The sequence below is a fragment of the Streptomyces chengmaiensis genome, from assembly GCF_029846775.1.
Lineage (GTDB): Bacteria > Actinomycetota > Actinomycetes > Streptomycetales > Streptomycetaceae > Streptomyces > Streptomyces chengmaiensis.
In genome coordinates, this window is record NZ_JARWBG010000013.1 from 57,672 (window position 1) to 152,610 (window position 94,939).

Sequence of the window (94,939 nt, forward strand, 5' to 3'; positions counted from 1 at the left end):
AGCCGGGCGAGGTTCTCGGCGGTCTGGCCCATCGCGATGTACGCGTCCGGGATCAGGCCGTCCTCGCGGGGGTCGTGCCACTCGTCCGAGCCGTTCTCGGCGCGCTCCGCGCTGCGGGCCTCGGCCTCGGCGAAGAGCGGGTTGTGGGTGTCGGGCATCCCGTCGGAGGAGCCCTTGGTGAAGCGGGAGACCGTCTCGACGCCCGCGGAGATGAAGACGTCGCCCTCGCCCGCCTTGATGGCGTGCATCGCCATCCGGGAGGTCTGCAGCGAGGAGGAGCAGTAGCGGGTGACGGTGCAGCCGGGGAGGTGGTCCATCCCCATCTGCACGGCGACGATCCGGCCGAGGTTGTGGCCCTGCTCGCCGCCGGGGAGGCCGCAGCCGAGCATCAGGTCGTCGATGTCCTTGACGTCCAGCTCGGGGATCTTGTCGAGTGCGGCCCGGATGATGGTCGCGGTCAGGTCGTCCGGGCGCATCTCCTTCAGCGAGCCCTTGAAGGCGCGCCCGATGGGGGAGCGGGCTGCAGAGACGATCACGGCTTCGGGCATCACGGCTCCAGGAGGAAGGGTGCGTGCAGGACTGTCTGGGAAGTTACCCGCACGTATCGCGGCGGTCACCGGGGTTCCGGTGTGATGCGGACCTCAATTCTAAGCGCACGCTTAACTGTGCTTTTGTGGCTCGGTTCGCCTCCGGGGTGCTTGAGCGTGTGTCGACGGTCGATCGTGCTCGCTTGCTCGTTCCTCGCAAGCTCCGCGCGTTCTTCCTTTCGACACCCGCGCACCCCTTCGGCTCACTCGCCCGTCAGGCGCGGCGTGCCTCCTCCGTGGGCTCGCCCGGCGCTTGCGCGGAGGCTTCCGGCGTGCCCTCGGACTCCGGCGTCCCCTCGGACTCCGGTGTGCCCTCGGACTCCGGCGTGCCCTCGGACTCCGGCGTGCCCTCGGACTCCGGCGTGCCCTCGGACTCCGGCGTGCCCTCGGACTCCGGCGACGGCGGAGGGAGCCTGCGCCGGCGGCGGTGCTTGAGCAGCGCCCAGGGGGCCCGTGCGGCCGTGACCTCCGTACCGGCCTCCGACGCGGCCTCGGCCGCCGCCCGGGCCACCGGCAGCATGTCCTCGTCCCGCTCCGGCTCCAGCCGGTCCGCCTCCGGCCACAGACCGAGCACCGCGCACAGCGTGGGCAGCACCGCCATCGCCGCCGTCGCATAGCCCTCCGCCGACGGATGGTAGTTGTCCACCCCGAACATCTCGCGCGGGTTCGCCGCGAACTCGGGCCCCAGCAGATCGCCCAGCGAGACCGTACGCCCGCCCTGCTCCACCACCCCGATCGTCTGCGCCGCCGCCAGCTGCCGGCTCGCCCGCCGGGCCAGCCAGCGCAGCGGCTGGTAGACCGGCTCGATCGTGCCCAGATCCGGGCAGGTGCCCACCACTGCCTCCGCACCGGCGGTGCGCAGCCGGCGCACCGCCTCGGAGAGATAGCGCACCGACTGAGTGGCCGGCATCCGGTGGGTGACGTCATTCGCCCCGATCATGATCACGCAGACGTCGGGCAGTCGCGCCTCGTCCGCGAGCAACTGCGTCACCTGGCGCTCCAGGTCGTCGGACTGGGCTCCGGCCAGCGCCACATTGCGAAGCGCCACCGGGCGCTCCGCCACCGCGGCGAGGCCCGAGGCGAGCAGCGCCCCCGGAGTCTGGCCCGCGCGCCTCACGCCCTGCCCCGCGGCCGTCGAGTCGCCGAGCACCGCCAGCCGCAGCGGCTCCGAGCTGCCGAACGCCAGACCGTACAGCCCTTCGCCGCGCGGCGGCAGCGGGGCCGCGCCACCGCCCACCGAACGTTTCGCAAGCTGGACCTCGGCCAGCAGGACGCCCATCGCGGCCGCTCCGATCAGGCCGAGTCCGCCTCCGCCGTAAGCCGCGCCCGCCGCGATGCGCCGTGCCACCCTCGCCCTCGACACCGTCCCAGCCACCTCCTCGCGTACATGAGCTAACTGCCCCGAAGCAACCGTCGCCCAATCACGCGCTGCTCCACATACGCTGGCCGTACCAACACGGAGACCCCGGAGAACACTGTGCGCATCCACAACTCGATGATCAGTCTTGTCGGCGACACCCCGCTGGTGAAACTGAACAGCGTCACCCAAGGCATTCAGGCGACGGTCCTGGCCAAGGTCGAGTACTTCAACCCCGGCGGCTCGGTCAAGGACCGGATCGCCCTGCGCATGATCGAGGCTGCCGAGGAGTCCGGAGAGCTCCGGCCGGGCGGCACGATCGTGGAGCCGACCAGCGGAAACACCGGCGTCGGACTTGCCATCGTGGCCCAGCAGAAGGGCTACAAGTGCATCTTCGTCTGCCCGGACAAGGTGTCCATGGACAAGATCAATGTGCTGCGCGCATACGGCGCCGAGGTCGTCGTCTGCCCGACGGCCGTCGATCCCGAGCACCCGGACTCGTACTACAACGTCTCCGACCGGCTGGTGCGCGAGACGCCGAACGCCTGGAAGCCGGACCAGTACTCCAACCCCAACAACCCGCGCTCGCACTACGAGACCACCGGTCCCGAGCTGTGGCAGCAGACCGAGGGGAAGATCACCCATTTCGTCGCGGGCATCGGCACCGGCGGAACGATCTCGGGCACCGGCCGCTACCTCAAGGAGATCAGCGGCGGCGAGGTGAAGATCGTGGGCGCCGACCCGGAGGGCTCCGTGTACTCCGGCGGTTCCGGGCGGCCGTATCTGGTCGAGGGCGTCGGCGAGGACTTCTGGCCGTCCGCGTACGACCGCGAGGTCACCGACGAGATCGTCCCCGTGTCCGACAAGGACTCCTTCCAGATGACCCGGCGGCTGGCCAAGGAGGAAGGGCTGCTCGTCGGCGGCTCCTGCGGCATGGCCGTGGTCGCGGCGCTGCGGGTCGCGGAGGGGCTCGGCCCGGACGACGTCGTCGTGGTGCTGCTGCCGGACAGCGGCCGCGGCTATCTGAGCAAGATCTTCAACGATGAGTGGATGGCCGACTACGGGTTCCTGGAGGGCGAGGGTCCGGCCGCCTCCGTCGCCGACGTGCTGCGCCACAAGGAGGGCGGCGGCATCCCCAGCCTGGTGCACATGCACCCGGAGGAGACCGTCGGCGAGGCGATCGAGGTGCTGCGCGAGTACGGGGTCTCGCAGATGCCGATCGTCAAGCCGGGCGCCGGACACCCGGACGTGATGGCCGCCGAGGTCATCGGCTCGGTCGTGGAACGGGAGCTGCTGGACGCGCTGTTCACGCAGACCGCGTCACTGGGCGACCCGCTGGAGAAGCACATGTCCTCGCCGCTGCCGCAGGTCGGCTCGGGTGAGCCGGTCGCGGACCTGATGAAGGTCCTGGAGGCGGCCGACGCGGCGATCGTCCTGGTCGCGGGCAAGCCGACGGGCGTGGTCAGCCGCCAGGACCTGCTCGCCTTCCTGGCGGCGGGCGGCAAGTAACCCGTCGCCGTTCCGGTGCGGGGCTTCGCCCCCGCCCCCGACCCCGCACCCCTCGCGGCGCCGCAGCCACCGGGCACGCGGCACTCCGAGGGGAGCGGGGCTTGGGCTTCGAGGACGTGTCTCCCTTCGGGGGCAACGCGCCTCCTCGGGTCCGCGGCAGCCGACAGGGCGTCAGGGCGTCAGGGCGTCAGGGCGTCAGGGCGTCAGGGCGTCAGGGCGTCAGGGCGTCAGGGCGTCAGGGCGTCAGGACACCGTCCAGCAGGCCTCGAAAAGGCTACGAACGCGTCACGTCCGCGCAGCAATTGCTTAACACGCGTCCGGCACAGTTACTGATGTCGGCAGGGAGCCTGGCAGGGAGCCCGGCCGGCGACCGAGCGGCGTCTCGAGGACCTCCGGAGCGGCTCCCGGACCTTCCCAGACGCCCCGGACGCGGAGACCGGCCCTGACCCGGACCGTGTCCCACGCGGGGGCCGCCGTCGTCCCGCCCCCCGGTTCGCCGGGGGTGCGGCGGCCCCCGCGTCACTCACTCCTCCCAGTCGGAACCCCGGTTCCCGCCCCTCTCCCGGTCCCGCCGCCGCAGCCATGGCCAACCGCGCGCCCCGTGCACCGCGTTGACGGCCACGATGCCGAGCCAGGAGACCAGCAGGCCCTTGAAGCCCTCGTTCACCACGCCGATGGCGGTCAGCGGAACGGCGAGGATCAACGAGACGACCGTGAAGCCGAAGCGCTCGCCGAAGCCGGAGTCGGAGCCGGTGTCGCCGGACGGCGGCCGGGGCCGGGCGCCGCGGGCCACGACCATCTGCTGTTCGGCGAGCTGCCGGCGGACACGGCGGTCCAGTGTGCTGTCGATGCGCTGGTCGACCTTCTCCAGGAAGGACTCGACGAGGGCCGAGTCGTACTCTTCGCCCAGCTCGCGGCGGGCGTGCAGGGTGGCGTCGAGCTCCTTCACGAGCTCCGGGTCGCGGGAGGTCATGGCTTCACGGTACGGATGCGCCCCGCCCGGGTCAGTGGGGGTAGCCCCCCTCTTCTTCTCACCTTCGAAGAGCACCTCAAGGGCATTCCGGAGCACCCGAAGCCCGCTGACCCGGCCGTGCTCTCGGGCGGCTGCCTCAGCGTGCCCGACGACGGGCCGGCCGGGCTCACCTCGCTGCCGACGGTCGCGGGAGGGCACGTCGTGCGCCGGGACCCGGAGTTCGACGTCCCCGTGCCCGAGCGGCTGCGCCGCCGAACGGGCGGCCCCCGGGGGCTGCTGCATATGCTTATGCAGTCATCTGGTGTCTGAATCGACAAGGGGGAACGGCTTGCGGGACAGCCCGGCCGCACGGCTTCAGGAGCTCTTCGAGGGCCGTCGGCTCACCCCCACCCAGCGGCGGATCGCGCACAGCATGGTGCGGCGGGCCGCCGATGTGCCGTTTCTGTCCAGCGTGGAGCTGGCCGAGCTGGCCGGGGTCAGCCAGCCGTCCGTCACCCGCTTCGCGGTCGCCCTCGGCTTCGACGGCTATCCGGCGCTCCGCCGCCACCTCCGGGAGATCGTGCCCGCGGAGACGGGCGCGGGCGAGTCGGACGCGTACAACGAGTACCAGCAGGCGGTGCACGGCGAGATCGAGAATCTGCGGCAGCTCGCGGAACTGCTCGCCGACCCCGCCCCCGTGGAGCGCGCGGGACGGCTGCTGGCGGCCTCCCGGCCGCTGCCGGTGCTGGGACTGCGCGCTGCGTCCTCGCAGGCAAGGGGCTTCTCCTACTTCGCCGCCAAGGTCCACCCGGACGTACGGCCGCTGGACGAGGGCGGCACGCTGCTCGCCGACCGCATCGACGCGGCCAGGCGGGCGGGCGCGAGCGCGCTGCTCTGCTTCGCCCTGCCCCGGCATCCGAAGGAGGTCGTCGAGGCCCTGGAGTACGCGCGCGGCAGAGCCGGGCTGACCGTGGTGACCGTCGCGGACTCCGCCTTCGCCCCGGTGGCGGCCCACAGCGATCTGCTGATCCCGGCCGCCGTGGGGACGGGGCTGGCCTTTGACACGGCATGCGCCCCGATGCTGCTGGGGCGGGTGCTGCTGGAGGCGATGTGCGACGCGCTGCCGGACGCTCAGGCGCGGCTGGAGGAGTTCGACGCGTCGGCCGTCGCGAGGGGTCTGTTCATGGAGTGAGCGCGCCCGCCGCCCGCCGCCCGCCGTCCGGCAGCCGGCATCGCGGCCGGGGACGCCGCGCCGGGCGGGGCGCGGCGTCGCTGACGGTGCGGCTCAGACCTCCAGATCAGCTTCGATCCGCTTCAGCTGGTGGCGCGCCATGGCGAGGTTGGCGCGCTGCTTGTCCAGCGCGAGGTAGAGAAAGAGGCCGCTGTGGTTGCGGCCCTTGAGCAGCCGGATCAGGTGGTACTGGGTGCCGAGCGTGATCAGGATGTCCTCGATCTCGTCCTGCATGCCGAGGAGTTCCATGGTGCGCACCTTGGCGCGCACCACGTCCGTGTTGCCGGCCGCCGCCACATTGAGGTCGAGGTCCTTGCCGCCGCCGATGGTGCCCAGCGCCATGCCGCTGGTGTAGTCGACGAGCGCGGCGCCGACGGCGCCCTCGATGGCGGTGGTGGCTTCCTTGAGAGCGGTCTCGGTGTTGGCCATGAACGCACTTCCTTCGGTCGTTGTTCTTCGTACTTCGTTCTTCGTGTGGGTTGTGGTCGTTCGCTCCGGCCGCGGGGCGGCCGGCAGGTCAGGGGCCGGCGAGGCTCGGGGGCCGGTTCGGCTTGCGCGGGACCAGCGCGGGCCGCTCGAGCGCGCCCCTGATGAGCTCTCCGATGCGGGCGCCGGAGCGCCGGGCCTCCAGATGCAGGCGGCCGACGTTGATACGCGGCTCGGCCAGCAGGGTGAGAACGGCGGTCGGGCCGGCCGCGTAGGTGGCGACATAGCCGCTCTCACCCCGGATGAGCAGTTCCCGGAAACCTCCCTGGCCGGTCGCCTCGGTCAGCCGCAGGGCGACGCCGAGCGCGGCCGCGGTGAGCGCGGCGACGTGTTCCGCCTCCTTGGCCTCGTCCGTTTCGGAGGCGAGGACGAGGCCGTCTGCGCTGGCCGCGAGGGTGCCGGTCACCTGAGGCAGCCGGGCACGCAGCCGTCGGAGCTCCCCGCGCACCTCGCCTTCGGCCGTCATCAGCTGTCTCCTCTCGGCGTCGTTGGTCGGTTTCGTCTCGGGCCGGCCCTTCTCGAGCCCCTTGGGCCGCAGCCGAAGTGCCCGCTTCATGACGTGCCGCACTGTGCCCGATGGGCTGAGCGGGTGTCACGGTGCCTCACAGGGTTGCCTCCAGAGCGTCGCGGAGCCGGCGTAACAGGGCGATGTCCGGGTCGTCGGAGACCTCCGGGACCCAGGCGGGGAGCGCGGGCCGCTCGGGCGGGGGCCCGGACGGCCGGACGGCGGTGTCGACGAGTCCGGCCGCGGCCAGCCGACGCACGTCGAGCAGGGTGTTGAAAGCCGGCCTGCCCAGCATCCGGGCGATGTCGGCCGGGGTGCGCACCCCGTCGGCGAGTGCGAGCACAGTGGCCTGCCGCCGGGTCGGCCCGCGGCCGGGTCCCGGAGCCCGGGGGACCACCGGGGCGGCGTCGATCTCGGGGTGGGGCCAGATGGAGTCGAGCAGCGCCCGGCGGCGCAGCGCCTCGCGCTCGACGACCGGGGTGGGAACCGGGCGCACCCGGCCGATCCAGTGCCCCACCCCGTAGCGGAAGCGGGTCGGCCCGCTGCACGGGGTCAGCGCGAAGTACGCGGCGTCGAACAGCGCCCCCAGATGGCAGATCTCCAGCTCGCCGCAGCCCAGCCGCCCGCTGGCGACGAGGTGGCGGCCGACCTCGCGTCGTACGCCCGCCTCGGCGACGGCCTCCTCCCAGCCCTCGCGCGGCAGCCGGCCGCTCGCGGTCAGCAGGACGTCCAGACCGGGGGCCGCCGGGCTCTCCGCGTGCACGACCTCGCCGTCGACGAGATAGAGCGCGCCGTGGTCGCGGACCAGCACGCCGGTCGCCTTCTCCTCGGTCAGACGCACCAGCATGGGAGAGACGGCCGAGGCCATCACAGCACCAGCCGTTCGGCGAGGTCCGCGATGCGGAGCCGGGCCAGGGCGAGGTTGCCCGTGTCACGGTCCAGCCACAGATGCAGGAACACGCTGCTGTCGAAGTCCGTCTCGACGAATCGGATGATGTGATAGCCGTTGTGCGCGGTGACGATGAGGTCCTCGACGGGCAGCCCCTTGCCGAGCTCACCGTCCCCGCCGTCCGCCGTGCGGGTGGTGAAGGATGTGTACTCGGCTGCCATACGGGCGAGTTCCGCGGTCTCCGCGGCATTCGCCTCGGGGTCGCCTCCCGGCGAGTCGCCGATCGACCCGATCGCCAGCCCGCTGGTCCAGTCGACGATGGACGCGCCACGCGCGCCCGGCACCACCATGGCCTGCAGCAGGCACTCGTCGATTCCGGGCACGCCGGCACTCCTCCCCACCCCCGGGCCATGCCGCGTACGCATGTGCGGCAGTGACCGGCACATTACGCAAGGTGGCGAGTGCTCGCGTTTTTTCCGGCAATTCCCAACGGAACATGCCCGAGACCGATAGGGTCCGCCCCTTCACAGCGGGTTGGTTTCCGGTCGCGACCTGCTCTTCTCAGTCTTCGCCGCGGGCGCGCAGCACCGCCTTGTTGACGATCCACAGGCCGATCCCGATCGCGATCAGCGCCCCTGCCGTCAGATACACCTTCACGTCCCGGTCGGCGAGCGGGCTGGCCAGGATCAGCGCTGTGACCGCCCCGAGGACCGGAAGCGCCGTCGGTGTGCGGAAGTGCTCATGCGCCACTCGGTCCTTGCGCAGCACCAGCACCGCGATGTTGACGACTGCGAAGACGCACAGCAGCAGGAGTGCGGTGGTGTCGCCGAAGGTCTTGATCTCACCGGTGGACACCAGCACGATCGCGATCAGCGAGACGAAGAAGATCCCGGCGACCGGGGTGCGGCGCCTGGAGAGAACGCGCCCCATCGCGCGCGGCAGAATGCGTTCGTTGGCCATGCCGTAGCAGAGCCGTGAGGCCATCATGATGTTGATCAGCGCGGAGTTGGTGACGGCGAACAGCGCGATCAGTGCGAACAGCTTCGGCGGGAAGCCCAGCCCGCCCGCCTCGACCACCTCCAGCAGGGGGCCGTCGAAACTCAGCCCCGCCGGCGTTTGAGGCGCGGGGGTCCGGGGGCGGAGCCCCCCGTAGACGGGGTCGGCGCGGGCGCCGGGGCCTGTACGTCAACCCGCGGCGCACACACGTCAGGCGGACGGTTCGGACTCCACCGAACGGGCGACGTCCTCCAGGTCCTTGGCGATCGCCTTGCTCACGGCGCGGCGGCCCAGGCCGCCCAGCAGCTTGGCCACCACGCCGCCGATCCCGCTCGGCGGGGTGGCCGAGAAGGTCATCCGGACGGTCGTCGCCTGCGGCCCGTCCCCGCGGAGCGCGAACTCGGAGACATAGTGCGCGCCGTGGGAGTCGGCCTCCACCACATACCGGCGCTCAGGCTCCACCGCAGTCACGTACATCTCTTCCGTCGCCAGCTTGCCCATCATCCGGCGGGTTTCGCGCCAGCGGGTGCCGACATCGAACGACCCGTGCCGTCCCTCGGAGAGAATCTCCACCCGCTCCACACCGCTCAGCACCCGCGGCATGCTCTCCAGATCGGTCAGCGCCCGCCACACCCGGCCCGCGGGGGCGGCGATCCGGCGTTCGACGTGCACCGTGGTGTCTCCTGCTGCCATGCCCTCATGGAAGCAGCGCCGCGGCGTACGCGCCCCCCGACTCGGCGACGATCTCGTCGAGCCGCTGGGCCCGCCGTACGGTCGTGAACCGGACCGCACCGCCGCCGTCGGCGGCGGTGAAGCCGTGGACGGCGGGGCGGGGCAGGCTGTTGTAGCCGTAGGGGCTGGAGAAGTAGTACGCCCCGGTGTCGAGGACCGCGATCACATCGCCCGGCTCCAGCAGCGGCAGCGGCCGGGCCTCGGCCAGCAGGTCGCCCGCGAAGCAGGCGGGCCCCGCGATGTCCTGTGCGACCGCGGGTCCGGACTTGGGCAGCCCCTCGGCGTCGTACGCGCGGATCCGCAGCGGCCAGGACTCCGGGTCGTACACCGTGCGGGCCGCCACCTGCACGCCCGCATGGGTGACGGCGATGGGGCGGCCGCCCGCGGTCTTGGCGTACTCGACCCGGCTCAGGATCGTGCCGTGCTTGGCCAGCAGCGCCCGGCCGAACTCGGTGACCAGGCCGTAGCCGCCGTCGAACAGCCCTGGCGACTCCTCCCGGAGCAGCCGGGCGTATGCGGAGAAGGACGGGGTGTGCTCGTCGGAGGCGAAGTTGACCGGCAGTCCGCCGCCGATGTCGACCGTGTCGATCCGGCGGCGGCCGGCCTCGGCGTTGATCTCTTCGGCGAGCTCCCAGACGGCTCGGACGCCCTGCGCCATCAGGGGCAGCGGTATGCCCTGGGAGCCGGTGTGGATGTGCAGCCGGGTCAGCCAGGGGCGGTCGAGGACCGCGCGCACGATAAGGGCGCGCGCCCCCGCGTCGCGCAGACCGACCCCGAACTTGGAGGTGGCCGTGGCCGTGGACAGCGCGCCGATCGAGCCGCCGCCGAGCTGCGGATTGACCCGCAGCCCGACCGCCGGAGCGGCGCTTTCGGGGCTGCCGGCCCGCCCGGGCGCGAGCGCGTCGAGGCGGGCCAGCTCCTGGAGGTTGTCGGCGTTGACCGCGACGCCCAGGGCGAGGGCCTCGTGCAGTTCCGCGGCGCTCTTGGCCGGGGAGTCCAGGACCGTGCGCGCCGCGGGCACGCCGGCCGCCCTGGCCAGGGCCAGCTCTCCGGGGCTCGCCACCTCCGCGCCGAGGCCCTCGGAGTGCAGCAGCGCCAGCACGGGGACGAGCGGCGCGGCCTTGACCGCGAAGGCGTGCAGCACCGGGGCGTCGGTCACCGCGGCGAACGCCTCCTTCAGGGCGGTCGCGGACGCCCGGATGCCGCCCGTGTCCAGCAGGGCGGCGACCGGCTGCTCCTCGGTGAGCAGACCCTGTGCCAGGGCCGCGTGCACGGCCTGATCCCGGCGGTCCGAAGCCATGGAACCCAGCCAATCACCGGACGGCGCGCGACGCAGCTGTTGACTACAGATATTCATCCATCCAGGATGTGAATAGAAGTCTCAACATTCGCGAGGAGGCAGTGCCATGTCAGGACCCCGCCCCGTACGGGCGCCGCGCGGTACGGAACTGAGCGCCCTGGGATGGCAGCAGGAGGCCGCCCTCCGCATGCTCCAGAACAACCTCGACCCCGAGGTCGCCGAGCACCCGGACAAGCTCGTCGTCTACGGCGGCACGGGCAAGGCCGCCCGCGACTGGCGCTCCTTCGACGCGATGACCCGCACCCTGCGCACGCTCAAGCAGGACGAGACGATGCTCGTGCAGTCCGGGCGGCCGGTCGGCGTGATGCAGACCCACGAGTGGGCGCCGCGCGTGCTGATCGCCAACTCCAACCTGGTGGGCGACTGGGCCAACTGGGAGGAGTTCCGCCGCCTCGAGGCGCTCGGCCTGACCATGTACGGCCAGATGACGGCCGGCTCCTGGATCTACATCGGCACCCAGGGCATCCTGCAGGGCACCTATGAGACGTTCGCGGCGGTGGCAGCGAAGAAGTTCGGCGGGAGCCTGGCGGGCACGATCACGCTGACGGCGGGGCTCGGCGGGATGGGCGGCGCGCAGCCGCTCGCCGTGACCATGAACGACGGCGTCGCGATCTGCATCGACTGCGACCCGCGCGCCATCGAGCGCCGTATCGAACACCGATATCTGGACGTCCGCGCCGACTCGCTCGACGAGGCTCTGCGGCTGGCCGTCGAGGCGCGCGACGCCCGCCGCCCGCTGTCGATCGGCCTGCTGGGCAACGCGGCGGAGCTGCTGCCGCGCATGCTGGAGTCGGGCGCGCCCGTCGACATCGTCACCGACCAGACCTCCGCCCACGATCCGCTGTCGTATCTGCCGCTGGGCGTCGCCTTCGAGGACATGGCCTCGTACGCGGCCGAGAAGCCCGCCGACTTCACCCGGCGGGCACGCGAGTCCATGGCGCGGCACGTCGAGGCCATGGTCGGCTTCATGGACGCGGGCGCCGAGGTCTTCGACTACGGCAACTCCATCCGCGGCGAGGCACAGCTCGCCGGATACGACCGGGCGTTCGCCTTCCCCGGCTTCGTCCCCGCCTATATCCGGCCGCTGTTCTGCGAAGGCAAGGGCCCCTTCCGCTGGGCGGCCCTCTCCGGAGACCCCAAGGACATCGCCGCGACGGACCGCGCCGTCCTGGACCTCTTCCCGGAGAACGAGTCCCTCGCCCGCTGGATCAGGATGGCCGGGGAGCGCGTCCGCTTCCAGGGACTGCCCGCCCGCATCTGCTGGCTCGGCTACGGGGAACGCGACCGCGCGGGCGAACGCTTCAACGACATGGTCGCGAGCGGCGAGCTGTCCGCGCCCGTCGTCATCGGCCGCGACCACCTCGACTGCGGCTCGGTCGCCTCCCCGTACCGCGAGACCGAGGCGATGCTCGACGGCTCCGACGCGATCGCCGACTGGCCGCTGCTCAACGCCATGGTCAACGTCGCCTCCGGCGCGTCCTGGGTCTCCCTCCACCACGGCGGCGGCGTCGGCATGGGCCGCTCCCTCCACGCGGGCCAGGTCACGGTCGCCGACGGCACGCCGCTGGCCGGCGAGAAGATCCGCCGCGTCCTGACGAACGACCCCGGCATGGGCGTCATCCGCCATGTCGACGCCGGCTACGACCTCGCGGACTCCGTCGCCACGGCGAAGGGCGTCCGCGTCCCGATGCGGGAGGACGCATGAGCCCCACGCCTCCCCCCGCCCCGGACGCGCCCGGGGACCGCGGCGCGGCCGCCCAGGCATCCGCGGCGGGCGGGCGGGGGAGCTCGTTCCACGAGATGTGGGCCGACCTCGCGGGGATCGGACGCAGCGCCGAGAGCGGCGGGTACCGCCGGTACGCGTGGACGGCCGCCGATGCCGAGTGCCGGGCGTGGTTCCGGGAGCAGGCCGAGGCGCGGGGGCTCGTCTACGAGGTCGACCGGAACGGCAACCAGTGGGCCTGGCTCGGGGACCCCGCAGCCGGAGACGCCGTCGTGACCGGGTCGCATCTGGACTCCGTGCCCGACGGAGGGGCCTTCGACGGCCCGCTCGGCGTCGTCTCCTCCTTCGCCGCGCTCGACGAACTCCGCGGCAGAGGCGTGACGTTCAACAGGCCCGTCGCCGTGGCCAACTTCGGCGACGAGGAAGGCGCCCGCTTCGGGCTGGCCTGCACCGGCTCACGGCTCACGGCGGGGCAGCTCACGCGCGAGGCAGCCCACGCCCTGCGCGACGCGGACGGCGTCCGCCTCGCGCAGGCCATGGAGGCCGCCGGACACGACCCCGACGCCATCGGGCCCGACCCCGAACGCCTCGGCCGCATCGGAGCGTTCGTCGAGCTGCACATCGAACAGGGCCGCGCCCTCGATCTCACCCGCGACCGCGTCGGCATCGCCTCCGCGATCTGGCCGCACGGCCGCTGGCGGTTCGACTTCCGCGGCGAGGCCAACCACGCGGGCACCACCCGGCTCGCCGACCGCCGCGACCCGATGCTGACCTACGCCGAGACCGTGCTCGCCGCCCGCCGCGAGGCAGAACTCGCCGGCGCCGTCGCCACCTTCGGCAAGGTCGCCGTCGAACCGAACGGCGTCAACGCCATCCCGTCCCTCGTCCGCGGCTGGCTCGACTCCCGCGCCGCCGACCAGGACGCCCTCGACACCGTCGTCGCCGCCGTGGAGGCCGCGGCCCGCGAGCGCGCGCAGCGGGACGGCGTCGATCTCGACGTCGTCCGCGAGTCCTTCACTCCCGTGGTCGAGTTCGAGCACGCCCTGCGCGACGAGCTCGGCAAGATCCTGGGCGGGGCCGTGCCACTCCTCGGCACGGGCGCGGGCCATGACGCGGGCATCCTGTCCGGCTCGATCCCGACCGCGATGCTCTTCGTCCGCAATCCCACCGGCGTCTCCCACTCCCCGGCCGAATTCGCCGCCGAGGACGACTGCGCAGCCGGGGTGCTCGCCCTCGCCGACGTGCTGGAGGGCCTGGCGTGCCGCTGACGACGACGTACTGGCTGGAACACGCCTGGCTCGGCGACGCCGTAGAGCCGGGCGTGCTGCTCGAGGCGGCGGACGGCCGTATCGCGGCCCTGCACAAGGAGACGCCGGCCCCGCCGCCCGGAGCGGAGGTGCTGCGCGGGCTCACCCTCCCCGGTCTGGCCAACAGCCACAGCCACGCCTTCCACCGGGCGCTGCGCGGCGCCGTCCAGGCCGAGTCCGGCACCTTCTGGACCTGGCGCGAGACCATGTACCGCATCGCGTCGCGACTGACGCCCGACATGTACTTCGCCCTCGCGCGGGCGGCCTACGCGGAGATGGCGCTCGCCGGGATCACGGCCGTGGGCGAGTTCCACTATCTCCACCACGCGCCCGGCGGGGCCCCCTACGCCGACCCCAACGCCATGGGCGAGGCGCTCATCGAGGCCGCCGCCGACGCGGGGATCCGGATCACCCTCCTCGACACCTGCTACCTGTCCTCCGGCTTCGGGCAGCCGCCCGGCGAGCACCAGCTGCGTTTCTCCGACGGCACCGCGGAGGCGTGGGCCGAACGCTGTTCAGTTCTCAAGGACCGGGATCACGTGCGGATCGGGGCGGCCGTCCACTCCGTGCGCGCCGTGCCCGCCGAGCAGCTGGCGACGGTGGCGCGCTGGGCCGAGGAGCGGGGGGCCCCGCTGCATGTGCACCTGTCGGAGCAGCCCGCCGAGAACGAGGCGTGCCTCGCCGCACACGGCTGCACCCCCGCCCGGCTGCTGGCCGACCACGGCGTACTGGGCGCGCGCACCACAGGCGTCCACAACACCCACCTCACCGACGAGGACATCGCGCTGCTCGGCGGCGCCGGCGCCGGCACCTGCATGTGCCCCACCACCGAACGCGACCTCGCCGACGGCATCGGCCCGGCCGCCGCACTCCAGCGCGCGGGCTCCCCGCTCTCGCTCGGCAGCGACAGCCATGCCGTCGTCGACCTCTTCGAAGAGGCCCGCGCCATGGAGCTAAACGAGCGTCTGCGCACCCGCACCCGCGGCCACTGGACCGCGGCGGCGCTGCTGCGCGCCGCCGCCGAGGACGGCCATGCCGCGCTCGGCCGCCCCGACGCGGGCCGCATCGAGCAGGGCGCGCTCGCCGACTTCACGACCGTCGCCCTGGACTCGGTCAGAACGGCGGGACCGCCGCCGCGACTCGGAGCCGAGACGGCCGTATTCGCCGCCTCCGCGGCGGATGTCCGCCATACGGTCGTGGCCGGCCGCCATGTGGTCCGCGACGGAACCCATGCGCGCGTCCCCGACGTCCCGGCGGCCCTGACGGACTCGATCGCAGCGCTGCACGACACCCGCCCCCGAGGAGCAACGCCTTGACGGCCGACAGCACCCGCCCCACCAGCACCAGCAGCACCGCCATCGTCAACATCGCCAGCCTGGTCACCAACGACCCCTCCCTGGGTGACGGAACCTCCCTCGGCCTGATCCAGGACGCAGCCGTGGTCATCGACGGCGACCGCGTCTCCTGGGTCGGCGAGTCAAGCAAAGCACCCGCCACTGACAACCGGGTCGACGCAGCCGGCCGCGCTGCGATCCCCGGCTTCGTGGACTCCCACTCCCACCTGGTCTTCGCGGGCGACCGCACCAGGGAGTTCAACGCCCGGATGTCCGGCCGCTCCTACACCGCGGGCGGCATCCGCACCACCGTCGCAGCCACCCGCGCCGCCGCCGACGACGTGCTCGACGCCAACCTCGTCCGCTACCTCGACGAGGCGCTGCGCCAGGGCACCACCACCTTCGAGACCAAGTCCGGCTACGGCCTCACCGTCGAGGACGAGGCCCGCGCCCTGCGCATCGCCGCCCGCCACACCGAGGAGGTCACCTTCCTCGGCGCGCACATCGTCCCGCCCGACTTCGCGGACGACCCCGCAGGCTATGTCGGCCTCGTCACCGGCGAGATGCTCGACGCCTGCGCCCCCCACGCCCGGTGGGTCGACGTGTTCTGCGAGAAGGGCGCGTTCGACGGCGACCAGGCCCGCCGGATCCTCACGGCGGGCAAGGCGAAGGGCCTCACCCCCCGCGTCCACGCCAACCAGCTCTCGTACGGGCCCGGCGTCCAGCTCGCCGTCGAACTCGACGCCGCCAGCGCCGACCACTGCACCCACCTCACCGCCGAGGACGTGGACGCGCTCGCGGGCAGTGCGACCGTCGCCACCCTGCTGCCCGGCGCGGAGTTCTCCACCCGCGCCGAATGGCCCGACGCACGCCGTCTCCTCGACGCGGGTGCGACGGTCGCCCTGTCCACGGACTGCAACCCCGGCTCGTCCTTCACCTCCTCCATGCCCTTCTGCATCGCGCTCGCCGTACGCGACATGGGCATGACCCCGGACGAGGCGATCTGGTCCGCCACGGCCGGCGGAGCGGCCGCGCTGCGCCGTACCGACGTCGGCCGCATCACCCCCGGCGCCCGCGCCGACCTGGCACTCCTCGACGCGCCCAGCCATGTGCACCTGGCTTACCGTCCGGGTGTCCCGCTGGTCGACGCGGTCTGGCAGCGGGGCGTGCGCAGGCGCTGAGCGCTGAACGCATAAGGGCCCGTGGGGCGTGGCGTGATCGGCCGTCGGCGTGTGCGGGTTCCGCCGCGGCTGGTCGCGCCCACGCGGCGGAGCCGCATGCCGGTACGGCCCCGCCGCCCCTTCCAGGGTGCTGCCGAGCCGCGCCGGACGCGTTATCCGCGCCCCTTCGGGGCGCGGCTGAGCCGCACCGGGAGCCGGTGCACGCTGTTGCCCACGAAGCTGGCGTGCCGGGGCAGTTCGGACTCCGGCACGGCCAGGTCCAGCTCCGGGAAGCGGGTGAACAGCCGCTCCAGCGCGATCGTCGCCTCCATACGGGCCAGCGGCGCGCCCAGGCAGTAGTGCGGGCCGTGCCCCAGCGACAGATGGCGCGCCCCGGCCCCTCGCGCCCCGCGCGTCACATCGAAGCGTGCGGCGTCCGGGCCGTGGCTCGCCGTGTCCCGGCCCGCGGCAGAGTAACCCGCCAGCACCGGCGTCCCCTTGGGGATCACCGTCCCGGCCAGCTCCAGATCCCGGGTGGGGTACCGGAACGGGAAGTAGCTCACCGGGCTGTCCCAGCGCAGCGTCTCCTCGACCGCGTCCCCCCAGCCAGCCTTCCCCGCCAGCACCAGCTCCAGCTGCTCCCGGTGGCCGCACAGCGCCCGCACGGCGTTGGTGATCAGGTTCAGGGTCGTCTCATGGCCCGCGATGATCATCAGCATCAGGGTGCCGAGCAGCTCCTGGGGGCTGAGCCGGTCGCCGTCCTCCTCACGGGCGGCGATCAGCGCGCTCGTCAGGTCGTCGCCCGGGTTCTCCATCCGGCCCGCCGCGACCGCGCTCAGCACGGCCACCATCTCCCGGTTGGCCGCCATCGCCTCCTCGGGGCCGATGTCGGTGGCCACGATCTGGTTGGAGAGATGGTGCAGCCGGTCCTGGTGCTCGGCGTCCACGCCGAGCAGTTCGCAGATCACCCCCATCGGCAGCGGCAGTGCGAAGTGCCTCCGCAGATCCGCCACGCCGTCGCCGTGCGCCGCCGCGTCGGCAAGGGCGTCCAGCAGCTGCTCGGTCACCGTCTCGATCCGCGGCCGCAGCTCCTCCACCCGGCGCGCCGTGAACGCCTTGCTCACCAGCGACCGCAGCCGCCGGTGGTCCGCGTCGTCGGCCGTCGTCATCCCCTGCACGGTGGCGAAGGTCTTCAGCGGCCAGCCGTCGGGTATCTCCCCCTCCCGCAGCGCGGTGAAGTGCTCGGCTCCCTTGGCCACATCGGGGTGCGCGAGGAACTCCCTGAGCGCGTCATGGCCGAGCACCGCCATCCCCGCCACCTCGCCCGGCAGGACGACGGGCGTGACGGCCGCGCCCGCGGCGAGCAGCCGGGCGTTGTCCGCGTGCGGGCAGCCGCCGCCCGGGTCCATCCGATGGGCGTGTGTGCCGTGCTGCGTGACATGCGAGCTGTTCAACGTGGCTCTCCTGACTGTTGCCGGGGTCAGACTGAGGGAGATGCGGCGGAGGAAACCGAGAGGGATGAGGCGGAGGCGTCGGAGGGGGACGGTGGCAGCTGGGGTTCCGTGAAACGCACCGGCAGGGCCGCGAGCCCCTTGCTCCAGGGCGACTTGATCCAGGCCAGCTCACTCTCGTCCACCGCCAGCTCCATGTCCGGCAGCCGGTGCCGGATGGTGTCCACGGCGGTACGGGTGATCAGCCGCGCCGGGTCCTGAGCCGGGCACGTGTGAGGTCCCGCGCCGAACGCCAGATGCGAACGGTTGCCGACGACCGGGCTGCCGTCCGCCGGCAGGATCCGAGGATCCTGGTTGGCCGCAGCCAGACCGAGGATGAGCATGTCGCCGGCCCGGACGGCCTGCCCGCCGAACTCCAGATCGCGGGTGGCGTAGCGGGCCGGGAAGTTCTGCGTCGGGGGGAAGCGCCACAGAACGAGGTCGAGGGCGTCGTCCACGCTCAGATGCCCGCCGGTGAGGGAGGACCGGAAGGCGGGGTCGCACAGCAGGATCCGCAGGGTGGTCGCGATCCAGTTCACGGTCGTCTGGTTCCCCGCGGTGAACATCACCACCAGGTTGTGCAGCACCTCCTCGTCCGTGAGCGCCGCCGGGTGCGCACACAGCGCCGACGTGATGTCGTTGCCGGGCCGACGGCGCTTCTCCTCGATCAGGGAGAGGAGGATCGCACCCATGCGCTTGCTCGCGTTCGCCGAGTCCGCGTTGGCGGCCGCCATCCCCGCAATCGCCTGGACGAGCTGCTGCCCCGTCCGCTCGTCCACCCCCAGCAGCCCGGTGATCACCTGCATCGGCAGCCTGCGCGCATAGTGCGGCACGAGGTCCGCCTCCCGCCGCCGGCCGAACGACGCGATCAGCCGCTCCGCGGTCGCCCGCACGCTGCGCCGCAGCTCGTGCCCGTTGATGCGGGCCAGCGCATCGGAGACCGCGGCACGCATCCTGCGGTGCTGCTGCCCGTCGGCGAACAGCAGCGCGGGCCGCCAGCCGACCATCGGCAGAATCGGCGAGTCGGCCGGCACCCGACCCTCACGCAGCAGGGACCAGCGGCGCGGATCGTGTGAGAAGTCCTGCTCCTCGCGGGTCAGCCGCAGCAGCTCATGGTGGCCGAGCACCAGCCAGGCGTCGATCCCGGGCGCGACCGTCACGGGGGCCACCGGCCCGTGCGCCCGGCGCAGCTCCTCGTACAGCGCGGGCATCCGGTCGCCGTCCAGGTGCGGCCCGTACAGCGGTGTGGCCGCCGGGCATCGGCCCGCGGGCGACGGTGCGGAGACGGGGGAGACAGAGGGGACTGAGGGTCCGGAGGGTCCGGAGGGTCCGGAGGGTCCGGAGGGTCCGGAGGGTCCGGGGTGGGTCATCGAGGCTGCTCCGAGGACTGGGTCGTCACCGTGGCGGTGTCGATGAGATGGCGTACGAGGGCGATCAACGCCTCGACCGAGGAACGGTGTTCGCGGGCGTCACACGCCACCAGCGGGGTGTCGGGGAGGAGGTCGAGGGCGAGCCGCAGCTCGTCCTCCGGGTACCGGGGGCTGCCGGGGAACACGTTCGCCGCGATCGCGAACGGCAGCCCGAGGTCCTCGAGATTGCCCAGCGCGTCGAAGGACGCCGCCAGGTCGCGGGTGTCGATCAGGGCGAGCGCGCCCAGCGCGCCCTTGGCGAGATCCCGCCACGCGGGCAGGAACCGCTGCTGGCCCGGCGTTCCGAAGAGATAGAGCACCAGCTCGTCGCCGAGCGTCATCCGGCCGAAGTCCAGGGCGACGGTGGTCGTCCGCTTTGTACGCTCCCCGCCGGTGTCGACGCGGGCGCCGGCCTGGGTCATCACCGCTTCCGTGGAGAGCGGCTCGATCTCCGAGACCGTGCCGATAAGAGTCGTCTTGCCGACGCCCAGCGGGCCGACGACCAGGATCTTGGCCGCGCCGGCGACCGTGGGTGCGACGTACTTGCCGCCTTTTCCGGCGCCTTCGGCGACGTGGGGCAGCCGACTGCCGGGGGGCTCGGACGACCGGGGGCCGCCCGGTGCTCCGGGCGCCCCGGCCATGCCCGGGGCTTCGGCGTCAGAGACGGCTTTCGAGGCCATGGAGGACCTTTCTGAGCATGCTCACATCGGCGCGTTCGGCCGGCGGAATCGGCGGACGGGTCACCAGCAGCCCCCACGCACGCAGGTCGGCCAGCAGCACCTGCACCACCGAGGGCGGCTGGCCCAGGTGTGCGGCCACCTCGGCGACGGAGAGCAGACCCTGACAGTGCGCCAGGATCATCCGGTGCTCCGGCTGGAGCGTCGCCGGGATCTCCGTCTCCGCGGCCATCACCAGCGACTCCCAGGACAGCGGCGCGGCGCCGGCGTCCGCCCGTCCGCCGGTGATCACGTACGGGCGTACCGCCGAGGTCGTCCGTCCCTCCGGGGACGGCGGGAAGCCCTGGCCGTCCGGGCGGTACGGGGAGCCGTCGCTCATGACGACGGACTCGGGGCCACCTGATCTCGCGGCTGGCTGCTCAGATGCGCGCCGATCTTCGCCACCAGGAGCTGCATCTGCTGGGCGACCAGGCCGACATCGGCCCCGGTGTCGGTCGCCACGCCCAGATGCGCTCCCAGGCCGGCCTGAGTGAAGAGCACGAACCCGTGCTCCGACTCCAGCATCAGCTGCCGCACCCCGGAGCCGCCGCCGAACACCAGCGACGCGGTGGAGCGCGCCGTCATCGTGATCGCGGCGCAGGCGGCGGAGAGCGACTCCGCCTCCGCCACGCTCAAGGCGGCGACCGTGCCCGAGAGGTTCTCCGCGGAGAGGTGCCCGAGGCGCAGCCCGTCCTCGGAGACGACCACGGCGTGCCGCACGCCCGGGATCTCGGTCAGCGGGCGCAGCATCCAGCCCAGGTCGGGGAGTCTGGTTATGGTTCCGGTCACGACCGGCCTCCATCGTGTTCGTTGCGTGTTTCCGTCTCGTCTCCCACGGCCGCGCGGCCGCGCCGTGACCCGGACACCACGCTCGCGATGGACGCGCGCGCGGCCTCGGGGGTCCAGGAGGAAGGCGGAGCGGGGGGTGTGGCCGCGGACGGCGCATCCGCCGCCTGCGGGGTCTGCTGCGGGGAGGGCGAGTACGCCCCGCGCCGGCTGCGCCGCCGGGGCAGCCCACCGGCCGTCGCCGCGCGGTGCGCGCCCGCGGACGGTTCCTGCGCCCCGCCGCGTTCCGGGGCTTCGGCGGACGCCGTGTACCCGCCGCCCGGGTGTGCCTGTGTCGGATTCCCGTAGGTCCCGGAGCTGCCCGGGTGTGCCTGTGTCGGATCCCCGTACGTCCCGGAGCTGCCCGGGTGTGCCTGTGTCGGAGCTCCGTACGTCCCGGAGCCGCCCGTCCCGCCGTCGGCGTACCCGTCCCGCCCGCGGCCGCGTGCGTCCGCCTGCTCCCACCCGGCCGTCTCCGGGCCGCCGTGCAGCCGGGCGGGCCCGGCTGCACGGCCGTGGGGGCCGTACGGCCCGGTCCCTTCAGGCGCGCCCGCAGAGGCGTGGTGTCCGTAGTGCGCGGGCCCGCCGGGCCCGGTCGCCGCGGACGGCGGGGGGCCGTACGCGCCGGTCTGGCCCGCGGCCGCCGGAGACGCGGCGTCGCTGAGCGGGACGCCCGGCGCGGGCGTCGGCGACGGACCGTACCCATGGGGCTGACGGTCGTTCGGCTGCGGTACGCGGTGCTGTCCCGTCGTCTGGGACAGCGGTTCCGTCAGCAGGCGGTACGGGACGAACGTGACCGCGCGGGTGCCGCCGTAGGCCGAGGCGCCGGTCAGTTCGACATTGAAGCCCAGCTCCCGGCTCCAGCGGCCCACGCACGCCAGGCCCAGCCGGGGCACCGCGCCCAGCTGGGCCAGGTCGAGGTCGTCGCGGAGCTGGGCGGCAGCCTGGGCCAGGACGTCCGGCGGCATGCCCAGGCCCGCGTCGTCGATCTCGACGACCGCCCCGGCCCCCACCTCCCGGACCGTGACCTGGACCTGGGTACGCGAAGGCGAGAACACCGTGGCGTTCTCCAGCAGTTCGGCGATCGTGTGCATCAGGCCCTCGACGGCAGGCGGCACTGCGTACAGGGTCTGGCCGCCGTGCACCTCGATACGGCCGAACTCCACGATCCGGGACTGCGCGCCGCGCACGCAGTCGTACAGGGAGACCGGCCGGGTCTCCCGGCGGGCCGGCCAGATGCCGCACATCACCAGCAGCGTCTGCGCCTTGCGGGTCATCTGCGCCGCGGCGTGGTCCGCCTTCATCACCTCGGCCATCAGGCGGGGGTCGTCGATGGACCGCTCGACGTGGTCCAGGACCTGCTGCTGCACCGTGGCCATGGCGTGCATGGTGCGGGCCACCGACTCGAACGCCGCCTGCACCGAGTCCCGCAGCGCCCGCTCCCGCCGCACCGCCTCGTCCGAGCCGAGCGCCGCGACCACCGCGGCCATCGACCGGGCGAACTCCTCGCCGGTGTCGGCGGGCGGGGCGAGAGGCCCGGGCACCCCTTCCAGCCGCTGCCCTGAGCGCACCCGCTCGGCGATCGCCGGGATCCGCACCGAGACCAGATGAGCCACTTCGGCCCCCCGGGCCGCGGCCAGCTGCCGGTCGCGGGCCCGGCTTGTGCGCTCCTCCCGCAGTCGGCGGGCGAGCGGGACCGTCCAGGCCGCGAGCAGCACCAGCCCCGCGGCGCAGACGCCGGCCAGCGCCCGCCGCCACCCGGCCGCCGCGCTCGCCGCGCCGGTGCCGTCTCCCCAGCCGGCGACCACCGCGGCTCCGGCCGCGGCCAGCACGGCGGAGGCCCACCACACCGCCTGTTTGGTCGTCCGTTTGCTCTTCGGCCCGCTCAGCACGGATACCTCACGTTGACCACGGAGTGACAGACCTTTCAGGACGGGACTCTTTTGAGTGACTGGAACGGTCCAATCCTAAGAGTAATCAGTCGTATTCGAATGTCAGTCGGCCAACTCCCTTCCCAACTAATCTCTTTCACCCACCAGCCCCAGGCGTCTCTCGAACATCACCTTCCTCCCGGCTTTCCCGGACTTCACGGAACGGTCACAACACGTGCGTTCCTCCCTACCCTGTCGGTATTCGGCCCGGTACCGTCCGTGCTGCCGTGAGGGGTGCTCAAGGGGGAGACCGGGGGGTCGTGTTGAGCAGAGTGCAGACATACAGGCATGCGCCGGTACGCGCACAGTCGGAGAAGGCGGTGCGCGTACAGGTCGTCAGGCCCGACGCGCTGGGCCGGGAGGAGATAGCCGTCTGGCGGGAACTGCGCGCCGGCTCCGGCGCGTCCGCGAGTCCCTTCATGGAGCCGGAGTTCACACTCGCCGTCGGCCGGGTGCGGCCGACGGCCCGTGTGGCGGTGGTGCGGCAGGACGGGGAGCCCGCCGGGTTCTTCCCGTACGAACGAGGACCGCTGGGCCGCGGCCGGGCCATCGGGTTCGGGGTGTCGGACTGCCAGGGCGCGATACTCCGCCCAGGACTCCCGCTCACCTCACGTGAGCTGCTCCGCGCCTGCGCGCTGTCGGCTTGGGAGTACGACAACCTCGAAGCGGGCCAGACGCTGTTCCAGCCCTCCGCGGCCGCGGAGTTCGGCTCGCCGGTCATCGACGTGCGCGCGGGCTACGCGGCATACGAGGCCGGGCTGCGCGGCCGATCGCCGAAGTTCCTCAAGACCACCCTGGCCAAGGAGCGCAGGCTGGGGAGGCGCGTGGGGGAGGTCCGGTTCGTCTTCGACGAGCCCGACCCGGCCGCGCTGCGCACGCTGATGGAGTGGAAGTCGGCCCAGTACCGGCGGACCGGCCGGCGCGACCGCTTCGCCAAGGAGTGGATCAGCACGCTGGTGCAGCGGCTCCACGAGACCCGCGGGGGAGGCTGCCGCGGGCTGTTGTCCGTGCTGTACGTGGCAGGACGGCCGGTGGCCGCGCACTTCGGGCTGCGCTCCGCGACCGTGCTGTCCTGCTGGTTCCCCGCATACGACCCGGAGTTCGCCCGGTACTCGCCCGGTCTGATCCTGCATCTGCGCATGGCGGAGTCGGCCGCCGCGGAGGGCATCGGGGTGCTCGATCTGGGCCGTGGCGCGGCGGAGTACAAGGACGCGCTGAAAACGCGGGAGCTGCGGGTGTACGAGGGGGCCTCGACCAGGCCCGGAGCGGGGGCGGTCGTGCACTGGCTGCACCGGGAGCCGGTGCGGCGGGCGCACCACTACGTGCGCGGACGGCCCCGGCTGTCCGGATTCGCGCAGCGGACGCTGAACCGGGTGGGCGCGCTGCGGGGAGCCCGCCGCTGCTGACACCGCCCGTGAGCGGGCCGGCCGTGACCGGCGGCAGCGACCGGCCTGCCATGACCAGCCGAATGAGCATGCCTGATGGACGTACCGATCGAATGGGGCGGGAACCGCATGCCGAGCAATAGGAATGACAACCCGGACAGCCCGGATGGCCCAGAGAACCCGGACAGGAACCCGGACGGGAACCCAGGCAGAACCGAACGCCCCGACGACACCGACGACGCCGGCCGCCCCGACGGTGAACGCAGCGTGTCCGAGATCCATGTCGCCCAACTGGACCTGGAAGGGCCAGACGGCGCGGTGCTCTCCTTCGGGCCCGCCCTCGGCGGCCCGCCCGTCCCAGCGGGCGACGTCTTCGCCCTGGTGAGGCTGCGCGGCCGCCCCGTCGCCACCGTCGTCTGCCGGGTCAGGCCGGGGGAGAACCCGGGCGACGCGGTGGCCGTCGCCGCCCGGGCGGGACTCGCCGCCCGGCCCCCGGCCCGGTCGGCCACCCCCGCCCAGCGGGTCGCGCCGCCGCGCACCAGCGTCATCGTCGCCACCCGGGAGCGCGCCGACCAGCTGGCCCGGGCGCTGGACTCGCTGCTGGCGCAGGACCATCCCGACTTCGGGATCGTCGTCGTCGACAACGCCCCGGTCACCTCCGCCACCCGGGATCTGATCGAGCACAAGTACGCCGACAGCGTGCGCTATGTGCGTGAACCCGTGCCCGGCCTCGCCGCCGCCCACAACCGCGGCATCGCCGCCGCCGACGGCCTGGTCCTCGCCTTCACCGACGACGACGTCGTCGCGGACCCGCACTGGCTCACCGCGCTCGCCATGCCCTTCGCCCACGACCCCGGCCTGGGCTGCACCACCGGACTGATCCTCCCCGCCCGGCTGCGCACCCGAGCCCAGATCCTGCTGGAGAGCCACGGAGGCTTCGCCAAGGGGTTCACCGCCCGCACCTGGGACCCGGCGCGCCCGCCCGCCGGCGAACCGCTGTTCCCGTTCACCGCCGGCAGCTTCGGCTCCGGGGCCAACATGGCCTTCCGCGCCCGCGCACTGCGCGACATCGGCGGCTTTGACCCCGCAACCGGCACCGGCACCCCCGCCAGGGGCGGCGACGACCTGTACGCGTTCGTCGGCATCCTGGCCGCCGGGCACCGGCTGCGCTACAGCCCCGAGGCCCTGGTATGGCACCACCACCGCGAGTCCTGGCAGGACCTGGAGAACCAGGCGTACGGCTACGGCGCGGGTCTGACGGCGTATCTTGCGGCCACCCTGGCCCGCCGCCCCGCCCTGCTGCCCGCGCTGCTGCGCAAGCTGCCGCGCGGCCTCGCCCACGCCCGCTCCATCTCCGCGCCGCGGACCGGCGACGGCGGGGGCGGCGGGGACGGCTGGAACGTGGGCGTCCCCGGCCGGCATGGCACGCAGGCCCACGCCTGGCCGCCGAGCCTCTCCCGGCTGCAGCGGCGCGGCATGCTCGCCGGCCCCCTCGGCTACGTCAAGGCCCGCCGCAAGGTCCGTGGACTGCCGCGTCCCTGGGAGGAGAAATGACGGACCGCCAGGAGTGCATCCCCGTGCTGCTCTACCACGCGGTCATGGACGATCCGCCCGACTGGATCGCCGAATTCACCGTGTCCCCCGGGGAGTTCCGGGCGCAGCTCGATGCGGTCGCGGCGAGCGGTCGCACCGCGGTGACGGTCGGCGACCTCGTGGGCTGTCTGACGGGCCGCGGCGGGCCGCTGCCGTCCCGGCCGGTGGTCCTCACCTTCGACGACGGCTTCGCCGATCTGCCCGGCCCCACGGCGGAGGCGCTCGCCGCGCGCTCGCTGCCCGCCACCGCCTATCTGACCACCGGGGCCATCACTCCCGGCCGGCGCAGTCTGCTGCCGCCCGCGCCGATGATGACGCTGTCGCAGGCGCCGCTGCTGGAGCAGCACGGCATGGAGGTCGGCGCGCACACCGACACCCATCCGCAGCTGGACACGCTGTCCGCCGGCCGGCTCCGCCGCGAACTGCGCGAGCCCAAGACCGTGCTGGAACAGATCCTCGGCCACGAGGTCGCCCACCTCGCGTACCCGCACGGCTACAACAGCCGTGCGGTCCGCAGGGCCGCCGCGGACGCGGGCTATGCCTCCGCCGTCGCGGTGCGGCACGCACTCAGCTCCGCGGGCGACGAGACCTACCGGATCGCCCGGCTGATCCTCCGGCGTACGCACACCGCGGCCGACGTCGGACGGTGGATGGCGGGTGAAGGGGCACCCGTCGCGCCCTTCCCCGACTCGGCGAAGACGGTGGGCTGGCGGATGTACCGGCGGGCCCGCGCGGCGCTGAAAGGACCCGTCTTCGCGGGCTGACGCCGTGTACGGCGTCCGGCCGAGTCCGTGAACTCCCCCAGCGGCAGCCGGGGGAGTTCCGAAAGCCCCCGCCAGTACGGGGCCCGGTGGGCGGAGCCCCGGCTACGGGGCCGGTCGGAGCTGGTGGAAGAACGGGTCCGCCACCGCCTCCCGCAGCGCCGCCCAGGACGAGTCCCGGGCGAGCGACAGATCACAGTTCGGCCCCGGGTCGCGGTAGTTCCACTGGAGCGCGGCCTTGACCCCCTCCAGTCGCTTCACCACCTGCGGCACCTGTGCGTACCACTCGGCCTGGGCCCGGGGGGCGGCCGGGTCGTCCGCCGTGCCGAACTCCGACAGCATCAGCGGCTTGGCGTCGGAGATGTTCTCGCGCATCCAGGCGTGGGTCGCGAGCTGTGTGTCCTCGAAGGTCTTCCAGTCCGTCTTGTGGCACCGGAAGTAGTTGTACTGGTTGTAGCCGATCCAGTCGACGTACGCGTCTCCCGGGTAGAGCCGCAGGAACAGCTCCGCATGGCCCGTGTAGCCGGTGACGATCCAGGTCCACACCACGTTCTCGACGCCCAGTTCGCGGAAGCGGTCGTGGATGTGGCGGTAGGCGGCCACATACTCCTCGGTGGTCCCGTTGTCCGGGACGCGGGTGTCCATCTCCAGGTCGAAGGAGAGGAAGACCTTCTTCCCGTAATCCTTGATCCGCTGCGCCTGGACGTCGACGACGGTCTCGTCCAGCGCGCCGGAGGCGATCTCCGACCAGCTGGGCTGCTGCTCCGCCGTGCCGCCCCACCACTTGCTCTCCCAGGACAGCAGCAGCATGCGGTCCTCGCCGACGCGCCGCTCCTGCTCGGTCAGCAGCTGCCCTTCGAGGCCGTCCGTGGACATGTCGTGGTAGGTGTAGACGATGTCGAGCCGGCGGCCGATCCGGTCCTCGTAGGCGAGGACCTTCTCCTCCAGTTCGGGCTTGTCGTGCCGTACGTACGCGCCGAACCACGCGCCGCACTCCGGGACCAGACGCTCGTCGGCAGCGCATGTGCCGTCGGCTCCGTTCGCGCCGTCGTCCCAGCCGGGCGACTTCTGCACGGCGAGCACTCCGGCGAGGAGCGCCGCGATGAGGAGCACGGGCACGCTGATCATCCGCAGCCGGTCATGGCGGGGTGTCATCACTTAAGGTGCGCCCTTCGGTTTCTTTTTCTTCTTCTGCACGGCAGTGGGCTCTGCGGGCTTGGGGACGTCCACGGTTTTCGAGGCGACGCGCAGCTTCGGGCTGCACGCGGCGGCCGCCGTCAGCGCGGTGAGCAGCAGCAGCACGCGCAGCCCGCTGAAGGCCCCGACGGCCAGTAGCGCGGTCGCACAGAGGACACTAGCGCTCACGCTCAGTGAAACGGCGAGTGCAAGCTGCTCGAGTCGCCGCGAGTCCCGCTCGAAGCCGCCGTCCCAGCTCTCGGCCGGGCGGACGGCCTGATGGCGGGCGAGAACGGGTCTGCACAGCCGCACCAGCGCGGCGCCGGGCCCGGCGAGCAGGAACACGGCGACCGGCGCGATGCGCAGCTCAGTGGCGGCGGGCAGCAGGGTGGCGGCGAGGGCGCAGCACCCCGCGGCGGGCGGCAGCAGCCGCAGGGACAGATCGACGCGGGCCGGGCCGCCCCGTCCGGGGCCGGCGGGCCGGGAGTCCTTGCGCATGGCGTCTCTGCCGGGTTCTCTGCGGGCGGTGGGCAGCGTCCTCATGAGGTCCTCCGGAGTTCGTAGACGGCGCCTGCGCTGTTCTGCGCCACCCGCTCGAAGAGCGGTGAGGCGGCGACGGATGTCTCGATGCGGTGCAGTTCGGCGGCGGTGAGCATGCCGTTGCCGTCCGAATAGGCGATCTGGCCCCGGGTGAGCAGCAGATAGCCGCGTGCGGGCGGCTCGACGGCAGACATGTCCCGGGCGAGGGTGGCGGCGGGGTCGTTCAGGACCGCCTCCACATGGCTCCTGCCGTCGTCGAGGAACCAGTAGTGGTCGATGCGCCAGTACGTGTCGTAGGCGAGCGGGTAGTTGCGGTTCGCGGCCACCACGAGCGAGCCGTCCGGCGCATCGTCGACCAGCTGCCGCACCAGCGCCACCTCCTGCTCAGGGAAGTAGCTCAGCTGGTCCTTGCCCGCGTAGCTCGGTACGAAGGCGGCCGTCAGCGCGAGCAGCGCCACGGCCGGGAGCACGCCGAACCGCCACCCCTTGACCGGCAGCGGCCTCCCCCCGCCGTCCGGCGCGGCCGCCGGCGGCCGGGCGTCCGGCAGCAGTGCGGCGGCGGCGAAGAAGCTCGCTCCGGGCAGCATGAACAGCAGCACCCGGAAGATCATTTCGCTGCCGTAGTCATTGGCGGCCAGCATCAGCAGCGGCACGGCGGCCAACAGCAGCAGCCCGGTGGCCCGGCGCCTCAGCAGGGGGCGCCGCCAGGCCCCGTACGCCGCGAGCAGCAGCACGGACGCCGAGAGCGCCCGCGACACCCAGGACACCAGCACCGGGCCCGTCCCGGTCGGGGTGGTGCCGTAGCCCGCTTCCAGATTGCCCGCCACATCGCCGAAGGAGCGCACCATCTCGGGCACCGCCTCGCGGAGGAACGGCAGGGAGACGGTGAGGTTCCAGGCCAGGAACACCAGCAGCAGCACCGCGGGCGCGGCCCAGTCGCGGTACCGCCGGGTCAGACACAGCGCGCCCAGTCCGGCGGCCAGCATCACCGGCGTCAGCTGGTGCGCGGTGACGAGGGCGGAGGTGAGCGGGACGAGCAGCGCCGTCCACAGCAGCGCCCGGCGTCGGCCGCCCGCCGGGGGGCGCACGCCTCGGCGCAGTACGACCGCCAGCACGCTCAGGCACAGGAACAGCGCCAGGGACTGGGGGGAGAAGTAGTCCTGCCCCACCCAGTTGGCGGCATAGAAGATCCACACCGCGGTCCAGATCAGCCGCCGGTCCTGGGTGAAGGTGCGGTAGATCAGCAGCAGCGGCGCGAGCAGCAGCAGACTGGACAGCAGCGGCCACCAGGCCATGTACGCCGTCGCCTGCTCCAGACCCGTGAGTTCGACGAACGCGGCCTGTGCGGCGAAGAAGCCCGGCCACTGGTCGTACACGGCCATGTCGCCGAGGGCCGCGCCGCGCTCCAGCGCGCCCGCGGTCAGCAGATGGTCGATGACCGCGTCGTGCTTCCACGCCCACGCGTACAGCGGGGTCGGATAGACCAGCGCCTGGGTGGCCCGCTCCATCAGCAGCAGGCCGAGCGTGTACGCAAGCGGCCAGCGGTGCGGGCGCAGGGGGTCGCGCACACAGAGCCAGAAGCCCGCGGCGAGCACCGCGAGCCCGAGCCAGAAGGCGAGGGGCAGCGCCCCGGCGAGTCCGAAGTCGCCCAGATCGGCCGGGTCGGTGCGCACGACGGCATACGTCCACAGGGCGAGCGCCGCGGCCAGGGGCCCGCCGAGGCCCAGCATCCGGTACCGGCCCGACCGGTCCGGGGACGCCGGAAGATCGGCCAGATCCATCGCAGGGTCGTCCTTTGAGGTCCGCCGGCCGGGGGCGGTGGCGGTTCTCCCGGCCGAATCGGTTGGCTGGTGCAACATGTCCCCCACAGATTTCAGTTACGGGCAGGAGTGAAGGGGAGCCGGCGGTCCGGCGGCCGGACAGTGCCGGACGCGGAAGCGGACCGCCGGCGCCGTCAGCGTGTGGCGTGTGCGGTACGTCTCGCGCGCACCGCGCGCACCGCGTACAGGGCCGCCGCGGCGCAGGCGAGCAGCAGTTGGAGCGGCAGCGCCAGGGGCGCGAGCTGCCGTTGCAGCGCCCAGCCGCACACCGCGAGCAGCCACAGCGTTCCCCACTGTGCCGCGACCGGCAGCCCCGCCGTGCGCAGAATCGACAACACGGCGAGGAGCGCCAGCAGTTGACAGACCGTCGGCAGCCAGCGGAGCAGGGCTTCCGGGCTGTCGAGGGCCGCCGCTGCGGCGAGGAATCCGGCGAGTGGTTCGTACCACGCGCTGTTGACGGGCTCCGGGATCCGGCCGAGGGCGGCGGGCGCGCCGTGCAGCGCGGCGAAGGTGACCCCCAGCGTGGCGGCGAGCAGACCCGGGCGCGGCCGCAGCAGCGACAGCGCGGCGCTGTGGACGACGATCAGCAGCACCCCGGCGGTGACGGTGAGGGGCGGCAGGGCGTCCAGCAGGCGCGCTCCGGTCGGCGGCAGGCCGCCGATGGCGGGCGTGCTCAGCAGGGGCGTCCAGAACAGCCCGGCGGCCAGCCCGAGCAGCAGCCACAGGGAGGTGGCGAGGCGCGCCTCGCTCGGGTCCTCGCCGCTTATGGCGCCCTCGCCGTCGCCGGGGCCGTCCAGATGGCCGCGGGCCGAGGGACCCGAGGGGCCGTCCGCGCGGCGGTGAGCGGGTGAGTGCCCGGACCCTTCTGCGGGGTGCTCCGCGGGACTCTGTCCCCAGCCGCGGTCATCGGGCCCCGGCCTACGGCCGCCGGGGCCCGCGGGGCCGCCGGACAGGGTGGGGGAGCCGTGCGCCGCCGCGCTCGCGGGACCCGGGACCCGGCCGTGCGGCGGTGCCTGAGCCGGCCCGTCCCCACCGGGCCGGGCCAGGGCCGACGGGCCCGCCGGATGGTCCGCGCCCCAGCCCGCTGCGGCCCCGCCCGGCCGCCCGCCGCTCCGGCCGGACTCCGTGGCGTCCGCGTCATGGCCGCCCCAGTCCGCCGTGGGGCTGTCGGGGTGCTCGGCGGCCCAGCCGCCTGCCTCGCCGTCCGGGTGCCCCTGGCCCCGGCCCTCCGCGGCCCCGTCCGACGCAGACGCGCCGCAGGCCGGACGGGGCCCTGCACCGCCGGCAAGGCGCTCTCCGGGCCCCGCGGAGCCGCGGCAGCACGGCCCGTCCGGTTCCGGTCCGCAGGCCGCGGTGTGCGCGGGGCCGGGCGGGCGGCCGTCGGGGTGCTCATGGCCCCAGCCGGCCGTCTTCCCGTCGCGCGCCGGTGCCCTCCCCTCGTGCCACCGGCCATCGCAATCGCCGCCCTGGCCCCACGGGTCGGCCGGGGCCAGATAGACCGGGATGCCGAACGCCGGGGTGGCCGTGTCGTCGTGCACCCCGCGCAGATAGGCCGTCCTGCGGGCCCAGTCGTCCCCGTACTCCTCCGCGTACTCCGCGGCGCGGCGCGCCCAGGTGGTGCCGTACTCCTCGGGGCCGGGCCGCGATCCCGCCCTGCCGGCGCGGCCGTCCGGGTCGGCCCGGCCCCGCCCGAAGCAGGCCGGGTAGCCGAGGCGTGCGGACGGCGGCAGACGGCGCCCGCGGCCCGCGAGCGCCGCCCGCAGCCCGGGCACCGACAGCAGGGCCATGGCCGTCATCGACAGCAGCATCGCCAACCCCGCCCCGGAGATCCCGGCGGGGCCCATCAGCAGCGCCGCGCTCCCCAGCACCAGGAAGCACATCGTGCCCTGGAGCGCGGCGAGCACGCCCGTACGCCCCTGCACCCGCAGCACGCCGATGTACAGCTCGACGAGCACACGCGGCAGCGCCGCCGCGGCGAGCAGCCGCAGCACGGTCGTGCCGTGCTGGGCGTAGTCCGCGCCGAAGGGGGCGAGGATCTGCGGGGCGAACACCATCAGGACCAGCACCACCGGCACCAGCAGCACGGCCATCCGGCGCAGGGCCCCCCGCACCCCCGAGGCCAGGCTCTCCGGGCTGTGCGAGGCGTGCGCGGTCAGCGAGGAGGCCATGTTGATGGCCATGAACTCCATCGTTCCGCCGACGGTGTACGCGATGTAGAAGAAGCCGTTGTGCGCGGCGTCGAAGCGGACCGCGACCATCACCGGCAGCAGATTGATCATCGCCAGTGAGAACAGCGCGCCGACCGAGTCCCCGGCCAGGAAACGTCCGATGTCGCGGACCGACGGCGGCTCGCGGTCGCGGTCGGCGGCGGCCTGCCGGGGGATCAGCCTGCGGAAGACCAGCCAGGCGAGCGGCAGCGTGGACAGGGCGATCGCCGCGGCCCAGGAGACGAAGATGCCGAGCACCGGCAGCAGCGAGGCGAAGACGATCAGCAGCAGCAGTTTGCCGATCGAGAAGACCGCGTTGCCGACGGGCACCCAGAAGGCCCGGCGCAGCCCGGTGAGGACCCCGTCCTGGAGCGTCAGCAGCGCCCAGCCGACACAGGCGGCGGTGAAGACGAGCCCGGCGGCGATCCCGTCCAGGGGCGCGTACGACGGCCCCCACAGGTCGAGGGTGAGCAGGAAGGCCACCGCGGCCAGACACACCACGAGCGAGCTGACCGCGTAGGCGCGCCACACCAGCGGCCCGGTGGCGCGTCCGGCCCGCGGCACATACCGCACCACCGCGCCGATCATGGTGGTGGCCGTGAGGGAGGCGAGCAGCCGCATGGCCGCGATGGCGGCGGAGCCCTGGCCGACCGCCTCTTCGGTGTAGTAGCGGGCGGCGACGAGCCAGAAGCCGAGGCCCAGTCCGGCGGACACCCCGGTGGACAGCATCAGCGCGTAGGCGTTGCGGAAGAGCGAGTCGCCCCCGCCGCGGCGGGGCGCGGGCTCGTCGGGGGAGCCGGAGCGGGACGTGCCGTGCGGCGGGTTGTGCGACGCCCCGGCGGCGTCGCCGTGGACGGGGGCGTGCTCCGTGGAGGCGGGTTCCGCTTCCGCGGGGGGCGGCTTGCGCAGCCGGGTGGTGTCAGACACGGGGTTTGCCCTGTACGGAGAGTGAGGCGGAGGTGCGGGGGCCGGGCCGGGCCGGTGCGGGCGGCTTGGCGGGCCGGGCGTCGATCGCGGTGAGCACGGAGATCACCTGCTCGGCGTGGAGCGGATCGACGGGCAGGGCGTGCCGGGCGAACCACTCCGCGGGCTCGGGCGCGGGCGAGGGGTCCGTGAACTGCCCGCCCGCATAGGCGTCCAGCGGGGGGTCGTACAGGTATCCGACGGTGATGCGGCGGCGGTCCAGCGCGGCGATGGCTTCATCGCGATCCTCAACGAGCAACGGCACGCGGAACAACGGCTGTTCGCTGCCGATTCCGGGGCCTTCTTCCACTGCGGCGCCTCTGACTCCTGTGCCGTCTGCCGCTCCGGCGTCTCCGGCTCCGGCGCCGTCTCCGGAGCCGGAGACGCGCGGCGCGGCCCACCGGGTGGCCAGCAGCGTGCGTGTGCCCGCGCGGTGCCGGTCGAGGGTGGTGTCGAGGCGGGACAGGAGCCGCTCGGTGCGGCGGCGGCGCACCCGGCCCGCCCGCAGGCGGTAGTCGTGCATGTCGACGCGTATCCAGGAGTCGAAGTCCCCGAGTGAGGGCGCGGCCTCCAGGGCGTCGCGCAGCTCCGCAGGACGCAGGTCCATCCGGATGCCCGCGCGCTCCTGGAGGCCGAGGAGCCGCATTGCGGCGCGGGCGGCCCGCACCAGCCGTAGGCCGCGCGCCCCCGCCTCCGCGTAGGGTCTGAGCCCGTACGACAGCTCCGATGCCAGTCTCTCCGGCGCGAGCAGCGCGTCCCTGGCACGGGCCAGCTCATCGCGCAGCTGGGGGTCGGCGAAGGCGAGGAAGCCTCCGGTCTTGGCCCCGGTGTGCTTGGAGAGGCTGAAGACCGACGCCTCTCCGAAGGTGCCGACCGGGCGTCCCGCCGCGGTGCTGCCGATGGCGTGGGCGGCGTCCTCCAGCAGGGGGATCCCCAGCCGGTCGCACCGCGTGCGCAGCTGCGGGACCGGGTCGGGATTGCCGTACAGATTCGTGGTGAGCACGGCGGACAGCGAGCGCCAGACGTGCTCCGGCACGGCGGACGGGTCGATGGACCCGTCCGAGGCCCGCAGCGGGGCCTGCACCGGGCGCAGCCCGGCCGCGAGCACCACGAAGAAGATGACGTCGTCGTTGACGGGCGACATCAGCACCCGTCCGCCGGGAGGGCACCAGTGGCGCAGCGCCACATAGAGCCCAAGCCGGCACGACGGCGTGTACAGGCATTCTCTGCCCAGGCGTCGGCGCATCAGCGCCTCAAGGCGTGCGCATCCAGCGGACGCCGCCGGGCAGCCCTCCCCAAGAGCCATGTGATTCCCCCCACTTGCCCCCGGCTCAATGTGGACCAATCAGGACTGCCCCGTCAATAACGGGGAAGGGCCCATTCCTTGAGGAATGGGCCCTTCCAACGGCCTTGCTTCGCACCGTGCTGGGTCAGGCTGCTGCGGCTGCCGCCGGGTCACTCTTCGAGGGTGAGTCCCTTGCGCAGTCTGACCAGGGTGCGGGACAGCAGCCGGGAGACGTGCATCTGGGAGATCCCGAGTTCGTCGCCTATCTCCGACTGGGTCATATTGGCCGTGAACCGCAGGGAGAGGATCTTCCGGTCCCGCGGCGGAAGGCCCGCGATGAGCGGCTTGAGCGACTCGACGTACTCGATGCCCTCGATCCCGTGGTCCTCGTATCCGAGCCGGTTCGCGAGCGCGCCCTCGCCGTCGTCCTCCTCGGGCTGGGCGTCCAGCGAGCTCGCGGTGTACGCGTTGCTCGCCGCCAGGCCCTCGACGACCTCGTCCCTGCTGATGCCGAGGCGCTCCGCCAGCTCCGAGACGGTCGGCGTGCGGTCGAACCTCTGCGAGAGCTCGTCACCGGCCTTGGCGAGATCGAGGCGGAGCTCCTGCAGCCGCCGCGGCACCCGCACCGACCAGCTGGTGTCCCGGAAGAAACGCTTGATCTCGCCGATGATGGTCGGCATCGCGAACGTGGGGAACTCGACCCCCCGGCTCAGCTCGAACCGGTCGATGGCCTTGATCAGCCCGATCGTGCCGACCTGGATGATGTCCTCCATCGGCTCGCTGCGCGAGCGGAAGCGGGAGGCGGCGAACTTGACCAGGGCGAGATTGAGCTCGACCAGGGTGTTCCGGACGTAGCTGTATTCGTGCGTGCCCTCCTCGAGGGACTCGAGACGCTCGAAGAGCGTCTTCGACAGGGCGCGCGCGTCGAGCGCGTCCACCTCGTCGAAGGGAGGGATGTCCGGGAGGCCCTCCAGGCCCAGGCCCTCGGCGCCGTCCCCGGTCTCGAAGGCCTCGGGCGCTTCGTGCGCCTCGTACGGCTCGGGGTCGGGGGCAGGGGCGGGGATGTGGACGGCAGCGGGGGTGATTGCCGACGGCGCGGTGGGGGTACGCGATTCGTCGAGCCGGGGTGACATGGTCTCCTCCATCGTTCTCGGCATATGGCTGCCGATGCCAATGCGTGTTGCTGCGGTGAGCGGCGCCTCCGAAGCCGGCGTGTGATTGGGTGTGTCCTTACTAGCCCTACCCGGTCCGCGCACGCGGTTGCAAGTGGCATATGTCCGATATGGCAGGCTTGATAGGGAGTTTGGCTACCCTCTCGTGCACGGAGGGCGTAGGGTTCTTCGGGTGCCGCAACCGCCCTCGGGGTAACCCGCGGTGCGAGATGCATGCACTGTGCAAACAGCGGACGATGCAGCGAACGACGCAGGAACGACACGGCGAAGAGGGACGGGCATGGACCGCGGGACGGTCGGCAGCGCGAACCGGGGCCGGCTTCAGGTCGAAGTTCGGACCGAGGGCCGCAGCGAGATTGTGAAACCGGTGGGTGAGTTGGATCACCACACCGCGGAACTGCTGCGTGTGCCCCTGGAGGAAGCGCTCGCCAAGGGGCGCACACGCCTGGTCATCGACTGCTCACGGCTTGAGTTCTGCGACTCCACCGGCCTCAATGTGCTGCTCGGCGCACGGCTGAAGGCCGACGCCGCCGGGGGTGGAGTCCACCTGGCCGGGATGCAGCCCGTGGTGGCCAGGGTCTTTGAGATCACCGGCGCCGGGGCGGTCTTCACGGTGCACGACTCGCTGGAGTCCGCGCTGGACGACTAGCCGACCGGCCGGCCGGCCGCCCGCCCGCGGTATGAGCGCCCGGGTGTCCGGGCCTGCTGCCGGGCGACCGGATGCCCGGCGAACGCCGGACGGGCCGCCATAGGGGCGCCTGGCGAATGCCGGGCAGACGCCCCGGCGGAAGGCCTCCGGGTGGACACTGTTGCATGTGTCACGCTCCCGGTGGCGATGTCGTGGGTGTTGTCCCGATTCGGCAGGGCAGGAGAACCCCCGCGGTTCCATGCCGCGCCTCCGGGGCCGAACGGCAGGTGGGTGGCGCCCCGTATAGGAGTGCCGAGCAGTTGAAATTGATGGTGAACTGGTGAATCGGTGAGGTGAAGCGCTGATGAGCACCACCCGGCAGCAACCGCCGGGCGACCTCGGTCCCGAGCCGCACGGCGTCGGCGCCGCCGCCCCTGCCACCGGTTCCGGCGCCGACGAGGGCGCGCCGGGCGGGGCGGTCCGCACTCTTGCCCTGGGCAGCGCCAGCGGGATCGTTCCTCTTGCCCGGGACTTCACGCGCCAGGCTCTGTACGACTGGGGCTGGCTGCCCGCGGCCACCGCCGACCGCCGCGCAGCGGCCGAGGATGTGCTCCTGGTCGTCTCGGAGCTGGTCACCAACGCCTGTCTGCACGCCGAGGGCCCGGACGAGCTGCGCGTCGCCTGCGACGGGAAGGTGCTGCGCCTGGAGGTGACGGACCGGGGGGCGGGGCAGCCCGCGCCGCGCAATCCGCACCGGGCGGGCCGGCCCGGCGGCCACGGCATGTTCATCGTCCAGCGGCTCTGCCTCGACTGGGGAGTCCTCCGCACGCCGGGCGCGCCCGGCAAGACGGTCTGGGCGGAACTGGCCGCCCCGTCGTGAGGCTTTTGTGAGCGCGCCGACAAGGCGCGCTCTTTGTCTTCCCTCTCCAAGGCCCCAGGCGTACCTTGAGCGCCCGATCTGATGAGCCGTCAGTAATTTCGGTGCATCAGGCCGGAAATCTTCGGCGCAAGGGGGCATCGAGATGGCCTGCGGGAACGGGGATCGGCACCAGAGCCACACCCAGCAGCACACCCAGAAGCAGAAGCAGAAGCACAAGCAGAACCGGCGTCGGAACCGGCGCCGCAAGCGGACGGCCCTCACGCTGTCGGCGGCAGCGGCGACGGCGGTGGCGTGCCCGACGGCGCTGATGGCCGCCGCTCCCGCCGCCCATGCCGCCGTCGTGGACGTCGACTACCAGTGCGAGACGCCGATCGGGCCCAAGGGCGCGGTCTCCCCGATCGACATCGCGGCAGTCAGCAGCGGCAGCTCCTACAAGCTGACCATGTCGTTCAGGAAGGGCGTCTCCTCCAGCCCGGTGGAGCTGGGGAAAGGGGCCATGAACCCCAGTGCGCTGATCGAACTGGGCGGCGCAGGCGAAGGCACGGTCAAGGTCTCCGGGCCGCCGAACTCCGCCGCCATCCCCGCCAACACCCCCATCAAGATCAGCGACCTGTCCGGAACGTACACGCCGAAGAAGAGCGGCAAGGTCACCTTCACCGCAGGAGTGCTGACGATCAAGGCACTGGGCACCGTCACCACCTGCACGCCCCGGAACGATCCCAAGCCCTCGCTCGAACTGGACGTCACGGTCGCGGGCGGCGCCGCCCAGCCGCCCGAGGAACTGCCGAAGACCGGACCGCTCGACTCCGCGCAGGCCCTCGCCACCCTCGGCGGAACGGTCCTGCTGACCGGGGCGGCGGGAGTGCTCTGGCTGACCCGGCGCGGCCGGGGCGACGGCCCCGCCCGCGGCCGGCGCACCGCAGGCTGACCCGTGCGCCCGCCCCGCCGGCTCCTGCCGTCGGCCGCCGCGCTGCTGGCGTGCATGGTCGCGGCGGCGGCCGGAGCAGCTGCGCCGGGCGCCCGGGCGGCCGGGGACGGCTGGAGCGCCGTACCGGCACGCGGGGACGGCGCGGAGGGCCGGCCGTACGCCTATCTGGAAGGCGCACCGGGCACGGTGCTCGAAGACCGGCTGTCCGTGGTCAACCGGGCCGGCCGGCCGCTTGCCGTCACCCTGAGCACGGCCGACGGGATCGGCGACTGGATCGCCCTGGCCGCGCCGCGGGTCACGGTCCCGCCCCGCACACGGGCCGACGTCCCCTTCTCCGTCACCGTCCCGGGCGGCGCGCCGCCCGGCGAACACACCGCCCGCATCGTGGTGCGCTCCGACACGGGCACGGCGAGCCGTGCGCAGAAGGCACGCACTCAAGAGGCCCGTGCACAAGAGGCCCGTGCACAAGAGGCCCGTGCACAACAGGCCCGTGCACAACAGGCCCGTACGCAGGAGGTGCGCATCAGGCTGCGGGTCGCCGGCCCGACACTGGCCGCGCTCACCGTCGAAGACGTCTCCATACGGGCCGGGGAGATCCACTACACCCTGGTCAACCGCGGCAACACCGTCCTCGCGCCACGTCTGGCCCTGCGTGCCGAAGGGCTCTTCGGCACGGTGCTCGACCGCACGGCCCGCGCGCTGCCGCTTCGGCTGCGGCCCGGGCAACGTGCGGAACTCACCGAGCCCTGGCCCGGGCCGCCGTCGCTCGACTCGGTGGACGTCCGGCTGACCGTCACCGCCGACGGCCGTGCGGCACGCGGCGTGCGTGCCGAGGCGGAGGCGTCGGCGGTGTTCGCGGAGTGGCCGTGGGCAGCCGCCGGCTGTGCTCTCGCGGCCGGAGCGGCGTACGGGGCTGCCCGGCTGCTGCGCCGTGCGATGGGCCGTGCGGGCCGTGTGACGGGCAGAGCCGGCCAGACCGCCCGGCGGGACCGGGAGCGTGACGATGCCCGGTGACGCCGTCCGGGTGCGGACGCTCCGCGGGCCCTGGTCCCCGCTGCTCCTGTCCGTCCTGCTCGTGCAGCCGCTCCTGCTCCTGCTCATGCTCCTTCTCCCTCCCTTCGGTCATCCGGCGGCCGCGGCGGAGAAGCCCGACGTCACACTCTCCGCCTCCGAAGCCGCCAAGGGCGGGGAGATCACCGTCAGCGGCACGGGCTGGCGGGCGAAGACCCTGCTGATGCTGCTGATCTGCGGACAGAACATGGTCGACGGCACCAACTCCTGCGCCAACGCGGACGGCAGGGCCGTCACCACCGGCTCCGACGGGGCCTTCCGCCGGAAGCTGCCGGTCGCCGCACCGCCCAAGCCATGCCCGTGCGTGGTGCATGTGGCGACCGTGACCGGTGAACCGGCCGCCGTGGACGCCCCGTTCACCGTGGCGGGCCATCCCACGGCCCCTCTGCCGCAGACGTCCGGCTCCGCGAAGCTCTCCGTGCTCGCCGGGCCCCGCCTCGAAGGCGACTCCGGGATCCTCGTCTTCTTCGGCGCCCCGCCCTCGCGGACGCTGGAGTTCACCGTCGGCAATCTCGGCACCGCCCCCGTGAAGGACCCGGTCTTCCGGGTCGGGACCGCGCATGGCGTCTTCGCCCCGCAGTGGGAGGAGCAGCAGTGGCGAGGCGAGGTCAGGCCGGGCGGGAAGGCGCGGGTCAGGCTGCCCGTCCGGCTCTCGGCCGGGGCCCACGGCGATTATGAGATCTCCGTGCGGTACGGCTCCGAGGTGCTGGCCCGCCAGCCGTGGGGCGTGGACCGGCCCTGGGGCGTGACTGCCTTCTGGATCCTGCTGGCCGTCGTGGTCCCCGCCGCGGTGTTCCGCATCGGCATGGCGATCGTCGACCGGGTACGGCCACGCCGGGAACCGACGCCGCCCGCCGCGCCGCCCACCTCGCCCTCCTCCACGGCCGAACTGCCGTGGTTCACATCGGACTCCGCACCGTCTGAGAACGCCCCCACGACGAAGGGAGACCCGTGAGCGACGCACGCGAGGTCGACGGACCGCCGGCGGCTGCGATGCATGCTGCTTCGCCGAGCGGGCGGAGAAGCGGACACAACAGCGCTGCGAGGACACAACGGAGGATCAGCGCGGCGGGCGTCGCGCTGATGCTCGGCGGTGCGGGGATTCTGCTGGCCGCGAGTCCAGCCGAGGCCGCCGAGATCTCGTACAAGGCCGAGGTCTTGTACAAGGCCGAGGTCTCGTACAAGACGGAGTGCGTGCCGCCGCCGATCTCCGGGCTGCCGCCCGTGCAGGGCGACACCACGGTGGAGATCACCGCACCCGCCGAGGCGGAGGTCGGCGACGAGGTCGAGATCGTGTGGAAGACCGTCGAGGCCGCGTCCAGGAACCCCGATGTGCTGGACCTGGGGAAGGACACCGTCAAGCCGACCGGCGTGATCACCCTGGGCGGAGCGGCCTCGGGGGAGCTGGCGGTCGAGGGCCCGCGGCAGAACCCGCCGATCCCCAAGAACAGCCCGATGGTGCTGTCGGACATGAAGGGCACGCTCAAGCTGGAGAAGGCGGGCGAGGTCACGCTGACCCCGGGCGCATACACCATCAACGTATCCAAGCCGATCTCGACGGACACCAAGTGCACACCGCAGGAGGAGGTCCGGGCCGCCGCCACGATCAAGGTGACGGAGGGCGGCGGCGCATCGGGCGGCACGGCGTCGGGCGGCACATCGGCGTCCGGCGGTTCCGTGTCCGGCGGGGGCACGTCCTCCGGCGGTACGACCGTGTCCGGTGGGGGCACGTCTTCCGGCGGCACGTCCGCGTCCGGTGGGGGCACGTCTTCCGGCGGCACGTCCGCGTCCGGTGGGGGCACGTCTTCCGGCGGCACGTCCGCGTCCGGTGGGGGCACGTCCTCCGGCGGCACGTCCGCGTCCGGCGGCGCGAGCGGCGGCGGCAGCGGCGGGCAGACGGACTTCCCCGGCACTCAGGTGAACGTCGTCTACGACTGCAAGCCACCCGGCCCGCAGGGCATCAGGACGCCCATCACCGTCAACGCCGAGAAGAACGGCGGCGGCTACGACCTCACCGTCAAGACGGGCGAGAAGGTGATGGACAGCCCCGCCGCGCTGCCCGCAGGGGCGCTCAAGGGCTCGATGGCCGTCGTCCTGGGCGGCGCGGACGAGGGAACGGTCACGGTGACCGGTCAGCCCAACAAGGACCCGATCGACAAGGACAAGCCCGTCTCCATCGGCGATCTGAAAGGCGTCTACAAGCCGGGCGCCACCGGCACGGCCACGCTCAGCCCCGGCACCCTCACGATCGACGTCAACCTGGGCGGCCAGACGCTCACCATCCCCTGCACCGTCAAGGGATCGGCGGGCGTCTCCCTGAAGCTCACCACCGAGGCCCAGCCGGGCGGCGCGTCGGGCGGCACGACCACCGGGGGCTCCTCCGGCGGGGCGACCACCGGCGGTGCGACCGCCACGGGCGGCACGTCCTCGTCCGGCGGCGGCCTCGCCGAGACCGGGGCGGAGAACGCCGGCGCCCTGCGCGCCCTCGCCCTGGCCGCGGGCACGGTGGTGCTGCTCGGCGGCGCGGTTCTCACCTTCACGCCGTGGCGTCGGCTGCGCGGTGAGCAGAGCTGATCGCCCGTCCACAACGCGGCGGACCGGCGCGGAGATCCCTCCGTGCCGGTCCGCTCACCGTTCCCGTGTGCCCGGCCCGAAGCGGGACTTACTTGACGTTGCCCATAAGAGCCCGGAGCTTCTTTCCGGCGACCATGAAGGAGACGCCCGCAGCCGCGGCGATGATGGCCCACATCGTGTAGTAGGCGGCGTCGCCCATCGGGGCATTGAGCCGGGTGACCCAGCCGTTCAGGGCATTGCCTGTCGCAGTGGCGAGGAACCAGAGACCCATGATCTGGCCCACGAAGATCTTGGGCGCGAGCTTGGTCGACAGTGACAGGCCGACGGGGGAGAGGCACATCTCACCGATGGTCTGGACAAGGTAGACGCTCAGCAGCCAGAAGACGGTGACCTTCCCGGTGTCGCTGTTGGCGGCGGCCGCACCGGCCAGGCCCATGATGCCGAACGAGCCGCCGATCAGCAGCATCGCCAGGGCGAATTTCACCGGGGTGCCGGGCTCGCGATTTCGTGTGGCCAGCTTGACCCACAGGGCGGCGAAGATCGGGGCCAGGATGATGACCATCGTCGGATTGACCGACTGGTACCAGGAGGCCGGGAACTCCCAGCCGCCGATCATGCGGTCCGTCTTCTCGTCGGCGAAGAGCGTGAGAAGCGAGCCGGACTGGTCGTAGATCAGCCAGAAGAGCACGGCGGTCGCGAAGAACCAGACGAAGGCCTTGATCTTCGGACGTTCCTCCGCGGAGAGCTGCGGGTCCCGGAAGATGGCGACGAAGTAGAGGATCGGCACGACAACGCCGAGTACTGCCAGCACGCTCACGATGTGCTCGATGTGGTAGGTGCCGAGCACGAGGTCGATGACCAGCGCGGCGACGGCCACGCCGGTCCACAGCGCGACCTTGCGCACGACCGCGGACTTCTCCTCCGGAGTCGCGGGCCTGGTCGGCTCCCGGCCGATGTCGCCGAGGTGGCGGCCGCCCAGCACGTACTGGACGACTGCAAGGGTCATGCCGACACCGGCGACGCCGAAGCCCAGATGCCAGTTGACGTTCTCGCCGAGGTAGCCGACCAGCAGCGGGGCGACCCCGCCGCCGATGTTGATCGCCATGTAGAACAGGGAGAAACCGGCGTCCCGGCGGGCGCTGGACTCGCCCTCGTAGAGCCCGCCGACCATTGCCGAGATGTTGGGCTTGAGCAGACCCGTGCCCGTTGCGATCAGGCCGAGGCCGACGAAGAAGGCCGCGTCACTCGGGACGGCGAGTGTGAAGTGGCCCAATGCGATGACGATGCCGCCGACGAGGACGGCCTTGCGCGCGCCCCAGAGGCGGTCCGCCACCCAGCCCCCGGGCATGGCAGCCATATAGACGACGGCGTTGTAGACGCCGTAGACGGCTGTGGCGAGCAGCTTGCGGTCCTCCAGCGGTCCGTCGAGGACTCCGGCCACCAGATAGAGGGTGAGGATGGCGCGCATTCCGTACCAGGAGAAGCGCTCCCACATCTCCGTCATGAAAAGCGTGGCCATACCGCGGGGGTGGCCGAAGAAGGTCTTCTCGGTGCCAGGGGTGCTGGCCGAATCCTTCGTCAGGCTGGACGCCATGGTCGATCCTTGTTCTGTCGGGACGCGCTGCCTTGTGAGCTCACGCGCCCGGTGGGGGCGGCCGGCACCGGAAGCGGGTCCGCCCCACCCCACGCCCGAGAGGTTCGCCTCCGCGCACGGCGGAGAACGCGAGGCCGGTCCGCACCGGAATCCACGCCCCGGACGCATCGTCACGCCCCGGGCCCGGCGCACAGGTCGTTCACTGTCCGGGGCCGGCTCGCCGACCCCGCGCAGAAAGAAGACCCTTGGCGCGCGCTCGGCATGCCAAAGGTCCCGTGTGGTGCTACAGGCGTCTCGCCACCTTACGACACGACGCAGCGGCATATGGAAGGACTTGAGATGTGGATCACTAGGTCCACGGGAACCTTCTGCCGTGAATCGAAGGTCATGAGCGAGATCTCGCCATGGAGTCAGAGGTCCTGCCGATCATGCTCCGAGCGATGAGCCATGCGGACTACCATCACCCACATGACCCGTGTACTGCTCGCCGAGGACGACGCTTCCATCTCGGAACCGCTGGCTCGCGCCCTGCGGCGCGAGGGGTACGAAGTCGAAGTGCGGGAGGACGGACCGGGCGCGCTGAACGCGGGACTGGCTGGCGGCGTCGACCTAGTGGTGCTCGATCTCGGGCTGCCCGGCATGGACGGCCTGGAGGTCGCCCGGCGGCTCCGGTCGGAAGGCCACACGGTCCCCATCCTGGTGCTGACCGCGCGGGCTGACGAGGTCGACACGGTCGTCGGCCTGGACGCGGGCGCGGACGACTATGTGACCAAGCCGTTCCGCCTGGCCGAACTGCTCGCCCGGGTGCGGGCCCTGCTGCGCCGCGGCTCCACGGAGCCGGCCGCCCCCCAGGCCACCCACGGGGTGCGCATCGACGTGGAGTCGCACCGCGCATGGATGGGCGACGAGGAGCTCCAGCTCACCGCCAAGGAGTTCGACCTGCTGCGGGTCCTCGTCCGCGACGCGGGGCGGGTCGTCACCCGCGACCAGCTGATGCGCGAGGTCTGGGACACCACCTGGTGGTCCTCCACCAAGACCCTCGACATGCATATCTCCTGGCTCCGCAAGAAGCTCGGCGACGACGCGGCGAACCCCCGCTATATCGCCACGGTGCGCGGCGTGGGCTTCCGCTTCGAGAAGAGCTGAGCGCCCCGCGGGAAGTGCCGCGACGGGCCGTCCGAACGTGTGCGCGTCCGCCGTGGCCTGCCGCGCCCACGCGACGGAGCCGCGCATCGATTCGGCTCCGTGCCCCTTCGGGGCGCCGTCGGCCGCACCGGGCTCCGCCGAACCCGTACACGGGGCAAAGCCCCCTGACGCCCTCCCCGGAGGTCCGGGGCGAAGCAGCCGGATACAGGAAGCGGGGATCCCCCCCTGCGCGATCAGGGCGTGGGGGAGCAGTCGGGGAGAGGCCGCCTACGCTCGATGAGTGCCGCCGCATCCCCTGATGGGGCGCGCACCGCACATCCCGCCACCCGCCCGGAGGGCACCTTGCGCCGCCGACTGATCAACTCCACGCTCGCCGTGGTGCTCGTCGTCATCGCCGTCTTCGGGGTCTCCCTCGTCCTCGTCGAGACCCGCACCATCAGCAGCAGCGCCCAGGAGAGCGTGGACTCCGAGGCCATCCGGCTCCTCAGCATCGTCGACAGCCGGCTCATCGGCGGCGAGCCCGTCACCCCCGGCATCCTCGCCGACCAGGGCGGGGCCAAGCGCTACGCACTCATCGAGATCCCGGGCCGGGACGCCATCGAGATCGGGGAGCGCCCGGACGGCGGCGTCATCCGGGGCGTCGCGGACGGCGACAACGGAGAGAAGGTCACCGTCGAGGAGCCCCGCTCCTCCGTCACCCGCGAGGTGGGCCGCTCCCTGCTGATCATCGGCGCGGTGGCGCTGCTCGCGGTCATCGCCGCCGTACTCCTCGCCGTACGCCAGGGCAACCGGCTCGCCGCGCCGCTCACCGATCTCGCCGAGACCGCCGAACGCCTCGGTTCGGGCGACCCCCGCCCCCGCCACCGGCGGTACGGGGTGCCCGAGCTGGACCGGGTCGCCGATGTCCTCGACGCCAGCGCCGAACGGATCGCCAGGATGCTGACCGCCGAGCGGCGGCTCGCCGCGGACGCCTCGCACCAGCTCCGCACGCCCCTGACCGCGCTGTCCATGCGGCTGGAGGAGATCACCGTCACCGACGACCTGGGCACCGTGAAGGAGGAGGCGAGCGTCGCGCTGTCCCAGGTCGAGCGGCTCACCGACGTGGTGGAGAGGCTGCTGACGAACTCACGCGACCCGCGCACCGGGTCCGCGGTCGTCTTCGACCTCGACGAGGTGGTCAAACAGCAGCTGGAGGAGTGGCGGCCGGTCTGCCGCAGCGCCGGCCGGGCGATCGTCTGCTCCGGCAAACAGGGGCTGCAGGCCGTCGGCACACCGGGTGCTGTCGCCCAGGTGCTGGCCGCGCTGATCGAGAACTCGCTGATGCACGGCGGCGGCACGGTCGCCGTACGCACCCGGGTCACCGGCAACCAGGCCGTCATCGAGGTCACCGACGAAGGGGCCGGGGTCCCCGCGGAGCTCGGCGCGCGGATCTTCGAGCGGGCGATCAGCGGCCGCAACTCCACCGGCATCGGCCTCGCCGTGGCCCGGGACCTCGCGGAGGCGGACGGCGGGCGGCTGGAGCTGCTCCAGCAGCAGCCGCCGGTCTTCGCGCTGTTCCTGAGCAGGGTGGCGCGCAGCCGCAGGGAGGACCGCCAGCCCACCGTGCGGTAGCGCCGCTCGCCTGGCTTGCGGGAAGCCTGCGTCGAAGCCTCAGCCGACCTTGTCGGGCTCGGGCCGCACGTGCTGCGCTGACGGCCTGCGCGGCCGCAGGAATGACTCGGCGGCGTCGACCGGCTGCTCCGGCTCCCGTACGGGCTCCGGCTCCCGTACGGGCTCCGGCTCCCGTACGGGCTCCGGATTCCGTACGGGCTCCGGCGCGCGCGCGGAGTCCGGCTCGGCCGCGGATTCCGGCTCCCGTACGGGGACGGGCAGTGCCCGGAAGACCCACGTCCGGTACGACCAGAAGCGGAACAGGGTCGCTACGCCGATCCCCAGGAACTTGAAGATGTTGGACTGCAGTCTGCCGTCCCAGCCGAAGCCGTACGTCGCCGTGTACAGCAAACCGTTCTCGATCACCAGGCCGACCACGCTGAACAGCAGAAACAGCGTGAGTTCCCGGGTGCGCCGGGTCTTGTCGCGATCCCGGTACGCGAAGTACCGGAAGCCCAGGTAGTTGAAGCCGATCGCCACGACCGTGGCGAGAATGGACGCCCGCACCACCGGGATCTCGGTGGTGTGCCGCACCAGGTTGAAGACCGCCAGATTGACGAGGAGGCCCGCGCCTCCCACCGCCCCGAACTTGGCGACCTCGCGCAGCAGCCGGTCCAGCTGCCCGCGCAGCGCTCCGCCTCGTTCACTCATCGTGAGAACTCAGCCCCATCTGATCGGCAGCGTCAACCCAGCCATGCTAACCAGCCCCTCCCGGGGACGCCTGTGGAACGCTCTGGCCGCGTCGCGCGCCGCTTCGGCAGACGGCCGGACCGGGCCGGTCGGGGCGGCGGATACCCTAAGAGGGTGACGTTCCCGGTAGTCGGCATGGTCGGCGGCGGCCAGCTCGCCCGTATGACCCACGAGGCGGGCATCCCCCTCGGCATCAGATTCAAGCTCCTCAGCGACACCCCGCAGGATTCGGCGGCCCAGGTGGTCAGCGATGTCGTCATCGGCGACTATCGCGACCTGGACACGCTGCGTGACTTCGCACGCGGCTGCGATGTGATCACTTTCGATCATGAGCATGTGCCGTTCGAGCACCTACGGGCCCTGGAAGCGGATGGCATCCCCATCCGGCCGGGGCCCGATGCTTTGGTGCACGCCCAGGACAAGGGCGTGATGCGCGCCCGGCTCGTGGAGATCGGCGTGCCCTGCCCACGCCACCGCATCGTGGCGGACGCCGCTGACGTGGCGGCGTTCGCGCAGGAGGTCGACGGCTTCCCCGTCATCCTCAAGACGGTGCGCGGCGGCTACGACGGCAAGGGCGTGTGGTTCGTCCGCAGCCGGGAGGAGGCCGAAGAGCCCTTCCGCGCGGGCGTGCCGGTCCTGGCGGAGGAGAAGGTCGACTTCTCCCGCGAGCTCGCGGCCAATGTCGTGCGCTCCCCGCACGGCCAGGCCGTCGCCTACCCCGTCGTCGAGTCGCGGCAGGTCGACGGCGTCTGCGACACCGTGATCGCCCCCGCGCCCGACCTGTCCGAGGAACTGTCGGGCCAGGCCCAGGAGCTGGCCCTGCGGATCGCCGCCGACCTGGACGTCATCGGACATCTCGCGGTCGAGCTGTTTGAGACGACGGACGGCCGCATCCTCGTCAACGAGCTGGCCATGCGCCCGCACAACTCGGGGCACTGGAGCCAGGACGGCGCGGTGACGTCGCAGTTCGCCAACCATGTACGGGCCGTCCTCGACCTCCCGCTGGGCGATCCCCGCCCCCGCGCGACATGGACGGTCATGTGCAACGTGCTGGGCGGCGACTACCCGGACATGTACCAGGCGTATCTGCACTGCATGGCCCGCGACCCACAGCTCAAGATCCATATGTACGGCAAGGACGTGAAGCCCGGCCGCAAGGTCGGCCATGTCAACACCTACGGCGACGATCTGGCCGAAGTGCTGGAGCGCGCCCGCCACGCAGCCGGCTACCTCAGAGGAACGATCACCGAATGAGCACCTCCCCCGCTGGAGCACCCGCAACGGCCGCCGCCCCCCTCGTGGGCATCGTCATGGGATCGGACTCCGACTGGCCCGTGATGGAGGCCGCCTCCCAGGCGCTGGACGAGTTCGAGATCCCGTACGAGGTCGACGTCGTCTCCGCCCACCGGATGCCGCGCGAGATGATCGCGTACGGGGAGGAGGCCGCCGGCCGCGGACTCAAAGCGATCATCGCGGGCGCCGGGGGAGCAGCCCATCTCCCGGGCATGCTCGCCTCCGTCACCCCGCTCCCGGTGATCGGCGTCCCCGTGCCGCTCAAGCACCTCGACGGCATGGACTCCCTGCTCTCCATCGTCCAGATGCCCGCCGGCGTGCCCGTCGCCACGGTCTCCGTCGGCGGCGCGCGCAACGCGGGCCTCCTCGCCGCCCGCATCCTGGCCACGCAGAACCCGGAGCTGCTCGAGCGGATGCTCCAGTTCCAGCAGGAGCTGAACGACCAGGCTGCCGAGAAGGGCCGGCGGCTGCGGACCAAGGTGGACAGCGGGGCGTCGTTCGGCTTCGGAAAGTGACCCGCCGGTAAATCTGCTGCCATGGACTTCCTCACTCAGGCACGCGAACACCTCGGACGACACCCCGTCGTCGACGGACACAACGACCTGCCCTGGGCGCTGCGCCGCCAGGTCCGCTACGACCTCGACGCGCTGGACGTCTCCGGCGACTGCAGCGACCGGCTGCACACCGACGTCCCACGGCTGCGCGCGGGCGGCGTCGGCGCCCAGTTCTGGTCGGTGTACGTACGCAGCGACCTCGCGGGCGACGACGCGGTCAGCGCCACGCTGGAGCAGATCGACGCGGTGGGCCAACTGCTGGCCCGCTGCCCGGCCGATCTGGTGCGGGCGCTGACCGCCGACGACATGGAGCAGGCACGCGCCCAGGGCCGTATCGCCTCCCTGATGGGCGCCGAGGGCGGCCACTCCATCAACAACTCGCTCGGCACGCTGCGGGCGCTGCACACGCTCGGCGTCCGCTATATGACGCTGACCCACAACGACAACAACGACTGGGCGGACTCCGCGACCGACGAGCCGCGCGCCGGCGGGCTGACGGCCTTCGGCCGGGAGGTCGTACGGGAGATGAACCGCTGCGGCATGCTCGTCGACCTCTCCCATGTGGCCGCCACGACGATGCACGACGCGCTCGACACCACCGCCGCACCGGTGATCTTCTCCCACTCCTCAGCCCGGGCGGTCTGCGACCATCCGCGCAATGTCCCGGACGATGTGCTTCAGCGGCTGGCGGACAACTCAGGCGTGGCGATGGCCACGTTCGTGCCGAAGTTCATCCTTCCGGCGGCGGTCGAGTGGACGGAGCGCGCGGACGAGAACATGCGGGCGCACGGTCTGCACCCACTCGACACCACGCCCGAGGCGATGAAGGTCCACCACGCCTTCGAGCAACGCGATCCGCGGCCGATCGCCACCGTCGCCACGGTCGCCGACCACCTCGACCATATGCGCGAGGCCGCGGGCATCGACCACATCGGCATCGGCGGCGACTTCGACGGCACGGCGTTCACCCCGGCCGGCCTGGAGGACGTCGCGGGCTACCCCAACCTGATCGCGGAGCTGCTGCGCCGTGGCTGGTCGAAGGCGGATCTGTCCAAGCTGACCTGGGAGAACGCGGTACGGGTGATGCGCATGGCCGAGGACGTCGCGCGTGACCTGTGTGAACGCCGCCCGCCGTCGAACGCGACGATCAGGGACCTGGACGGCTGACGTCCCCCGCCGGGGCCCCGCCGGGGGCCGCTGCACGACGCCCTGCGCGCGGGCGCCCGCGCGCAGGGCGTCGTGCTCTGGGGTCCCCTGCTGCCCGGGGCGTCGCGTTCATGGGGCTCTCACTCCGGGGTGTCGCGCTCTCGGGGCTCCTGCTCCGGGGTGTCGCGTTCACCGGGCTCCCACTCCGGGGTGTCGCGCTCTCGGGGCTCCTGCTGCCGGGTGTCCCGCTCTCGTCTCGCCGCTCTCGTGCGTTGCGCGCTCTCGTGCGTCCCGTCGGGAAGTCGCCCGAACACAGCACGCTGCCGCGACCCCGGGGCGGGGCCGTGCCACGGTTGCCGTACGGCCAGTGCCGGCCGGTGCTGTCGAGTGTTCGGAGCCCCAGCCATGGCAGATCTGCAGGACGACCCCCAGGTGGACCCCGCGGCAGGAGACGCGGTCGGCGAGCCGCCGGACGGGGCGATATCCGGCGCGCCGTCCGCCGTGTCCACGGACGCCGCCGCACCCGCGGGCGCCGACGAGCGTACGGACCCCACGGCGGACCCCACGGCGTCCTCCGATACCTCCTCACCCCCCGAGGCCGCTCCACCCCCCGCGGCAGCCTCCACCTCGGACGTCGCCCGCATCCTTGAGGACCCGGTGCTCGCCCGGGCACGCGAGCTGCTGTCCCGCCATCCCGTGGCGGACGGCTACAGCGGGCTGGCCAGAGGACTCAACGAGTCGCCCTGGTGCGACCTCGAACACGGCGACAGCCTGCTGGAGACCGACATCCCGCGGCTGCGCCACGGAGGTGTGGGCGCCCAGTTCGTCTCGCTGCTCGTCCCGTCCGATGCGAGCGGCGACGCAGTGCTGCGCGCCACGCTGGAACAGATCGAGCTGGTGCGGTCGCTGGTGGCGAGCTGCCCGGAGGGCCTGAGCCTGGCCTTCGGCGCCGATGACATGGCAGACGCCCGCAACCGCGGCCGGGTGGCGACCCTGCTGGGGCCGGCGGCGGGCGCCGCGCTCGCCGGCTCGCTCTCCGTGCTCCGCGCGTACCGGAGACTCGGCGTCCGCAGCGTCACACTCGCGGGAGCGGACCCGGGCGCGGCCAGGTCGGCGCTGACGCCCTTCGGGCACGAGGCAGTCCTGGAGATGAACCGCCTGGGCATCCTCGTCGATCTCTCCGGCTGCTCGCCCGACACGATGCGCCGTACGCTCACGATCGCCAAGGCCCCGGCCGTCCTGTCCCATCACCCGGGCGACCTTTCCGACGAGGTGCTGCGGCAGCTGCGGGCGAACCGGGGCGTGTACATGGTCCTGTGCACGGCGTCCTCGATCCGCGAGACGGCCGACCGCCTCGACGGCATCTCTGACACGGCGGGCGTGGAAACGGTCGCACTCAGCGGCGCGTTCGACACGGGCAGCCCGCACGCGCCCGGTCTCAAGGACGTCTCCTGCTTCCCACGGCTGATCGCCGAACTCCTGGACCGGAACTGGCCGGAGGCCGATATCGCGGCCATCACCTGGGGAAACACCCTGCGGGTGCTACGAGCGGCGGAGTTCGTCGCCCGCGCGGCCGCCTGACGGGCGCGCCGGGTGCGCCGTTGTGGCGGGGGCCATCCCCCGTGTGGCCCCCGCCGCGAGGAGGCTATGGCCCGGCGTCCGGGCGGAGAAGGTGCGCCTCGCACAGTGACCGGGCGAGGGGGTAATGGCCTGCACAGCGATGTGCCGGGCCCGGAGACGTACCCGGACCCGAGATGGCTCAGTCATGCCCAGCCATGACACCCATGGCCACCCGTGCCCACCCATGACACCCATGGCCACCCGTGCCCACCCATGACCACCGATGGCCCATGCATGGTCCGGCCATGGTCCGGTCATGGCTCTCTGGCGACCCACCAGCGACCTCCAGCGGCTCACCAGCGGTTCAGCGCGGTGAGGGCCAGCCACAGCTCGTACTTGGCGCTGGGGGCCTGAAGCAGTGAACGTCCCAGTGCTCTCTCCGCTCTGACCAGCCGCTTCCGGGCCGCGGCTGGGGAGACCCCAAGGGCTGCGGCCGTCGCGGGAAGACGGGTGTCGGCCTGGAGCCAGGCGCGTACCGAGGCGAACGCGACCGGCAGATCCGGGCGTTCCAGCTCGGCGAGCTGACGGTGCGCCCATGCCTTCGCGGGCGGTGTGGCCAGGACGTCCGCCAGGGTGCGGACGCCGTGCGCCGATCCCGGCGTGCCTGCCGCGCTGACGGCCGCAGCCGTGTGCACGCGCAGCGCCAGCCAGACGGCCGCCTGGCCGGCGGTGCTGCCGAGGTCCGGCGCGAGCAGCGACGCGATGAGCCGGAGGCGAGCGGCGAGCGTGTTGCGATGAACCTTCAGGTGGAGGTGGGCGGCGCTGCCGAAGGAGAGCCAGGAGGAGAGGGTGCCCAGCAGCTCCGCCGCTCCGGGGGCGGCCCGGCGGCGGGGGACGTATGTGAGGCAGGGCTCCAGCACTGTCCGGGCCCACGCCCTGCTGTCCGCGCTCAGGAGCGGGGTGATGCCTACGGGCCGCCCGAAGCGGGAGCAGCCCTCCGGCAGGTCGCGCGCCACCGCCAGGGCGTGGAACGCCTGCTCGTACCCGACGGACACGTCCCGCAGCGGCACCTCTTCGCTGACTCCCACCGGGCAGGGGTCCTGTTGGAGCGGGGTCAGTTCCCGGAACCAGTCGACGGGGTCGCCGCCGGACGCCCCGGCGGAGGCACGGCAGGATGCGCCGGGCGGCAGGGCGATGAGGTGTCTGGGCCGGACCGGACAGGGCACGATCCAGGTCTTTCCCCCGGTCAGCCGGGTGATGTGTTCCGCGATGCCGTCGCGGCGGCCCACGGGACACTCGACGATCAGGACATGGACCGACGCGGGCAGCGGGGGCTGCAGCGCGGCCGCTATCCGCTGAGCCGGGGGCACGTCCCCGATCATGAGGAGGTGGAGTACCGCCTCGCGGCTGTGGGCGTCTGCCGACTCACGGCGCCGGCAGTCCCGTTCGGCCTTCTCCAGCCGCCAGAGCAGTCCGAGGAAGCGGGCCACGTCGGTCAGCGAGCCACCGCTGACACGCCCCGCGCAGCCGGTGACGGCGAGGTAGGGCGCGCCGACCTTCGCGCCCTTCCCGCTGTGCCCGCCCGTGCCGAGCGACACGAGGTGAACAAGGGGACTGAGGCGGTCGCCGGGCAGTACGGAGGCGGCGACGCCGCGCCGGTCGAGCTCGGGCACGGCGTCGCAGGCGGCGCGGAGGGCGGCGCCGGCCGTGGGACCAGGGCCGGTGGCAGTGCCGACGCCGCTGCCGGGGCCGCTGCCGGGGCCGACGCCACTGCCGGGACCGGCACCGGCCCCGGAGGCGGGCAGACACAGCACAGTCCCGTCCGCGTCCAGCACGGCGGCGGTCTCCGCACCCTGCCGGAGGAGCCAGTCCAGCCCGGCCGCAAGCGCCTCCGGCCTGCCTGCCAGGCGGGTGAGCGAGAACAGGTCGGAGAGATCCCCCTCGATCATGTCTGAGGAGCGTACTGTGGCGCGCCGCGGACATGCCAAGGGTTCCCGGCTCGCGGCGCGTCGCTCAGCCGGCGCAGAGGCAGAACGGGTGGCCCGCGGGATCCGCGTACACCCGCCAGGACCGCGCCTTGTCGTCCGCGTCCAGCGGCTTCGCTCCGAGCGCGAGCACCTCCCGCTCCGCGGCGTCCAGGTCCTCGACGGTCAGATCCAGATGGAACTGCTGCGAGGCGTCCGGTGCGGGCCACTTCGGCGGTACGAAACCGGGCGCGGCCTGGAAGCCGAGCGGCGTGCCTTCGGTTCCCCTCAGGGCGACCCAGCCCTGGCCGACCTCTTCGCTCTCACCGCCGAGCAGTGCCGCGTAGAAGCGGCCGAGCGCGACGGGGTCGGGACAGTCGAGTATCACGGCCCCCATGGTTGCGATCCCCATGCTTCCTCCTCATCCCCTTGGGTGGTTACCGATAGGCAGGTTCAACCGGTAACGCGGTTACCGAATGATGCCGCACCGGGGGTAACGTCGCAACCATGAATGACAGAGCGCCCGCCCCCGGCGGCCTGGCGCTGATCGAAGCCCTGGTCAACACGGTGTACGTCGACACGGGCGTGGACCGGCTCGACACAGCGGAGGGCCGGGAGCCCTTCGGAATCACCGAACAGGACGTCCCGGCCGCGCGCGAACTCCGCGAGGCCCTGCGCGCCGCCTGCCTCGCCCACGCGGGCCATCTGCCCCCGGGCCGCTCACCCACGGCCCTCGACCGCCTGCTGGCCGAGGCCCCGCTCCTGGTGACGCTCTCCGAGGACGGCGCAGCCACCCTCCGCCCGGCGGCCCCCCACACCCTGGCCTCACGCGTGGCCGCCGCCATCGCCGCGGCCTCCGCGGACGGCACCTGGCCCCGCCTCAAGGCATGCCGGGCCGACGACTGCCAATGGGCCTACTACGACCGCAGCCCCGCCGCCCGCCGCCGCTGGTGCTCCATGTCGTACTGCGGCGCCCGCGCCAAGATGCGCACCTACCGCGCCAACAGGTCGGCCGCCGGCTGAGCGCTCCGCGGGAAGTGCCGCGACCGACCGACCGCCGGCTGAGCGTTCCGCGGGAAGTGCCGCGACCGACCGGCCGCCGAGCGTGTGCGATACCTCGTGGCCGGTCGCGCCCGCGCGGCGGAGCCGCATATCGATCCAGCCCCGCGCCCCTTGGGGGGCCCTGCCGAACCGCGCCGGAAGACCACGCCGTCACCGCGCCGGACTTCACCGGACCCGCTCAAGGCCCGGCTCCCGCGCGGCACGGGCCGGTTCACCGCCGCCGCCCGCCACGGGCGGCGGGCCGTGTCCCCCGTCGTGGTGTAGCCGATCACGGTCCGTCGCCTCCGCTTCGGAGCCGTCCGGTACGTGCCGCTGCGGGCCGTCGTGCGATCACCGCTGGTCCCTGCTCGGCGAGCCTCAACATGGCCTCCGGCGAGGGCGATTCGGGCCGCGACCCGGGGATTCCGCCAGCTTGATCGGCTACACCACTCGGCGGGACGCCACCCGGCGGCGGGCCCTCGCCGGGTGCGACCCGGCGGCCGCCCGCCGGGTGCCGGATGCCGGCCCCGCCGCGCGCTAGGCGTGCGGCCGCCCCATCGCGCGGTACGTCCACCCCGCCTCGCGCCAGCGCGCCGCGTCCAGCGCGTTGCGCCCGTCCAGCACGACCCGCCGCGTCGCCACCGCGCCCAGCTCCGCCGGGTCCAGCTCCCGGAACTCCGCCCACTCGGTCAGATGCAGCACCACGTCCGCGCCCCGCACGGCCTCCAGCGCGCTGTCCGCGTACCCCAGCGTGGGGAAGAGACGGCGGGCGTTGTCCATGCCCTTGGGGTCGTACACCGTCACCTGACCGCCTTGCAGATGGATCTGCCCGGCCACATTCAGCGCGGGCGAGTCCCGCACGTCGTCGGAGTCGGGCTTGAAGGCCGCGCCCAGCACGGCGACCCGCCTCCCCAGAAACGACCCGTCGCCCAGCGCCTCCCGCGCCATCTCCACCATCTGCCCGCGGCGGCGCATGTTGATCGAGTCGATCTCCCGCAGGAACGTCAGCGCCTGGTCCGCGCCCAACTCGCCGGCCCGCGCCATAAAGGCCCTGATGTCCTTCGGCAGACAGCCGCCGCCGAACCCGATCCCGGCGCGCAGGAACTTCTTCCCGATCCGCTCGTCGTGGCCGATCGCCTCCGCCAGCTTCGCCACATCGCCGCCGGCGGCCTCGCACACCTCCGCCATCGCGTTGATGAAGGAGATCTTCGTCGCGAGGAAGGAGTTCGCGGACGTCTTCACCAGCTCCGCGGTCGGGAAGTCGGTCACGACGAACGGCGATCCCTCGCCCAGCGGCGTCGCGTACACCTCGCGCAGCAGCTTCTCGGCCCGCTCGCTGGCGACGCCGATCACGATCCGGTCCGGGTGCAGGGTGTCCTGCACCGCGAAGCCCTCCCGCAGGAACTCCGGGTTCCAGGCCAGCTCCGCCCCCTCGGGCAGCCACTCCGCGAGCCGCTGCGCCGAGCCGACGGGCACGGTGGACTTGCCGACGACCAGCGAGCCGTCCCGCACCACCGGTGCCAGGGAGGCGAAGGCGGACTCCACGTACGACATGTCGCAGGCGTACTCGCCGTGCTTCTGCGGGGTGTTGACGCACACGAAGTGGACGTCGCCGAACGCGCCGACCTCCTCCCACGAGGTGGTGAACCGCAGCCGCCCCGTCGAGCCGTCCTGCCCCGCCACATGTCGGCGCAGCAGCTCTTCCAGGCCCGGCTCGTACATCGGCACGCGGCCGGCCGCCAGCATCTCGATCTTCTCGGGCGCCACATCGAGCCCGAGCACCTCGAAACCCAGTTCCGCCATGGCCGCGGCGTGGGTGGCGCCGAGATAGCCGGTGCCGATCACGGTGATCTTGAGGGCCATGGGTGCTCCAGTGCTGATGACGGCGTCGCTGCGGGCCTGAGCATAGTCGGGCCCGCTCGGGGGCACGTTTCCCGCTGTCACCAAACTCACGTAGGCCCGTGAGCGCCCCGCCCTCTAGGATTTGAGTTACTTAACGGTAGTTAGCAACTGCTGGGGCGAGTGAGCGACCTTGGCGTCTAAGGGAGATTCCGACAGTGTCTGACTTCGATCTGTACCGCCCGTCCGAAGAGCACGACATGCTCCGCGAGACGGTCCGCTCGCTCGCCGAAGCGAAGATCACGCCGTTTGCGGCGGCTGTTGACGAGGAAGCCCGTTTCCCGCAGGAGGCGCTGGACGCGCTCACCGCATCCGATCTGCACGCCGTGCACGTCCCCGAGGAGTACGGCGGCGCGGGCGCCGACGCCCTCGCCACCGTGATCGTGATCGAGGAGGTGGCCCGCGCCTGCGCCTCCTCCTCCCTGATCCCCGCGGTCAACAAGCTCGGCTCGCTCCCGGTGATCCTCTCCGGCTCCGAGGACCTGAAGAAGAAGTACCTGGGCCCGCTCGCCAAGGGCGACGCGATGTTCTCGTACTGCCTCTCCGAGCCGGACGCGGGCTCCGACGCCGCCGGCATGAAGACCAAGGCGGTCCGCGACGGCGACCACTACATCCTCAACGGCGTCAAGCGCTGGATCACCAACGCCGGCGTCTCCGAGTTCTACACGGTCATGGCCGTCACCGACCCGGAGAAGCGCTCCAAGGGCATCTCGGCCTTCGTCGTCGAGAAGGGCGACGAGGGCGTCTCCTTCGGGGCCCCGGAGAAGAAACTCGGCATCAAGGGCTCCCCGACCCGGGAGGTCTACCTCGACAACGTCCGCATCCCCGCCGACCGCATGATCGGCGCGGAGGGCACCGGCTTCGCCACCGCCATGAAGACCCTGGACCACACCCGCATCACCATCGCGGCCCAGGCCCTCGGCATCGCCCAGGGCGCCCTCGACTACGCCAAGGGCTACGTCCAGGAGCGCAAGCAGTTCGGCAAGCCGATCGCCGACTTCCAGGGCATCCAGTTCATGCTCGCCGACATGGCCATGAAGATCGAGGCCGCCCGTCAGCTCACCTACGCGGCGGCCGCCAAGTCGGAGCGGGGAGACGGCGACCTGACCTTCCAGGGCGCCGCGGCCAAGTGCTTCGCCTCCGACGTCGCCATGGAGGTCACCACGGACGCCGTCCAGCTCCTCGGCGGCTACGGCTACACCCGTGACTACCCGGTCGAGCGCATGATGCGCGACGCCAAGATCACCCAGATTTATGAAGGCACGAACCAAGTGCAGCGGATCGTCATGGCCCGCAACCTGCCGTAAGGACCGTCGGTCCCCGGCGCGAGACGCCGGGGACCGCGCGAGCGGGGGGATCTACTGGGTCGGAGCGGCCCTGCCCGGCGGCTGGCCGGATCGGAGCGGGCAGCCCAGCCCTGGCGCTGCACGATTGGGGGAGCAGCACACCAGGGCCAGGGACAAGAACGAGGGCCGCTCCAGGTAGAACCCGTGCGATACGTCGCCGCCCCAGCCGAGTCGCTCGGCAGCGGAATCAACCAGTATCCCCAGCCGTGCACTGTCACGGTCGGAGCCGGAAGCGAACCGGGACGCGTACAAGGCAAGCCGTTCTCCGAGCCACACCGCCGCCTCCTTCGGTTCTTCCCAGGTGCCGCGCACCAGCGTGCGCGGTTTGACCAGCCAGCACGCCGTTTCCAGCGGCGGCAGGTCCACGGCGGGGAACTCCGCCTTCACGTCCTTGTACCGCTGGACCAGATCGGGGCTGCTGTCGGCCGGGGGCGGACCGGAGTGCGGGGGCCGCCGCAGGGCCTCGACGTCGAACCGCTGCTTGGGGCCGGCCCACAGGTACCCGTGGTGGTGCAATGGTCGTACCTCTTCCGGGTGTTCAGGGACGCTGGAGCCCGACCGGCCCCCGCCGCATCAGAAGGGGCACGGACCGGCCGGAGACAGAGCCCCGTCAGGCGGACAGACCGAACCGGGCCGGGTCGATGCCGGCCGCGTCCAGCTCGGCCGTGGTGAACCGCAGGGGCTCCATGCCGGGCCGCTTGCTGTCACCCACCGCCCACGCATTCGCGCCGATCTTCGCGAGCGTCGAAGTAGCGGAGCGTCGTGGCTTCCGCTTCGAGGCCGGCCAACTCCGCCTGCCGCTTCTCCAACCCCCTGCGCCACGATGCCCGCTTGCCCTGCCACTCCGTGTTGGCGAGTCGCGCGAGGGCGGCTACCTCCGCCGCAACTTCCGATCGAGCGTCGAGAGCACCAAGAATCAGCTCAACATCTACAAGGCTGGGCGTGACTCGCCCGGTTTCAATGTTGCTGAGCTTCGTCTGCGACATCCCGCGTTGCCGGTAAGGCGGGTCAGTTCCTTACGCACCATCGTGCCCCTCCTTCTGTACAGGGCCGTTGCCCTGCCGTCACGAGGACAGTAGGAGGGTACGGACCACCCCGGTCCATGGCGCATCGCCGATATTCGCGTGGTCGGGTAGATGATCACGTGAGGCGCGCCGGTCGGGATCCCGCTCCAGGGGTGCGACAGGCCGGGGAGCCCTTCCGGACTCCCCGGCCTCGCGCCTCGTCACACCGCCTGGCTCACCCCAGTGCCACCGGGCGGGACCAGTTCGTGCCCTCGGCGGTGTCGCCGCTGATCACCAGGCGGCGGGTGCCGTGCCAGTTGGAGCCGCCCGGGTAGAGGTAGACCTTGCCGTCGGAGAACAGCGTCCAGAAGTCGGGGCGGGAGTCCCCGTCGACGTCCGGCGTGCCCGCGATCAGCGGAATCGACGTCGGCCCCCAGCCGGGTCGCGGAAGGCGGTCTAGTCCGGCCGCCAGGAGGCGCAGGCGCGGATGAGCTGCGTCCGCGTCAGGTTCCGTACCTGGTCGCGGAGTTCCTCGGGTGCGGAGATGCTGTGGCAGCGCAGCATCTGTGCAGATGCAGTCGAATCGCAGGTTCAGGCGGTCTGCGAGCTGGTTGAACCTCGCTCGGCTGGCGGTGTGGTTGTATCCGCGGGGAAACTCCAAGTGGTCGGGGTCGTCGAGTTCCCGGAGCAGAGCCCAACTTGGCTGGTCATCAAGGGGCACGTGCGTCGACTCCTTACTGCTGCGGTCGGGCTGGCCGTCGGCCGACTTCGGTGGGGCAGTCGGCTCAGTCTTCGGGGGCGAGCCGCTGTGAGCCGGCGGCGACGCTGATGGGGGTAACCAGTGTGCGGTGGCGAGGACGCCCCGGTTCAAGGGCCTCCCGTGGTATTTCTGGTCCGGCGTTGTCAGACGGGTGGGACAGGATGGTGGCATGACCGATGGAACAATCTGGCTTGCCGCCCCTCAATCCATCGCCTTCGGGGGATATCACGTCGTGCTGGCGCGCGGGCTTCCTCCGGAAGTGCTCGCCGACCGCCTCGCGGCAACTGTGAGCGGTGAACTGTGCATCGCCGTCGCGGTGGGGGAGCACACCGGAGACACCCTGGTGGATCTCATGGACGACACCTTTGGCGATTCCTTCGAAGGCATAGGCCTGCGGATCGGCCGCACCGGGGACTGGGCATACGCGGTCGCATACGGCGGCTGGTGGGGCGAGTTCGGCTCTGTGACGCCGATCTCGCGCGACGGTGTGCACGTCTGCCTCCTGGAGTACGAGGAGGAAAACGGCAAACCGGTCCCGCCGCAGTTCGAGTATGCCTACGACGGTCGCCTGCTGAGTGCGTGCAACCTGTACTTGGACGCCTCGTGGGGCTACGAAGGGGTCGAAGGCGATCCCGCGACAGCAGCCCGCCTGCAGGATTGTCTGACAGCCGCCGGCCTCCCGGACCACGAACGGGACGAGAGGGAGGTCCACCGCACCGCGCTGGGGGTTGTCGAGCGGTTCTTCGGTCTCTCCCTGCCGAAGGAGCCAATCGTGGAGGGCATGCTCCCGGCGGTGGTGCTGGAACCGGCGTAGTTCGCAGCCGGGCGTCTGGGAGTAGTACCGGTCCCGTCGCACGGCACCGCCCATGAAATCCGGAGAGCGTCCTGTTCCCCCGCGAGTTGGAGCGTTACGCGGAGTGGGCCGGCTTCGAGGCCGTGGATATGAATGACGGCATAGAGGCAGGGCTCACCGGCCCAACCGCGTTCACAGTGGGCCGATGCACCGGGCGGTGACCTGCGAGGGGTAGGTCGTTGGGGGCGGACCACGGGGAAATTCGCTGTCCGGCGGGGTAGTGCGAGCCAGAGTGGCCGCATGACGGCTGACGCAGTGCACCTGACCGCCGCGATCACTCACGAGGGAGAGTGGTACGTGGCGCGCTGCCTCCAGATCGAGGTGACCTCCCAGGGCGAGACCATCGAGGAAGCCCTGGAGAACCTGCGCGAGGCGCTGGAGCTCTACGTCGAGGACGCCCCCGCTCCCGAGGTCATCGACGTGATCACCGCCCCGGCGAGGTACGCGTCGCATGAGCCCCGCCGTCGCCACGGGCCTCTAACTAAGGCGCGGCCTTCAGGGAGGCCGCGCCGGAGAGGGCCCGCAGCCGGGAGGCGGTCGACGGGGGCGTGAAGCCGGCGCGCGTCAGTTCGAGGTGACCGTGACCTTCTCGTCGTTCTGGATCTGCTTGACGAGCTGCTGGACCTTCGCCTTGTCCCAGACCAGGTTGGAGCCGCGGCTGCCGGAGATCGGGATGTTCATGGAGGTGCCGTCGCCGCCGTTGACGCCCTTCATGGCGAAGAACATCTGGGACAGGTCCCACAGGGACATGTCCTCGTCGACGATGAGGGTGTCCAGGCCCGCGCCCATCGTGGGGTAGAGGCGGAACGGGTTGAGGACGGTGCCGGGGGTGGCCGTCTGGTTGGCGAGGGCCGCGAGGAACTTCTGCTGGTTCTTCGTGCGGTCCAGGTCGCTGCCCGCGAAGGCGTAGCGGGTGCGGACGAAGGCGAGGGCCTGTTCGCCGTCGAGGGTCTGCTTCCCCGCCTGGAAGTCCGCGCCGGACTTCTCGTCCTTGAAGGCCTTGGGGATGTCCATCTCGACGCCGCCGAGGGCGTCCACGATGTTGGCGAAGCCCGCGAATCCGATCTCCGCGTAGTGGTCGATGCGCAGGCCCGTGTTGTGCTCGACCGTGCGGACCAGCAGCTCGGGGCCGTCCTCCGCGTACGCCGCGTTCAGCTTGGTGCGGCGGCCCTGGTTCGGGAAGAGCTTGCCCGACTCGGAGCCCTTGAAGGACGGTATCTCCACATCCGAGTCGCGGGGGAGGGAGATCAGGGTGTCGCCGCTGCCGCAGGCCGCGAGGATCATCATGGAGTCCGTGCGCTTGCCCTCCGCCGAGCCGGTGTGGAGCTTCTTCTTGTCCTCGGCGGTCATGCCCTCGCGGCTGTCGGAGCCCACGACCAGGTACGTCGTGCAGCCGTCGTCCTTCGGGCGCTCGATGACCTTGGAGAGGTCGACTTCCCGGCGCATCTTGGAGTCCGCCCAGAAGTAGGTGCCTATGGACGTGGCCAGCACCGCCGTGACCAGCACGATGGAACCGATCTTGATGCGGCGACGCCAGTCCGGGGGAGGACTCGTCCGCGGGGCGCGCCCGGGAGGGCCGCCGGGACCGCCGGGGCCCCCGTGGCCGCCCGTGCCGCCGGGGCGGCCACCGCCAGGGGTGCCGTACACCTGGCCCGTGTTGTAGCCGTCGGCGTAGCCCTGCTGCGGCGGGACGCCCCCGTACTGCGGCTGCTGCGCGGGCGGCGGGGGCACACTCGGCCGCGGCGGCTGCTGGGGCCGCCGGGGCTGGCCCCCGCGCTGGACATGGGGCATCACCCGCGCGCCCTCCGGCCGTGTCGCGCCGCTGCCGCGCCCGTACCCGTTGCCGCCGTTGCCGGCGTCGCCGCGGTCGTCCGTCCATCCATCGGGCCACTGATTCATGCGGACCAGTGTGCAGTCAGGGTCACGAGCCCTGACAGAGAGGGTGGGAAACAGGAGCACTGCTGTTGCAAGGCTGATGCAATGCGGACAGACGTACGGGCCGACATATCGTGGAGGGCATGACAGATCAGGCTCTGCGCTCGGAGAGCGAGATTCCGGGCAAGCCCACCTCCGCGTCCCGCACCACCCTCAGCCACATCATGACCGGCTCCGACACCAACCTCCTCGGCACCGTGCACGGCGGCGTGATCATGAAACTGGTGGACGACGCGGCGGGCGCGGTCGCCGGGCGGCACTCCGGCGGGCCCGCGGTCACCGCCTCCATGGACGAGATGGTCTTCCTTGAGCCGGTCCGCGTCGGAGATCTCGTTCATGTGAAAGCCCAGGTGAACTGGACCGGACGCTCCTCCATGGAGGTCGGCGTACGGGTCCTGGCCGAGCGCTGGAACGAGTCGACCCCCGCCCAGCAGGTCGGCAGCGCCTACCTCGTCTTCGCGGCGGTCGACGGGGACGGCAAGCCCCGCCCCGTACCGCAGGTGATCCCCGAGACCGACCGCGACCGCCGCCGGTACCAGGAGGCCCAGATCCGCCGCACCCACCGGCTCGCCCGCCGCCGCGCCATCAAGGAGCTCCGCGAGAAGCGCGCCGCCGAGGGGATGGAGGACTGACCCGAGCGCGGGGCGCTTAGGGGCAGACCACCTGGTCTCCCGTGACCGCCCCCAGCTCGCTGCGCTGCGGGTCCTCCGCCCGCACCGGCGTCACCCGTTTGAAATCCGCCCCCAGCGTCACCCGCAGTGTCGCGCCCTGGCCCTTGACCGCGCGCAGCTCGGCGCCCGGCAGGGCGGCCGCCAGGGTCTTCGCCGAGCGGTCCCAGCGGGGGTCGTATGCGATGGAGGTGCGCTTCACCTCGCGGCTCGCGCCGTTCAGCGGGGCGCGCGTGGTGGCGAAGCCGACGGCGCGCAGCTCCGCGTCCGCCTTACGGCCCAGCCCGTCCGTGTGCGTGCCGTTGTAGACCTGCACCCTGATCTGCCGCGGCGGCACGTCGACCAGGGCGGGCCTGGGGCCCTCCGGCGCCTTCGGGGGGCCGCCGGACGGCGGGGACGCCAGCGGCTTGTCGTCGCGCAGCGCCCGGAAGATGCGCTTCGCCTTGGCCGGGTCCCACTTCACCGTCGAGCCGATGCCCTTCACCGGGAAGCTGTGATCTCCGACCGGCACGGTCGTGAACTCCGACGACGCGGGGGTGAAGCCCCGCATGGCCTTGCCCAGCGCCAGCATCTGCTCGGTGCCGAAGCCCTTGTCGGCCCGCACCGACCTGAGCACCGTCGAGGCGACGTCCCGGAACCTCACCGGGTTCAGCAGCACCCCGCTGTCGGCCGCCTGGGCCGCCAGCGCCGCCAGGAAACGCTGCTGGCGCTCCATGCGGCCCAGGTCGGCGGCCCCGTCGACATGGCGGGAGCGCACGTACTGAAGCGCCTGGCCGCCGTCCATCCGGTGGGTGCCGGCGGCCAGTTCCAGGCCCGTGTGGGAGTCCTTCAGCGGGCGGGCCGTGCAGATCTCGACTCCGCCCAGCACGTCCACCGTCTTCATGAAGCTGGTGAAGTCGACCTCCAGATAGTGGTCGATCTTCACCTTGGTCATGTGTTCGACCGTCCGCACGGTCAGCTGCGGCCCGCCCTCCGCATACACGGCGTTGAGCTTCACCGGGTGGGGCCGGTGGCGTTCGCCGCTGGTGAGGTCCGTGTGCTCGGGGATCTCCGCGTAGCTGTCGCGCGGCAGGCTCACCACGCTGGCGCGCCCGCGGTCTTCGGAGATGTGCACCAGCATGATCGTGTCGGTGCAGTTGCAGGGTGCTCCGCCGAGACGGTACTTGACCTTCTCGTCCCGGCCGATCTTGTCGCGGTCGTCGGTGCCGACGAGCAGGATGTTCAGGCCGTGGCCCGCTTCGGGGCGGTTCTTCATGTCCTTGAAGGGGTCGATCCGGTCGAGGCCCGCGTCCAGGCCCGTCACGATGGCGTGGCCGATGCCGCCCGCGCCCAGGACCAGCACGGACAGCGCGGTCGCCGCCCGCAGTCCCCACCGGGGCCGTCTGGCCGGCCGCCGGGGGCCGGGCCGGGGCTGGGGTCGGGGCCGCGGCCGTGCTCCCGGTTTGCCCGCCCCGGCCGGCGGGCGGCCGCGCCCGCCCCCTTGCCCTCGACTCCGCGGGGAGGGCGACGGGGAGGCTGCCGAGCGGGCCTGACGGCGGGGGCGGGGCGGTGTGGGCACGGGGCACCTCCGCGGGCGACAGGAAAACCAGGACGACGGATGGCCGGACGGCCAGCAGCCGGACGGCCGGCAGCCGGACGACCGGCAGCCGGACGACGGGTGCCGGACGATGGGTGGTCGGGTGGTCGGGTGGTCGGGTGGCCGACGGCCCGTACGGCCCGGAAGCCGGACGGCCGAAGGCCGCTGCGACCGCCGGACCGGTACGTCCCGACCTCCGGTACGTCCCGACCTCCGGGACGTACCGGAGAGCCGGGGCCACACGACATCCGGCACCTACGCAACCGGCGCATCCTGAGCACCGTAGGCCCATACGATCTCCGCCAGGCGGCAGCGACCCGGCTGTCGCACGGCCATGTCGCCCGTTCGCGGTAACGTGTGCGGACGATGAACGCCACACCGCCTGTCTCCGTGATCATGCCGGTCCTCAATGAGGAGCGACATCTGCGCAACTCGGTCCGCCATATCCTCGAGCAGGAGTACGACGGCGAGCTGGAGGTGGTGATCGCCCTCGGGCCGTCTGCGGACCGCACTGACGAGATCGCCGCCGAGCTGGTACGGGAGGACCCGCGCGTCCACACGGTGCCGAACCCCACCGGCCGCACCCCCGCCGGGCTGAACGCCGCCATCAAGGCGTCCCGGCACCCCGTCGTCGTACGGGTCGACGGGCACGGCATGCTCTCGCCGGACTACATCGCCACCGCGGTGCGGCTGCTGGAGGAGACCGGCGCGCAGAACGTCGGCGGCATCATGCACGCCGAGGGCGAGAACGACTGGGAGCACGCCGTCGCCGCCGCGATGACGTCGAAGGTCGGCGTCGGGAACGCCGCCTTCCACACCGGCGGCCAGGCCGGCCCCGCCGAGACCGTGTATCTGGGCGTCTTTCGCCGCGAGGCGCTGGAGCAGCAGGGCGGATACAACGAGGAGTTCATCCGCGCCCAGGACTGGGAGCTGAACTTCCGCATCCGCGAGGCGGGCGGGCTGATCTGGTTCTCGCCGGAGCTGAAGGTGCAGTACCGGCCCCGGCCCTCCGTACGGGCGCTGGCCAAGCAGTACAAGGAGTACGGCCGCTGGCGTCATGTGGTCGCCCGCTACCACCAGGGGTCGATCAGTCTGCGCTATCTGGCCCCGCCGACCGCCGTGTGCGCCATCGCCGCCGGTGTCGTCGTCGGCGCGGCCCTCACCCCGCTCGGCTTCGCCGTCCCGGCCGGGTACCTCGCCGCGATCGCCGCGGGCTCGGTCCCGGCGGGCAGGGGCCTGCCGCTCAAGGCCCGGCTGCAGATCCCCGTGGCGCTCGCCACCATGCACATGTCGTGGGGGTACGGCTTCCTCACCAGCCCCCGCTCGCTGGCGAAGAGGGTCATCGCGAGCCGCCGCCCGGCCGTGAAGACCGCCTGAGGCACGGGGACAAGAAAGCCTGAGGCACGGGGACGGGAAAGAGGAAGGGCCCGGGTGCGCGCCACCCGGGCTCTGACCGTCTGCTCAGCCCTCCGCTACCAGGTGAAGCCCTCCTGGACCTCCATGCACTCTGTGTCGTCCGCGCCGTTGAGCGGCCGTGCCGACTCCGGCGCCTTGTCGTCCTGCTTCGGCGTCGCCTTGGGGAAGGCGTCGCCCTCCCGCCAGTCCGCTCCGACCGTCAGCGTGATGCCCGTGACGTCCGTCGACTTCTTCACCGACGACAGCGGAATCCCCAGCGCCTTCGCGACCGCCTGGGCATCCCCTTCCAACTCGGCGTTGGAGAACCGCACCACGGTCGTCTTCACCGGATTGCGGGCGCTCTCCGCCCGCGCCAGAGTGAAGCCCTTGTCGGCGAGCAGACCGGCGACCGCCGTCGCCCGCCCGCGGGCGGCGAGCAGGCCGTCGCCGTCGGTGCCGTTCTGCACCATCACCGGAATCTCCGCGGGCGCCGCCGCAGGGTCCTTGGACTCCGCGGGCTTGGCCGGAGGCTTCTTGACGCCCTTTCCGTCCAGCGGGGTGTCCTCGCGGACCATACGGAACAGCTGCTCCGCGTCCTCCGGCTCCGGCTCCACCTTGCCCTGGTACCCCGGCCGCTGCGAGTAGAAGTTCGGCATCGTGGTCATGGTGATCCGGTCCGTGGGCACGCTCTTGAGCGCCTGACCGAGGTCGTACAGCTTCCCGACGCTGTCGATGCCCTTGTCGACCGTCAGCGCCTCGATGGCCGCCTCGGCGAGCTTGCGCAGCTTGTTGGGGTCGGTGAGCTTGGTGTTGGCGCGCAACTCCCGGACCATGGAGTTCATATACATATGCTGCGCGTGCGTACGGGCGAGGTCGGAGCCGTCCTCGAAGCCGTAGCGGGTGCGCAGCCACTGCAGCGCCTGCTCGCCCTTGACGGGATGTGTGCCCGCCTCCAGCTTCAGACCGGAGCCCTTGCCCTGGGCGTTGCGTGAATGGATGTTCCGGTCGACGCAGACCGGCACGCCTCCTATCGCGTCGGCCATCGACACCACACCCGCGAAGTCGATCATCATAAAGTGGTCGATGGTGATGCCGGTCAGCTCGTACCAGGTGGCCACCGTGCAGCCCGGGCCCCCGCGGCCCAGGGACTCGTTCACCGGCCGCACTCCGGCAGTGGCGGGATAGGCCTCCCCGGTGTCCGGGTCGGTGCACTCCGGGAACTTCACCAGGGTGTCGCGCGGCATGCTGATCACCGAGATGTTGCTGCGGTCCGCCGACAGATGCACCAGCATCTGCACATCCGCGAGCGGCGGCGAGTCGAAGGTCTCCTTGGCGCCGCCGAGCTTCTGGTTCTCCTCGGAGTTACGCGCGTCGGAGCCGATGAGCAGGATGTTCAGCGGGGTCTGCCCGAAGGCGTTCGCCTTGTGGTCGGGCATCGCCCTCGAACCGAGGTTGAGATCTTCCTTCTTGAGCTTGCCGTTGAGGTGCTCGTAGTAGACATAGCCCGCCCCTGCCGTGCCCAGGATCAGCAGCGAGAGCGTGCCCGCCGTCCACAGGAGTATCCGGCGCTTGCCGCGTTTCGGGCGTGTCTGGCGCGCCGGGCGCTTGCCTCCGCGCTGGGAGCCCCCGCGTCTGCCGCCGCCGTGGGAGTCCCCGCCGTCACCGGTGTCCGGCGGTGCTGCGGAAGCCGGCGCCGCCGCGGTCACTGTCGCCGTGCCCGCGCCCGTGCCCGCGCCCGTGCCCGCGCCGCCGCCCGGCGGCATTCTGTCCTGCCCCACCCCTGGGTCCCCCTGTATTTGCATGTCCTGTTCACACATCACTCAGGTCGTTCGGGTGCACGCCGTCGCGTGGCGGCACCGTTGTCCCGGTGCCCGTCCAGTGCGGGTCCCGGTGCCGTTGCCGGTCCAGTGCGGGTGCGGGTGCCGTTGCCGGTCCAGTGCGGGTGCGGGTGCCGTTGCCGGTGTCCCGGCGTCACTCGGCACAGATCTGCTTGTCCGCCTCGACCTTCTGCACACCCTCCGGCGTCTTCGCCGGTCCGGTGACGGGCACACCCGCGCCCTTGAAGTCCGCCCCGAGGATCAGCGTCATCGGCTCACGCTCCGCGGCGTCCTGCGCGCCCGGCTTCAGCGCCGACGCGGGCAGGCCCATCAAATCCGCGAGCTTGCGCGCCTGGTCCGCCTGGTTCGGGGCGTACTCCAGCGAGGTCTTCGCCTGCTTCTCCGGCGCGTTGCCCTCGTTGCTCGACTTCAGCACGCCCTGCTCGTTCTGCAGCCACGTCAGAGTCGAAAGCGCCGCCCCCTGGGTGTCGCTGCCGTTGTAGACGGCGACCCGCACCGCCGAGGGCTCCGCCTGCGGGCCCTCGAGCAGCTGCTCCTGCTTGTTCTTGGCGTCGGCCTTGGCCTGGGCTTCCTTCTCCTTCACCTCGGTGAGCGAGATGTCGTTCTGCAGCATGGAGAACAGGGGCTTGGCCTTGGCCTCGTTGAGCAGCACCGTCGCCTTGTCGGTGTTGTCGACCACCGGCACGGTCACAAAGCTGATGTTCTTGATGTCCACCTTGGACAGCTCCATGCCGAGGTCGCGGAGCTTCTCGATGCTGCCTATCCCGGTGTCGACCGTGAGCGCCTTGGTCGCCGCCTCGGCCAGGTCCCACATCTTGGTCGGGCTGGAGAGAGTGTCGCTGGACTTCATCTTGCGGATCAGAGAGCTGAGGAACTGCTGCTGGATCTCGATGCGGCTCAGATCGCCGCCGAAGCCCACCGAGTGGCGCGTACGGACGAAGGCCAGCGCGTCCTCGCCCTGCACCACATGCTTGCCGGCAGGCAGATTGAGCTTGGAGTCCTTGTCGTTGATGTCCTTGGCGAGGCAGACCTCGACGCCGCCGACCGCCGTCGACATCGTCTTGACGGCGTTGAAGTCGGCCATCATGAAGTGGTCGACGGTCACCCCGGTCAGCTCCTTGACCGTGCGCATGGTGCAGCCGGGGTCGCGGCCCGACTGGCCGAGGCTCTCGTTGAAGCGGGTGTCGGACGTGCCAGGGATGACCTCGGTGCCGTCCTCCGCCTTGGTCTCGCAGTCGGGGATGTCGACGATCAGATCGCGCGGGATGGACATCGCCGTCGCGTTCGTCCGGTCCTTGGAGACATGGAAGAGGATCGTGGTGTCGGCATGGCCGGGGCTGCCGGCGTCGCCGTACCCCTCGTTGCCCGCACCACTGCGCTTGTCGGTGCCGACGACCAGGATGTTGACGGCCTGGTCCTTCTTGAAGCCGCCCGTGCCCGCTCCCGCGACGTCCACCGTGTTCAGGTTGGAGTTGAAGTGCTGGTAGACGAGGTAGGCGGCGGCCGCCACGCCGACGAGGAGGAAGGACAGCACCCCGCCGACCCACATCAGCACCTTCTTCTTGCGCGACTTGGCCTGCTTGCGCTTGCGCCGGCCGCGGCCGGCCGCGGCGGCGGATGCGCTGCCGCCCGTGCCGCCGGGACGGTTCTGGCCGCCGCCCGTGCGGCGGGAACGCTGGCCCGGCACCTCATGACCGCTGCCCTGCCGGCTGCCCGGGACCCTGCGGCTGCCGGCTCCCGTGGCATTCCCCGTTTCCGTCCCTGGTTCCGCACCGCTCCCCGCACCGCCCGAGCGGCGGCTTCCGGCGTTGCGCGGTGCGGGCATACGGGGGGAGGGAGCCTCGGTCGCATGCGGGCTTCTCGACGCCGCCGTTCTCGAGGAGTGCGCGGAGTGCGCGGAGTGCGGAGAGCGGGAACTCGACGGTGCGGAAGAAGGGAACTGGGACTGCGGTGCGGAATGGTCCAGTCGCAATTCGTAATTGCCGGTCTGCGGGTTGAGCACCCACTGGTCGGCGGGGTCGATCTCCTCCGCCCGCCCACGGCTATGCGCATCCACGGTTGTTTGAGTCCTCCGTCGGTGCCACGCTCAGCGTCTCCCCCCGGTGACGCCCCTCCTCGATCCAACAGTGCGTATCCATGGTCGGAAGCACCGGATCGCGTCACACTATCCGCCCTGCTCAGCTCTGAGCGACGTGCGTGACAAATTCCACGACTCTTATAAGTGGGCAATCCGCCCATTCGTCATAGAGTGCATGCTCCCCCTTGGCCATTGCTTTACTCACACATGCCTTCCGCGGCATTGGTCCCGGGGAAAGTAGGCACCGGGGCGGGGCTTGCCGTCCCGGCGTCGCCGCCATCGTCGTCCTCCGTGACGACGATGGGGCCGTCCTCGCGCAGTCGCTTGAACAGTTTGCCTGCCTCGGGTTCGACCAGTTCATCCCGGTTCGGGTTGGCGGAGTACGGCTGCCGAGGCACCGTGAGGAACTGGACTCTCTCGGTGGGAATGCCGCGAACGGAACGGGTCAGATCGTACATATCCTTCAGGGAGTCCAGTCCCGCATCGGTGGTCAGGGACTTCGTCGCCGCATCCAGCACGGGATAGAGCCGTGCCGGGTTGAGCAGCACTCCATTGCTCTGGACCTTCTTCACCAGCGCGCCCAGGAACCGCTGCTGGCGCTCCATGCGCTCGGTGTCGCTGCCGTTGCCCAGGGACTTGCGGGCCCGCACAAATCCGAGCGCTTCCTCTCCGTCGAGGGTCTGCTTCCCGGCCGGGAGTCTGAGGTGGGCGTCGGGGTCGTCGATCGGCTCCCTGAGGCACACCTCGACGCCGTCGACCGCGTCCACCATGTCCTTGAAACCGCGGAAGTCGACCACCATGTGGTGATCGACGCGGATTTTGGTGAGCCGCTCGACGGTACGGATGGTGCAGGCCGTCCCGCCGTACCCGAAGGCCCAGTTGAACTGCGCGAACTGCTTCCGGGTGCGGGAGCCGTCGGCCTTGCGGCAGCTGGGGATCTCCACCATCAGATCGCGCGGGATGGACATCGCCGTCGCGCTCTGCCGGTCCGCTGCGATATGCAACAGGATGGTGGTGTCCGACCGCTCACCGCCGCCGTCGCCCGAGCCGTACTGGTCGTTGCCCTCTCCCTCGCGGGTGTCGGAGCCCATGATGAGGATGTTCTGGGCGCCGGTGGCGACGGCCGTCGGCCGCTCCTTCTCGTACGCCTCCAGCTCGGCAGCGGCCGAGGTGTCCGTGGTGATGTTGGCGTCGAGCTTGCGGTAGAGCCACCAGCCGAGGCCGGCGGCCACCAGGACGATGACGGAGGCGCCGAACGCCGCCCAGCGCAGGAAGTAGCGTCTGCGGCCGGAGCAGTCGGCCGTGCCGGGCTGTTCGGAGGACGGTGCGGCCCACGGCTCGGCCGGCGTCGGCGCGAAACGCCCCGCGGGCCGTCCGGCGGACCTGTAGGTCGGGTGCTCGACGGACACCTCGCTGGAAGCGTCCGCCTCCGGGGAAGCATCTGTCTCCGGGGATGCGTCCGATTCCGGGGCAGTGTTCGTCTCCGGGGCAGCGTCCGCGGACGGCTGGGCGGATGCGTCCGCCGAGGGGGTCGGCGGCTCCTGCTTCGGCTCCGCTGCTCCTCCCTCGGCGTCAGGACCCCCGCCCGTGCCAGCGCTGTCCGTCACGTCTGCGTCCATCCTTCAAGGCGTCGGCGGCGCGCTGGGCCGCCGATTCGCTTCGCTAGACGGCTGAGCCCGGCGCTTGGTTGTGCGTGAGATGTGGTGTGTGCGTGAAATGTCACGCCATGCCGATCATCCATCGGAGTTGACGCACAGGCCGGGAGGGCCCGGCCCGAGTGTGCGCCACACGAGTGCACTTCAGCGGGCGGCTGGACTTCGCAGACGCGGCATGCCTCGCGGCGCCCTGTCGCACCGGAGCTGCGGTGGCCGCGGGAACTGCGCCGGCCGACGCCCGGCCAACGCCCGGCCAGCGCCCGGCCGACGTCGCCGGGCATCGCCGGACGGCGTATGAGGGCCCGTGCGGCGGGATGGTTGTCGGGGGCGTGTGCCGGCCTGTGCCGCCGGTACTGTCTGACGCCGCCCGAAGGGCTGTCGGCGTACGCCGCCGGACGGCCGACTGAGCCCGGGGGTGGGGGGCCGTGCTGTCGGACGGCCACGGAGCCGGAGGCTGCCAGACCGTGCTGCGGGATGGCCGACGGAGCCCGGGGGTGGGGGGCCGTGCTGTCGGACGGCCACGGAGCCGGAGGCTGCCAGACCGTGCTGCGGGATGGCCGACGGAGCCGGGGAGTCGGGGGCCGTGCTGTCGGACGGCCACGGAGCCGGAGGCTGCCGGACCGCGCCGCCGGATGGCCGACGGAGCCCGGGGGTCGGGGGGCTGTGCTGCGGGATGGCCGTCGGCTGAGGCTGTCGGCGCACGCTGCCGGACGGCCGTCGGCTGGCGCTGCCCGGGAGCCGCCGGACCGCGCCCTAGCGCGGCCGTCGGCTGGCGCTGCCCCGGAGCTGCCGGACCGCGCCGGAGAACGGCCCGCCGGCCGACGGATTCACCACCCCGGAGCCGCCGGCCGGCAGGACGCTCAGGTCTCGATGACGCAGACCGTGACCTTCTCCGCCTCGATCCGCTTCTCCAGGTCCTCCTCGGAGAGCCGGTCGAGGTTCCGGCACAGCACGACCGACCCGCCGGCCGCGAGCGGTGCGTACAGCCCCGTCGACACCCCTTCCCAGGAGTCGTACGGCCGCCCCGAGAGCAGTCGCGAGCCCGGCAGGAGACCGAGCGTCTCCGCGTCCGCCCGTGCCCGTTCCACCAACTCCGCCCCGGTCAGCTCGGCACCGGGTACGGCGAGCGCGGGTGCGTCCGGGTCCACCGGTGCGAACGGGGTGAAGCGGTCGCCCTGGCCCGGCACTTCCGCCGCGTAGTCGACGAAGCCTGCGGGAGGCTCCGGGAACCGTCCGCCCAGCGGACGCAGCGCCAGCGCCACCCGTTCCCCGGAACAGGCGCGGGCCGCCTCAAGGGTGGAGGGGCCGCTGACGACGAGATCCGCGCCGGCCGGATCGCCGCCGATCTCGGCGCACACCCCGACGGAGGAGCAGGCGAGCAGCCAGACCGCGCTCTGCCAGTGCGCGGGCAGCAGCAGGGCCAGCCGGTCGCCTGGCTCGGCGGCGAGGTCGCCCTGGAGCAGATTGGCCGTCTTCGCCACCCAATTGGCGACGGTGGCCACGGACAATTCCACGCGCTCACCGGTGGCGTCGTCGTAAAAGGTGACCAAGGGGCGTGCGGGGTCCGCGGCGAGCGCGGATCGCAGCAGGTCGGCAGGGGTGCGGTCGCTGGCGTTCACACGGTCAAGCCTACGCGCCGGACCCCCTCGCAGGGCTGCAGGACGGCGGCGGGGTCCACCGGTCGGACGGACGGGCCCGGATTTTCCCGAAAGGCGGAGCGTTAGCGCCCGGTTCAGCATCGGAGACATGCGTGGAAACCTTGCTTCATCCTCGATCAGCATCGCGTGCTCGGCCGCGCTCGCCCTGCCGCTGACCCTGTCGTCAGCCCTCGTGTCGGAAGCAGCGGCGGCCTCCCGGCCACCCGCTTCCGACGAGTCCGGCTACACCCAGTCGCTGCCCCTGAAGGCGGCCCGCCCCGCGGACCGTTCCGCGGGACCGGCGGGAGCGGCCGAACAGGGCCTGGCGGAGCGGGACGTCAGAACGTTCTCGCTCGTCGGCGTCGTCTGGGAGGACGAGAGAGCCGAACTGCACGGCACCGTCCAGGTGCGCACCCGGGCCGTGGCGACCGGCGCCTGGTCCTCCTGGCAGGACGTGGAGACGCACAACCACGAGCACGCGGCGGACCGCGGCACCGCGGAGGGCGACTCCGAGCGGGTGCGCGGGGCCACCGCGCCGCTGTGGGTGGGGGAGTCGGACGGTGTGGAGGTGCGCGTACGGGCGGCGGACGCCGAGCTCGCGCCGCTGCCGGAGGGGCTGCGCCTGGAACTCGTCGAGCCGGGGAGCGAGCCGCCTCCACAGGGCCGGACGGGGGAGGAAGACGAACCGGGCGATGTCGCCGGGGCCGTGGACGGCCCGGAGTCCGACGGGGGCTTCGTTTCCGTGGACATCCCGGGGCTTGCGGAATCCGTGGCCGCGGCGGCGTCGCAGCTTCTGCTTCCGGCCCTGTCGCAGGAGGAGACCGAGGCGCAGGCCGAGGCGGGAGTACAGCAGGTGGCGATGGTGGATGCCGCGGCGGCCCCCTTCATCGGGCCCCGGCCGGCCATCGTCACCCGCGCCGGGTGGGGTGCGGACGAGAGCCTGCGGGAGACCGGCTTCCTCTACACATCGACGATCAAGGCCGCGTTCGTCCACCACACCGCCACGGGCAACAACTACACCTGCAGCGAAGCGCCCTCCGTTATCCGCAGTATCTACCGCTACCACACCCAGAGCATGGGATGGCGCGACATCGGCTACAACTTCACCATCGACAAGTGCGGAAAGATCTACGAAGGCCGTGCAGGAGGCGTGGCCAAGCCGGTCATGGGCGCGCACACGCTGGGTTTCAACTCGAAGACCACGGGCATCGCCGTGCTCGGCACGTACAGTTCGACCAATCCGCCGTCGGCTTCGGTGACGGCGGTGGCGAAGCTGACGGCATGGAAGCTCGGTCTGCACGGGGCTGATCCGAGCGGGAAGGTCGTGCTCACGTCAGGGGGGAGCGGTAAGTACGCAAAGGGTGTGAACGTCAATCTCCATGTCATCTCCGGGCATCGGGACGGCTACAACACCGACTGTCCCGGAGGCCGCCTCTACAGCATGCTCGGCACCGCCCGAAGCGTCTCTGCCGCGTACCAGGGCCGCTGACCTGGGAGGTCCGGACCCACTGCATAAACTGGCCGGTCTCGAAAAGAGTGATCACACCGGCCCCAGCAGGAAGCAGAGACGACAAGGTGACAGAAGCCATCCTCCTGGTGGGCGGGAAGGGAACGCGGCTGCGGCCGCTGACCGTCAACACACCGAAGCCCATGGTTCCGGCGGCCGGCGTGCCCTTCCTGACGCACCAGCTGGCGCGGGCACGGGCCGCGGGGGTCGAGCACATCGTGCTCGCCACGTCCTATCTCGCCGAGGTGTTCGAGCCGTACTTCGGCGACGGCTCCGCGTTCGGCCTCCATCTGGAGTACGTCACCGAGGAGGAGCCGCTCGGCACGGGCGGGGCGATACGGAACGTGGCGTCCCGGCTGTCGTCCGGGCCGGCGGATCCCGTACTGGTGTTCAACGGCGACATCCTGACGGGCCTGGACATCGGGGCGCTCGTCTCGACGCACCAGTCGTCGGGCGCCGCCGTCTCGCTCCATCTGACGCGGGTGCCGGATCCGAGGGCGTTCGGCCTGGTGCCGACCGACCCGACGGGGCGGGTGACGGCGTTCCTTGAGAAGCCGCAGACCCCGGAGGAGATCGTCACCGACCAGATCAACGCCGGAGCGTATGTGTTCCGACGGTCCGTCATCGACACGATCCCGGCGGGACGGCCCGTGTCGGTCGAGCGTGAGACGTTCCCGGAGCTGCTCCGCTCCGGAGCGCACCTTCAGGGCATGGTCGACTCCACGTACTGGCTCGACCTGGGGACGCCGCAGGCGTTCGTCCGCGGGTCGGCGGACCTGGTCACGGGGCGCGCGCCGTCCCCGGCCGTGCCGGGCCGCTGCGGAGACCGGCTGGTGCTGCCGACCGCGCGGGTCGCGCCCGATGCGAAGCTGACCGGGGGCACCGTGATCGGCGCGGGTGCGCACATCGGGGAGGGCGCGCGCATCGACGGCAGCGCGGTCCTCGACGGCGCGGTGGTCGAGCCGGGGGCGGTGATCTCCTCCTCGCTCGTCGGAGCGGGGGCGCGGGTCGGGGCGCGGACGGTGTTGTCGGAGACGGTGATCGGCGACGGCGCGGACGTGGGGGCGGACAACGAGTTGCAGGCGGGGGCGCGGATCTGGTGCAACGCGAGGGTGCCGGCGGCGGCGATCCGCTTCACATCGGACCAGTAGCGCGGTTTTCCCACCCGCTCGCCCTTACGGCGGTGTGGGGCTTCGCCCCCACACCCGGCGCGGCGCTGCGCACCGCCGGGGCGTCCCGTGCGCGCCGGGTCTGCGCGGTGGGGGCCTTTCCCACCCGCCCGCGCCGTGGGGCGTGGCCCGTATCGCGTGAATGTCCGCCTTCGCGGTGTCGAGGCGTTGGGTGCGGCGCTTCGGCCTCGTACTCGTGCGGTGCGCTGCGCCGTACGTGGCCGCATCTCGCCCCTCCCGAGCGACACGGGTGCGGTCGCCCACAATTGCGGGCACCCTCCGGCAGAGGCGGGTCCTTCCCGCCCGCGCCTGGCGAGGCGCCGGAAACGGGGCGGGTGGGAGGGAAGAGCCGCCTGCCCGGGTCACGGGCGACCCGTACGAGGGGGGACCGTCCGCCCGGGGGACGCTTACCCTCGATACCGCACCGCACCACACCCGCGACCGCACCACACCCGCGCCCCTCAAGGACCCCACCCGTGGCAGGACGTTTCACCCCGAACCCTTCCGGCGGTTCCTGGCGTCCCGGTGACGGGCAGGGGGCCACCCGTGCCGCTGTGCGGGGCGGGTACACCGCCGTGCCGCGGGGCGCGGTGCCCGGCGCGCGGCGGCACGAGGGTGCGAAGACGCGGCGGTACACGCCTCCCGGGCCCCTGGACCTCGGGCTGGTGCTCGGGCCGCTGCGGCGCGGGCCCGCCGACCCGACGTTCCGGACCACGGCGGACGGGTCCGTCTGGCGCGCGACCCGCACGCCCGCGGGCCCGGGCACCCTGCGCGTGCGGACAGTGCAGCCCGGCGTGCACGCCGAAGCCTGGGGTCCGGGGGCGGACTGGCTTCTTGACGGCCTCCCCGCGCTGCTCGGCGCGGAGGACGACCCCGACGCCTTCGCCCCCCGCCACCGCCTCGTCGCGCTGTCGCAGCGCCGCCGCCCCGGTCTGCGCCTCACCCGCACCGGTCTGGTGCTCGAGTCGCTGATCCCCTCGGTCCTGGAGCAGAAGGTCACCACGGACGAGGCGTACCGCGCCTGGCGGCTGCTGGTGCGCCGTCACGGCGAGCCGGCGCCCGGCCCCGCGCCGGAGCGGATGCATGTGATGCCCGAGGCCCGCACCTGGGCGCTGATCCCGTCGTGGGAGTGGCATCGCGCGGGCGTCGACGCCAAACGTTCCGCCACGATCCTGCGCGCCGTGCGTGTGGCGCGGCGCTTGGAGGAGGCCGCCGCCATGGACCCGGAGGCGGCCGCCGCCCGGCTGCGGCTCGTCCCAGGCATCGGCCCGTGGACGGCCGCCGAGACGGTGCAGCGCAGCCATGGCGCGCCGGACGCGATCACCGTGGGCGATCTGCATCTGCCGGGCGTCGTCGGCTATGCGCTGGCGGGCGACCGGGACGCCGACGACGCGGCGATGCTGGCGCTCCTCGCTCCGTACGCCGGCCAACGGCACCGCGCCGCCCGCCTCATCCTGCTCAGCGGCCGCACACCGCCGCGGAGGCACCCGAAGATGCCCCGTACGGACATCTCCCTGCTCTGACCGGAGGCGGCGGCCTACCGCACCTCGATGAACGCCCCGGCGTCCCGTGCGGGCCGCTCCTTCGGCGGCGCGGCCGGACGCCCGACCGCCACGGCGCCCATGGGGTCCCACTCCGGCGGCAGCCCCAGCACGTCCCGTACGACGTCACGGCAGAACATCGTCGAGGACACCCACGCCGACCCGAGCCGCTCGCCGGCCAGGGCCACCAGGAAGTTCTGCACCCCCGCGCCGGCGGCGACGACGAACATCTCGCGTTCCGCGGTGTCCCGGCGGGGGTCGCCGTAGTGGTGCGCCCCGTCCATGACCAGGCACGGCACCACCAGGTAGGGCGCGTTGCGCAGCAGGTCCCCGCGCCGCACGCGCCGGGCGACGGCGTCCTCGGACCGGCCGTCGCGACGCAGGTCGGCGATCCAGGCGTCCCGCATGACGTCGAGCAGCCGCAGCCGCGCCTCGGGGGACTCCAGCAGCACGAACCGCCACGGCGTGGTGTGGTGCGGCGCGGGCGCCGTCACCGCCGCGGCGACGGCACGCCGCACCGCGCCCGGGTCGACGGGGTCGTCGGTGAACTCGCGGACCGTGCGGCGCAGGGTGACCGCCTCGCGCACTGCCTCCGAGGTCCCCAGCCGGAACATGTCGTCGGCCGCGGTGCGCACCAGGGCCCGCGCGCCGCCGGCACTGTTCTCGGAGTCGCCGTCGGGAAAGGTACGAGGATCGGGAGAGGTACGAGAGCCGGGAGAGGTGCGAGGGTCGGGAGAGGAGTGAGGGGCGGGAGAGTCGCCGTCGCGAGAGTGGAGCGAGCCGCGAGTGTCGGCGGAGGCGGCAGAGGCGGGGGAGCCGGGCGAGACGACCAGATGGGGCAGTCCTCGTACGACCGCCACCGGCAGCCCCCGGGCCTTGCCCTTGACGAGGTCTCCGGCGGCGGCGAGCTCGTCGGCCGCCGCGGTCACGGTGACGCTCAGCTCGTTGCCGTGCGCGTCGGTGCTGCCGCGCAGATCGTCCAGCACCCGCACGCCCGCCGCGCCGATCGCCACATCGGTCAGTCCGTTGCGCCAGGGCCGTCCGAAGGTGTCCGTGACGATCACGCCGACGTCCACGCCGAGGGCGTCGCGCAGTCCGTCGCGTATGGCGGCGGCGGAGGCGTCGGGGTCCTCGGGCAGCAGCAGCACCGTCCCGACGGGGGTGTTGGAGGCGTCGACGCCGGCCGCGGCCATCACCAGCCCCTGCCGGTTCTCCACGATCCGCAGTGCGCCGCGGCGCGCCACGACCCGCACGGTCTCGGCGTCGATCGCCGCCTCCCGGTCGGCGGCCGGGACGATGCGCCCCTCCGCCTTGCTCACGATCTTGGAGGTGACCAGGAGGATGTCGCCGTCCGCGAGGCCGGGGCCGGCGGCGGCGATCAGCTTGGCCGGGTCGTCGCCTTCCCGTACCTCGCCGATGCCCTCCAGGGCCCACACCCGGTACGACGGCGCTTCGCCGTCGCGGCTCATGCGCGGGCCTCCTCGGCCAGCGCCAGCGCCTCGCGCGCCATCTGCGCGGTCGCGTCGAGGTCCGCCATCAGCAGCGGCACGGCGCGGCAGCGGATGCCGGCGGCCTCGACATCGGCGACGGCGTCCGCGTCGGAGGTGTGGACGAGCCAGCCGTCGAGCAGCCCGGAGCCGTAGTGCGCGGCGACGGCCGCGGCCGTGGTCTCCACGCCCACCGCGGCCAGCACCTTGTCGGCCATGCCCCGCACGGGTGCGCCGCCGACGATGGGGGACAGGCCGACGACCGGGACGCCCGCCTCGGCGATGGCCTCGCGGATGCCGGGCACGGCGAGGATGGCGCCGATGCTGACGACGGGGTTGGACGGCGGGAAGAGGATGACGTCGGCCGTGGAGATGGCCTCCAGCACTCCGGGCGCGGGTTTGGACTGGTCCGCGCCGACGGGTACGACGGCCTCCGCGGCCACGGCGGCCCGCAGCTTCACCCAGTACTCCTGGAAGTGCACGACCTTGCGCGTGCCTTCCTCGGCCTGGATGGCGACATGCGTCTCGACGCGGTCGTCGGTCATCGGCAGCAGTCTTACGCCCGGCTTCCAGCGGGCGCACAGCGCCTCGGTGACCGCACTGAGCGGATAGCCCGCGCCGAGCATCTGCGTACGGATGACATGGGTCGCGAAGTCGCGGTCGCCGAGCCCGAACCAGGTCGGCTCGACGCCGTATGCCGCCAGTTCCTCCTTGACGTGGAAGGTCTCGTCGGCGCGCCCCCAGCCCTGCTCCTCGTTGATGCCGCCGCCGAGCGTGTACATCACCGTGTCGAGGTCGGGGCAGACTTTCAGCCCGAACAGATGGATGTCGTCACCGGTGTTGCCGATGACCGTGATGTCGGCTTCGGGGGCGGCCGCTCTGAGGCCGCGCAGGAAACGGGCGCCGCCGATGCCGCCGGCCAGAACCACAATGCGCATGCAGGCAGTCTGTCAGGCCGTCAGGCGCGTACGACATCCCCTCCGGGGGCGGGGGCCGGGGCGCACTGTGCGCGGCGTGTGCCGTGTGTGTCGTGTGCGCTGTCGCCGTCGGCGTCGTGCATCGGCATCTCGGTCAGACCGGGGAAGTAGATGTGCAGGCTGACCGCGCCGTCGAGCGAGTCGTTGACGACCTCGTGCGCATAGCCGGGGGCGAACACGCGCTGTGATCCTGCGGTCAGGCTGCGGGATGTCGCGCGGGACCGTTCGGTCAGCTCGCCCTCGAGGACGGTCAGCACGCCGGAGGACGGGCCGTGGTCGTGCAGCCCGCTGCCCTGCCCGGGCACCCAGGACAGCAGCCACACCTCGTAGCCGGGGCCGGTGCGCAGCCGGTGGTACCAGCGGGTGGCGGCGTCGTACCGGATGAGGGGGGCCCACTGTGCGCGGTCGGCGGCGATGGCGCGGGCGAGGCCGGCGAACTCGGCGACGGTGGCCGGGTGCTCGCGGGCGGGCTGGAGCAGGTGCTGTACGGCGAGGATGTCGCCGGCGATGGTCAGGTCGCTCTCGACGGTCAGGCCGCCGTTGTGGTCGCTGGCGCTGTTGCTGTTCATGGGGTGCGGGGGTTCCTCGGCTGGAGCGCGGGGCGGACAGTGCGCGGATGAACGTGCGCACGGGACGTCAGGGGCGGCAGTGGCCGGGCTTGCGCGGTGTGCCGCGGTCGTACGCGGACGCGTACGGGAGGGGAGGGAAGCCGGAGCGCTGGGGCGTCAACAGCTGGAACAGCTGGAACAGCAACAGCGAGCCTGGACAGCGGTGCGGAACCCACGGACGTGGGTCGCGGAGTGCGCTGAGGTCGCTGGCATGGAGACAAAGGTGACCTGCTGGCTCTGCAGGTGTCAACCCAATGCCCGATTTGGCGGCAATGTTTCACCTCATCCGGTTACTGCAAACGGAGAGAGGTTTGTTCATTGATGACCCGGGAGACACGGGCGACATGCGCAGCGGTCGCGCCCGTAAACGCCGCCGAGTCACCGTGATCAGACTGTGATCTCGATCGCTTCGGCGGTTCGGGCCGAAACAAGATCGGCCCATGGGGCGTCCTTCTCCGCGTGAGAAGGGAGATGCGGGCAGGCCGTTGGCATGTGTCACCTTTTTGGTGATTTGAACACTTTCCGCATAGCCTTAGTTCCGCAGAGTGAATACCGAGCCCAATAGCAGATCCCGGCTTGACTGGCTCGGAGCACCACACTTGTAATTTCACTCGTGTCGTTCGGCCGAGATCGATGACGGCGAACATCGACGGCTGCATCACGGGGACGCGAAGACAGACGAGGGGCGCACATGACCGAGCTGTTCCATCAACTGCTCGTCGAAGACGCGGACGAGGAACTCGGCTGGCAGGAGCGCGCCTTGTGCGCGCAGACCGACCCCGAGTCCTTCTTCCCCGAGAAGGGCGGCTCCACCCGCGAGGCCAAGAAAGTCTGCCTCGCCTGCGAAGTCCGGTCCGAATGCCTTGAATACGCCCTGGCCAACGACGAGCGGTTCGGCATCTGGGGCGGCCTCTCGGAGCGGGAGCGCCGACGGCTGAAGAAAGCGGCCGTCTGAGATATTCCACGGCACCGGGCGCCTTGTGGGGCACAGCCCCGGGAAGCGGGTGCAGCGGAAAGGGCGGCGGCGGTCGCGCGCGCCGTCAGGGCCCGAGGCTCTGAGGCCGGAGCCGCACGAGTCCCGGTCCCCCGCCCGGACCCCGCCCGGTCCCCCGCCCGGACGGGTGCGCGGACAGCCCATCGGCTGCCGGGCCCGGCGAGCACACCGACAAACCCATATGTGAACGACGGTCCGCCGGCTGCACCCTCCAGCAGCCGGCGGACCGCTGTGCCGCCAGCCGTTAGTGTGGGCACCCGTCCACGACGCTCCACCGCCCCACGGGGCGACCCCGCCCGGCCGGAGGGCCCCTACCCGATGTCCGCCACCACAGCCGCGTTCACGCCCCCGCAGCAGCCCGAGTTCCCGCGGCACGTCGTCACCGCCGTGCTCGTCTCCCACGACGGCGCACGCTGGCTCCCCGACGCCCTCGCCGGTCTCGTCGGCCAGGAACGCCCCGTACAGAACGTCATCGCCGCCGACACCGGCAGCGCCGACGACTCCGCACGGCTCGTCGCCGACGCCATCGGCCCCGACCGCGTCCTCCACCTCGCCCGCCGCACCGGCTTCGGCGCCGCCGTCGACGAAGCCGTACGCACCGCGCCCGTCCTCACCCCCGAGGACCTCCCCTACCTCAAGCGGCCCAGCGGCTGGGACCCCGTCAGCAGGACCTGGCGCGACGACGCCTACGACATGCCGGAACTCCCCCACGGCGAACCCGTCCAGTGGCTCTGGCTCCTCCACGACGACTGCGCACCCGAACCCGACGCACTCGCCGAACTCCTGCGCGTCGCGGACGACGACGAGTACGCCGCAGTCATAGGCCCCAAACTCCGCGGCTGGTACGACCGCAGACAACTCCTCGAAGCCGGCGTCTCCATCGCCAACAGCGGCCGCCGCTGGACCGGGCTCGACCGCCGCGAACAGGACCAGGGCCAGCACGACCAGATCCGCGGCGTCCTGTCCGTCTCCACCGCCGGCATGCTCATCCGCCGCGACGTCTACGAACAGCTCGGCGGCTTCGACCGCCGACTGCCCCTCATGCGCGACGACGTCGACCTGTGCTGGCGCGTCCACACCGCGGGACACAGCGTCCTGATCGCCCCCGACGCCGTCCTCCGCCACGCCGAAGCGGCCTCCCGCGAACGCCGCACCGTCGACTGCGCCGGCCGCTCGGCCACCAGCCCGCACCGCATCGACAAAGCCGGGGCCGTCTACGCCCTCCTCGCCAACACCCGAGGCGTCGCCCTGCCCTGGGTCCTCACCCGCATCGTCCTCGGCACCCTGCTGCGCACCCTCTTCTACCTCGTCGGCAAGGCCCCCGGACAGGCGGTCGACGAAGTCAGAGGACTCCTCGGCACCCTGCTGCGTCCCGAGCGGATCATCGCCGCACGCCGCAGACGCGCCAGGACCGGCGGAGCCGTCGCCGCCTCCGAACTCCGCCCCCTCTTCCCGCCGCCCGGCGCCACCGTCCGCGCCACCGTCGAACAGATCGCCGGCAGCCTCGGCGCCGGCTCCGACGCCGACACCGGCGGATCCCGCCACGGCGCCGTCGAAAGCGGACCCGGCGGAGACGACGCCGACTACCTCGAAGTCGAACAGTTCGCCCGGCTGAAGAAGATCGCACGCAAGCCCGCACCCGTCCTCTTCGCCCTGCTCCTCCTCGTATCGCTCATCGCCTGCAGAGACCTGTTCGGCGGCGGCTCCCTCGCCGGCGGCGCACTGCTGCCCGCGCCGTCCGACGTGACCGACCTCTGGAACCGCTACACCGACCACTGGCACCCCGTCGGCACCGGCGGCACCCAGACCGCACCCCCCTACCTCGCCGTCCTCGGCGCACTCTCCGCGCTCTTCCTCGGCTCCACCGGCCTCGCCCTCACCGTCCTGCTCGTCTGCTCGGTGCCCCTGGCCGGACTCACCGCGTACTTCGCCGCCCGCCCCCTCGTCGAGTCCCGGCTGCTGCGCGCCTGGGCGAGCATCGCGTACGCCTTCCTGCCCGCCGCCACCGGCGCGCTGGCCACCGGCCGCCTCGGCACCGCCGTCCTCGCCGTCCTGCTGCCGCTCATCGCCCGCGCCGCCGTCGCCGCCCACGGACTGCGCACCGCCCCGGCCGACCACGGCCCCGACACACGCGGAAGCTGGCGCGCCACCTGGGCGTACGCCCTGCTGCTCACCCTCGCCATGGCCTTCACACCCATCGTGTGGCCGCTGGCCCTGGTGCTCGGCATCGCCGTCCTGATCCTGCGCCGCCACGACCTCACCGCGTACGGCCTGCGCTTCCTCGCCGCCCTCGGCACCCCGCTCCTGGTCCTGGCGCCCTGGTCCCTCACCCTGCTGACCAGCCCCTCCGCCTTCCTCACCGAAGCCGGACTCGACTACGCGACCGGGCCCGCCGACACCCTCGACCTGCTCGGAATCAGCCCCGGAGGCCCCAAGACGGTCGGCGGCGTCGTCCTCGCCGGCATCGTGCTCGCCGCCCTCGCAGCCCTGCTGCGCGAAGAACGCCAGTTCGCGATCCGCGCCGCCTGGGCGGCCGCCCTCGCCGGACTCGTCCTCGCCGTCGTACTCAACGGCGCCGACCGCTCCTGGGCCGGCCCCGCCACCCTCGTCTACGGCCTGGCCCTGCTCACCGCCGCCGTCCTCGGCGCGGAAGGCGGCCGCACCCGCGTCGCCGCGCAGAACTTCGGCTGGCGGCAGCCCGTCGCCGTACTCATCGCCCTCGCCGCGGCACTCGGCCCCCTCGCCGCCGCAGCCAACTGGATGCTCAGCGGCGCCGCGGGCCCTCTTGAGCGCCGCGACCCCGTCCAGGTGCCCGCATTCGTCGCCGAGGAGAGCGGGACCCGCGACCAGCCCCGCACCCTCGTCCTCGGCGGCGACTCACCCGGCACGGTCCCCTACACCCTTGTCCGCGGCTCCGGCGCCCGCCTCGGCGACGCCGAACTGGCCGCGAGCGGCGGCAGCGACCCCCGCCTCGACGCCGTGGTCGCCGGGCTCGTCGCCGGCTCCGGAGCCGACCAGACCAGCCAGCTCAGCGGATTCGCCATCCGCTATGTGCTGGTCCGCGACGGCGCGCCCCGCCAGACCGCCCGCGTCCTCGACGCCACCCCGGGCCTCACCCGGCTCAGCCAGCTCGACGGCAGCGCCCTGTGGCGCGTCGACCGGCAGGTCGCCCGCGCCGTCATCGTCGCCGGCGAGGACGATCCGCTGCCCGTGGCCTCCGACACCGTCGAGGCCCGCGCCGACATCCCCGACGGGCCGGGCGGCCGCGTCCTGCGCATCGCGGACCACGCGGCGGACGGCTGGCAGGCCACCCTCGACGGGAAGCCGCTGGAGAAGACCGTCGTCGACGGCTGGGCCCAGGGGTTCAAACTCCCCGCCGAAGGCGGCCGCCTCCACCTTGCCTACGCCGACCCCGTCACCCACACGGCATGGATCTGGACCCAGGGCGCGCTCGCGCTGCTGCTGCTGATCCTCGCCCTGCCCGGCAGGCGGCGTGAGATCGACGACGACCTCCCGGACGAGGAGACGCCCGCCGCCGCGTTCGCGCACCCCGCCGACGGCGAAGGACGGCGTGCGCGGCGACTGCGTGCCACCGCTGCCACGGCCGCTGCCGGGGCGGAAGGCGCGGCGGACGCGGTGGCAGACCACGGGCCCGCCGGCCACGACGACGCCGCCATCCCGCGCCTACCGCGGCAGAGCTCCGGGGAACCCGACCCTTACGGGGCCGTGCCCCGGCAGCACTCCGGCACATGGGAGTCCGCGGCCGACGGCCGGGACACCGGCCCGGCGTATGCGGAGGCGTCGCAGGACGACCAGCCGTACCGCGACGGGCGGTACGACGAGCCGCGGTACGACGACCCGTACGCGGCCGCCGCGCAGCCGCCCTATGAAACGGGCCGGTACGGCTCCGAGGCCTACAGCGCGGCCGGGTACGACTCCGGTGCGTATGGCTCAGCCGGGCAGGGGACCGACGAACGCGGCTCCGAGGCGTACACCCAGCAGCAGCACCAGGCCGACCCGTACGGGCAACAGCCGGACCCCTACGGGCAGTACCCGCACGAGCCCCATGCCCAGGGCCAGTACGACACGGGTCAGTACGACACGGGCCGGTACGACACGGGCCAGTACGAGCAGGACCGGTACGAGCAGGACCGGTACGAGCAGGGCCAGTACGACCCCTACTCCTACGGGCAGCCGCAACAGCACCCCGACGACACCCAGGGCCAGGCGCAGTGGCCCACCGGCAACACACCGCGAGGCGAGTCAGAGTGAAGCGCACGACCATCTCCCTGATCGCGGCGAGCGCCGCGCTGGCCGCGATCACCGGGTTCGCGACGCTGACCGCGCCCGGGAAGGACGGGTCGCCCGCGCCGTCGGCCGCCCCGGCCCGGCTGCCCGTCGAACGCTCCAGCCTGCTCTGCCCCGCGCCCGGCGTCTCGGAGGCCGCCGAGACCGCGTACACCTCCTTCACCCCGGCGGGCGGAACCACCGCCCCGAAGAGCGAGGGGGACGGGACCGGCGGTGCGACGGCCGAACTGAGGCCGTCCGTGTCCACGCTGGCCGACGGCGACGACACCGCCAAGGCCGGCAAGAAGGGCGAGCCGGAGGGGGAGGAAACGCCGGAGGGGGAGGGAACGAAGGAGCAGCCGCAGGGCAAGCCCGTGCTCACGCTCAAGGAGCCCGGCAAGCCCGCGGCGGCCGAGGCGAGCGGCGCAGACGCCCCCGCGCTCCTCGGCACCGCCACCGGACGGTTCGCGCCCGGCTGGACCGCCCAGCAGACCACCAAGGTCACCGCAGGCGCCGGCCGCGGTCTGCTCGGCGTCAGCTGCACCGCGCCCGACACCGACTTCTGGCTCCCGGGCGCGTCCACGGGCGAGGAGCGCCGCGACTATGTCCACCTCACCAACCCCGACGAGACCGCGGCCGTCGTCGACATCGAGCTCTACGGCGAGGAGGGCCTGCTCAAGAGCACGCTGAGCGAGGGAATCCCGGTGCCGGCGGGCACCAGCGTCCCCGTGCTGCTGTCCACGCTGACCGCCGAACGTGCCGTCGATGTGACGGTGCATGTGACCACCCGCAGCGGTCGGGTGGGGGCGGTGGTGCGGGCCGCCGACGAGAACACCGGAAGCGACTGGCTGAGCGCCTCCGCCGACCCCTCGGCCACCGCGGTGCTGCCGGGCATTCCGAAGGACGCCGTCTCGGTGCGGCTGGTCGCCTTCGCACCCGGTGAGAGCGACGCGGAGCTGAGGATCCAGCTCGCCGGCCCGGACGGGCTGATCACCCCGGCCGGCAACGAGAGCCTGCACGTCAAGTCGGGGATGACCGCGAGCATCGACCTCCAGAACGTCACCAGGGGCGAGGCGGGGTCGCTGGTCGTCAGCCCGGCTGAGGGGCGGCCCGCGACCCCGGTGGTCGCAGCGCTGAGGGTCGTCCGCGGCAAGGGCGACAAGCAGGAGATCGCCTTCATCCCGGCGACCGCGCCGGTGGGGGAGCGGGCCGCCGTCGCCGACAACAGGGCGAAGGGCTCCACGCTGTCCCTCACGGCGCCGGGCGCGGCCGCCAAGGTCAGGGTGACCGCCTCGGCGGGGACGGAAGGCGGGTCGGAGACCGTCAAGACGTATGACGTCAAGGGCGGCACGACGCTCTCGGTCACCCCGCCGGTCCCGTCCGGTCTCAAGGGGACGTATGCGCTCACGGTCGAGACGGAATCGGGCGGTCCGGTGCATGCGGCACGGATGCTGGAGCTGCCGGAGGACGGCATCCCGATGTTCACGGTGCAGACGCTGCCGTATGACGAGGGAACGGTTGCCGTGCCCGAGGCGAAGCAGGACCTCTCGGTGCTCGACGACTGAGGGAAGGTGACGACGGCGGGTGGCGACGGCGGGTGGCGATGGCTGAGGGCAGGCGGCGACGACCGGTGACGACTGACGACGACCGGTGACGACTGAAGATGACCGGCGACGGCAGAGGACGCCTGGCAACGACCGGCTTCCACGAGTGGCGACGACTGAGAAGCGTCGGTCGTCCGAGGGGCGTCAGCCGGTCCTTCGGCCTTGTAGGTCAGTCCTGGCCATACCGCGTACGTCAGTCCTGGCCATACCGCGGGTCCACCGACTCCGGGGCCAGCCCCAGCAGCTCCGCCACCTGCTCCACGACGACCTCGTGCACCAGGAGGGCCCGCTCGTCCCGGTTCTTCGTCCGGATCTCGACGGGGCGCCGGTAGATCACGATGCGCGCCGGCCGGTCCTTTCCCGCGGGTGTCATGCCGCCCAGCGGAACGGACGCCTCCGGTGCCCCCGGCACCTCCAGCACCAGAAAGTCGACGTCGGCCAGTTGCGGCCAGCGCCGTTCCAGCCGCTCCACCGAGTCCTGGACCAGATCGCGGAACGTCTCGGCGCGGCTGGCGGCGAGCGGTACCTGGGGCGGAGCAACAGGTCCGCGCATGCCACGCCCATGGCGGTCACGTCGACGCGGCCGCGGATCGGCCGGGCGGGAGGAGGTCCCCGTGGCCGAGGCCGGGGGAGGAGGCACAGGACTGTCCATCACTGACGCAGCGTAGCTCTCCCCCGCAGGGCGGCGTTCCCGCGTGCGCTCCGGTGAGGATGGTTGTCGATAATTGAACGATCCGGCCAGCGTTCGGCTCGATTGCCAACCGTGCCACGACCGTCGCCCTCACTGTGATTGACCTTATTCGTCCCACGTGATGACCGGTTCGTGGCGCTCCCTCCCGACGCCCGGTCCCTCCACCGCAGGTCAGCACAGACCCTCCGGAGGGCCGTATGCGGCATCTCACAGCGCGACACGGGCGAGTGACCTGGTGGAGAGTCGTCGCAGCCCGCTCAAGAGTGCGGTACCGTCCAACGTCGTGAGCCCTGTACGTCGCTGTTCGCGCACCGCGTGCGGCCGCCCTGCCGTCGCGACACTGACGTACGTCTATGCCGACTCGACCGCGGTGCTCGGCCCGCTCGCCACCTACGCCGAGCCCCACTGCTACGACCTGTGCGCCGAGCACAGCGAGCGCCTCACCGCACCGCGCGGCTGGGAGGTCGTGCGGCTCACCGACGGCTCCGCCCCGCCCCGCCCCAGCGGCGACGACCTCGAGGCGCTCGCCAACGCGGTACGGGAAGCGGCCCGCCCACAGGGCCGCGCCGCCGAAGCGGGCGGCCACGGCGGGCCCGGCGCGCAGGGCGGCAGCCGCCGCACGGCGGACCCCATGGAGGTCGCGCGGCGCGGACATCTGCGGGTCCTGCGCTCCCCCGACTCCTGACGCCCGGGGCCACACCTCCGCTTCCGATTCCAGGCTGTTCACCAGCCGCCCCGCCAGGCCCGGTAGCTTTGGGCGGACCGATGAGTCTCAGGAGGGGTGGCCGGTGGTTGTGGATCTGTCGCAGATTGTGAAGGCGTACGACGTGCGCGGGGTGGTGCCGGACCAGTGGGACGAGAGCCTCGCGGAACTGTTCGGGGCGGCATTCGTCCAGGTCACCGAGGCCACCGCGATCGTCGTCGGCCATGACATGCGGCCATCGTCGCCTGGCCTGTCCGCCGCCTTCGCCCGGGGCGCGGCTGCCCGGGGAGCGGATGTCACGCTCATCGGACTGTGCTCCACGGACCAGCTGTACTTCGCTTCGGGGCGGCTCGGGCTGCCCGGCGCGATGTTCACGGCATCCCACAACCCCGCCCAGTACAACGGCATCAAGATGTGCCGCGCGGGCGCGGCCCCGGTGGGCCAGGACAGCGGCCTCGCCGAGATCCGGGCGCTCGTCGGGCAGTGGGCGCAGCAGGGCGCCCCGGCCCCCGTCGCCCGGCCCGGCACGATGACCGAGCGGGACACCCTGGACGAGTACGCCGCCCATCTGCTGTCGCTGGTGGACCTGGGGTCGATGCGGCCGCTGAAGGTGGTCGTCGACGCGGGCAACGGCATGGGCGGGCACACCGTCCCCACCGTCTTCAAGGCCCTCCCCGTCATGCTGGTGCCGATGTACTTCGAGCTTGACGGCACCTTCCCCAACCACGAGGCCAATCCGCTGGACCCCGCCAACATCGTCGACCTCCAGGCCCGTGTCCGGGCCGAGGGCGCCGACCTGGGCGTGGCGTTCGACGGAGACGCCGACCGCTGCTTCGTCGTGGACGAGCGCGGCGAGGGCGTCTCCCCGTCGGCGATCACGGCGCTCGTCGCCGCCCGGGAACTGGCCAAGCACCCCGGCGGCACCGTGATCCACAACCTGATCACCTCCTGGTCGGTCCCCGAGGTGGTGCGCGAGAACGGCGGCGCCCCGGTCCGCACCCGTGTGGGGCACTCCTTCATCAAGGAGGAGATGGCCCGCACCGGCGCCATCTTCGGCGGCGAGCACTCGGCGCACTACTACTTCCGGGACTTCTGGAACGCCGATACGGGCATGCTGGCGGCGCTTCACGTGCTGGCCGCCCTCGGTTCCCAGGAGGGACCGCTGTCCCGGCTTGTGGCCCAGTACGACCGGTACACGGGCTCCGGGGAGATCAACTCGACGGTCGCCGACCAGGCGGGGCGCACGGCGGCGGTGAAGGAGGCGTTCGCCGCCCGCGACGGCGTCGCGGTCGACGAGCTGGACGGTCTGACCGTGACGACCGCGGACTGGTGGTTCAATCTGCGCCCCTCGAACACGGAGCCGCTGCTGCGGCTGAACGTGGAGGCCCGGGACGAGGCCACGATGGCCAAGGTCCGCGACGAGGTGCTGGCACTGGTCCGGGTCTGAGGACCGGCCGCGGCGGGCCGGCTCCCCGCCGCCGGCTCCCCCGCGGCCGCCTTCAACGCGCTCCACTCCGGTCCCCGGAGGTAGGCTGACGTGGCTCGACGCATACGGCGTGACGCCTGTGAAGGAGTGACGCCTGTGAACGTGACGTGCGTGAACGTGACGTGCGTGAACGTGACGCCTGTGAACCTGAAGGGACACCCTCGCCATGCCGCTTGAAGCCGGCCTTCTGGAGATCCTCGCCTGCCCGGCCTGCCATGCGCCCCTGAGCGACCGCACGGCAGCCGACGAACCCGAGCTGATCTGCACCGGCGAGGACTGCGGTCTGGCCTACCCGGTGCGGGACGGCATCCCGGTCCTCCTCGTCGACGAGGCGCGCCGCCCGGCGTAACGGCCTGCCCGTGTGTCTGCGCGCGGCGGCCGCAGGACGATCCGGGCGGAGCCTGTCGCGCCGCGCGTGCACATCACTACGGATCGTGCACAATCGAACAATTGCCATCACAACCGCACAGAAGCACGCGAAACGCGTCAGGACGCGTCTTCCGTACGCGCACGGCGCACGCGACGGCGATCGGAGGCCCACCCTCATGCTCGACGAGTCGCTCCTCGACGACCCGGACGCCCTGGCCCACGCCGATCGCCGGGGGCTGCTGCGCGGCGCGGCGGAAGCCGGGGCGCGGGTGCGCACCGCCGCCCGGCATGCCGCCGAAGCGGGCATCGCGGAGCTGAGGCCGGAGGGCCGCCCCCGCGCCGTGCTCGTCGCGGGCCCCGGCACCGCCGCCACCGGCGTCGCCGATCTGGTCGGCGCGCTCGCGGGCGCGTCCGCCCCCGTCATCCGGCTGCACCCCAGCGGCGTCGCGGCCGCCGCCGGCGCCCTGCGCTGGGCGCTCCCCGGCTGGACCAGCTCGGTCGATCTGCTGCTGATCCCCACCGCCGACGGCACCGAGCCCGGCCTCGCCGTGCTCGCCGAACAGGCGTACCGCCGCGGCTGCACCGTCGTCGCAGTGGCGCCCCAGCGCTCGCCGCTCTCCGAAGCCGTCGGCGGCAGACACGGCCTGGTGGTGCCGATGGCCACCGCCCCGCACGAGTACGACGAGACGCAGGCCGCCGCCAGCCCCGGAGCGCTGTGGGCGCTGTTCACCCCGCTGCTGGCGCTGCTGGACCGCGTAGGGCTCCTCGACGCCCCCCACGACGCGCTGGCGAAGGTGGCCGACCGGCTCGACCACGCGGCGGAGAAGTGCGGCCCGGCCATCGTCACGTACAACAACCCGGCCAAGACGCTCGCCGCCGAACTCGCCGACAGCCTGCCGCTCATCTGGACGGAGGGCGCCGGCGCGGCGCCCGCGGGCCGCCGCTTCGCCGCGGTGCTGGCCGAACTCGCCGGACGCCCCGCCCTCGCCGCCCAGCTGCCCGAGGCACTGCCGTCCCATGCCGTGCTGCTCGCGGGGGACCTGGCGGCGGGCGCAGATCCGGAGGACTTCTTCCGGGACCGGGTGGAGGAGCAGCAGGCGCTCCGGGCGCGGGTCGTGCTGCTGCGCGACCGGCCGGCCGACGGGCTGACCGCCGCGCCCGCCGCGCGGGAGCTGGCGCTCAGTCACGACACCCCCGTCAGCGAACTCGAACCGGAGGAGGGCAGCGAACTGGAGTCGATCGCCGAACTCCTCGCCGTCACGGACTTCGCCGCGGTGTATCTGGCGCTTGCCGACTCGTACGACCGCTCGTAACCCGAAAGGGGGACGCTGCGCTGCGTTCCCCGTGCTCGCGCCGCGCTGTGACCATCATCGCGTACCGAGCGGCACGACAGCCGCGCACATTGCCTGCGCGAGCCGAGCACCCGAGCATCCGAGCACCAGCACCCGAGCATCCGAGCACCGAGACCGAGAACAACAGAGCACCGAGCACCCGAGCACCAGCACCGAGCACCAGCACCGAGCACCAGAGCACCGAGACCGAGAACCGGGAAGTTCCATGGACCGCCTCTCCAACACCGTGCGCCCCTACGCCTGGGGGTCCACGACCGCCATCGCGGACCTCCTCGGGGTCGCCCCCACCGGTGAACCCCAGGCCGAGATGTGGATGGGCGCGCACCCCGGAGCCCCCTCCCGCCTCACACGAGACGATGTCGAACGCCCCCTGTCCGAGGTCATCGACGCCGACCCCGCGGGCGAACTCGGCACGGCCACGGTCGAGAAGTTCGGTCCGCGCCTTCCCTTCCTCCTCAAGCTGCTGGCAGCCGGAGCGCCGCTGTCCCTCCAGGTCCACCCGGACCTCGCACAGGCCCAGGAGGGGTACGCCGCCGAGGAACGCGCCGGCATCCCCGTCGACGCCCCCCACCGCACCTACAAGGACCCTCAGCACAAGCCGGAGCTGATCTGCGCGCTGACGCCCTTCGACGGGCTGTGCGGCTTTCGCGAGCCGGCCGTCTCCGCCGATCTGCTCGCCGCCCTCGACGTCGATTCGCTCAAGCCGTACGTGGACCTCCTCCACGCCCACCCCGAGGAGGCCGCGCTCCGGGAGGTCCTGACCGCCGTGCTGACCGCGGACCCCGAGGAGATGTCCGCCACGGTCGCGGCGGCCGCCGCTGCGGCGGAGCGCCTCGGCGCAGAACACGCCCCGTATGTCGGGCTCGCCCACCACTACCCCGGCGACCCCGGTGTGATCGCCGCCATGCTGCTGAACCACGTCCGGCTGCAGCCCGGCGAGGCGATGTTCCTGGGTGCCGGGGTGCCGCACGCCTACCTGAGCGGCCTCGGCGTGGAGATCATGGCGAACTCCGACAACGTCCTGCGCTGCGGACTCACCCCGAAGCACGTCGATGTGCCCGAACTGCTGCGCATCGTCCGCTTCGAAGCCGGCGACCCGGGCATTCTGCGGCCGGAGGAGTCGCCCTCCGGGGAAGAGGTGTACGACACCCCGGTCGACGAGTTCCGGCTGTCGCGCTACGTCCTCGCCCCGGGCGCCGCGCCCCGCGACCTGACGGCGCACACCCCGCAGATCCTGCTGTGCACGGCGGGCAGGGCGGCCGCGGGCGACCTGACGCTCGGGCCGGGCGAGTCCGTGTTCGTGCCGGCCGGCGAGGATGTGCACGTCTCGGCTGCGGCACCGGGCGCCGGGGTTGCCGGCGGCACGATCTTCCGGGCCACTGTGGTGGCCTGACACCTCGTCGCCCTGGCCATGCCCGTCAGCCCCTCGCTCCCGGCAGACTGCGGAGACCGACGCCGACCGACTGCGGACCGACTGTGGACCGGGGGCGTACCCACAGGGGACCCGCAGCGGACCGAAAGCCGCCCGGCACGGCATCGCCGTCCGGTCCCGCGACCCCTGCTGCAACAATGACGCACCGCCAACGCCGGGGCGCTGCCGTCCCGGAAGGCGACACAGGCATCGCACGAAGGGACATACCCACACACATGAGCGCGTCAGGCGGAACCAAGGCGATCGTGGCGGCACTCGCCGCCAACCTCGCGATCGCGGTAGCGAAGTTCGTTGCGTTCCTCTTCAGCGGCTCTTCGTCGATGCTGGCCGAGAGCGTCCACTCGGTCGCCGACTCCGGCAACCAGGGGCTGCTGCTGCTCGGCGGCAAGAGGGCCCAGCGCGAGGCGACCCCGCAGCATCCCTTCGGGTACGGTCGCGAGCGCTATATCTACGCCTTCCTGGTCTCCATCGTCCTGTTCTCGGTCGGCGGCATGTTCGCCGTCTACGAGGGCTACGAGAAGATCAAGCACCCGCACGAGATCGAGCACTGGTACTGGCCGGTCGGCGTCCTCGTCTTCGCGATCATCGCGGAGGCGTTCTCCTTCCGCACGGCCATCAAGGAGTCCAACGAGGTCCGCGGCGGCCTCTCCTGGAAGGAGTTCGTCCGCCGGGCCAAGGCTCCCGAGCTGCCCGTCGTCCTGCTGGAGGACCTCGGCGCGCTGGTCGGCCTGATCCTGGCGCTCGGCGGCGTCGGCATCGCCCTGGCCACCGGAAACGGCGTCTGGGACGGCATCGGAACCCTGTGCATCGGCGTCCTGCTCATCCTCATCGCCATCGTCCTCGCAGCCGAGACCAAGTCCCTGCTGCTGGGCGAGGCGGCAGGGACGGAGGACGTCGAGAAGATCAAGACGGCTCTGGTGGACGGCGACGCCGTCACCCGCATCATCCATATGCGCACACTGCACCTCGGCCCGGAGGAACTGCTGGTCGCGGCGAAGATCGCGGTACGGCACGACGACACGGCGGACGAGGTCGCCGCCTCGATCAACGCGGCCGAGGAGCGCATCCGCGCCGCCGTCCCGATCGCCCGCGTGATCTACCTGGAGCCGGACATCTACGACGAGACCATCGCAGCGGGCGGCGTCCGCCCGGCCCAGGCCCCCGGCGGCCCGGACCAGTGACCGGACTGGCCGGATCCGGCCCCCGCGGACTGGGGCCGACGGGGTCGGTCGGTGTAGATTCGTGACGGAGTCAGACGTCGCTGCTGATGGCGGTCGGGCGGTCCCCGAGCGGGCCGACCGAGGGAGAGAGGGCCTCCGACGGACTGAGCTGCGGTCGATGCCCGGGCATTCCTATGCTCGTGCCGCCGCACAGCCAGCCGTTCCCACCTCGACCCAATGACGAGGAGCAGTTCGCATGTCGACTGTCGCCCATGGCAAGGACTTCAAGGTCGCCGACCTTTCCCTGGCCGAGTTCGGCCGCAAGGAGATCACCCTGGCCGAGCATGAGATGCCCGGTCTGATGGCGATCCGCAAGGAGTACGCCCAGGTGCAGCCGCTGGCCGGCGCGCGTGTCACCGGCTCTCTGCNGACTTCAAGGTCGCCGACCTTTCCCTGGCCGAGTTCGGCCGCAAGGAGATCACCCTGGCCGAGCATGAGATGCCCGGTCTGATGGCGATCCGCAAGGAGTACGCCCAGGTGCAGCCGCTGGCCGGCGCGCGTGTCACCGGCTCTCTGCATATGACTGTGCAGACGGCCGTGCTCATCGAGACTCTGGTCGCGTTGGGCGCGGAGGTCCGTTGGGCCTCCTGCAACATCTTCTCCACTCAGGACCATGCGGCTGCCGCGGTCGCCGTCGGTCCCGAGGGCACCGTGGACAGCCCGCGGGGTGTTCCCGTCTTCGCTTGGAAGGGCGAGACGCTGGAGGAGTACTGGTGGTGCACGGAGCAGGCGCTGACCTGGCCGAACAG

The 94,939-nt window shown here is 72.3% G+C and carries 79 protein-coding genes and 4 pseudogenes (1 of these 83 running past the window's edge); 42 read left to right on the plus strand and 41 right to left on the minus strand.

Going from position 1 to position 94,939, the window contains the following annotated elements:
• Positions 1 to 548, minus strand: partial view of an acetyl-CoA C-acetyltransferase gene (locus QCN29_RS13690; RefSeq protein ID WP_279928154.1) — the 5' portion only. 673 nt of this gene lie to the left of the window's left edge; only the first 548 of its 1,221 coding nucleotides appear in the window; the start codon lies at positions 546 to 548; its stop codon lies off the left edge, out of view.
• A gap of 253 nt (positions 549 to 801) precedes the next feature.
• Positions 802 to 1,935 carry an SGNH/GDSL hydrolase family protein gene (locus QCN29_RS13695; RefSeq protein WP_279928239.1) on the minus strand — a complete coding sequence of 378 codons (1,134 nt, stop codon included), beginning with the start codon at positions 1,933 to 1,935 and terminating at the stop codon, positions 802 to 804.
• A 129-nt stretch (positions 1,936 to 2,064) separates the two neighbouring features.
• On the opposite strand from QCN29_RS13695, the gene QCN29_RS13700 reads away from it, so the two are divergent.
• A complete protein-coding gene (locus tag QCN29_RS13700; RefSeq protein WP_279928156.1) occupies positions 2,065 to 3,453 on the plus strand; it encodes a cystathionine beta-synthase in 1,389 nt (462 codons plus the stop codon).
• A gap of 523 nt (positions 3,454 to 3,976) precedes the next feature.
• Here QCN29_RS13700 and QCN29_RS13705 read toward each other — a convergent pair.
• Positions 3,977 to 4,426 (minus strand): hypothetical protein, encoded by a 450-nt coding sequence (locus tag QCN29_RS13705; protein ID WP_279928157.1) that lies wholly within the window; start codon positions 4,424 to 4,426, stop codon positions 3,977 to 3,979.
• A 15-nt stretch (positions 4,427 to 4,441) separates the two neighbouring features.
• Between QCN29_RS13705 and QCN29_RS13710 the strand changes: the two genes are divergently transcribed.
• Together QCN29_RS13710 and QCN29_RS13715 are read left to right on the plus strand one after the other, a co-directional pair.
• The gene (locus tag QCN29_RS13710) at positions 4,442 to 4,735 is read left to right on the plus strand and encodes a hypothetical protein (RefSeq protein ID WP_279928158.1); all 294 of its coding nucleotides are present in this window, start codon (positions 4,442 to 4,444) and stop codon (positions 4,733 to 4,735) included.
• A 19-nt stretch (positions 4,736 to 4,754) separates the two neighbouring features.
• Entirely contained in the window at positions 4,755 to 5,597 is an 843-nt protein-coding gene (locus tag QCN29_RS13715; RefSeq protein ID WP_279928159.1) for a MurR/RpiR family transcriptional regulator, read from the plus strand.
• A gap of 93 nt (positions 5,598 to 5,690) precedes the next feature.
• Here the strand turns inward: QCN29_RS13715 and QCN29_RS13720 are convergent, their stop codons facing one another.
• The 7 genes and pseudogenes from QCN29_RS13720 to QCN29_RS13750 form a co-directional block, all read right to left on the minus strand.
• Positions 5,691 to 6,065: a hypothetical protein gene (locus QCN29_RS13720; RefSeq protein WP_240138378.1), complete on the minus strand. Its 375-nt coding sequence runs from the start codon at positions 6,063 to 6,065 to the stop codon at positions 5,691 to 5,693.
• A gap of 88 nt (positions 6,066 to 6,153) precedes the next feature.
• Positions 6,154 to 6,588, minus strand: coding sequence for a roadblock/LC7 domain-containing protein (locus tag QCN29_RS13725; protein WP_279928240.1), 435 nt, complete (start codon positions 6,586 to 6,588; stop codon positions 6,154 to 6,156).
• A gap of 136 nt (positions 6,589 to 6,724) precedes the next feature.
• Positions 6,725 to 7,474 carry a transcriptional regulator gene (locus QCN29_RS13730; protein WP_318036709.1) on the minus strand — a complete coding sequence of 250 codons (750 nt, stop codon included), beginning with the start codon at positions 7,472 to 7,474 and terminating at the stop codon, positions 6,725 to 6,727.
• A 20-nt stretch (positions 7,475 to 7,494) separates the two neighbouring features.
• Positions 7,495 to 7,899 carry a roadblock/LC7 domain-containing protein gene (locus QCN29_RS13735; RefSeq protein ID WP_240138381.1) on the minus strand — a complete coding sequence of 135 codons (405 nt, stop codon included), beginning with the start codon at positions 7,897 to 7,899 and terminating at the stop codon, positions 7,495 to 7,497.
• Positions 7,900 to 8,077: 178 nt separating this feature from the next.
• Positions 8,078 to 8,611 (minus strand): annotated as a pseudogene (locus QCN29_RS13740) (APC family permease); the annotation flags it as partial.
• Between the two features lie 111 nt (positions 8,612 to 8,722).
• Positions 8,723 to 9,205, minus strand: coding sequence for an SRPBCC family protein (locus QCN29_RS13745; protein WP_240138382.1), 483 nt, complete (start codon positions 9,203 to 9,205; stop codon positions 8,723 to 8,725).
• Positions 9,206 to 9,209: 4 nt separating this feature from the next.
• Entirely contained in the window at positions 9,210 to 10,544 is a 1,335-nt protein-coding gene (locus QCN29_RS13750) for a type III PLP-dependent enzyme domain-containing protein (protein WP_279928164.1), read from the minus strand.
• Positions 10,545 to 10,650: 106 nt separating this feature from the next.
• Between QCN29_RS13750 and hutU the strand changes: the two genes are divergently transcribed.
• The 4 genes from hutU to hutI all read left to right on the plus strand — a co-directional run bounded on the left by hutU (position 10,651) and on the right by hutI (position 16,149).
• Positions 10,651 to 12,309, plus strand: a complete 1,659-nt coding sequence (hutU, locus tag QCN29_RS13755) for a urocanate hydratase (RefSeq protein WP_279928165.1) — start codon at positions 10,651 to 10,653, stop codon at positions 12,307 to 12,309.
• Between the two features lie 95 nt (positions 12,310 to 12,404).
• Positions 12,405 to 13,595 (plus strand): allantoate amidohydrolase, encoded by a 1,191-nt coding sequence (locus tag QCN29_RS13760; protein WP_279928241.1) that lies wholly within the window; start codon positions 12,405 to 12,407, stop codon positions 13,593 to 13,595.
• Positions 13,586 to 14,950: a formimidoylglutamate deiminase gene (locus QCN29_RS13765; protein WP_398859190.1), complete on the plus strand. Its 1,365-nt coding sequence runs from the start codon at positions 13,586 to 13,588 to the stop codon at positions 14,948 to 14,950. Before QCN29_RS13760 ends, QCN29_RS13765 begins: the two co-directional genes overlap by 10 nt.
• The gene (gene hutI, locus QCN29_RS13770; protein WP_279928167.1) at positions 14,947 to 16,149 is read left to right on the plus strand and encodes an imidazolonepropionase; all 1,203 of its coding nucleotides are present in this window, start codon (positions 14,947 to 14,949) and stop codon (positions 16,147 to 16,149) included. The genes QCN29_RS13765 and hutI overlap by 4 nt, the downstream gene beginning before the upstream one ends.
• Before the next feature lie 152 nt (positions 16,150 to 16,301).
• Here hutI and QCN29_RS13775 read toward each other — a convergent pair whose 3' ends face one another.
• The 6 genes from QCN29_RS13775 to QCN29_RS13800 all read right to left on the minus strand — a co-directional run bounded on the left by QCN29_RS13775 (position 16,302) and on the right by QCN29_RS13800 (position 22,460).
• A complete protein-coding gene (locus QCN29_RS13775) occupies positions 16,302 to 17,537 on the minus strand; it encodes a cytochrome P450 family protein (RefSeq protein ID WP_279928244.1) in 1,236 nt (411 codons plus the stop codon).
• A 71-nt stretch (positions 17,538 to 17,608) separates the two neighbouring features.
• Positions 17,609 to 18,829: a cytochrome P450 gene (locus tag QCN29_RS13780; RefSeq protein ID WP_279928169.1), complete on the minus strand. Its 1,221-nt coding sequence runs from the start codon at positions 18,827 to 18,829 to the stop codon at positions 17,609 to 17,611.
• 155 nt (positions 18,830 to 18,984) lie between these two features.
• Positions 18,985 to 19,707, minus strand: a complete 723-nt coding sequence (locus QCN29_RS13785; RefSeq protein WP_279928171.1) for a GTP-binding protein — start codon at positions 19,705 to 19,707, stop codon at positions 18,985 to 18,987.
• Positions 19,685 to 20,083, minus strand: coding sequence for a DUF742 domain-containing protein (locus QCN29_RS13790; RefSeq protein ID WP_279928173.1), 399 nt, complete (start codon positions 20,081 to 20,083; stop codon positions 19,685 to 19,687). The genes QCN29_RS13785 and QCN29_RS13790 overlap by 23 nt, the downstream gene beginning before the upstream one ends.
• Positions 20,080 to 20,532, minus strand: a complete 453-nt coding sequence (locus QCN29_RS13795) for a roadblock/LC7 domain-containing protein (RefSeq protein WP_279928174.1) — start codon at positions 20,530 to 20,532, stop codon at positions 20,080 to 20,082. The genes QCN29_RS13790 and QCN29_RS13795 overlap by 4 nt, the downstream gene beginning before the upstream one ends.
• On the minus strand, positions 20,529 to 22,460 hold the full coding sequence (locus QCN29_RS13800; RefSeq protein WP_279928175.1) for an ATP-binding protein: 1,932 nt from the start codon (positions 22,458 to 22,460) through the stop codon (positions 20,529 to 20,531). The genes QCN29_RS13795 and QCN29_RS13800 overlap by 4 nt, the downstream gene beginning before the upstream one ends.
• Positions 22,461 to 22,819: 359 nt before the next feature.
• On the opposite strand from QCN29_RS13800, the gene QCN29_RS13805 reads away from it, so the two are divergent.
• The 3 genes from QCN29_RS13805 to QCN29_RS13815 all read left to right on the plus strand — a co-directional run bounded on the left by QCN29_RS13805 (position 22,820) and on the right by QCN29_RS13815 (position 26,241).
• Positions 22,820 to 23,905: a GNAT family N-acetyltransferase gene (locus tag QCN29_RS13805; RefSeq protein ID WP_279928176.1), complete on the plus strand. Its 1,086-nt coding sequence runs from the start codon at positions 22,820 to 22,822 to the stop codon at positions 23,903 to 23,905.
• Positions 23,906 to 24,160: 255 nt separating this feature from the next.
• On the plus strand, positions 24,161 to 25,438 hold the full coding sequence (locus QCN29_RS13810) for a glycosyltransferase family 2 protein (protein WP_398859199.1): 1,278 nt from the start codon (positions 24,161 to 24,163) through the stop codon (positions 25,436 to 25,438).
• Positions 25,435 to 26,241: a polysaccharide deacetylase family protein gene (locus tag QCN29_RS13815; RefSeq protein WP_279928178.1), complete on the plus strand. Its 807-nt coding sequence runs from the start codon at positions 25,435 to 25,437 to the stop codon at positions 26,239 to 26,241. The genes QCN29_RS13810 and QCN29_RS13815 overlap by 4 nt, the downstream gene beginning before the upstream one ends.
• A 102-nt stretch (positions 26,242 to 26,343) precedes the next feature.
• Here the strand turns inward: QCN29_RS13815 and QCN29_RS13820 are convergent, their stop codons facing one another.
• From QCN29_RS13820 to QCN29_RS13845, 6 genes are all read right to left on the minus strand, one after another.
• Positions 26,344 to 27,393: a glycosyl hydrolase gene (locus QCN29_RS13820; RefSeq protein ID WP_279928179.1), complete on the minus strand. Its 1,050-nt coding sequence runs from the start codon at positions 27,391 to 27,393 to the stop codon at positions 26,344 to 26,346.
• A 3-nt stretch (positions 27,394 to 27,396) separates the two neighbouring features.
• A complete protein-coding gene (locus tag QCN29_RS13825) occupies positions 27,397 to 27,957 on the minus strand; it encodes a hypothetical protein (RefSeq protein ID WP_279928180.1) in 561 nt (186 codons plus the stop codon).
• Complete coding sequence (locus QCN29_RS13830) at positions 27,954 to 29,735, minus strand: glycosyltransferase (RefSeq protein WP_279928181.1); 1,782 nt, start codon at positions 29,733 to 29,735, stop codon at positions 27,954 to 27,956. The genes QCN29_RS13825 and QCN29_RS13830 overlap by 4 nt, the downstream gene beginning before the upstream one ends.
• Before the next feature lie 173 nt (positions 29,736 to 29,908).
• Complete coding sequence (locus tag QCN29_RS37340) at positions 29,909 to 32,908, minus strand: lipopolysaccharide biosynthesis protein (RefSeq protein ID WP_450169320.1); 3,000 nt, start codon at positions 32,906 to 32,908, stop codon at positions 29,909 to 29,911.
• Positions 32,901 to 34,250 (minus strand): DegT/DnrJ/EryC1/StrS family aminotransferase, encoded by a 1,350-nt coding sequence (locus QCN29_RS13840; RefSeq protein WP_398859191.1) that lies wholly within the window; start codon positions 34,248 to 34,250, stop codon positions 32,901 to 32,903. Before QCN29_RS13840 ends, QCN29_RS37340 begins: the two co-directional genes overlap by 8 nt.
• 149 nt (positions 34,251 to 34,399) lie before the next feature.
• Positions 34,400 to 35,374, minus strand: a complete 975-nt coding sequence (locus tag QCN29_RS13845; RefSeq protein WP_279928182.1) for an RNA polymerase sigma factor SigF — start codon at positions 35,372 to 35,374, stop codon at positions 34,400 to 34,402.
• 307 nt (positions 35,375 to 35,681) lie between these two features.
• Here QCN29_RS13845 and QCN29_RS13850 point away from each other — a divergent pair, with 307 nt between their 5' ends.
• The 6 genes from QCN29_RS13850 (at position 35,682) to QCN29_RS13875 (ending at position 41,482) form a co-directional block, all read left to right on the plus strand.
• Entirely contained in the window at positions 35,682 to 36,050 is a 369-nt protein-coding gene (locus QCN29_RS13850; RefSeq protein ID WP_279928183.1) for an STAS domain-containing protein, read from the plus strand.
• Positions 36,051 to 36,393: 343 nt separating this feature from the next.
• Positions 36,394 to 36,909 carry an ATP-binding protein gene (locus tag QCN29_RS13855; protein ID WP_279928184.1) on the plus strand — a complete coding sequence of 172 codons (516 nt, stop codon included), beginning with the start codon at positions 36,394 to 36,396 and terminating at the stop codon, positions 36,907 to 36,909.
• 142 nt (positions 36,910 to 37,051) lie between these two features.
• On the plus strand, positions 37,052 to 37,837 hold the full coding sequence (locus QCN29_RS13860; RefSeq protein WP_279928185.1) for a heme oxygenase-like domain-containing protein: 786 nt from the start codon (positions 37,052 to 37,054) through the stop codon (positions 37,835 to 37,837).
• A gap of 3 nt (positions 37,838 to 37,840) precedes the next feature.
• Positions 37,841 to 38,851, plus strand: coding sequence for a hypothetical protein (locus QCN29_RS13865; protein ID WP_398859192.1), 1,011 nt, complete (start codon positions 37,841 to 37,843; stop codon positions 38,849 to 38,851).
• Positions 38,841 to 39,863, plus strand: a complete 1,023-nt coding sequence (locus QCN29_RS13870) for a hypothetical protein (RefSeq protein ID WP_398859193.1) — start codon at positions 38,841 to 38,843, stop codon at positions 39,861 to 39,863. The genes QCN29_RS13865 and QCN29_RS13870 overlap by 11 nt, the downstream gene beginning before the upstream one ends.
• 128 nt (positions 39,864 to 39,991) lie before the next feature.
• Complete coding sequence (locus QCN29_RS13875) at positions 39,992 to 41,482, plus strand: hypothetical protein (RefSeq protein ID WP_279928251.1); 1,491 nt, start codon at positions 39,992 to 39,994, stop codon at positions 41,480 to 41,482.
• Between the two features lie 88 nt (positions 41,483 to 41,570).
• On the opposite strand, the gene QCN29_RS13880 is transcribed toward QCN29_RS13875, so the two are convergent.
• The gene (locus QCN29_RS13880; protein ID WP_279928187.1) at positions 41,571 to 43,076 is read right to left on the minus strand and encodes a peptide MFS transporter; all 1,506 of its coding nucleotides are present in this window, start codon (positions 43,074 to 43,076) and stop codon (positions 41,571 to 41,573) included.
• Between the two features lie 468 nt (positions 43,077 to 43,544).
• On the opposite strand from QCN29_RS13880, the gene QCN29_RS13885 reads away from it, so the two are divergent.
• A complete protein-coding gene (locus QCN29_RS13885) occupies positions 43,545 to 44,222 on the plus strand; it encodes a response regulator transcription factor (protein WP_279928188.1) in 678 nt (225 codons plus the stop codon).
• Positions 44,223 to 44,564: 342 nt separating this feature from the next.
• On the plus strand, positions 44,565 to 45,833 hold the full coding sequence (locus QCN29_RS13890; protein ID WP_240139069.1) for an ATP-binding protein: 1,269 nt from the start codon (positions 44,565 to 44,567) through the stop codon (positions 45,831 to 45,833).
• A gap of 201 nt (positions 45,834 to 46,034) precedes the next feature.
• Here QCN29_RS13890 and QCN29_RS13895 read toward each other — a convergent pair.
• Positions 46,035 to 46,523, minus strand: a pseudogene (locus QCN29_RS13895) (GtrA family protein); the annotation flags it as partial.
• Positions 46,524 to 46,676: 153 nt separating this feature from the next.
• Here QCN29_RS13895 and QCN29_RS13900 point away from each other — a divergent pair.
• The 4 genes from QCN29_RS13900 (at position 46,677) to QCN29_RS13915 (ending at position 51,136) form a co-directional block, all read left to right on the plus strand.
• Positions 46,677 to 47,816 carry a 5-(carboxyamino)imidazole ribonucleotide synthase gene (locus tag QCN29_RS13900; RefSeq protein WP_279928189.1) on the plus strand — a complete coding sequence of 380 codons (1,140 nt, stop codon included), beginning with the start codon at positions 46,677 to 46,679 and terminating at the stop codon, positions 47,814 to 47,816.
• Positions 47,813 to 48,370, plus strand: a complete 558-nt coding sequence (purE, locus tag QCN29_RS13905; RefSeq protein ID WP_240139042.1) for a 5-(carboxyamino)imidazole ribonucleotide mutase — start codon at positions 47,813 to 47,815, stop codon at positions 48,368 to 48,370. The genes QCN29_RS13900 and purE overlap by 4 nt, the downstream gene beginning before the upstream one ends.
• A 21-nt stretch (positions 48,371 to 48,391) precedes the next feature.
• Entirely contained in the window at positions 48,392 to 49,576 is a 1,185-nt protein-coding gene (locus QCN29_RS13910) for a dipeptidase (RefSeq protein WP_279928190.1), read from the plus strand.
• Positions 49,577 to 49,960: 384 nt separating this feature from the next.
• The gene (locus QCN29_RS13915) at positions 49,961 to 51,136 is read left to right on the plus strand and encodes a membrane dipeptidase (RefSeq protein WP_279928192.1); all 1,176 of its coding nucleotides are present in this window, start codon (positions 49,961 to 49,963) and stop codon (positions 51,134 to 51,136) included.
• A 332-nt stretch (positions 51,137 to 51,468) separates the two neighbouring features.
• Here QCN29_RS13915 and QCN29_RS13920 read toward each other — a convergent pair whose 3' ends face one another.
• Entirely contained in the window at positions 51,469 to 53,064 is a 1,596-nt protein-coding gene (locus QCN29_RS13920; RefSeq protein WP_279928194.1) for a helix-turn-helix domain-containing protein, read from the minus strand.
• Between the two features lie 64 nt (positions 53,065 to 53,128).
• Positions 53,129 to 53,491 (minus strand): VOC family protein, encoded by a 363-nt coding sequence (locus QCN29_RS13925; RefSeq protein ID WP_279928195.1) that lies wholly within the window; start codon positions 53,489 to 53,491, stop codon positions 53,129 to 53,131.
• Between the two features lie 95 nt (positions 53,492 to 53,586).
• On the opposite strand from QCN29_RS13925, the gene QCN29_RS13930 reads away from it, so the two are divergent.
• Entirely contained in the window at positions 53,587 to 54,102 is a 516-nt protein-coding gene (locus tag QCN29_RS13930) for a CGNR zinc finger domain-containing protein (RefSeq protein ID WP_240139033.1), read from the plus strand.
• Between the two features lie 555 nt (positions 54,103 to 54,657).
• Here QCN29_RS13930 and QCN29_RS13935 read toward each other — a convergent pair.
• Positions 54,658 to 55,983, minus strand: coding sequence for a UDP-glucose dehydrogenase family protein (locus tag QCN29_RS13935; RefSeq protein WP_279928197.1), 1,326 nt, complete (start codon positions 55,981 to 55,983; stop codon positions 54,658 to 54,660).
• A gap of 194 nt (positions 55,984 to 56,177) precedes the next feature.
• Between QCN29_RS13935 and QCN29_RS13940 the strand changes: the two genes are divergently transcribed.
• Entirely contained in the window at positions 56,178 to 57,326 is a 1,149-nt protein-coding gene (locus QCN29_RS13940) for an acyl-CoA dehydrogenase (protein WP_398859194.1), read from the plus strand.
• A gap of 51 nt (positions 57,327 to 57,377) precedes the next feature.
• Here the strand turns inward: QCN29_RS13940 and QCN29_RS13945 are convergent, their stop codons facing one another.
• From QCN29_RS13945 to QCN29_RS37095, 4 genes and pseudogenes are all read right to left on the minus strand, one after another.
• Positions 57,378 to 57,881, minus strand: a complete 504-nt coding sequence (locus tag QCN29_RS13945) for a hypothetical protein (protein WP_279928199.1) — start codon at positions 57,879 to 57,881, stop codon at positions 57,378 to 57,380.
• Between the two features lie 94 nt (positions 57,882 to 57,975).
• A pseudogene (locus QCN29_RS13950) lies at positions 57,976 to 58,113 on the minus strand (DUF397 domain-containing protein); the annotation flags it as partial.
• A pseudogene (locus QCN29_RS37090) lies at positions 58,112 to 58,351 on the minus strand (XRE family transcriptional regulator); the annotation flags it as partial. The pseudogenes QCN29_RS37090 and QCN29_RS13950, both read right to left, overlap by 2 nt.
• A gap of 253 nt (positions 58,352 to 58,604) precedes the next feature.
• Positions 58,605 to 59,090 carry a hypothetical protein gene (locus QCN29_RS37095; protein ID WP_398859195.1) on the minus strand — a complete coding sequence of 162 codons (486 nt, stop codon included), beginning with the start codon at positions 59,088 to 59,090 and terminating at the stop codon, positions 58,605 to 58,607.
• A 208-nt stretch (positions 59,091 to 59,298) separates the two neighbouring features.
• Between QCN29_RS37095 and QCN29_RS13965 the strand changes: the two genes are divergently transcribed.
• Positions 59,299 to 59,943: a DUF6461 domain-containing protein gene (locus QCN29_RS13965; protein ID WP_279928201.1), complete on the plus strand. Its 645-nt coding sequence runs from the start codon at positions 59,299 to 59,301 to the stop codon at positions 59,941 to 59,943.
• A 279-nt stretch (positions 59,944 to 60,222) separates the two neighbouring features.
• A complete protein-coding gene (locus tag QCN29_RS13970) occupies positions 60,223 to 60,534 on the plus strand; it encodes a type II toxin-antitoxin system HicB family antitoxin (RefSeq protein WP_279928202.1) in 312 nt (103 codons plus the stop codon).
• Between the two features lie 12 nt (positions 60,535 to 60,546).
• Here QCN29_RS13970 and QCN29_RS13975 read toward each other — a convergent pair whose 3' ends face one another.
• On the minus strand, positions 60,547 to 61,881 hold the full coding sequence (locus tag QCN29_RS13975; protein ID WP_279928203.1) for an LCP family protein: 1,335 nt from the start codon (positions 61,879 to 61,881) through the stop codon (positions 60,547 to 60,549).
• Positions 61,882 to 62,000: 119 nt separating this feature from the next.
• On the opposite strand from QCN29_RS13975, the gene QCN29_RS13980 reads away from it, so the two are divergent.
• Entirely contained in the window at positions 62,001 to 62,549 is a 549-nt protein-coding gene (locus QCN29_RS13980) for an acyl-CoA thioesterase (RefSeq protein WP_279928204.1), read from the plus strand.
• Between the two features lie 16 nt (positions 62,550 to 62,565).
• Here QCN29_RS13980 and QCN29_RS13985 read toward each other — a convergent pair whose 3' ends face one another.
• A complete protein-coding gene (locus tag QCN29_RS13985) occupies positions 62,566 to 64,143 on the minus strand; it encodes an LCP family protein (RefSeq protein WP_279928205.1) in 1,578 nt (525 codons plus the stop codon).
• A gap of 384 nt (positions 64,144 to 64,527) precedes the next feature.
• Here QCN29_RS13985 and QCN29_RS13990 point away from each other — a divergent pair, with 384 nt between their 5' ends.
• Positions 64,528 to 65,538 carry a glycosyltransferase family 2 protein gene (locus QCN29_RS13990; protein WP_279928206.1) on the plus strand — a complete coding sequence of 337 codons (1,011 nt, stop codon included), beginning with the start codon at positions 64,528 to 64,530 and terminating at the stop codon, positions 65,536 to 65,538.
• A gap of 95 nt (positions 65,539 to 65,633) precedes the next feature.
• Here QCN29_RS13990 and QCN29_RS13995 read toward each other — a convergent pair whose 3' ends face one another.
• The 4 genes from QCN29_RS13995 to QCN29_RS14010 all read right to left on the minus strand — a co-directional run bounded on the left by QCN29_RS13995 (position 65,634) and on the right by QCN29_RS14010 (position 72,745).
• A complete protein-coding gene (locus QCN29_RS13995) occupies positions 65,634 to 67,319 on the minus strand; it encodes an LCP family protein (protein WP_398859201.1) in 1,686 nt (561 codons plus the stop codon).
• A gap of 208 nt (positions 67,320 to 67,527) precedes the next feature.
• The gene (locus QCN29_RS14000; protein WP_279928210.1) at positions 67,528 to 69,450 is read right to left on the minus strand and encodes an LCP family protein; all 1,923 of its coding nucleotides are present in this window, start codon (positions 69,448 to 69,450) and stop codon (positions 67,528 to 67,530) included.
• Positions 69,451 to 69,668: 218 nt separating this feature from the next.
• Entirely contained in the window at positions 69,669 to 71,078 is a 1,410-nt protein-coding gene (locus QCN29_RS14005; protein ID WP_279928211.1) for an LCP family protein, read from the minus strand.
• Positions 71,079 to 71,986: 908 nt separating this feature from the next.
• Complete coding sequence (locus QCN29_RS14010) at positions 71,987 to 72,745, minus strand: TIGR03089 family protein (RefSeq protein WP_279928213.1); 759 nt, start codon at positions 72,743 to 72,745, stop codon at positions 71,987 to 71,989.
• Positions 72,746 to 72,872: 127 nt separating this feature from the next.
• On the opposite strand from QCN29_RS14010, the gene QCN29_RS14015 reads away from it, so the two are divergent.
• The 3 genes from QCN29_RS14015 (at position 72,873) to QCN29_RS14025 (ending at position 76,962) form a co-directional block, all read left to right on the plus strand.
• On the plus strand, positions 72,873 to 74,252 hold the full coding sequence (locus QCN29_RS14015; RefSeq protein WP_279928214.1) for an N-acetylmuramoyl-L-alanine amidase: 1,380 nt from the start codon (positions 72,873 to 72,875) through the stop codon (positions 74,250 to 74,252).
• An 86-nt stretch (positions 74,253 to 74,338) separates the two neighbouring features.
• Positions 74,339 to 75,421, plus strand: coding sequence for a mannose-1-phosphate guanylyltransferase (locus QCN29_RS14020; protein WP_279928215.1), 1,083 nt, complete (start codon positions 74,339 to 74,341; stop codon positions 75,419 to 75,421).
• Between the two features lie 494 nt (positions 75,422 to 75,915).
• Positions 75,916 to 76,962 (plus strand): DNA-3-methyladenine glycosylase family protein, encoded by a 1,047-nt coding sequence (locus QCN29_RS14025; protein ID WP_398859196.1) that lies wholly within the window; start codon positions 75,916 to 75,918, stop codon positions 76,960 to 76,962.
• A 14-nt stretch (positions 76,963 to 76,976) separates the two neighbouring features.
• Here QCN29_RS14025 and QCN29_RS14030 read toward each other — a convergent pair whose 3' ends face one another.
• From QCN29_RS14030 to QCN29_RS14040, 3 genes are read right to left on the minus strand one after another with little or no spacing between them, the layout of a single operon-like run.
• On the minus strand, positions 76,977 to 78,449 hold the full coding sequence (locus QCN29_RS14030) for a coenzyme F420-0:L-glutamate ligase (protein WP_279928216.1): 1,473 nt from the start codon (positions 78,447 to 78,449) through the stop codon (positions 76,977 to 76,979).
• Positions 78,446 to 79,405, minus strand: a complete 960-nt coding sequence (cofD, locus tag QCN29_RS14035; RefSeq protein WP_279928217.1) for a 2-phospho-L-lactate transferase — start codon at positions 79,403 to 79,405, stop codon at positions 78,446 to 78,448. Before cofD ends, QCN29_RS14030 begins: the two co-directional genes overlap by 4 nt.
• A gap of 20 nt (positions 79,406 to 79,425) precedes the next feature.
• Complete coding sequence (locus QCN29_RS14040; protein WP_279928255.1) at positions 79,426 to 79,977, minus strand: cysteine dioxygenase; 552 nt, start codon at positions 79,975 to 79,977, stop codon at positions 79,426 to 79,428.
• A 766-nt stretch (positions 79,978 to 80,743) separates the two neighbouring features.
• Here QCN29_RS14040 and QCN29_RS14045 point away from each other — a divergent pair.
• The 3 genes from QCN29_RS14045 to QCN29_RS14055 all read left to right on the plus strand — a co-directional run bounded on the left by QCN29_RS14045 (position 80,744) and on the right by QCN29_RS14055 (position 86,898).
• A complete protein-coding gene (locus tag QCN29_RS14045) occupies positions 80,744 to 81,007 on the plus strand; it encodes a WhiB family transcriptional regulator (RefSeq protein ID WP_240139015.1) in 264 nt (87 codons plus the stop codon).
• 357 nt (positions 81,008 to 81,364) lie between these two features.
• A complete protein-coding gene (locus tag QCN29_RS14050; protein ID WP_279928225.1) occupies positions 81,365 to 85,318 on the plus strand; it encodes a glycosyltransferase family 2 protein in 3,954 nt (1,317 codons plus the stop codon).
• On the plus strand, positions 85,315 to 86,898 hold the full coding sequence (locus QCN29_RS14055) for a DUF5719 family protein (protein WP_279928226.1): 1,584 nt from the start codon (positions 85,315 to 85,317) through the stop codon (positions 86,896 to 86,898). The genes QCN29_RS14050 and QCN29_RS14055 overlap by 4 nt, the downstream gene beginning before the upstream one ends.
• A gap of 232 nt (positions 86,899 to 87,130) precedes the next feature.
• Here QCN29_RS14055 and QCN29_RS14060 read toward each other — a convergent pair whose 3' ends face one another.
• Positions 87,131 to 87,589 (minus strand): metallopeptidase family protein, encoded by a 459-nt coding sequence (locus tag QCN29_RS14060; RefSeq protein ID WP_279928256.1) that lies wholly within the window; start codon positions 87,587 to 87,589, stop codon positions 87,131 to 87,133.
• A gap of 274 nt (positions 87,590 to 87,863) precedes the next feature.
• Here QCN29_RS14060 and QCN29_RS14065 point away from each other — a divergent pair, with 274 nt between their 5' ends.
• The 8 genes from QCN29_RS14065 to QCN29_RS14100 all read left to right on the plus strand — a co-directional run.
• Entirely contained in the window at positions 87,864 to 88,313 is a 450-nt protein-coding gene (locus tag QCN29_RS14065; protein ID WP_240139011.1) for a DUF3499 domain-containing protein, read from the plus strand.
• A gap of 103 nt (positions 88,314 to 88,416) precedes the next feature.
• On the plus strand, positions 88,417 to 89,778 hold the full coding sequence (locus tag QCN29_RS14070; RefSeq protein ID WP_279928227.1) for a phosphomannomutase/phosphoglucomutase: 1,362 nt from the start codon (positions 88,417 to 88,419) through the stop codon (positions 89,776 to 89,778).
• Positions 89,779 to 89,983: 205 nt separating this feature from the next.
• Positions 89,984 to 90,166: a Trm112 family protein gene (locus QCN29_RS14075; RefSeq protein ID WP_240139008.1), complete on the plus strand. Its 183-nt coding sequence runs from the start codon at positions 89,984 to 89,986 to the stop codon at positions 90,164 to 90,166.
• A 196-nt stretch (positions 90,167 to 90,362) separates the two neighbouring features.
• On the plus strand, positions 90,363 to 91,499 hold the full coding sequence (locus QCN29_RS14080) for an SIS domain-containing protein (RefSeq protein ID WP_279928228.1): 1,137 nt from the start codon (positions 90,363 to 90,365) through the stop codon (positions 91,497 to 91,499).
• 244 nt (positions 91,500 to 91,743) lie between these two features.
• Positions 91,744 to 92,931 (plus strand): mannose-6-phosphate isomerase, class I, encoded by a 1,188-nt coding sequence (gene manA / locus QCN29_RS14085; RefSeq protein WP_279928229.1) that lies wholly within the window; start codon positions 91,744 to 91,746, stop codon positions 92,929 to 92,931.
• A gap of 254 nt (positions 92,932 to 93,185) precedes the next feature.
• Positions 93,186 to 94,151 carry a cation diffusion facilitator family transporter gene (locus QCN29_RS14090; RefSeq protein ID WP_279928230.1) on the plus strand — a complete coding sequence of 322 codons (966 nt, stop codon included), beginning with the start codon at positions 93,186 to 93,188 and terminating at the stop codon, positions 94,149 to 94,151.
• A 235-nt stretch (positions 94,152 to 94,386) separates the two neighbouring features.
• Entirely contained in the window at positions 94,387 to 94,641 is a 255-nt protein-coding gene (locus QCN29_RS14095; protein WP_398859197.1) for an adenosylhomocysteinase, read from the plus strand.
• The coding region (locus QCN29_RS14100; protein ID WP_279928257.1) for an adenosylhomocysteinase at positions 94,584 to 94,939 on the plus strand (356 nt) is incomplete at its 3' end. The genes QCN29_RS14095 and QCN29_RS14100, both read left to right, overlap by 58 nt.

Excerpts from the sequence above, each read along its gene's own strand:
- QCN29_RS13815 (WP_279928178.1), top strand. The coding sequence starts at position 25,435 with ATGACGGACCGCCAGGAGTGCATCCCCGTGCTGCTCTACCACGCGGTC.
- QCN29_RS13935 (WP_279928197.1), bottom strand. The coding sequence starts at position 55,983 with ATGGCCCTCAAGATCACCGTGATCGGCACCGGCTATCTCGGCGCCACC.
- QCN29_RS14015 (WP_279928214.1), top strand. The coding sequence starts at position 72,873 with ATGCGTGGAAACCTTGCTTCATCCTCGATCAGCATCGCGTGCTCGGCC.
- QCN29_RS14075 (WP_240139008.1), top strand. The coding sequence starts at position 89,984 with ATGCCGCTTGAAGCCGGCCTTCTGGAGATCCTCGCCTGCCCGGCCTGC.
- QCN29_RS13710 (WP_279928158.1), top strand. The coding sequence starts at position 4,442 with ATGCGCCCCGCCCGGGTCAGTGGGGGTAGCCCCCCTCTTCTTCTCACC.
- QCN29_RS13790 (WP_279928173.1), bottom strand. The coding sequence starts at position 20,083 with ATGAGCGACGGCTCCCCGTACCGCCCGGACGGCCAGGGCTTCCCGCCG.
- cofD (WP_279928217.1), bottom strand. The coding sequence starts at position 79,405 with ATGCGCATTGTGGTTCTGGCCGGCGGCATCGGCGGCGCCCGTTTCCTG.
- QCN29_RS13775 (WP_279928244.1), bottom strand. The coding sequence starts at position 17,537 with ATGGACCCGGGCGGCGGCTGCCCGCACGCGGACAACGCCCGGCTGCTC.
- hutU (WP_279928165.1), top strand. The coding sequence starts at position 10,651 with ATGTCAGGACCCCGCCCCGTACGGGCGCCGCGCGGTACGGAACTGAGC.
- QCN29_RS13850 (WP_279928183.1), top strand. The coding sequence starts at position 35,682 with ATGGACCGCGGGACGGTCGGCAGCGCGAACCGGGGCCGGCTTCAGGTC.
- QCN29_RS13830 (WP_279928181.1), bottom strand. The coding sequence starts at position 29,735 with ATGGATCTGGCCGATCTTCCGGCGTCCCCGGACCGGTCGGGCCGGTAC.
- QCN29_RS13820 (WP_279928179.1), bottom strand. The coding sequence starts at position 27,393 with ATGACACCCCGCCATGACCGGCTGCGGATGATCAGCGTGCCCGTGCTC.
- QCN29_RS13965 (WP_279928201.1), top strand. The coding sequence starts at position 59,299 with ATGACCGATGGAACAATCTGGCTTGCCGCCCCTCAATCCATCGCCTTC.
- QCN29_RS13995 (WP_398859201.1), bottom strand. The coding sequence starts at position 67,319 with ATGCCGCCGGGCGGCGGCGCGGGCACGGGCGCGGGCACGGGCGCGGGC.
- QCN29_RS13975 (WP_279928203.1), bottom strand. The coding sequence starts at position 61,881 with ATGAATCAGTGGCCCGATGGATGGACGGACGACCGCGGCGACGCCGGC.
- QCN29_RS13925 (WP_279928195.1), bottom strand. The coding sequence starts at position 53,491 with ATGGGGATCGCAACCATGGGGGCCGTGATACTCGACTGTCCCGACCCC.
- QCN29_RS13840 (WP_398859191.1), bottom strand. The coding sequence starts at position 34,250 with ATGGCTCTTGGGGAGGGCTGCCCGGCGGCGTCCGCTGGATGCGCACGC.
- QCN29_RS13870 (WP_398859193.1), top strand. The coding sequence starts at position 38,841 with ATGCCCGGTGACGCCGTCCGGGTGCGGACGCTCCGCGGGCCCTGGTCC.
- QCN29_RS13745 (WP_240138382.1), bottom strand. The coding sequence starts at position 9,205 with ATGGCAGCAGGAGACACCACGGTGCACGTCGAACGCCGGATCGCCGCC.
- QCN29_RS14045 (WP_240139015.1), top strand. The coding sequence starts at position 80,744 with ATGACCGAGCTGTTCCATCAACTGCTCGTCGAAGACGCGGACGAGGAA.
- QCN29_RS13825 (WP_279928180.1), bottom strand. The coding sequence starts at position 27,957 with ATGAGGACGCTGCCCACCGCCCGCAGAGAACCCGGCAGAGACGCCATG.
- QCN29_RS13990 (WP_279928206.1), top strand. The coding sequence starts at position 64,528 with ATGAACGCCACACCGCCTGTCTCCGTGATCATGCCGGTCCTCAATGAG.
- QCN29_RS13725 (WP_279928240.1), bottom strand. The coding sequence starts at position 6,588 with ATGACGGCCGAAGGCGAGGTGCGCGGGGAGCTCCGACGGCTGCGTGCC.
- QCN29_RS13785 (WP_279928171.1), bottom strand. The coding sequence starts at position 19,707 with ATGGCCTCGAAAGCCGTCTCTGACGCCGAAGCCCCGGGCATGGCCGGG.
- QCN29_RS13760 (WP_279928241.1), top strand. The coding sequence starts at position 12,405 with ATGTGGGCCGACCTCGCGGGGATCGGACGCAGCGCCGAGAGCGGCGGG.
- QCN29_RS13910 (WP_279928190.1), top strand. The coding sequence starts at position 48,392 with ATGGACTTCCTCACTCAGGCACGCGAACACCTCGGACGACACCCCGTC.
- QCN29_RS14030 (WP_279928216.1), bottom strand. The coding sequence starts at position 78,449 with ATGAGCCGCGACGGCGAAGCGCCGTCGTACCGGGTGTGGGCCCTGGAG.
- QCN29_RS13780 (WP_279928169.1), bottom strand. The coding sequence starts at position 18,829 with ATGCCCGCGCTGTACGAGGAGCTGCGCCGGGCGCACGGGCCGGTGGCC.
- QCN29_RS13860 (WP_279928185.1), top strand. The coding sequence starts at position 37,052 with ATGGCCTGCGGGAACGGGGATCGGCACCAGAGCCACACCCAGCAGCAC.
- QCN29_RS14090 (WP_279928230.1), top strand. The coding sequence starts at position 93,186 with ATGAGCGCGTCAGGCGGAACCAAGGCGATCGTGGCGGCACTCGCCGCC.
- QCN29_RS13705 (WP_279928157.1), bottom strand. The coding sequence starts at position 4,426 with ATGACCTCCCGCGACCCGGAGCTCGTGAAGGAGCTCGACGCCACCCTG.
- QCN29_RS13880 (WP_279928187.1), bottom strand. The coding sequence starts at position 43,076 with ATGGCGTCCAGCCTGACGAAGGATTCGGCCAGCACCCCTGGCACCGAG.
- QCN29_RS13845 (WP_279928182.1), bottom strand. The coding sequence starts at position 35,374 with ATGGAGGAGACCATGTCACCCCGGCTCGACGAATCGCGTACCCCCACC.
- QCN29_RS13875 (WP_279928251.1), top strand. The coding sequence starts at position 39,992 with ATGCTCGGCGGTGCGGGGATTCTGCTGGCCGCGAGTCCAGCCGAGGCC.
- QCN29_RS13720 (WP_240138378.1), bottom strand. The coding sequence starts at position 6,065 with ATGGCCAACACCGAGACCGCTCTCAAGGAAGCCACCACCGCCATCGAG.
- QCN29_RS13970 (WP_279928202.1), top strand. The coding sequence starts at position 60,223 with ATGACGGCTGACGCAGTGCACCTGACCGCCGCGATCACTCACGAGGGA.
- QCN29_RS14060 (WP_279928256.1), bottom strand. The coding sequence starts at position 87,589 with ATGGACAGTCCTGTGCCTCCTCCCCCGGCCTCGGCCACGGGGACCTCC.
- QCN29_RS13920 (WP_279928194.1), bottom strand. The coding sequence starts at position 53,064 with ATGATCGAGGGGGATCTCTCCGACCTGTTCTCGCTCACCCGCCTGGCA.
- QCN29_RS13930 (WP_240139033.1), top strand. The coding sequence starts at position 53,587 with ATGAATGACAGAGCGCCCGCCCCCGGCGGCCTGGCGCTGATCGAAGCC.
- QCN29_RS13730 (WP_318036709.1), bottom strand. The coding sequence starts at position 7,474 with ATGCTGGTGCGTCTGACCGAGGAGAAGGCGACCGGCGTGCTGGTCCGC.
- QCN29_RS13980 (WP_279928204.1), top strand. The coding sequence starts at position 62,001 with ATGACAGATCAGGCTCTGCGCTCGGAGAGCGAGATTCCGGGCAAGCCC.
- manA (WP_279928229.1), top strand. The coding sequence starts at position 91,744 with ATGGACCGCCTCTCCAACACCGTGCGCCCCTACGCCTGGGGGTCCACG.
- QCN29_RS13885 (WP_279928188.1), top strand. The coding sequence starts at position 43,545 with ATGACCCGTGTACTGCTCGCCGAGGACGACGCTTCCATCTCGGAACCG.
- QCN29_RS13750 (WP_279928164.1), bottom strand. The coding sequence starts at position 10,544 with ATGGCTTCGGACCGCCGGGATCAGGCCGTGCACGCGGCCCTGGCACAG.
- QCN29_RS14050 (WP_279928225.1), top strand. The coding sequence starts at position 81,365 with ATGTCCGCCACCACAGCCGCGTTCACGCCCCCGCAGCAGCCCGAGTTC.
- QCN29_RS14080 (WP_279928228.1), top strand. The coding sequence starts at position 90,363 with ATGCTCGACGAGTCGCTCCTCGACGACCCGGACGCCCTGGCCCACGCC.
- QCN29_RS13855 (WP_279928184.1), top strand. The coding sequence starts at position 36,394 with ATGAGCACCACCCGGCAGCAACCGCCGGGCGACCTCGGTCCCGAGCCG.
- purE (WP_240139042.1), top strand. The coding sequence starts at position 47,813 with ATGAGCACCTCCCCCGCTGGAGCACCCGCAACGGCCGCCGCCCCCCTC.
- QCN29_RS13915 (WP_279928192.1), top strand. The coding sequence starts at position 49,961 with ATGGCAGATCTGCAGGACGACCCCCAGGTGGACCCCGCGGCAGGAGAC.